Source organism: Amycolatopsis jiangsuensis, from assembly GCF_014204865.1.
GTDB classification, from domain to species: domain Bacteria; phylum Actinomycetota; class Actinomycetes; order Mycobacteriales; family Pseudonocardiaceae; genus Amycolatopsis; species Amycolatopsis jiangsuensis.
In genome coordinates this window covers 4,310,915-4,425,088 of the sequence record NZ_JACHMG010000001.1, presented here as the reverse complement: position 1 = coordinate 4,425,088, position 114,174 = coordinate 4,310,915, and the positions used below count along the sequence as shown (strand labels likewise).

The window sequence follows — 114,174 nt, the reverse complement described above, 5'->3', positions numbered from 1 at the left end:
TTCCTCGACGTCGATCTGAACCTGAAGGACATCATCGACAACCTCGGCCGCAGCAGGCAGAACGGGCTGGACGGCGTCCTGCCGGTGCCCGGGCTGACCGGCGGAGTCGACGGCACACCGTCGAACCAGCCGCCCCCGTTGCCCATCCCCGGTCAGTCCGGGAACGGGCAGCGGCAGCCGGACGCGAGCGGCGGCCAGGGCGGCGGGCAACCCTCGCGCGGCAGCGGGCTGTCCGGCCTGTTCGGCGTGCTCTCCGGAGGTGCGGGCTGATGCTGGTACGCAGGACGAAGATCCAGCTGGTGGTGTTCGCGCTCATCTCGGTCGTGGCCGTCGTCTACGCGCTGATCCGGTTCGCCGGGCTCGGCCAGGTGTTCGGCAGCAGCGGGTACACCGTGAAGCTCGAGCTGAACGAGTCCGGGGGCATCTTCACCAACGCCGAGGTCACCTACCGCGGGTTCAACATCGGTCGGGTGGGGCAGCTGCGGCTGACCCACGACGGGCTCGAAGCGGAGCTGAACATCGATCCGTCCACCCCGCAGGTGCCCGCGGACCTGGACGTACTGGTGGCGAACCGGTCCGCGGTCGGTGAGCAGTACGTGGACCTGCGGCCGAAACAGGACAAGGGGCCCTATCTGACGGGCGGGTCGGTGATCCCGGCCGCCAAGGCGAGCACCCCGGTCTCCACCGACCGCCTGCTGGGTGACCTGGACTCGCTGGCCGCCTCGGTGCCCACCGAATCGCTGCGGAAGGTGGTCGACGAGTCCTACGACGCGTTCCGCGGCACCGGCGGTGACCTGCAGAAGCTGCTCGACACCGCGCGCAGCTTCACCAGCACCGCGCAGCAGTACCTGCCGCAGACCGTGCAGCTGCTCGACGCCGGCGGCCAGGTGCTGGACACGCAGAACGAGGAAGCGTCGAACTTCGCCGACTTCTCCCAGAACCTGAACCAGCTGTCCGGCACGCTGAAGGACTCCGACGCGGACCTGCGCAAGCTGATCGCCGTCACCCCGCGGGTGGCGAACCAGATCACCGAGGTGGTCAACGAAACCGGTCCCGGGCTGGGCGCGCTGGTGGCCAACCTGCTGACCACGTCGAACCTGCTGGTGACCCGGCAGGACGGGCTGGAACAGGCGCTGGTGACCTATCCGGCGCTGGCCGGCGCGGCTCCGTCGGTGGCACCCGGCGACGGCAGCGCACACCTCGGGCTGGTGCTGAACCTGTTCAACCCGCCCGCCTGCACGAAGGGCTATCTGCCCTACAGCCAGTACCGGCCCGGTTCGGACACCTCGCCGCGACCGGCGGACGAGAACGCCTACTGCGCGGAGCCCAAGGGCAGTCCGATCAACGTGCGTGGTTCGCAGAACGCGCCGTACAACGGGGTGCCGGTGCAGCCGTCGGAGCAGGACATCGCGCAGAACGCGAACCGTCCCGAACAGGAGCTGCAGGACGAGCGAGACGCCCAGGTGCCCGGCGTGGTCGGCAGCCCCGGTGTCTCGTTGAACAGCCTGAACTCGCTACTCGGCGTGAGCTGACCGCGATTTCATGACCGTTACCTACTCTGGAGTGTTATGAGTTCCGACCCAGCCGTCGCCGAGGAGGCGGAGGAAGAGGTGCCGTCCGTCCCGCCGTCGACGGCGAAGCGGAAGCTGCCCGGCTCGCCGCGTGCGTGGCTGTTCGGCACCGGAGCGTTCGCCCTCGCCGCGCTCGTGGTGGCGGTCGTCTTCGGCGCGCTGTGGTGGTCGTCGGCGACCGACGACAGCGCCGACCTCGCGCGGTCGAGGGACGCGGTGATGCAGGCAGGCTCCGCCGCGGTGATGGCCTACACCGAGGTCGACTACCAGCACCTCGACGACTACTTCAAGCAGCAGAAGGACGTGTCCACCTCGGACATGGCCCAGCAGATCGACCAGGCCCGGCCGAACTACTCGAAGGCGCTGACCGACCAGAAGGTCAAGGTCACCACCTCCGTGCAGGACATCGCCGTCGAGGAACTCGACGACCACGAGGGCAAGGCCAGCTTCCTGGCCGCGATCACCACGGACACCGACGCCGGCGGGCAACGCGGTACGAAGGCGCTGCGCCTTGAGGTCTCGATGACCCGCGTCGGCAGCGAATGGAAGCTGTCCGGGATCGACAACGTGCCGCTCGTCGCCGCCGGCCAGTAGCTTCACCGCAGATCGGAGTTCCGCAGTGCCCCCCTCCCGCCGTCAGCCGCCTCGCGGCACCACCCCACCGGCCCGCCGGCCGAAGGTCGCCGGGACACGCAAACCCTCGAACTCGGACCCGGCCCCGGCGCCCAAACCCCGGCCGAGGTCGCGGCTCGCCGACGTGGACCCCACCGAGGTGACCCAGGAGATCCGCCTCACCGGCGACCCCCGCGCACGCCGGGCAGAGCCGGTTTCCCCGCCGGTTACCGAGTCTCCGGCGGGTCCGGAGGCCGGGGAAACCGCCGAAGCGACCACGGGCGTCGAGGAAGCCGAGGCCGGCGAGACCGTCGACGCTGCGGAGGCTTCGGAGACTGCCGAGGCTTCCGAGGTCGACGCGCTCACCGGGGAGACGGTCGAGAAGCCGTCTGCCGGGTTCCGGCCCAGCCCGCGGCGCAAGCAGCGGGACACGGGCCGGGCGAAGCCCGCCGACGTCGACGAGGCGGAGACGAGGGCACGGGCCGAGGCCGGCGCCGAGGATGACTCCCCGCGAGAGTCCGCGGCGAGCCGCACCAAGGTGTACGCCTGCGTACTGCTGATCGTCGGGCTGGTGCTCGCCGCGGCGGCGGTGATCTTCAACATCCAGTACCAGAACGTCTCGGCCTCGACCAGCAACACCGCGCTGCTCGACGTGGCCAAGACCGCGCAGGTGAAGGACGCGGTCTCGAAGGCGACCGAATCGCTGTTCTCCTACGACTACAACAACATCAAGAAGACCGAGGACGCGGCCAACACGCTGCTGGCCAACGACGAGGTCAAGAACCGCTACAACGCGCTGATGGGCCAGGTGAAGAAGCTCGCCCCGCAGCAGAAGATGGTGGTGACCTGCAAGGTCAGCCGTGCCGCGGTGATCCGCATCGACGGCGACCTCGCCAGGGTGATGGTGTTCGTCGACCAGACCTCCACGCGCGCGGACACCAAGGACACCGCCGCGGGGACCGCCCAGTTGCACGTCGACGCGCAGCTGCAGGGTGACACGTGGAAGATCACCGATCTCGACACCTACAAGGCAGCGCAGGCCCCGGGCGCCGCGTCCCCGTCGGCCCCGGCCTCGTCCGGCGCCGCTTCGTCCCCGGCCGCACCGCCGTCGAAGTAGCCTCCCGGCACGCCTGAACCAAGTCCGTGAGGGCCACCTTCAGGGAATCTAGTTCCCTGAAGGTGGCCTTCACGACTGTCGGACCACGCGCGAGGGGGTCAGCAGAGGGAGTGCAGGGCGGTACGCAGTGCGTTCCGGTGCAGGGCGTCCAGCCGGTCCAGTACGACCGCGGAGACTGCGGCCTCGGCGGCGGACACGCGGCAGGCGATCGAGGCGTCCCGCGCGGGCTCGGTGGCCACCAGCTGGTCGAGCAGGCGGGTGGTGAGCGCGTCCAGCTCCTCGCGGATCACCGCGAGGTCCGGCCGGGTCGTCGGCGCCTCGCCGGGGTGCGCGGTCCAGCGGGCGAACAGGCCCCGCTGCACGACCTTGCTCGCCTCGATCTGGTCGCGGAAGAACCGCGCGGTGCGCTCCGGGTCGATGCCGAGCGCGCCGGCCCGCTCCCGTACTTCCGCCAGCTCCTGCTCCTCGCGGGCGGGATCGTCGATGGGCTTGCCGGTGCCGAACTTGGCCGCAGCCACCTCGTCGCCCACGAACAGCCGCTCGACCACCAGATCGGTGAGCGGTCCGAGCCGCCCGGCCGCCGCCGCGGCCGGCGCGGGCTGCCGCGGCGCCGCCATGGCCTCTCCGCCGAGACTCAGCGCCGCGAGCACGAGCGCGGTGAGCACGGGGACGCGAAGCTTCATGGGCACTCCTGTCGGTGACCGGTGGCCGGGACCGCTGCGTGCCCGGGCGGAGCCGATGCTACCGGGGAACAAACCGGTCGACGCCGGAACTCCGGGGCCGCGAGGTGTCCGGTTTCCCGCGTGGCGAACAGGTCCACGGGGCACCGGGCACCCGGGACCCGGACACCACTCCCGGTGGGTCGCGGGATTTCGCAGGTAGCCGTCCCCGGCCGGGTTGTCCACCCCTGCCGGTCACCCTCCGCGCTGTCCCTCTCGACGCTGCGCCAACCGGCGGGACCACCGTGTGGCATCTTGACTCTCGCGCGCCGTGGGTTCAGGCTTACTGCCAACGGTTCCGGCCGGGGAGCGCGACCCTTGCGGGAGGGGCGCGAAACCGGGGGAGCCGGAGGCTGGAAGGTACTACCGGAAACGCCGCGTGACAGGCTGGGCCCCCTCGTGTGCGCCCCCTGGACAGACCGCGTCGTTCGGGCTAGACTGCCTCTTTGCGCTGCCCTCTTTCAGGCTGCCCGGAGCCGGTAGTTAGGATAGTGGGCACACGGCACCCCTGACAGTCCGCGACAGCTGTTGCCATCGCGGCTGCTCACCGCTCATTGTCCCCGGAAGGACGCATCTTGGCAGTCTCTCCCGCGAACCAGGCCACTGCTGCGACCACCTCGGCTGAACCCCGCTCGCAGGCCTCGGGCATCCCCGGAGCGCCCCAGCGGGTCTCCTTCGCAAAGATTCGCGAACCCCTCTCCACTCCCAACCTGCTGGACGTGCAGCTCCAGTCGTTCCAGTGGTTCACCGGCGACGAGGCGTGGTTCGAGCGCCGCGTCAACGACGGTGAAGAGAACCCGGTCGGCGGCCTGGAAGAGGTCCTCAACGAGATCTCGCCGATCGAGGACTTCTCCGGCTCGATGTCGCTGTCCTTCTCCGCCCCGCGCTTCGACGAGGTCAAGGCCTCGATCGAGGAGTGCAAGGACAAGGACATGACGTACGCGGCGCCGCTGTTCGTCACCGCCGAGTTCGTCAACAACAACACCGGCGAGATCAAGAGCCAGACGGTCTTCCTCGGTGACTTCCCGGTGATGACCGACAAGGGCACCTTCATCATCAACGGGACCGAGCGGGTCGTCGTGTCCCAGCTGGTGCGTTCCCCGGGCGTGTACTTCGACAGCAGTGTCGACAAGACGACCGACAAGGACGTCTTCAGCGTGCGCGTCATCCCGAGCCGCGGCGCGTGGCTCGAGTTCGACGTCGACAAGCGCGACACCGTCGGCGTGCGCATCGACCGCAAGCGCCGCCAGCCGGTCACCGTGCTGCTGAAGGCGCTGGGCTGGACCACCGAGGCGATCCGCGAGCGCTTCTCCTTCTCCGAGACGCTGCTGGCCACCCTCGAGAAGGACCACACCGCGGGCACCGACGAGGCGCTGCTGGACATCTACCGCAAGCTGCGCCCGGGCGAGCCGCCCACGAAGGAGAGCGCGCAGACGCTGCTGGAGAACCTGTTCTTCAAGCCGAAGCGCTACGACCTTGCCAAGGTCGGCCGCTACAAGACGAACAAGAAGCTCGGCCTCGACGCGCCGTACGACACCGGCACGCTGACCGAGGAGGACATCGTCTCGGCCATCGAGTACCTGGTCCGGCTGCACGCCGGCGAGGACCGGATGACCAGCTCGGCGGGCGTCGAGGTGCCGGTCGAGACCGACGACATCGACCACTTCGGCAACCGTCGCCTGCGCACCGTCGGCGAGCTGATCCAGAACCAGATCCGGGTCGGCCTCTCCCGCACCGAGCGCGTCGTGCGTGAGCGCATGACGACCCAGGACGTCGAGGCGATCACGCCGCAGACCCTGATCAACATCCGCCCGATCGGTGCGGCGATCAAGGAGTTCTTCGGCACCTCGCAGCTGTCGCAGTTCATGGACCAGAACAACCCGCTGTCCGGCCTGACCCACAAGCGCCGCCTCTCCGCGCTGGGCCCCGGCGGTCTGTCCCGTGAGCGGGCCGGCATGGAGGTTCGCGACGTCCACCCGTCGCACTACGGCCGGATGTGCCCGATCGAGACGCCGGAAGGCCCGAACATCGGCCTGATCGGCTCGCTGTGCTCCTACGCGCGGGTCAACCCGTTCGGCTTCATCGAGACGCCGTACCGCAAGGTGGTCGAGGGCCGGGTCACCGACCAGGTCGACTACCTCACCGCGGACGAGGAGGACCGGTACGTCAAGGCGCAGGCCAACGCGCCGCTGACCGACGACGGGCACTTCGAGGAGAACAAGGTCCTCGGCCGGCGCAAGGGCGGCGAGGTCGAGCTGATCGACCCGCTCGAGATCGACTACATGGACGTGTCGCCGCGGCAGATGGTTTCCGTCGCCACCGCGATGATCCCGTTCCTGGAGCACGACGACGCGAACCGCGCGCTGATGGGCGCGAACATGCAGCGGCAGGCGGTGCCGCTGCTGCGCAACCAGTCGCCGTACGTGGGCACCGGCGTGGAGCTGCGTGCCGCGGTCGACGCCGGCGACGTGCTGGTGGCCGAGCAGGCCGGCGTGGTCGAGGAGCTGTCCGCGGACATCATCTCGATCATGCACGACGACGGCACCCGCAAGAGCTACGGACTGTACAAGTTCCGCCGCTCCAACCACGGCACCTGCTTCAACCACCGGCCGGTCGTCAACGAGGGCGACCGGGTCGAGCAGGGTCAGGTCATCGCCGATGGCCCGTCCACCGAGAACGGTGAGATGGCGCTCGGCAAGAACCTGCTCGTGGCGGTCATGCCGTGGGAGGGCCACAACTACGAGGACGCGATCATCCTCTCCGAGCGCCTGGTGCAGGACGACGTGCTCACGTCGATCCACATCGAGGAGCACGAGATCGACGCCCGCGACACCAAGCTGGGCGCCGAGGAGATCACCCGGGACATCCCGAACGTCTCCGAGGAGGTGCTGGCCGACCTCGACGAGCGCGGCATCATCCGGATCGGTGCCGAGGTCCGCGACGGCGACATCCTGGTCGGCAAGGTCACGCCGAAGGGCGAGACCGAGCTGACCCCGGAGGAGCGCCTGCTCCGTGCGATCTTCGGCGAGAAGGCGCGCGAGGTCCGCGACACGTCGCTGAAGGTGCCGCACGGCGAGACCGGCAAGGTCATCGGCATCCGGGTGTTCTCCCGCGAGGACGACGACGAGCTGCCCCCGGGCGTCAACGAGCTGGTCCGCGTCTACGTGGCGCAGAAGCGCAAGATCCAGCCGGGCGACAAGCTCGCCGGCCGGCACGGCAACAAGGGCGTCATCGGCAAGATCCTGCCGGTCGAGGACATGCCGTTCATGGAGGACGGCACCCCGGCCGACATCATCCTGAACACCCACGGTGTGCCGCGCCGGATGAACATCGGCCAGATCCTCGAGCTGCACCTGGGCTGGCTGGCCTCGCAGGGCTGGACGATCGAGGGCAACCCGGACTGGGCGAAGAACCTTTCGCCCGAGCTGCGTGACGTCGCGCCGAACACGAACACCGCGACCCCGGTGTTCGACGGCGCGAAGGAAGAGGAGCTCACCGGGCTGCTGGGTGCGACCAAGCCGAACCGCGACGGCGAGCGCATGGTCAAGGAGAACGGCAAGGCCACGCTGTTCGACGGCCGCTCCGGCGAGCCGTACCCGTACCCGGTGTCGGTCGGCTACATGTACATCCTGAAGCTGCACCACCTGGTCGACGACAAGATCCACGCCCGCTCCACCGGTCCGTACTCGATGATCACCCAGCAGCCGCTGGGTGGTAAGGCGCAGTTCGGTGGCCAGCGCTTCGGTGAGATGGAGTGCTGGGCGATGCAGGCCTACGGCGCGGCCTACACGCTGCAGGAGCTGCTCACGATCAAGTCGGACGACGTGGTCGGCCGCGTCAAGGTGTACGAGGCCATCGTCAAGGGGGAGAACATCCCCGAGCCGGGTATCCCGGAGTCGTTCAAGGTGCTCCTCAAGGAGCTCCAGTCGCTGTGCCTGAACGTCGAGGTGCTCTCCAGCGACGGTGCGGCGATCGAGATGCGCGATTCCGACGACGAGGACCTCGAGCGTGCCGCGGCGAACCTCGGCATCAACCTGTCCCGCAACGAGTCGCCCTCGGTGGACGACGTCGTGCACTAGTCCGGTGTCGAGCGGGGACCTGCCTCCCGTGGGTTCCCGCTCCACCGCCGACCCCCCTCTAGCCGATTCAACCCCAAGGGGATTTCCACGTGCTGGACGTCAACTTCTTCGATGAGCTCCGCATTGGACTGGCCACCGCTGACGACATCCGTCAGTGGTCCTTCGGTGAGGTCAAGAAGCCGGAGACCATCAACTACCGCACGCTCAAGCCCGAGAAGGACGGCCTCTTCTGCGAGAAGATCTTCGGCCCGACCCGGGACTGGGAGTGCTACTGCGGCAAGTACAAGCGTGTCCGGTTCAAGGGCATCATCTGTGAGCGCTGCGGCGTCGAGGTGACCCGTGCCAAGGTGCGCCGTGAGCGGATGGGCCACATCGAGCTGGCCGCCCCGGTCACCCACATCTGGTACTTCAAGGGTGTTCCCTCCCGCCTGGGCTACCTGCTGGACCTGGCGCCGAAGGATCTCGAGAAGATCATCTACTTCGCCGCCTACGTCATCACCGGCGTGAACACCGAGCTGCGGCACAACGACCTGCCGACGCTCGAGAACGAGATCGGTGTCGAGCGCAAGAACCTCGAGACCAAGCGCGACACCGACATCGAGACGCGGGCGCAGAAGCTGGAAGCCGATCTGGCCGAGCTGGAGGCCGAGGGCGCCAAGTCCGACGTGCGCCGGAAGGTCAAGGAGGGCGGCGAGCGCGAGATGCGCCAGCTGCGCGACCGCGCCGGCCGTGAGCTCGACCGTCTCGAGGAGGTCTGGACGACCTTCACGAAGCTCGAGCCGCGCCAGCTGATCGCCGACGAGCTGCTCTACCGCGAGCTGATCGACCGCTACGGCGAGTACTTCACCGGCGGCATGGGCGCGGAGGCCATCCAGAAGCTGGCCACCGAGTTCGACGTCGCCGCGGAGGCCGACAGCCTGCGCGACACCATCCGCAACGGCAAGGGGCAGAAGAAGCTCCGCGCGCTGAAGCGGCTCAAGGTCGTCGCCGCGTTCCAGGCGACCGGCAACGACCCGCGCGGCATGGTGCTGGACGCCGTCCCGGTCATCCCGCCGGACCTGCGCCCGATGGTGCAGCTCGACGGTGGCCGCTTCGCCACCTCGGACCTGAACGACCTGTACCGCCGGGTGATCAACCGGAACAACCGGCTCAAGCGGCTGATCGACCTCGGCGCGCCCGAGATCATCGTGAACAACGAGAAGCGGATGCTGCAGGAGGCCGTCGACGCGCTGTTCGACAACGGCCGCCGCGGGCGTCCGGTCACCGGCCCGGGCAACCGGCCGCTGAAGTCGCTGTCCGACCTGCTCAAGGGCAAGCAGGGCCGGTTCCGCCAGAACCTGCTCGGCAAGCGCGTGGACTACTCGGGCCGTTCGGTCATCATCGTCGGGCCGCAGCTGAAGCTGCACCAGTGCGGTCTGCCGAAGGACATGGCGCTCGAGCTGTTCAAGCCGTTCGTGATGAAGCGGCTGGTCGACCTGAACCACGCGCAGAACATCAAGTCCGCCAAGCGGATGGTGGAGCGTTCGCGCCCGCAGGTGTGGGACGTGCTGGAAGAGGTCATCACCGGCCACCCGGTGATGCTCAACCGCGCGCCGACCCTGCACCGCCTCGGCATCCAGGCCTTCGAGCCACAGCTGGTGGAAGGCAAGGCCATCCAGCTGCACCCGCTGGTCTGCGAGGCCTTCAACGCGGACTTCGACGGTGACCAGATGGCGGTGCACCTGCCGCTGTCGTCCGAGGCGCAGGCCGAGGCCCGGATCCTGATGCTGTCGGCGAACAACATCCTGTCGCCGGCTTCGGGCCGTCCGCTGGCCATGCCGCGGCTGGACATGGTCACCGGTCTGTTCCACCTGACCCGGCTGAACGAGAACGCCGAGGGCGCGGGCAACGCGTACTCCTCGCCGGCCGAGGCGATCATGGCGTTCGACCTCAAGGCGCTGAGTTTGCACGCCCCGATCAAGATCCGCGTCACCGACCGCCAGCCGGCCAAGGCCGACGAGGCGCGGCTGGCCGAGGCGGGCTGGGAACCGGGCAAGACCTGGCTGGCCGAGACCACCCTGGGCCGAGTGCTGTTCAACGACCTGCTGCCGGCGGACTACCCGTTCGTGAACGAGCCGATGCCGAAGAAGCGGCAGGCCGCGATCGTGAACGACCTCGCCGAGCGGTATTCGATGACGCAGGTCGCGCAGACCCTGGACAAGCTGAAGGACGCCGGCTTCTTCTGGGCGACCCGGTCCGGCGTCACCGTGGCGATCTCGGACGTGCTGACCCCGGTCGGCAAGAAGGCCATCCTCGACGAGTACGAGGGCAAGGCCGACCAGGTCGAGAAGCGCTACCAGCGTGGTCAGCTGTCGCACACCGAGCGCAACAACGAGCTCGTCAAGGTGTGGACGCAGGCCACCGAAGAAGTGCACAAGATCATGGAGACCGCACTGCCGGACGACAACCCGATCGCGATGATCGTGAAGTCCGGTGCGGCGGGCAACATGACGCAGGTCCGGTCGCTGGCCGGGATGCGTGGCCTGGTGTCGAACCCGAAGGGTGAGTACATCCCGCGGCCGATCAAGGCGAACTTCCGCGAGGGCCTGTCCGTGGCGGAGTACTTCATCGCCACGCACGGTGCCCGGAAGGGCCTGGCGGACACCGCGCTGCGGACTGCCGACTCGGGTTACCTGACCCGGCGTCTGGTGGACGTGTCGCAGGACGTCATCGTCCGCGAGGTCGACTGCGGCACCACCCGCGGTATCTCGATGCCGGTCGGCGAGGACGTCGGCGACGGCAAGGTGCTGCGTGACCAGCACGTGGAGACCAGCGTGTACGCGCGGTGCCTCGCCACGGACGCGGTGGACGCCAAGGGCAACGTCGTGCTCAACGCGGGTGACGACGTGGGTGACCCGGCCATCGAGAAGCTGCTTTCCAGCGGTATCTCGAAGGTCAAGGTCCGCTCGGTGCTGACCTGCGAGTCGGCGGTCGGCGTGTGCGCGACCTGCTACGGCCGTTCGATGGCGACGGGCCAGCTCGTCGACGTCGGCGAGGCCGTGGGCATCGTCGCCGCCCAGTCGATCGGTGAGCCGGGTACGCAGCTGACGATGCGTACCTTCCACCAGGGTGGTGTGGCCGGTGACGACATCACGACCGGTCTGCCCCGGGTCACCGAGCTCTTCGAGGCTCGCGTGCCGAAGGGCAAGGCGCCGATCGCGGACGTCGACGGCCGGGTGCGGATCGAGGAGAGCGAGCGGTTCTGGAAGATCACCCTGATCCCGGACGACGGGTCGGAGGAGATCGTCTTCGACAAGCTGTCCAAGCGGCAGCGGCTCGCCAACACCCCGAACGGCCCGCTGGGCGACGGTGACCACGTCGCGGTCGGGCAGCAGCTGCTCGAGGGCACGCCGGACCCGCACGAGGTGCTGCGTGTGATGGGCCCGCGGGAGGCGCAGATGCACCTCACCGACGAGGTCCAGAAGGTGTACCGGGCGCAGGGTGTGTCGATCCACGACAAGCACATCGAGGTCATCGTGCGGCAGATGCTGCGCCGCGTGACGATCATCGACTCCGGGGCCACCGACTTCCTGCCGGGCGAGCTGCCCGAGCGGACGAAGTTCGAGGCCACGAACCGTGCCGCGGTCGCCGAGGGTGGTGACCCGGCCTCGGGTCGCCCGGTGCTGATGGGGATCACGAAGGCGTCGCTGACCACGGATTCGTGGCTGTCGGCGGCCTCGTTCCAGGAGACCACGCGAGTGCTGACCGACGCGGCCATCAACGGTCGCAGCGACAAGCTCGTGGGCCTCAAGGAGAACGTGATCATCGGTAAGCTGATCCCGGCCGGTACGGGGATCAACCGCTACCGCAACATCCAGGTGCAGCCGACCGAGGAGGCCCGGGTCGCCGCGTACGCGATCCCGTCCTACGACGACGGTTACTACACGCCGGACGTGTTCGGTTCGGGCACCGGTGCCGCGGTTCCGCTGGACGACTACGACTTCGGTCGCGACTTCCGCTGAACCCGCGATAGCTGAACAGCAGAGCGCCCCTGGCCACCTCGGCCAGGGGCGCTCTGCTGTGTTCCACGGGTTTTACCTGCCGGATGGACTGACCGGCCAGGTCAAGCGAACGCAGGAGGGTCAGGCAGCGACGGTGCTTTCGCGCTGCTTGCGAACCCTCCGTGGCGGGCGTGGCCAGTAGGTCCGCCGGGCCAGGTAGACCCCGGCGAGGGGGAAGAGCAAGGTCACCAGGAAGTCGAGTATCGGGTAGGTCCACGCACCGCTCTGGTAGCCCGGGTTTCCCCAGAATGGCCCCACCGCGATCTCGACCACGTCACCCCGGCTGGGCAGGTCGCCGCTCCAGTCCGCCGAGGTTTCCCGGACCGAGCCGTCCTCCACGTAGGTGCCTTGCACCGATGGCCGGTCGGTGGAGCAGGAGAAACCGCCGGTCGTGCTCACGCAGTGCCGGGCGCTGCCGCCGCTGATGTTCGTGACGGTCAGCTGCGCGTGTGGGGCCAGCCCGGTCAGCACCGCTGCCGAATTGGTCAGCGTGCCGAGGCCAAGGGCCACCATCCCGAGCATGATTAGGGAGCGCAGGGTCAGCGAGATCGAGGTCAGCGGTTGCCGGTCGGCGGCCTCCCGGCGACGGTTCACCGGGGTGCGCACGAAGCCGCCACGCCTGCCGAACCAGCCGTAGTAGCTGGTGTCGGACCGGGCGGCGAGCGCGCCGTACGCACGGTCTCCGCCCCATACCTCCCACACTGGGGCCGGGATCACCGCGGCCAGCATCGCGAGCCTGCGGGCGTTGCCGAACATCCGGTCTTCGGTCAGCCCACCCGTGTCCGTGGTCCACATCGCGTCGCCGAAGATCGCGAACTGGTGCACGCGGAACCACAGGTCGTTCATGATCATCTCGCGGCATTCGCCGGTCAGCACCGCGGCGGCGAACTCCGGATCGGAGGTGTAGACGGAGAACCGGCGGTCGAATTCCGGATCGACCTCGTGACTGTGCAGGGTGGTGTCCGGTCGCAGCCAGCCGAACTGGTTGCGGACGATCCGGGCGTCTTCCAGCGGAGTGAAGAACTCCGGCTCGAACGCCTTGGTGTTCGGGGAGATCGTCAGCGCGGGCAGCTGCGGAATGCGCAGCTCGACGACCGAGTTGATCGAGTCGATTTCTTCGGCCAGCTTGCTGAGGAACGCGAACTTCCCGCCTTCCTGCGGTGGCTCGGTCGAGTACTCCATGCCCAGCAGCCGGTGGCCCCGGTGCTCGAACTCGACCGTCCTGCGCCGGGGCCCGGGGTCGGGATGGTCGAGCGGTACCGCACGGCCGCGGTGCGGCAGGAGCCCGAAGCTCGGTTCGGCGGCCGCGGACAGGCGCTTGATCCAGCGCTGCTGCTGCCAGCCGCGTCCGACGATCAGCGCCACGACAACCAGCACGATCGCCAGGCACAGTGCCGGTGACAGCAAGCTGTCGGCGCCGGCCGCCAGCCAGTACAGAGTGGTTCCGGCGACCGCGATCCCGCAGAGCGCGTAGCAGATCGCTGCGGCGACCGGACCCCGCGCTTCGGATCGCCCGGCGATCCACAACAGGACGAAACTCAGCAGATAGCCGCCGACGACGGCCCAGGGGCCGAGCAGGTCTTCCATGCGGCGACCCTACTGTTCCATGTCGAGGTTCTCGCGAGTCTCCTCCGTCGAGTGGTGCCCGGCCTCGTCGCTCGCCTCGCCCGCCGTGGTCAGGTCCTTGGTGTTGTCATAAGCCTTGCCACCCATGTCGAACGCGGCCTTGCCGGTGGCCTGGAGCCGGGCGCCGAAGCCTTCGGCCGTACCGAGCAGACCGGTGATCACCTTGTCCGCGCCAGGCGTCACCCGGGTGCCGCCCGGGGTGAGCCCGGATCCTCCGTGCCGGCGCGGGAATCGATGCCCTTGATACCTCGCAGAACGCCGTTACGGCTTCGATTGTTCCGCGGGTTCGCCAGTCAGTTGCAGGTTTCGCTGCTTGCGCTGCTTGCGGGCGCGCCGTGACGGGCGCGGCAGGTAGGTACGCCGGGCGAGGTAGAGGCCGAGGAACGGCAGGACCAGGGTGAGCAGGAAATCGGTGACCGCGTAGGTCCGGTCGTCGACTTGGTAGCCCGGGTGCCCCCACAGCGGGCCCACCATGATTTCGACGACGTCGCCCTGGCTCGGCAGATCGCCGAACCAGTCGGCCGAGACCTCCCGCACCGAGCCGTCCTCCTCGTAGGTTCCGCGCAGGGTGGCCCGATCGGTGCTGCAGGAGAGCCCGCTGGTGGTGCTGACGCAATGGCGGTTGCCGCGCGCGCTGGTGTTGGTGACGGTCAGTTGCACGTGCGGGGCCAGCCCGGTGATTGCGGCCGCCGAGTTGACCACCGGGCCGAAGCCCGTGACCACCAGTGCCAGTGCGATCAGTGAACGGACGGTCACCGAGACCGAGGTGAGCGGCTGCTGGTCGGCGGCCTCCCGGCGGTGGTTCACCGGGGTACGCACGAAACCGCCGCGGTTGCCGGACCAGGAGTAGTAATCGGTACCGGCTCGGGTGCTGAGCGTGTGAAACTCCCGGTCTCCGGCCCACCTTTCCCACACCGTGGCGGGTACGGTGGCGGCCAGTATCGCGAGCCGGCGGGAGTTGTCGAACATCCGGTCTTCGGTCAACCCGCCGGTGTCGGTGGTCCACATCGCATCACCGTGGAAGGCGACGTGGTGCACCCGGAACCACAGGTCGGTCATGACCATCTCGCGGACGTCGCCGGCGAGCACCGCGGCGGCGAACTCGGGGTCCGAAGTGGACACCGAAAACCGGCGATCGAACTCCGGATCGACCTTGAACTCCTGCATGGTCGTGTCCGGCTGCAGCCAGCCGAACGCGTTGCGGACGATCCGGGCGTCCTCGAGCGGGGTGAAGTGCTCCGGTTCGAGCGCCTTGGTCAGGGGCGAGATCATCAATGCCGGCACGGACGGGATGCGCAGCTGGACCGCCGAGTTGATCGAGTCGATCTCTTCGGCCACCCGGGAAACCCCGGCGAAGGCTTCTTCCCCGCGCGGTGGCTGGATCGAGTACTCGATGCCCAGCAGCCGGTGGCCCTGGTGGTCGAATTCGACCGTCGCCCGCCGAGGCCAGGGGTCCGGATGGTCGAGTGGCACCGCGAGGCCCATCCGCGGCAGGACGCCGAACGTCGGCTCGGCGACGCCGCCGAGGCGCTTGATCCAGTTCCGTTGGTGCCAGCCACGCCAGGCGATCAGGGCCGTCACGGCGAGTGGGAACACGAACCACAGCAGCTGCGGCACTGCACTGTCGGCACCCACCGAAAACCAGTACAGCGTGGTCTCGGAGAGGACGATCCCGCTGATCGCGTAGCAGACCGCGGACATCGTCCGGCTCTTGCGCTCGGTCCAGCCGGCGATCCAGAGCAGCACGAAGGCGAGCGCGTAGCCGCCGAGGATGGCCCAGGGCCCGAGCACGTCGTCCATCCGGCGACCCTACTGGCCCATGTCCAGGTTCTCGCGGGTCTCCTGTGCGCTGTGATTCCCGGAGTCGTCACTGGCCTCCTCCGAACCGGTGAGGTCCCTGGTGTTGCTGATCATCTTGTCGGCGGCATCGAACCCGGCCCTGCCGGCGTACGCCGAGCCCTTGCCCAGGTCGCTGGGGTTCACGCCGAATGCCTGCTTGAGCGTCTCGCCCGGGGCGTTCTTGAGCGTGTCGAGTGCGGCGTCGCCGAAGGTTTTCGCCTTGGTCTTGGTGGCATTGGCGATCGCACCGGTGAGTGCTCTCTCTTCGCCGGGAGTCACCATCCGGCCGGTGCGGCTGAGCTTGGAACCCTGCTTGATCAGGTCGTCGGTCCACTTCGCCAGGAAGGTCGCGAACTTCTCCAGCAGCTGGCCGAGCTTGCCGAGATGCCTGGTTACCTTGCTCACCACGCCGGCCACCTTCGCGACCGACGCGGTCATCGCGGCGGCGACGGACGTGCCGACGCTGACGACGGAAGCGGCGAGGGCGGGCAGCCAGAGGTAGATCAGCCAGCTGACCAGCTCGGAGATGATGGCTTTGACAACCTCCTCGATGACGGTCATCACCATCGACCACATCTGCAGGGTCTCGGCGACCGCGCCGGCGCTCGAGCCGATGCCCCTGATGCCATCGGCGAACTGGGCCAGCGCCTTCTTGGCAGCTTCGCCACCTTCGCCCTGCCAGTCCTTGAGCGCTTCGTCACCGGTCTTGACGAAGTCGTCGGCCAGCGTGACGAAACCCTTGCCGATCTCGACGAAGTTCCCGGAGGCGGTCTTGAGCGAAGGACCGTCGCCGGTCACGAAGTGCAGCGCGTCCTGGAGCGGCTGGATCAGCTCGATCAGCATGTTCAGACCGCTGCTGACCAGGGAGCCGATCGGGTCGAGCGCGAAACTCGCGACGTCCACGGCTGCGCCGGCGACGAATGCGGCACCTTCCTGCACCAGCTGGCCACTGGCGGCGACAATGTCGCCGGCGTCCTCCGCCGACTCGATATTTTCTTTCGCTCCGGCGATCGTGCTGACGGCCTTGCCTAGGACCGGCGCCTTCTTCGCCGCATCGAGCGCGTTCTGCCCGAGGCTGTCGTCGTAGCTTTTGATGTCGTCCTTGATGCCGTCCGCGACGCTGTCCTGTCCCATTCTGTCCCCTGCTCAGCGTGGTCCGTCGATCTTGGCGTCGAACTTGCCGAGCGTCATGACCGTGTCCTGCTCGTGGCCGTCGTAGATCTCGGCGGCCTGGTTCATCTTGGCGCTGAACGCGTCCACCCCGGACTTCATCGCCTCCAGCAGTTCACGCAGCTCGTCGAGCTTGCTCGTGTAGGTCTGCTTGACGGCGAGCCCGATCAGTCCCCACGACTTGTCGGTCACGTCGGCCTGGTTGACCAGGTTGCCGAACTTGCCTGCCTCGGTCTTGTAGTTCTCGAGGGTGCTGGCGTAAGTGCGCAGGGCGGGGACATCGACGGTGTGACCGCCGTTGGTCGGGCTCATCGCTGGTCACCTCGGTTGAACAGGTCCTGGTTCTGGAAGTAGCCGTCGTCGTCGTCGGTTTCCGGGGCGGGGCGGCGGGGGCGGGGCCGTGCGGACGGGGCCGGTGGGGCGGGCGGGGCCGGTGGCGCCGGCGGGCCAGGCCGTGCGGGTGGCGCCGGCGGGGCGGGCATGGCTGGCGGTGGGGGAGCGTCCCGGCGGAGGACGTCGTCGTGGCTGAATTCCGCGGGTGGCGGGGCCGGTGCGGCCTGGGCGGTCAGCGCCTCGGCTGTGGTGCCCAGTGCTTCGGCCTGCGCTTCCAGGACCTGCGCCGAGACGTCGATGCCGAATGCCTCGCCCACGGCCGCGTCGACGATGCCTGCCTGCTGCCTGGTCGCCTCGGCGACGGCCTGGTGCAGGGTCTTGAGGATGGTCGACGCCAGCTGCTGCGGCGGATGGCGCAGCGCGTCGGCGGTCAACCGGAGGTCCTTGACCGAACCGCTCGGGCCGGCCACCACGGTGACCGACCGGTCCGGGGACTGCGCCTGCGCCTCCAGGTCGGCCAGTTCCTGCTGCATGTCGCCGACCTTGGCGAACTGCGTCTCCGCCTTCTTGATCTTGGCCTGGAACTTGTCGAACTCGGCGACCAGGCGATCCATCTCTGCCGACACGTCGGTCCCCTCACTTGCCGTGCTGCGGGTGCTGATGTGGGGATTATGCCGGTTCGGTCCGATTCCCGCCCCGAATCCCGGCACATTCCGCCCGCGTTCTGTCGGATGCCGCGTACGGTGGGTTCCCGGTTTTCAGTAACGAAACGGTCACGAACATTACGGCGGGCCGGACCGTGGATTCCGACGGTGGTGACTGTCCGTGATGCGTCCGAACGGCCCAGTGCAGGTCAGCGGACGCCGGGCGGGAAAACCTCACGCAACTCCGGTCCAGGGAATGGGACGGTCACCCCTTTGGCCGGTGCCCACCCGTTCTGGACCGGATTGACACTAAGTCCGGTTCGCCCGCAGTATTCCGCGCATGTCCTCTCCGATTCCCCTCGTGTGCCGTCGGCACGTCGATCTGCGGCACCAGGCCAGTGCCTTGTGTAGGGATTCCTGAGGTTTTCGCCTGCCGCGGCTCGGCGGCAGATTCCTGCTGTCCCGCAACGGTTCTGCCCGGAGCGGGTCGATGCTTCCCCGGCTTCGTCGGGGCCTTTCGCGCTGCGCGGCGAAAAACGGGGAAAGAAGTGCCGGGGCGGCGCTTCGGACGAAAAAAGAACAGGGAGACACAATGCGATTCAGCTCCACCTCGGGGGCATTGCCCCGATGGCGGAAAGTGCTGACCGTCGCGGGTGCGCTGGCGCTCGCGATCGGCGCGGTGACCTACACCGGGTCCACCACGAGTGCCTACGCCGACGTGCAGGTGGTCACCGACGCCAAGACCGCGTCCGACGGCAAGCAGTACTGGGTGCAGAACCACTTGGTGTCGAAGGATCTCACCGCGGAGTCACGCGCGGACGGCGGCACACCGAAGAAGTGGCTGCTGGTCTGGGCGGGTGACGAGAACATCGCGGACACCGCGGTCAAGGACGTCAAGAACCTGCCGGGTTCGCTCGGCGGTGGACTGGGCAAGGTGAAGAACGCCTTGCCGGGCCCCGATTTCCTCGCCGTGATCGACGCGACGCAGGGTTCGCCGACCTACGGGAAGGTGGTGAACACCGCGACCGTCGGCCCGCTCGTGGAGAACGAGCCGCACCACATGCAGTACGTGTGGCACAAGGGCGACACGATCTACGCCGGCGCGCTGTTCGCCGCGGCCACCTACGCCTTCGACGTCAGTGCGTTGCCCCAGCTGAAGCTCAAGGGCGTGAGCCTGCCGACGCAGACGCTCGGCGGTTCGGTGCCCGACGCGTACTGGGTGCTCAACGACGGCACGGCGTACGGCACGTACATGGGTGGCCCGGTGGTCCCGGGCCCCTACACCTACCAGGACGGTTCCACGCAGATCGGCAACGGTTTCGCGGGCAGCCCCGGTGAGGTCGTGCACTTCGACCAGAACGGTCAGGTGCTCTCACAGAGCCCGGCGGCGACCCCGCAGGGCGACAACCAGAAGCTGTGCGACAACCTTCCGCAGCTGGGCAAGCCCTCCTGCGCGAATCCGCACGGCATCCAGGCCCGCGAGGATCTGAACACACTGGTCACCAGTGACTACGCGGAACCGCGCAACATCATCCTCGACCCGGTGAAGCAGCCCTCGCCCTATCTTCGCCGGCCGACCGTGCGGACCTGGGACATCTCCGACCGCAACCACCCGAAGCTGAAGTCGGTGTCCTATCTGGCCGACGGTCCGCGCGCCGATCCGGCGGACCCGCTGCACTCGGAAAGCCGTGCGGTCATGGAGACCACCGTGACGCACCTGCCCGGGCACAAGGGCGCGTTCGCCGAGACGATGCAGGGTGGCGCGATCTTCTACACCCCGGACATCACGGCGAAGGAACCGCACTGGATCGAGGTGTTCGACGACGGCACCGCGGGCAAGTCGATCTACTCCGGCAACGATTCCATCGGTTCCAGCTCCAACGGCGGGTGGGTGCAGACGAGCCCGGACGACAGGTTCCTGTACCACGCGGTGCAGGGCAGGCAGAAGGGCACGCTCGGGCCGGACGACCCGGGTACCACCGGCGGGGTCTACGTGCTCGACATCCAGAAGCTGGTCAACGCCGGCGACAAGGTCGAGGACATCCAGGGCCGCGTCGACACCAAGGAGAAGGCGCAGCAGGGCGGCGGCGGCGATCTGCCGACGCTGGTCGGTGCCGCGCCGATCAACCCGGGAGTGGCAGGGGCCGGACCGCACTGGGGCGCGTACGACAACTTCGTACTCGGCCAGGACGGCTTCTACCACGAGACGGACCAGCCGCAGCACATCGCCGCGTCGAACTACTTCGTCGCCCGGTCCGGTTTGGACGGTGACCACAAGGTCAACCTGCTGAACCTCTCGCCGGACGGGAAGATCGCCGTCGACCAGAACTTCCGGGACGAGATCACCGGTCAGGTCGGCATCAACTTCAACCGCAAATCGTGGCCACACGGGGACTTCGGCAACGCCAAGCCGCACTCCGAACTGTTCGTGGTCGCCGACGCGGACGTGAAGTGACCCCCTCGTGAGTGTCGGGGCGGTGCTGACCGGACCCGACACTCACGAGGCTTCTCCCCGGAAGGGTTCTCATGGATCACCACTCCACCCCGGTGAGCACCGGGTCGTCCGGTGTGGACAGTGCGGCGCTGGTGCTGCGGCTGGTGTTGCTGCTCGCGACGGCGTTCCTCGCCGGTACCGGGATCCTGCGTCCGCTGGTCGGCCAGCTGCCGCGGAAACTGTGGTTCACAGTCGGCGCGCTGGGGCTCGTCTCGGCAGTACTGGCCGGGGTCTCGGCGGCGACCGTCGACGTCAACCTCGTCGCGTTGATCATCCACATCGTGCTGGCGCTGGCCGTGCCGGTACTGCTGCGTTGGCCGTCCCTCGGCCGTTGGGCGGCGCTGGCGCTCGTCGTACTCGTGGTGCTGGAGACGTCGATCGACGGATCGGGCATCGACTTCGCCATCGACACCGTGTACGTCGCGGCCGCCGCGCTCTGGTTCGGCATCACGCTGCTGTCTGCATGGGTGCCGGTGGAGCAGTGGCGCTCGACGCCACTGCGCGTCGGCCCGCTGTCGGTGACGCTCGGCGGACTGCTGACGCTGGCCGGCGTGGTGCAGCTCGCGGTGTCCGGCGTCGGTTTCGACCGGCGGCTGTACGAATCGCTGTTCGGCATCGCGGTGCTCGTCGTGGTGCTGCTGCCCGCAGCGGTCTCGGTGCTGTCGCTGGTTCTCCTGTCCCGCAACGCTTCCCTGCGCGCTTATCGCTACGGCGTTGCCGGGGTCGCGGTGGGATTCGTGGCGTGGAGTGCGCTGGCAGCGGTGCCGCAGCCGCCGCCGTTGCCGGTGCCCGGCGTTCCGCTGCTGGCCGATTCGACGGTCGGTGGGGCTTCGGTGCCGGTGCTCGTGAGCCCGCAACGGCCGGGGCGCAACCTCGTGCACTTCCCCGCGAGCTCCGGATCGGACCTGTCGGCCGAAGTCGAGGACGGCACCGTCTCGCCTGCCGTGGCGCGCGCGGGGGCGGAGGGCAGCTGGGCCGAAGTGGACCTGCCGCCTGGCCGCAGCACGCTTGTCGTGCACAAGGGTGACGCCACCACCACGGTCGACGTGGACGCCGGTACCGACCCGGGGCCGGCCATCGCGGACGCCGATGCGCCGGAGTGCGCTGAAGCCGCCCTCGGTGGTCTGGTGGCGCAGAAGCGTGACGTACTGACCAGCTGTCCGTCCGACGCGCTGTCGTCGGAAGACAGTGGCTCGCTCGTGAAGCTGGTCGAGTTCCTCACGACGCGGAAGCCTTCCGCGATCACGCTTGTCGAAGATCGGTCACCGCGTGGCGTACAGGCCGCGAAGCTCGTCCGGGACACCGCTGCGCGCCACGGTCTGCCCGTGCGTTCCGACGCTGCCGCTGACACCGCACTCGTCGTTGTCTCCGGCTGGGCTGACGGCTACCTGGCGATGAGCCGTGCCGCGGAGTCACAGCGACTGAAGCCGACGCACCAGTTCGGCCTGTACGTCGCACCGTGGCTGCTCAACGGGCCCATCGTGAACACAGTGGCCAGCGCGGCGATGCCGTTGCGCTTCGACCCGCGTGAACAGCTGGCCCTCAGCTACGCGGTGACCGTCGGCAGTTCCTTCGGTGGAGAAAGCCCCAGCCTCGGCGGTTTCGAGAGCTGGCTCGGCCCGCAGTGGCCGGAAGTCAACGGTGAGGTGCAGCTCTACGCGGCCGCGCAGGTCAACGCCATGCCGATGTACCCGACCGAACCGCACGCGCCCGGGATGCAGGCCGCCCGCGACTACGCCGGTCAGTGGATCCCGGACGGAACAGTCGTCCCGATCAGCGGCGTCCTGCGCTGATCGGGCAACCCCCGCCCGAGAAAGAGAGGAACCCATGAAACGCATTGCCGCCCGGATCCTGCTGCCGCTGGTGCTCGCCGGCGGGTTCGCCGGGATCGCCGGGGGAGTGGCGGACGCCGCCACCCCCGACTCCGGCACCGCCGCCGCACCACCGGCGATCTGGGTCGTGCCCGGTCTCGACGCGGGCAGCCTGCTCGCGCCGACCGTGCCGGCGCCGACCCAGCTGCTCGCCCCGGTGTTCGGGCTGATCACCGCGATTTCCTGACTTCCGACCGGAAAGGACGAACAACCATGCGCACCACCCTCGCCAGGGCGACCGCCGTCGTGGCCCTCGCCGGAGCCGGCGTGCTCGGCGTCGCCGTGCCCGCGCTCGCCGCCACCCAGGACGACGGCGTCGTCGTGGTCGACGAGCCGGACACCAGCGGGCTGAACAACATCTGGACGTTCGCACCGCTGGGTGTCCCGGTGCTCGGCCTGATCCAGTCGCTCAACGGCGTGCCGGGCAAGATCCTGCCGAGCCCGGCCGGCGGGTACTGAGCTGTTCCGGTGGCTCCCCGCCGGGGAGCCACCGGTCACCGCGTGAGGAGTCGCAGATGGACAGACAGCTCGCCGGACGGCTCGCGATCGCGGGCATCGCGGTGGCGGCCGTGGCCGCCGTCGTGGTGATTCTCGGCACGGGTGACGATCCGGCCCCCACACAAGCGGCCGTGACGGCGCCCACGACCTCCGCGCCGATGCCGCAGCGCGCGCCGGACCGCACGGTGACCCGGACCCTGGCCCCGAGCACCTCGGCCGGTGCCGCTCCGGACGGCTGGCACATCACCTACGACCTGGCCGGCTCCGGCACCGCCACCGTGGTCTACGACGACAACGGGCTCGGCCTCGTGCACCAGGAGCTGTCCGTGGCGCTGCCCTGGCACAAGGAACTGAACTGGCCGAAGAGCGCGGTCGCCCCGACCGTGCAGCTCATGAGCCAGTCGGCCGGCTCGGTCGAATGCCGGGTCTCGGTCAACGGGGTCCTCGTGCGCTCGGAGAAGGCCGCGAACGGCGAAGTGGCCAGCTGCACCGGACGACTCGGCTGATCTCCGCCGGCACGTCCGGTCGGTGGCTCAGCCGAGCCGTTTCGCGAACCAGTGCTCGGCGTAGCGGTCGTCGTTGAACGGCTCGACCTCGGCGTACCCGGTCGCCGCGTAGAGCGCGCGAGCCTCCACCAGATCGTGTCTCGTGTCGAGGCGCATGAGCACCGACCCCAGTCTTGTCGAAGCGACTGCCTCCGCCGCTCCGACCAGACGCCGGCCGCCGCCGTGGCCGCGGTGGGCCGGGCGCACGTAGACCTTGGTGAGCTCCGTGCACCCCGGGCCGACCACTCGCACGCCGGCGCAGCCCACGGTCTCCTCGTCGCACCTGGCCAGCAGGAACGCACCTCGCGGCGGCACCAGGTCCTCCGCCGGCTCCTCGGCGAGCACGGCGTCCACTTCCGCCGGCGTCGCCGGGCGCCGGTAGTACCGGGAGGCCACCTCGTCGAGGTACTCCCTGACCACCGCCACCGCGCTCGGGTTCCCGCTCGGGACCTCGGTGATCGTCCACTCCACTCCCTCATCCTGGGGACCCCGTCCAGCGGTTTCCGCGCCCGGTACCGTGCGATCGGCAGGGGAAGTCGAACCGAGGAGTGCGTCATGGACGGCAGCGAAAACGCCGACCGGCCGGGGGAGAGCAAGAGCAAGGGCAGTCACGCCGCACCGGAGGGTGCCGGGGTGCACCCGCTGATCGATCTGTCGCGGGACCCGAACCCGGGCCACCCGGACCACGCGAAGCCCGACGAGGAATAGCCGGGCGACCGGTCACGTTGTTCTGTCCGGGTTCCCGCGCGGCGCGGGCCACCGGACGCCCGGTCTGGGGTTACGATGGCCGGTCGCCGCCGCTAGCGACCCCCCGCCCGGACCGCGCGTGCGGTGGCCGGGTATCTTTGGAGACCGTGCCCGGCAGGCGTCGGGCCGCTCCGCGTGCCGTCGGGCATGAGCGGGGTGCTCGCGCACCCGGTTCACCGGCCTGGTCCACGTGGGGTTCCGACGGAAAATCCCTCCGGGAAGTTACCGGTCGAGAGACCGTGACGCGGGCCGACACGCCCGACCGCGGGGGCCGGTGAAGACACGAAGAAGCAAGATCACGACAGGAAGCTGGTCCATTGCCCACGATCCAGCAGCTGGTCCGCAAGGGCCGCCAGGACAAGGCTGCCAAGCAGAAGACCGCGGCCCTCAAGGGGAGCCCGCAGCGTCGTGGCGTGTGCACCCGCGTGTACACCACGACCCCGAAGAAGCCGAACTCGGCCCTGCGCAAGGTTGCTCGTGTGAAGCTGACCAGCGGCATCGAGGTCACCGCGTACATCCCGGGTGAAGGCCACAACCTCCAGGAGCACTCCATGGTGCTCGTGCGCGGTGGCCGGGTTAAGGACCTGCCGGGTGTTCGCTACAAGATCATCCGCGGTTCGCTCGACACCCAGGGTGTGAAGAACCGTAAGCAGGCGCGCAGCCGGTACGGCGCGAAGAAGGAGAAGAGCTAATGCCTCGCAAGGGTCCTGCGCCGAAGCGGCCGCTGATCTCCGACCCCGTCTACGCCTCCCCGCTGGTCACCCAGCTGGTGAACAAGGTGCTGAAGGACGGCAAGCGGTCCCTGGCCGAGCGCATCGTCTACGGCGCGCTGGAAGGCGCTCGCGAGAAGACCGGCACCGACCCGGTCGTCACGCTGAAGCGTGCGCTCGACAACGTGAAGCCCACCATCGAGGTGAAGAGCCGCCGCGTCGGTGGCGCCACCTATCAGGTGCCGATCGAGGTCAAGCCCGGCCGCTCCACCACGCTGGCGCTGCGCTGGCTGGTCTCCTTCTCGGCGGCCCGCCGCGAGAAGACGATGATCGAGCGCCTGCAGAACGAGCTGCTCGACGCGAGCAACGGTCTCGGCGCCAGCGTCAAGCGCCGGGAAGACACGCACAAGATGGCCGAGTCCAACAAGGCCTTCGCGCACTACCGCTGGTAATCAGTCCGGTGCCGCCGCCCGGTCCTTCGGGTCGAGCCATGCCGGGCCCCACGCTTGAGACAGGGGAACATTCTCGTGGCACGTGACGTGCTGACCGACCTCAACAAGGTCCGCAACATCGGGATCATGGCGCACATCGACGCCGGGAAGACCACCACCACCGAGCGGATCCTGTTCTACACCGGGATCAACTACAAGCTCGGCGAAGTCCACGACGGCGCCGCCACCATGGACTGGATGGAGGAGGAGCAGAAACGGGGTATCACCATCACCTCGGCTGCCACCACCACCTTCTGGGCCGACCACCAGATCAACCTGATCGACACCCCCGGGCACGTCGACTTCACCGTCGAGGTGGAGCGCAACCTGCGGGTGCTCGACGGCGCGGTCGCGGTCTTCGACGGCAAGGAGGGCGTCGAGCCGCAGTCCGAGCAGGTCTGGCGGCAGGCGGACAAGTATGAGGTCCCGCGCATCTGTTTCGTCAACAAGATGGACAAGCTGGGCGCGGACTTCTACTACACCCTGAAGACGATCGAGGACCGCCTCGGCGTGCGACCGGTGGCGATCCAGCTGCCGATCGGCGCGGAGAACGAGTTCGAGGGCGTCGTCGACCTGGTGCGCATGAAGGCACTGGTCTGGCGCGGCGAGGTCAAGAAGGGCGAGGACTACGCCGTCGAGGACATCCCCGCCGACCTGGCCGACCGTGCGGCCGAGTACCGCGAGAAGCTGATCGAGGCCGTCGCCGAGACCGACGACTCGCTGATGGAGAAGTTCCTCGAGGGCGACGAGCTGACCCAGGACGAGATCAAGGCCGGCATCCGCAAGCTGGTCGTCACCCGCGAGGCGTTCCCGGTGCTGGCCGGCTCCGCGTTCAAGAACAAGGGCGTGCAGCCGATGCTGGACGCGGTCATCGACTACCTGCCGTCGCCGCTGGAGGTGCCGCCGGTCGAGGGCCTGCTGCCCGACGGCGAGACCGTGGTCACCCGCAAGGCGTCCGTGGACGAGCCGTTCGCGGCGCTGGCGTTCAAGATCGCCGCGCACCCGTTCTTCGGGAAGCTGACCTACATCCGGGTCTACTCGGGCAAGGTCGCCTCCGGCGCCCAGCTCGTGAACGCGACGAAGGAGCGCAAGGAGCGCATCGGGAAGATCTTCCAGATGCACTCCAACAAGGAGAACCCGGTCGACGACGCCCAGGCCGGCCACATCTACGCGGTCATCGGGCTGAAGGACACCACGACCGGTGACACCTTGAGCGACCCGCAGAAGCCGATCGTGCTCGAGTCGATGACCTTCCCGGAGCCGGTCATCCGCGTGGCCATCGAGCCCAAGACGAAGGCCGACCAGGAGAAGCTGTCGATCGCGATCCAGCGGCTGGCCGAGGAGGACCCCACCTTCCAGGTCAACCTGGACGAGGAGACCGGGCAGACGATCATCGCCGGCATGGGCGAGCTGCACCTCGAGGTGCTCGTCAACCGGATGAAGTCCGACTACAAGGTCGAGGCGAACATCGGTAAGCCGCAGGTGGCCTACCGCGAGACCATCAAGAAGACGGTGGACAAGCTCGACTTCGTCCACAAGAAGCAGACGGGTGGTTCCGGCCAGTTCGCGAAGGTCATCGTGAAGCTGGAGCCGCTGGAGCGCACCGACGGTGCCCTCTACGAGTTCGACAACAAGGTCACCGGTGGCCGCGTGCCGCGGGAGTACATCCCGTCGGTCGACGCGGGCGCACAGGACGCCATGCAGTACGGCGTGCTGGCCGGCTACCCGCTCGTCGGGTTGAAGTTCACCTTGTTGGATGGCGCGTACCACGAGGTCGACTCTTCGGAGATGGCGTTCAAGATCGCCGGTTCCATGGCGATGAAGGAAGCCGCGAGGAAGGCCGGTCCGGTCATCCTCGAGCCGATGATGGCCGTCGAGGTCACGACTCCCGAGGACTACATGGGTGACGTGATCGGCGACCTCAACTCCCGCCGTGGCCAGATCCAGGCCATGGAGGAGCGCGCCGGTACCCGTGTCGTCAAGGCACTGGTCCCGCTGTCGGAGATGTTCGGTTACGTCGGCGACCTGCGGTCCCGCACCCAGGGTCGTGCGAACTACTCCATGGTGTTCGACTCCTACGCCGAGGTTCCCGCGAACGTCGCGAAGGAAATCATCGCGAAGGCGACGGGGGAGTAATCCCCTTCGCTCGCGGGCTTGAGGGAACACTCCTGAACGTCCGCAGCACTGACGAGAAATATCGTGGGACGGCAGCCACGCCGGGCCCGCGGGCACAAAGCGAAATCCAGTCCAGGAGGACATTCCAGTGGCGAAGGCGAAGTTCGAGCGGAGCAAGCCGCACGTCAACATCGGCACCATCGGTCACGTCGACCACGGCAAGACCACGCTGACCGCGGCGATCACCAAGGTTCTGCACGAGGCGTACCCGGAGCTGAACGAGGCCCGTGCGTTCGACCAGATCGACAACGCGCCGGAAGAGAAGCAGCGCGGTATTACGATCAACATCTCGCACGTCGAGTACCAGACCGAGAAGCGTCACTACGCGCACGTCGACGCTCCCGGTCACGCGGACTACATCAAGAACATGATCACCGGTGCCGCCCAGATGGACGGCGCGATCCTGGTGGTCGCCGCGACCGACGGCCCGATGCCGCAGACCCGCGAGCACGTGCTGCTCGCCCGCCAGGTCGGTGTGCCCTACATCGTCGTGGCGCTGAACAAGTCGGACATGGTCGACGACGAGGAGATCCTCGAGCTCGTCGAGCTGGAGGTCCGTGAACTGCTGTCCTCGCAGGAGTTCCCGGGCGACGACGCGCCGGTCGTGCGCGTTTCCGGCCTCAAGGCCCTCGAGGGCGACGAGAAGTGGTCGGCCGCCGTGCTCGAGCTCATGCACGCCGTCGACGACAACGTGCCGGACCCGGTGCGTGAACTCGACAAGCCGTTCCTGATGCCGATCGAGGACGTCTTCACCATCACCGGCCGCGGCACCGTCGTGACCGGCCGGGTGGAGCGCGGCCAGGTCAACGTGAACGAAGAGGTCGAGATCGTGGGTATCCGCGACAAGTCGACCAAGACCACGGTCACCGGCGTCGAGATGTTCCGCAAGCTGCTCGACTCGGGCCAGGCGGGCGACAACGTCGGCCTCCTGCTGCGCGGTATCAAGCGTGAGGACGTCGAGCGCGGTCAGGTCGTCGTGAAGCCGGGCACCACCACCCCGCACACCGACTTCGAGGGCCGGGTCTACATCCTGGCCAAGGACGAGGGCGGACGGCACACGCCGTTCTTCAACAACTACCGCCCGCAGTTCTACTTCCGCACCACCGACGTGACCGGCGTGGTGACCCTTCCCGAGGGCACCGAGATGGTCATGCCGGGCGACAACACGGACATCTCGGTCCAGCTGATCCAGCCGGTCGCGATGGACGAGGGTCTGCGGTTCGCCATCCGCGAGGGTGGCCGGACCGTCGGCGCGGGCCAGGTCACCAAGATCAACAAGTGATTTCGGCGCCCTCGGCGCGGGGCATACACCCCCGGGTCGAGGGCGTCAAATCACGTGTGCGACACTAATCAGGTTGCTCGTTCCGGGGCGGCCGAACCCTGCGGGGTTCCGGCCGCCCCCGCGCGAGTGGCCACGGTCCGTGGAGCTCTTCCTTCGGGTGAGGCTGGCGGGCACAGGCCGAGAACACGGCACGGTGCTGGTGCACCATCGCCGGCTCGCGGCCTCCTCACGTAGAGGAAGACCAGGCAAGACGACGATCCCGCGGGATCCGTCTGTGCGGTAGGCGCGACACGCCCGACCGCGTGGACCGGGGACAGGGCCGTTGAACTGCTGAAACCCAGGCCTCGGCCTGGGTTGACGAGACAAAGCGGCACGAGACGACAAGGAACGCAGCCACCATGGCGGGACAGAAGATCCGCATTCGGCTCAAGGCCTACGACCACGAGGCGATCGACAGCTCTGCGCGCAAGATCGTGGAGACGGTCACGCGCACCGGCGCCCGGGTTCTCGGGCCGGTGCCGCTGCCCACCGAGAAGAACGTTTACTGCGTCATCCGCTCGCCGCACAAGTACAAGGACTCGCGCGAGCACTTCGAGATGCGCACGCACAAGCGTCTGATCGACATCCTCGACCCGACGCCGAAGACGGTGGACGCGCTCATGCGCATCGACCTCCCGGCGAGCGTCGACGTCAACATCCAGTAAAGCGTTGGGCGAGCGGCGGAGATAAGAGACTCATGTCTGACAGGCAAGTGAAGGGCATCCTGGGCACCAAGCTCGGCATGACCCAGGTCTTCGACGAGCAGAACCGGGTTGTCCCGGTGACCGTCGTCAAGGCCGGTCCGAACGTTGTCACCCAGGTTCGGACTCAGGACAAGGACGGCTACGTGGCCGTGCAGCTGGCGTTCGGCGCGATCGACCCGCGCAAGGTGAACAAGCCGCGCACCGGGCACTACGACAAGGCGGGCGTGACCCCGCGGCGTTACCTCGCCGAGCTGCGTACCAGCGACGCGGAGACCTACGAGGTCGGTCAGGAGATCACCGCCGAGGTGTTCGACGCCGGCGTCTCGGTCGACGTGACCGGTACCAGCAAGGGCAAGGGCTACGCCGGTGTCATGAAGCGCCACGGCTTCAAGGGCCAGGGCGCGAGCCACGGTGCCCAGGCCGTGCACCGCAAGCCGGGCTCGATCGGTGGCTGCGCCACCCCCGGCCGCGTGTTCAAGGGCCTGCGGATGGCGGGCCGGATGGGCAACGACCGGGTCACCACGCAGGGCCTGACCGTGCACGCGGTGCGTGCCGAGGACGGCCTGCTGCTGATCAAGGGCGCCGTGCCCGGTCCCAAGGGCGGCCTGCTGTTCGTGCGCAGCGCCGCGAAGGGTGGTAACTGAGGATGACCAGCGTCGAGCTGAAGACCCCGGCCGGTAAAGCCGACGGCACGCTCGATCTCCCCGCGGAGATCTTCGACGTGCAGGCCAACATCGCGCTGATGCACCAGGTCGTGGTGGCCCAGCAGGCCGCCGCACGCCAGGGCACGCACGACACCAAGACCCGCGGCGAGGTCTCCGGTGGGGGCAAGAAGCCGTACCGCCAGAAGGGCACCGGCCGCGCCCGCCAGGGTTCGACCCGGGCGCCGCAGTTCGCCGGCGGTGGCACCGTGCACGGCCCCACGCCGCGTGACTACACCCAGCGCACCCCGAAGAAGATGAAGGCCGCCGCCCTGCGCGGTGCCCTCTCCGACCGGGCGCGTGCCGGGCAGCTGCACGTGGTCACCGAACTGGTCACCGGCGAGAAGCCCTCGACCAAGACGGCCAAGACCGCCATCGCCGCGGTCACCCAGGCCAAGCGCGTGCTCGTGGTGCTGCACCGGGACGACGAGCTGAGCTGGGTTTCCCTGCGGAACCTGCCGGAGCTCCACCTGATCTGGGCCGACCAGCTCAACACCTACGACGTGCTCGTCAACGACGACGTCGTGTTCACCAAGGCCGCCTACGACGCCTTCGTCGCCGGCCCCGCACGGGGCAAGAGCGGTAAGGCCGTGGCGCGCGAAAGCGAAGTTGCGGAAGGGAGTGACGCGAAGTGAGCTCGATCGCCATCCCTGATCCCCGCGACATCCTGCTCGCGCCGGTCATCTCGGAGAAGTCCTACGGGCTGCTCGAGGACCACAAGTACACGTTCATCGTCCGTCCGGACGCCAACAAGACCCAGATCAAGATCGCGGTCGAGAAGGTGTTCGGCGTCAAGGTGGTCAGCGTCAACACGGCCAACCGTCAGGGCAAGCGGAAGCGGACTCGCGCGGGCTTCGGCAAGCGCAAGGACACCAAGCGCGCCATCGTGACTCTTTCGCCCGAGAGCAAGGCGATCGAGATCTTCGGCGGACCCACCGCGTAAAGGACTGAGCTGACAATGGGCATCCGCAAGTACAAGCCGACGACCCCGGGTCGTCGCGGTTCGAGCGTCTCGGACTTCGCCGAGATCACCCGGTCCACGCCGGAGAAGTCGCTGCTGCGTCCGCTGAGCGGCTCGGGCGGCCGGAACTCCTCGGGCAAGATCACCACCCGGCACAAGGGTGGCGGCCACAAGCGCGCCTACCGCGTGATCGACTTCCGTCGTCACGACAAGGACGGCGTGCCGGCCAAGGTCGCGCACATCGAGTACGACCCCAACCGCACCGCGCGCATCGCGCTGCTGCACTACGCCGACGGCGAGAAGCGCTACATCATCGCCCCGGAGAAGCTGAAGCAGGGCGACAGCATCGAGAACGGTCCGCGCGCGGACATCAAGCCGGGCAACAACCTGCCGCTGCGCAACATCCCGGTCGGCACCGTGATCCACGCGATCGAGCTCCGCCCCGGCGGCGGCGCGAAGATCGCCCGGTCCGCCGGTGCGCGTGTGCAGCTCGTCGCCAAGGACGGTCCGTACGCCCAGCTGCGGATGCCTTCGGGCGAGATCCGCAACGTGGACGTGCGCAACCGCGCCACGGTCGGCGAGGTCGGCAACTCCGAGCACTCGAACATCAACTGGGGCAAGGCAGGCCGCAGCCGCTGGCGCGGCAAGCGCCCCACGGTCCGTGGTGTCGTGATGAACCCGGTCGACCACCCGCACGGTGGTGGTGAAGGGAAGACCTCCGGTGGTCGTCACCCGGTCAACCCGAACGGTAAGCCCGAGGGTCGTACGCGCAAGCGCAAGCAGAGCGACGCCCTCATCGTCCGCCGCCGGCGTACCGGCAAGAAGCGCTGAGCAGGGAGGTAGAACAACATGCCACGTAGCCTCAAGAAGGGCCCGTTCGTGGACGACCACCTGCTCAAGAAGGTGGACGCGCTGAACGAGTCGGGCAAGAAGACCGTGATCAAGACCTGGTCGCGTCGCTCCACGATCATCCCGGACTTCCTGGGTCACACGATCGCGGTGCACGACGGCCGCAAGCACGTCCCGGTGTTCGTCACCGAGTCGATGGTGGGTCACAAGCTGGGCGAGTTCGCCCCGACGCGGACCTTCAAGGGTCACATCAAGGACGACCGCAAGTCGCGCCGCCGCTGAGCGGGCACGATAAGAGACAAGGGAAGTAGCGATGAACGCCCAGAACGACGCGACCGTCGAGGCTGAACTGCCTACGGCGTACGCGCGGGCTCGCTTCGTCCGGGACTCGCCGATGAAGGTGCGCCGGGTGATCGAGCTCATCAAGGGACGTAGCGCCGCCGACGCCTTGGCCGTGCTCCGGTTCGCCCCGCAGGCGGCCAGCGGCCCGGTTGCGAAGGTGCTCGCCAGCGCTGTGGCCAACGCCGAGAACAACCTTCAGCTGGACCCGGAGACGCTCTGGGTCAAGAACGCGTACGCCGACGAGGGCCCGACCCTCAAGCGCATCCGCCCGCGGGCCCAGGGCCGTGCGTACCGGATCCGCAAGCGGACCAGCCACATCACCGTCGAGGTGGAGTCGCGTCCGAAGGCCGACGTGAAGAAGGCGCAGAGCAAGAAGAAGGCAGGTGGCCGGTAGTGGGCCAGAAGATCAACCCGCACGGCTTCCGCCTGGGGATCACCACCGACTGGAAGTCGCGCTGGTACGCCGACAAGCAGTACGCGGAGTACGTGGCCGAGGACGTCAAGATCCGCAAGCTGCTCTCCACGGGCATGGAGCGGGCCGGCATCGCCAAGGTCGAGATCGAGCGCACCCGTGACCGGGTCCGCGTGGACATCCACACCGCCCGGCCGGGCATCGTCATCGGCCGCCGCGGCGCGGAGGCCGACCGGATCCGCGGCGCGCTGGAGAAGCTGACCAAGAAGCAGGTCCAGCTGAACATCCTCGAGGTGAAGAACCCCGAGGCCGACGCGCAGCTGGTCGCACAGGGCGTGGCGGAGCAGCTGAGCAACCGCGTGGCGTTCCGCCGCGCGATGCGCAAGGCGATCCAGAGCTCGATGCGCTCGCCGCAGGTCAAGGGCATTCGCGTGCAGTGCGGCGGTCGTCTCGGCGGTGCCGAGATGTCCCGTTCCGAGCACTACCGCGACGGCCGGGTCCCGCTGCACACGCTGCGTGCCGACATCGACTACGGCTTCTTCGAAGCCAAGACGACGTTCGGCCGGATCGGCGTGAAGGTGTGGATCTACAAGGGTGAGCTGGTCGGTGGCCTGAAGGCCCGCGAGGCGCGGGACGCCGCCGCGGCCGCCGAGCGGGCCCCCCGCCGCGACCGGGGTGACCGGCCGTCCCGTCCGCGCCGTTCCGGTGCGTCGGGCACGACCGCGACCTCGACCGAGGCCGGGCGCGCCGCTGCCGCCGCCAAGAGCGACACCGCGACCGAGGCGGCCCCGGCTGCCGAGACCGCAGAAAAGACGGAGGGCTGAGACGTGCTCATCCCGCGCAAGGTCAAGCACCGGAAGCAGCACTCCCCGAAGCGCCACGGCGCCGCGAAGGGCGGTACGAAGGTCAACTTCGGCGAGTTCGGCATCCAGGCGCTCGAGCACAGCTACGTGACGAACCGGCAGATCGAGTCCGCGCGTATCGCGATGACCCGGCACATCAAGCGTGGCGGCAAGGTGTGGACCACGATCTACCCGGACCGCCCGCTGACCAAGAAGCCGGCCGAAACCCGGATGGGTTCCGGTAAGGGCTCGCCGGAGTGGTGGATCGCCAACGTCAAGCCGGGCCGCGTGATGTTCGAGATCAGCTTCCCGAACGAGGAGACCGCCCGCGAGGCGCTCCGTCGCGCGATCCACAAGCTGCCCATGAAGTGCCGCATCGTGACCCGTGAAGGTGGTGAGTTCTGATGGCGAGCGGAGCCGCTCAGGCATCCGAGCTTCGTGAGCTCACCGCGGAGGAGCTCGTGCTGCGTCTGAAGGAGTACAAGGAGGAGCTGTTCAACCTCCGTTTCCAGATGGCGACCGGGCAGCTGGACAACAACCGTCGGCTGCGCACCGTCCGCACGGACATCGCGCGGATCTACACGGTCATGCGTGAGCGCGAGCTCGGCCTGTCCGTGGCCCCCGACACCGAGAGTGAAGGTGCCGCATGAGCGAGCCCACCACCGAGAAGGTCGTGCGGAACTACCGCAAGGTCCGCGAGGGCTATGTCGTCTCGGACAAGATGGACAAGACGATCGTGGTCGAGCTCGAGGACCGCAAGAAGCACCCGCGTTACGCGAAGGTTCTCCGCAGCACCACCAAGGTGAAGGTGCACGACGAGAACAACGAGGCGGGCGTGGGCGACCGGGTCACCCTGATGGAGACCCGGCCGCTGTCGGCGACGAAGCGCTGGCGTCTGGTGCAGGTCGTGGAGAAGGCCAAGTAAGCAGGGCTCTTTCTGAGTCCTTAGTTCCGCAAGGCTCGTGTCGAGCGAGAACCAGCGCGACATACAGGAGTTGACGTGATCCAGCAGGAGTCGCGGCTTCGGGTTGCCGACAACACGGGTGCGAAGGAAATCCTCTGCATCCGTGTGCTCGGCGGTTCCGGGCGGCGCTACGCCGGTATCGGCGACATCATCGTCGCCACCGTGAAGGACGCCATCCCGGCCGCCGGGGTGAAGAAGGGCGACGTGGTCAAGGCCGTGATCGTCCGCACGGTGAAGGAACGCCGTCGTGCCGACGGGTCCTACATCCGCTTCGACGAGAACGCCGCCGTGCTCATCAAGAACGACAACGAGCCCCGGGGCACCCGCATCTTCGGCCCGGTGGGCCGCGAGCTGCGCGACCGAAAGTTCATGAAGATCATTTCGCTCGCGCCGGAGGTGTTGTGATGAAGGTGAAGAAGGGCGACACGGTCGTCGTCATCGCCGGCAAGGACAAGGGTGCCAAGGGCAAGGTCATCCAGGCCTACCCGGAGCGCGAGCGCGTCCTGGTCGAGGGCGTGAACCGGATCAAGAAGCACACCCGGATCAGCCAGACCCAGCGTGGCGCGCAGTCCGGCGGCATCGTCACCCAGGAAGCGCCCATCCACGTGTCGAACGTGATGGTCGTGGACTCGGACGGCAAGCCGGCCCGGGTGGGCTACCGCATCGGCGAGGACGGCAAGAAGGTCCGGGTCTCGCGCCGGAACGGTAAGGACATCTGACATGACCACCGCAGAGAAGATCGTGCCGCGTCTGAAGACCCGGTACCGCGAAGAGATCAAGGGCGAGCTCCAGAAGGAGTTCTCCATCGCCAACGTGCACCAGATTCCCGGCGTCGTGAAGGTCGTCGTGAACATGGGTGTCGGTGACGCCGCCCGCGACAGCAAGCTGATCGAGGGCGCGGTCCGCGACCTCTCCCTGATCACCGGTCAGAAGCCGGAGGTCCGCCGGGCCCGCAAGTCCATCGCGCAGTTCAAGCTGCGGGAGGGGCAGCCGATCGGCGCGCGCGTGACGCTGCGTGGCGACCGGATGTGGGAGTTCCTGGACCGGCTGCTCACCATCGCGCTGCCCCGGATCCGCGACTTCCGCGGTCTCTCGGCCAAGCAGTTCGACGGCAACGGCAACTACACGTTCGGTCTCAACGAGCAGTCGATGTTCCACGAGATCAACCCCGACGACATCGATCGTCCGCGCGGCATGGACGTCACGGTCGTCACGACCGCCACCACCGACGACGAGGGCCGGGCGCTGCTGCGCAAGCTCGGCTTCCCGTTCAAGGAGAACTGAGCCGATGGCCAAGAAAGCGCTGATCAGCAAGGCTGCCCGGAAGCCGAAGTTCTCGGTGCGCGCCTACACCCGCTGCAACCGGTGCGGCCGGCCGCACTCGGTGTACCGCAAGTTCGGGCTCTGCCGGATCTGCCTCCGGGAGATGGCGCACGCGGGCGAGCTGCCCGGTGTCCACAAGTCCAGCTGGTAAGGCTCGAAACTCTATTTCCCAGTTCGCCACAGGCCCCACCCCGCCTGCCCGGGACACCGGAGACAGGTGCGGGGGTGGGGAACCAGGCGAGAAAGGTTGACAGGTCACCATGACGATGACCGACCCCATCGCAGACTTCTTGACCCGTCTGCGTAACGCGAACTCGGCATACCACGACGAGGTCGTGCTTCCGCACTCGAAGATCAAGGCGAACATCGCCGAGATCCTCAAGCGTGAGGGCTACATCTCGGGCTACCACGATGAGCCGGGCGAGAAGCACAAGAACCTGATCGTCGAGCTGAAGTACGGCCCGAACCGCGAGCGCAGCATCGCCGGTCTCCGGCGGGTGTCCAAGCCCGGTCTGCGGGTGTACGCAAAATCGACCGAACTGCCGTCCGTGCTGGGTGGCCTCGGCGTCGCGATCATCTCGACGTCCGGTGGCCTGCAGACCGACCGGCAGGCCAAGCGCAACAACGTGGGCGGCGAAGTCCTCGCCTACGTCTGGTAAGGGAGGGGGCACAGACATGTCACGCATCGGAAAGCTGCCGGTCGCCGTCCCCTCCGGGGTCGAGGTGACCATCGACGGTCAGCACATTCACGTCAAGGGGCCGAAGGGCACCCTGGAGCACACCGTCGCCGAGCCGATCATCGTCGAGCGCGGCGAGGACGGTGCTCTCCTGGTCAAGCGCCCGGACGACGAGCGCGAGAGCCGGGCTCTGCACGGCCTCACCCGTACGCTGGTGAACAACCTCGTGGTGGGCGTGACCGACGGCTACGAGAAGAAGCTCGAGATCCACGGCGTCGGTTACCGCGTGCAGGCCAAGGGCTCGGACCTCGAGTTCGCCCTCGGCTACAGCCACCCGGTGAAGATCGAGGCCCCCGACGGCATCACCTTCAAGGTGGAGTCGCCCACCCGGTTCTCGGTCTCCGGCATCGACAAGCAGAAGGTCGGCGAGACGGCCGCGGTCATCCGCAAGCTGCGCCGTCCGGACCCGTACAAGGGCAAGGGCCTGCGCTACGAGGGTGAGAAGATCCGCCGCAAGGTCGGAAAGACGGGTAAGTGATCATGAGCGACACGACTACCACGAAGCGCAAGCCGGTCGGCAAGGACATCTCGACCCGCCGCCGCGTCGCGAAGACCCGCCGGCACTTCCGCCTCCGCAAGAAGATCAACGGTACGCCGGTGCGTCCTCGGCTGGTCGTCAAGCGGTCCTCGCGGCACATCGCCGTACAGGTGATCGACGACCTCGCCGGTCACACGCTGGTGTCGGCGTCCACCCTCGAGGCCGACCTGCGGTCGTTCGACGGGGACAAGAAGGCCAAGGCCGCGAAGGTCGGCGAGCTCGTCGCCGAGCGGGCCAAGGCAGCCGGCATCGAGGCCGTGGTGTTCGACCGTGGCGGCAACGCCTACCACGGCCGCATCGCCGCGCTCGCCGACGCCGCCCGCGAGGCGGGGTTGAAGTTCTGATGCACATGCTCGTGAATGGAAGGAAAGCCTGATGCCGGGACGTACACGGCAATTCGGCGGCGGCCAGGGCGGACCGGGTCAGGGCGGCAACGACCGCGGTGACCGTCGGGACCGTCGGGACCGGCGCGACGGCGGCCGTGGCGGGGCGGCCCAGGACAAGTCCCCGCACCTCGAGAAGGTCGTCACGATCAACCGCGTGGCCAAGGTCGTCAAGGGTGGTCGGCGCTTCAGCTTCACCGCCCTGGTGGTCGTGGGCGACGGCGACGGTCAGGTCGGCGTCGGCTACGGCAAGGCCAAGGAAGTTCCCGCGGCCATCGCCAAGGGCGTCGAGGAGGCGAAGAAGAACTTCTTCCGCGTGCCTCGCGTCGCCGGCACCATCCCGCACCCGATCCAGGGTGAGGAGGCCGCCGGGGTGGTCATGCTGCGTCCGGCGTCCGCCGGTACCGGGGTCATCGCCGGTGGCCCGGTCCGCGCGGTGCTGGAGTGCGCGGGGATCCAGGACGTGCTGTCGAAGTCGCTCGGCTCCGACAACGCCATCAACATCGTGCACGCGACCGTGGCGGCCCTGAAGGGTCTGCAGCGTCCGGAGGAGGTGGCCGCTCGCCGCGGTCTGCCGCTCGAGGACGTTGCTCCGGCCCGGATGCTGCGCCAGCGTGCCGGCCAGGGGGTCTGACATGGCTCAGCTCAAGGTCACCCAGGTCAAGAGCAAGATCGGCACGAAGCACGAGCACCGCGAGTCGCTGCGCACCCTCGGGCTGCGCAAGATCCGCCAGAGCGTCGTGCGTGAGGACAGCCCCCAGGTGCGCGGTCTCATCCACACCGTCCGCCACCTGGTGGAGGTCGAGGAGGTCCAGGCATGACCGCCATCAAGATCCACCACCTGCGCCCGGCGCCGGGGTCCAAGCGCGACAAGATCCGCGTGGGCCGTGGTGAGGGTTCGAAGGGCAAGACCGCCGGCCGCGGCACGAAGGGCACCAAGGCCCGCAAGAACGTGCCCGCCGGCTTCGAGGGTGGGCAGATGCCCATCCACATGCGGCTGCCGAAGCTGCGTGGGTTCAAGAACCGGTTCCGCACCGAGTACCAGCCGGTGAACGTGGGCGACATCGCCCGGGTGTTCGCCGACGGTGGCAAGGTGGGCCCGCAGGAGCTGGCCGCGCACGGTCTCGTGCGCAAGGGCAAGCTCGTGAAGGTGCTCGGCAACGGCGACGTCGACGGCGTCAAGCTCGACGTCACCGCCGACGCCTTCTCCGGCTCCGCCAAGGAGAAGCTCGCGGCTGCCGGTGGCTCGGCCACCGTCAACTGAGCGAGACGAGTCCACAGCGGCCCGTCCGGCATCCGCCGGGCGGGCCCGCTGCGTTTTCCGTGCCGGAGAGGGAAAACCCGTCGAACGACGGGGGCCGAACAGGTGATCATCTTTCCCCCGAGTGGCCTCACCTGCGGGCGAGCGGGCAGGGCCGCCGCGGAAAACGCACACGCGCTGCGGGCCGGGCCGACGAAGCTGTTAGAGTCGGCTGCACGCTTCCGGGACCAGTGTGCCCTGAAGCGTTCCTGGCTTGCCTGCCAGTGAAATAGAGTTCCTGCCGGTCCCGTGCCGGCCAAGCCGTTCGCCGGCCGGAACGACCGGCGACGCCGAGGAGGTCCCCCGCGTGCTCAGCGCCTTCCGCTCGGCTCTCGCGACGCCGGATCTACGCAAGAAGATCCTGTTCACGCTAGCCATCGTCGCGGTCTACCGGATCGGTGCCGCCATCCCGGCTCCGGGGATCTCGTTCTCCGCCGTGCAGGCGTGCACGAACCAGGCCGACCAGCAGGGCGTGTACCAGCTGCTCAACCTGTTCAGCGGTGGTGCGTTGCTGCAGCTGTCGCTGTTCGCGACGGGCATCATGCCCTACATCACCGCGAGCATCATCGTGCAGCTGCTCACCGTGGTCATCCCGCGGTTCGAGGAGCTGAAGAAGGAAGGCCAGTCCGGTCAGAACAAGCTGACCCAGTACACCCGGTACCTCACGATCGCGCTGGCGATCCTGCAGGCCACCGGCGTGGTCGCGCTGGCCGACCGCGGCACTCTGTTCCAGGGCTGCTCGCAGCAGATCATCCCGGACAACAGCATCTACTCGCTGGCGCTGATCGTGGTCACCATGACCGCGGGCACCGCGGTGATGATGTGGCTGGGTGAGCTGATCACCGAGCGCGGCGTCGGCAACGGCATGTCGGTGCTGATCTTCCTGAACATCGCCGCCCGTATCCCGACCGAGGGCGCGAACATCCTGAGCAACGGCGGTGGCGTCGCGCTCGTCGTGGTGTGCGCGTTCGGCCTGGTGATCATCGCCAGCGTCATCTTCGTGGAGCAGGGCCAGCGCCGGATCCCGGTGCAGTACGCGAAGCGGATGATCGGCAGGCGGATGTACGGCGGTACGTCGACCTACCTGCCGATCAAGGTCAACCAGGCCGGTGTCATCCCGGTCATCTTCGCCTCGTCGCTGCTGTACCTGCCGCAGCTGATCAGCCAGCTGATCGGCGACCCGAACAGCAACTCGGGGTGGCAGTCGTTCATCCAGAACTACATCGTGAACCAGGGCAGCTGGGTGCACATCCTGCTCTACTTCGCGCTGATCATCTTCTTCACCTACTTCTACATCACCATCACGTTCAACGTGGACGAGCGGGCCGAGGAGATGAAGAAGTTCGGCGGCTTCATCCCGGGCATCCGTCCCGGCAGGCCGACCGCCGAATACCTGAGCTTCGTGCTCGGCCGGATCACCCTGCCGGGCTCGCTCTACCTGGGCATCATCGCGATCCTCCCGAACTTCTTCCTGTCCCTCACCGGTAGCGGGAACAACCAGAACTTCCCGTTCGGTGGCACGGCTGTGCTGATCATGGTCGGTGTCGGTCTCGACACCGTGAAGCAGATCGAAAGCCAGCTGATGCAGCGCAACTACGAAGGGTTCCTGAAGTGACGCGACTGGTTCTCGTCGGACCGCCCGGCGCGGGCAAGGGCACACAGGCGCTGGCCCTGTCCGAGCAGCTGCGGATCCCGCACATCTCGACCGGTGACCTGTTCCGTGCGCACGTCGGCCAGGAGACCCCGCTCGGCCAGGAGGCGAAGCGCTACCTGGACTCGGGCGAGCTGGTCCCGGACTCGGTCACCAACGAGATGGTGCGCGAGCGGCTGGCCGAACCGGACGCCAAGGCCGGCTTCCTGCTCGACGGCTTCCCCCGCAACACCAAGCAGGCCGAGGTGCTCGGCGAGATGCTGACCGAGGCGGACAGCAGGCTCGACGCGGTGATCCAGCTGCAGGTGCCCGAGGACGTGGTGGTCGGCAGGCTGATGTCGCGCGGACGCTCGGACGACACCGAGGACGTCATCCGCCGTCGCCAGCAGGTCTACGTGTCGGAGACGGCGCCGCTGCTGGAGTACTACGCGGACATCCTGGTGACGGTCGACGGCGTGGGCGCGGTGGACGAGATTTCCGGCCGGGTGCTGGAAGCGCTGCGCGACCGCACGTGAATCTCGGAGGACTGCGTGTTCTGCACCTGCTCCGGCGTGGGCGCATGATCGAGGTCAAGACGCCCGGCGAACTGCAGGCGATGCGCGAGGCCGGGCTGGTCGTCGCGCGCACCCTTGCCGCGGTCCGGGAACAGGCCCGGCCCGGCGTGAGCACCGCCGAGCTCGACGAGCTGGCCGAACAGACGATCCGGGACGCCGGCGCCGTGCCCTCGTTCAAGGGCTACCACGGTTTCCCGGCGTCGATCTGCGCCTCGGCGAACGAGCAGATCGTGCACGGCATCCCGGCGAAGCAGCAGGTGTTGGCCGAGGGTGACCTGCTCTCGGTCGACTGCGGTGCGATCCTGGACGGCTGGCACGGCGACTCCGCGGTGACGCTGGCCATCGGCACCGTCAGCGAGCGCGACCGGAAGCTGTCCGAGGCCACCGAACGGGCGATGTGGGCCGGGATCGAGGCGGTGCGGGCCGGTGCCCGGCTGACCGACATCTCGCATTCGGTGCAGACCGCGGCCGAGCACGCCGGCCGGGACCACGGCATCGACTACGGGATGATCCTCGAGTACGGCGGGCACGGGATCGGCCGCCAGATGCACATGGAGCCGTTCCTGCCGAACGTCGGCAAACCGGGCAAGGGGCCCCGGCTCAAGCCCGGGATGGCGCTCGCGGTCGAACCCATGCTGACCGGCGGCGGGGGAGAGACCCTGGAGCTGGAGGACGGCTGGACGGTCGTCACCGCGGACGGCTCGCGGGCCGCGCACTGGGAGCACACCGTCGCGATCACCGAGGACGGCCCGTGGGTGCTCACCGCACCCGGATGACGCTCCTCCGGTGGTGAATCCCCGGTCCGGCTGACGTCGGCTCCCAGCACGCCCACCCCGGTTCGCCGGGCGCGACACGGGTTGCGTACACTGTCAAGTCGGCGCGCTCGTACGCCGGTTCCAACGTGCTCGTGAATCGTCGCGAACAAGGGAGTCGGGGTGGAGTGTGCCGGACGCAGCACTCAGTAAGCAAGGACTCGAGCTCGAGAACGATCGCGCTGTGCGTTCGGGCGTGAATCAGGATTGCGGAGGACATGGCTAAGAAAGACGGGGCCATCGAGGTCGAAGGCCGCGTGGTGGAGCCGCTCCCCAACGCGATGTTCCGTGTCGAACTGGAGAACGGCCACAAGGTTCTCGCGCACATCAGCGGCAAGATGCGGCAGCACTACATCCGCATCCTGCCGGAGGACCGGGTACTCGTGGAGCTGTCGCCCTACGACCTGTCCCGCGGCCGCATCGTCTACCGCTACAAGTGATCGCGCGAGAGCCGAGAAGAGCAGGAAGCAGGAAGACGTGAAGGTCCAGCCGAGCGTCAAGAAGATCTGCGACAAGTGCAAGGTGATCCGCCGTCACGGCCGGATCATGGTGATCTGCGACAACCTGCGCCACAAGCAGCGTCAGGGCTGAACACCGCACTGCAGCAGGCCGCTTGACGGCTACCCACCCTCCCCGTACCTACCGGACCGCCTGAGCGGTCCGGTTCGCCCCCGGACTTCAGGCCGGGGCCGGGACACCCGGAGCGCAAGCACCGGGCACGACAGGCGAGTCGGTTCCGGAACCGGACGGGGAGAAGACCTGGAGACGAAACCGAAGAAGGAGCACCAGTGGCACGACTCGCTGGCGTCGACCTCCCCCGTGAGAAGCGGTTGGAGATCGCGCTGACCTACATCTACGGCATCGGCCGTACGCGCTCGAAGCAGATGATCGTCGCCGCCGAGCTGAACGCGGACACCCGCGTGAAGGACCTCAGCGACGAGGACCTGATCAAGCTGCGCGACTACATCGATGAGAACTTCAAGGTCGAGGGTGACCTTCGCCGTGAGGTGAACGCCGACATCCGGCGCAAGATCGAGATCGGTACCTACCAGGGCCTGCGCTGGCGTCGTGGTCTGCCGGTCCGCGGTCAGCGGACCAAGACCAACGCCCGCACCCGCAAGGGCCCGAAGAAGACGGTCGCCGGCAAGAAGAAGGCTGGCAAGAAGTGAGCGTCCGGGGCAAGAAGGTCGTGCAGATGGGTGGCGGGAATCGCCGCGGCACGGCTTGTGTCTCGCCCAAGGCGCTCTACGCCCGCCCGATGGCGCTGCGCAACCTCTACACCGATGCCGGGTCGATCATCCGGCGCGGGCAGCAGGAAGCCGTGGCCGCTCACCAAGAACACGCGCGTTAACAGGAGAACCCTCAGAATATGCCACCGAAGTCCCGTACTGCGGGGACCAAGAAGGTCCGCCGCAAGGAGAAGAAGAACGTCGCGCACGGTCACGCGCACATCAAGAGCACCTTCAACAACACCATCGTCTCGATCACGGACCCGACCGGCGCCGTGATCGCGTGGGCCTCGAGCGGACACGTGGGCTTCAAGGGCTCGCGCAAGTCCACTCCTTTCGCCGCGCAGATGGCCGCCGAGAACGCCGCCCGCAAGGCGGCCGAGCACGGCATGAAGAAGGTCGACGTGTTCGTGAAGGGCCCGGGCTCGGGCCGCGAGACGGCGATCCGCTCGCTGCAGGCGGCCGGCCTCGAGGTCGGCACCATCCAGGACGTGACCCCGCAGCCTCACAACGGCTGCCGCCCGCCCAAGCGGCGCCGGGTCTGAGGAACGGGGAGGAGTACTAACACATGGCTCGCTACACCGGCCCCGCGACGCGCATCTCGCGTCGCCTCAAGGTCGACCTCATCGGCGGCGACCAGGCTTTCGAGCGTCGCCCGTATCCGCCCGGCCAGCATGGCCGCGGCCGGATCAAGGAGTCCGAGTACCTCCTGCAGTCGCAGGAGAAGCAGAAGGCTCGCTACACCTACGGCGTTCTCGAGCGCCAGTTCGTCCGGTACTACAAGGAAGCCGTGCGGCGTCCCGGCAAGACCGGTGAGGTCCTGCTGCAGATCCTCGAGTCCCGGCTGGACAACGTGATCTACCGGGCCGGCATCGCCCGCACCCGCCGGCAGGCGCGGCAGCTGGTGAGCCACGGGCACTTCCTGGTCAACGGCCAGAAGGTGAACGTGCCCTCGTTCCAGGTGTCCAAGTGGGACATCATCGACGTCCGCCCGAAGTCCATGCCGATGCTGCCGTTCGTGGCCGCCAAGGAGTCCTTCGGCGAGCGTCCGATCCCCGCGTGGCTGCAGGTCGTGCAGTCGAACCTCCGCGTGCTGGTGCACCAGCTCCCGGAGCGTGCGCAGATCGACGTTCCGGTCCAGGAACAGCTGATCGTCGAGCTCTACTCGAAGTAGGTTCTACCGGCGGCGGCGCCCCCAGTGCGCCGCCGCCACGCCATCCCTTCGGCGTCATATGGCGGGCGCCGTCTGGAAAGGAACACAGAAATGCTGATTTCCCAGCGGCCGGCTCTCGGCGAAGAGACGGTCAACGAGACCCGCTCCCGGTTCACCATCGAACCGCTGGAGCCCGGCTTCGGCTACACGCTCGGCAACTCGCTGCGGCGCACACTGCTGTCGTCCATCCCGGGCGCGGCCGTGACGAGCATCCGCATCGACGGCGTGCTGCACGAGTTCACCACCGTTCCCGGGGTGAAGGAAGACGTCACCGACATCATCCTGAACCTGAAGGAACTGGTCGTGTCCTCGGAAGAGGACGAGCCGGTCACCATGTACCTGCGCAAGCAGGGCCCCGGTGAGGTCACGGCTGCCGACATCGTGCCGCCGGCGGGCGTCACCGTGCACAACCCGGATCTGCACATCGCGTCGCTGAACGGCAAGGGCAAGCTCGAGATCGAGCTCGTCGTCGAGCGCGGCCGCGGGTACGTTCCGGCCCTGCAGAACAAGCAGGCGGGCGCGGAGATCGGCCGGATCCCGGTCGACTCGATCTACTCGCCGGTGCTGAAGGTGACCTACAAGGTCGAGGCCACCCGTGTCGAGCAGCGCACCGACTTCGACAAGCTGATCCTGGACGTCGAGACCAAGCCGTCGATCACGCCGCGCGACGCGGTCGCCTCGGCGGGCAAGACGCTGGTGGAGCTGTTCGGTCTCGCCCGCGAGCTGAACGTCGACGCCGAGGGCATCGAGATCGGGCCGTCGCCGCAGGAGGCGGACACCATCGCCGCCTACGCGATGCCGATCGAGGACCTGGACCTCACCGTCCGGTCGTACAACTGCCTCAAGCGCGAGGGCATCCACACGGTGGGCGAGCTCGTCTCGCGCAGCGAGGCGGACCTGCTCGACATCCGCAACTTCGGCGCCAAGTCGATCGACGAGGTCAAGCTGAAGCTGGTCGGGCTCGGCCTGGCGCTCAAGGACAGCCCGCCCGGGTTCGATCCGTCCGCGGCCGCCGCCGGATACGACGGTGAGGGCTGGGCAGCCGACGGGGTCGCCGGGATCGGTGGCGGCATTTCGGACGAGGGCCACGACGATGGCCAGGACTACGCAGAGACCGAGCAGCTCTGAGGCCGCGTGCCCGGACGCTGTGAGCTGAACTAGGAGAACCCATGCCCACCCCTACCAAGGGAGCCCGGCTCGGCGGGTCGTCCGCCCACCAGCGGCTGCTCCTGGCCAACCTGGCCACGCAGCTGTTCGAGCACGGCAAGATCACCACCACCGAGGCCAAGGCCCGCCGGGTCCGCCCGCTGGCCGAGAAGCTGATCACCAAGGCGAAGCGGGGCGACCTGCACAACCGCCGTCTCGTGCAGAAGGTCGTCCGGGACAAGGACGTCGTGCACAAGCTGTTCGCCGAGATCGGGCCGCACTTCGCGGAGCGTGCGGGTGGCTACACCCGGATCACCAAGACGCTGCCGCGCAAGGGTGACAACGCGCCGATGGCGGTCATCGAGCTCGTCGCGGAGAAGACCGTGACGTCCGAGGCCGAGCGGGCGCGTGGCACGAAGTTCGCGAAGGACGCCAAGCCCGCCGAGGCGCCGGTCGCCGCCGAGGAGACCACCTCGGAGGAGACCGCTGCCGAGGCCACTGCTGCGGAGGAGGCTCCGGCCGAGGCCGAGGCCGAGGCCGAGGCCGAGGCCGAGGCCGACGCGGACGCCAAGAAGGACTGAGTCCTGACGGCACTGTCGAACGAGGACGAGCCCGCCACTCCCCCCGGGGAGGGCGGGCTCGTTCGTCTGCGCCTGGACGTGAGCTACGACGGCACGGATTTCTCCGGCTGGGCCCGGCAGCCGGGCAGGCGGACCGTGCAGGCCTGCCTGGAGGAGGCGCTGCAGCGCCAGCCGCCCGGGCTTTCCGTACCGAAGTCGGTGGTCGTGGCCGGGCGTACCGATGCCGGGGTGCACGCGACCGGACAGGTCGTACACGTCGACGTGGTCCCGTTCGCGCCGGCCGCTCCGGGGCGGATCCCGGTGGACGAGCGTGGCGTCCCGGACCTGACCCGGATGCGTGGCCGCTGGAACAAGCTGCTGCCCACTGACGTGCGGGTACTGCGTGCCCGCCCGGCCGCGGCGGGTTTCGACGCCCGCTTCTCCGCCGTCCGGCGGCACTACCGGTACCGCGTCTCGGACGCGCCGTGGGGCGTGGACCCGTTGCGCCGCAACGACACTCTCGCCTGGGGACGTCCGCTGTCGGTGGGGCGGATGAACGAGGCCGCGCATGCACTGCTCGGCCTGCAGGACTTCGCCGCCTACTGCAAGCAGCGCGAGGGCGGCACCACGATCCGCGAGCTGCAGCACCTGGAGTGGACCCGCATCGACGAGCACCTGCTCGAAGTCCGGGTGTCCGCGGACGCGTTCTGCCATTCGATGGTCCGCAGCCTGGTAGGAGTCCTTCTCATGGTCGGCGACGGCCGCCGCGCCGTCGGCTGGCCAGGAGACGTCCTGGAAAGCGGCCGCCGCGACAGCGCCGTCGCCCCCGCCCACGGCCTCACCCTGACCGCGGTGGACTACCCCCCGGACGAAGACCTGGCCGCCCGCGCGGAGCAGACCCGCGCCGTGCGTACCTCGACGGATCGCTGACCGGCCCAGGCGTACTACGAGGTCACAGGCAGGCTGGATGGCGACGTTCGTGTTCTACGGCCTGAACGGTTTCGATCTGGACGCGCCGGAGGACGACGCCTACGACCTGGTGATCGCGGCTGAAACCGGGACGCGCGAGTACCAGCCCGTGGCTGAGCGCCTGGCGGGGTGGGCCCGCGCCGAGGTCGCCCAGCCACGTGAGGTCGAGCGCTAACCGGTCGGCGGGATCGGCAGGCCGGGGCAGGTGCTGTCCGACGTTTTACCGGTGTCGAAGAACTCGACTGCCTTCGACGCGCACGGGAGCAAGGACAGGGAACCGTGGATGTCGTCCTCGACGGTGAGTAGGGAGCCGCCGATGCGTGCGTGCATTTCCTGCGCCCAGGAAAACGGGGTCACCGACTCGTAGGTGTGTCCGACGAGCTGCAGCGGGCTCTTTCCGGGAGTGAAGTGCCACGGGGTGGTGGGTAGTGGCCAGCCGGCGCACTTGCCGTCGTACTGGCCGTGGCTGCCGGCGATCGGGAGTTCGGCGGACAGCGCCAGATGGTTGCGCCAGGCCGTTTCGAAGTCGCGGGTGCCGGTCGCTTCGTTGCACAGCAACGCGTCCTCCTGGTCCGGATTGAACCCCGGGTTCGGGTCGTGCCAGTCGAACCCGGTGCGGTCGGCGGTCGCGGGACCGGGAACCGCACTGGAAACCTTTGCGCCGGAACGGAGTTCGACCAGTTTGCCGGCCGACTCCGGCCAGTCCGGGCGGCGCTGGGTGAGCAGGTTGTCCACCTCTTCCCGGTCGGCCGCGTTCGCACGCAGGTCCAGCAGCGCCTGGGTGGCCGCCTCCTTCGTCGCGCCGAAGTGGTAGACGCGGTCATTGCCGGCCAGCCAGCCGGCGAAGTCGTGGAACGAGTTCTCCAGCGCCGCCATCTGGTCGTGGTCGGTCCGGGTGAGGTCGAAAACGGGGCTCACCACCGAATCGAGCAGCATCGCGTCCACGTGGTCGTCGAACAGCGTGCGGTACTCCGCGCCAAGTGCGGTGCCCCAGGAAATGCCGTAGTAGCCGATCCGGTCTTCGCCGAGTGCCTGCCGGATCCGGTCCATGTCACGGGCGACGTTCGCGGTGGTCAGGTTTGCCATGAACTCCGGGTCCTTCGCCACGCAGTCCTGGTAGTGCTGGGCGTTCTTCTCGGACTCGAAGCGGGCCTTTTCCTTGTCGGAAAGGGAAGGGTCCGGTTCCGCGTCGTCGTGTCGGCAGGACAGCCCGGCGCTGTAGCCGACTCCGCGCGGGGAGAAGCCGATGAGGTCGTGGTGCACGCCGATCCCGGCGGCTTTCGTGTTCAGCAGGGACCGCGGCATGTCCATCCCGGATGCGCCGGGGCCGCCCGGGTTGGTCAGGACGACGCCGTCCCGGCTGCCGGTGGCCTTGATCCGGCTCACCGCCAGGTCGAACGTGCGCCCGTCCGGCTTCGCGTAGTCGACCGGCACCGAGATCGAGGCGCATTCGGTGCGTTGGTCCTCGGCGGGCCAGCCGTCCGCGATGTCCCGGCATGGTGTCCACTGCAGACTGTCCGCCGCGGTGGCGACTCCAGGCGCGAACGGTACGAGCAATAACCCGGCCAGCGCCGGTCCGATCAGGTGCTTGATCCGCATGCGGCTCATCCTGGCCGGGCGGCCACGGCCGGCTGATCGGCCGATCGGCCACCCGGAGGTGCCGATCGGCCGGTAGCGCGGTACTCAGTCGCCCCGGCGGACCGGTCCGAGCAGCTGCTGTTCCTTCTGCGTGGTGACCAGCCGCAGCGGACGCCACAGGTTGCGGCCCAGCGCCACCACCTGGTCGTCCTTGAGCGTGGTCAGCTGCCGCATCATCTGCGGTGGCAGCCGCCAGATCCGGGCGGCCAGCTCGGCCTGTCCGGCGGGCAGCCGCTGCATCAGCACGAGGTCCGCGGCGTTGGCCGTGGCACCCGCCTGCGGGTGCAGGTAGGGCAGCACGTACACCGTCGTCTGCCACGGCGACCGCGGCGGGAACAGGTCCTGCGGGGTCGGCCCGCCGTCGGTCACCACGAGCAGCGGGGCGTCCTCGGACGGGCGTGGCAGCTCGACCGGCGACAGCCTGCGGATCTGCACCAGCGGCGAAGGCCGTCCGTCACGGTTGCCCGCGGCCTGGGAGAGCACCTGCCAGGCCGCCGGACGACCGGTGGCCACCACCACCCAGGCACCGACCGCCATCGCCCGCATCGCCACCTGGCGGGCCAGGTAGAGGCCGCCGACGAGCACGATGCGCGTCGGTGCGGAACGCAGTGCCGACACCGTGAGTGGTTCGCCCTTGAGCCCGGATCCGAGGACGATGCCGCCGCGGTCGCCGGACGGGCTGATCGCGTCGAGCATCGCCGGGTCCACGGAGAACTCCGGCGCCACGCCGGCGTTCTGGCCCGCGTCACGCACACGCGTGGTCATGCCGTACCTCCGATCGGCAGGGTGGCGGCGAAGGCGGAGACCTGCAGGCCCCGCAGCGGGGTCAGGTCGACGCCGAGCCGCTCCGAGATGCTCTGCAGCCGCTGGTCGGCGGCGTCGAGCTCACGCGGGTTGCGGGCACTGAGCCGGACCACGCCGCGCAGGCCGATGCGGCCCTCGTCGACAGACGGCGAAATCGACATGGCGACCGTGGCCGAGAGCGCCCGCACACTGGTGAGGGCGTTGAGGCTGCCGCTGATCTTGCCCTTCGGCCAGTTCGTGATCGCGTAGCTGGAGTGCCCGATCCCGGCCGCGGTGACGCCGGTCCAGTTCTCCTGCAGGCTGACCTGCGTGGCCGAACCGGCCACCGAGGTGAGCTCGGCCGCGGAGATGCTGGCCCGCAGCAGTTCGTCCGGGTCGAGCGGACGAGTGGGCACCCCCTGCGATTCGAGGGCGTTGCGCACCCGGGAGAGGGCGCCGATCAGCGCCCGGTGCGCGCCGACGACGCCGCCGCCGCGTTCCCGGATCGCGTCCGGGCAGCGCCGCGGGTCGAGCCGGACGGCGATCCAGGTGGTGCGCCGGGCCGCCGCGGGCAGCGGGCCGAGCACCTCCAGGTACGAGCTGAGCGCGGGCGAGTCCGACGGCAGCGCCGCCGAACCGGGGTAGCTGTGCCAGATCATCTGGATGGAGTCGAGCACCACGCCGCGGTCCTCGAGACACGGCGCCAGTGCCGACAGCGGCAGACTCGGCGCGCTGGCGGCCTGGCTGATCAACGCCGGCGTCGGCTCCACCAGCAGCACCGCGGTCCAGGTCCCGTCGTTCCAGGCGATCCCGACCTGCTGCCGTTCGTGGTCGACGCCGTGCGCCACCACGAGGTCCGGCACGGCCAGCCGCAGCAGGTTGACGCGCGCGTCCTCCGGCCCGGTGACGGTGCTCTCCTCGGGCAGCTCCTCGAGGTCGGGCGGCGGCGGAGTGGCGACCCGGCCGTGTGAGCGGAAGCGGTAACGCAGGGTGAGGCCGAGCCACTGGGTGAACCAGCGTCCGCCCCAGCGCAGGAAGGCGAGGATCAGCCCGAGGACGGCCACCCCGATGGCGACGTACTTGAGCGACATGTCGATCGCCAGCAGGACGAGCCCGATCGTGACGCCGACCTCGAACAGCACGAGGTTCGCGACCGGCAACGCCCCGAGCGTGATCCCGCCGGAACGCTGCCGCGAGGGCGGCGAGATCCGAGTCGCGGCGGAGCTCGGCGCGGACTCGCCGCCGCCGTCCGGGGAACCACCAGGTCCACCGGAACCGCCCGGACCACCGGGTCCACCGGGACCACCGCCGCCGGGGCCACCGGGTCCACCCGGGCCGCCGGGACCACCGGGTCCGCCGGGACCACCGCCGCCGGGGCCACCGGGTCCACCCGGGCCGCCGGGACCACCAGGTCCGCCGGGACCAGGCCTGCCCGGACCGCCGGGACCACCGGGCCCACCGGGTCGTCCGGTCCGGGGCCCGCCGGGGCCACCCGGACCGTTCGGGCCACCGGGCTTGCCGGGCCCGTTCGGACCGGGCCCGTTCGGGCCGGGACCGCCGGGTCCACCGGGCTTGGGAGGCCCGCCGGGTCCGCCGGGCTTCGGCGGCCCGCCCGGCTTGGGCGGCGCGACCGGCCCGCCGGGACCCGGCCGTCCGGGGCCACCCGGCCCACCCGGACCGGGCCCGGGTCCACCGGGAGTGCGCGGCGGCATGCCCGGCCCGCCCGGCGCCACACCCGGACCACCCGTTCTCCCCGGCCGCTGCGGCGGCCCCGGGGGGCGTCCTCCGGGAGGTGGCGGCGGTCCTTGCGAACCAGGCGGACGTGGAGGCGTGCTGACGGACATCCGCGCGTTCTCTTCCCCTCGTGAGTGCTGCGTACCCGGAAAGCCGGTCCCGGGGTGTCCGACCCTAGCCGGAGTTGGTAGAAACCCCACACCAGACGGTCCCCGTACGGCTATCCTGCGGAACCGTACCGCGACGGGGAGGACTGTAGGCCGACAATGCCATCAACACCCACGACCAAGTCTCAAGTTCAGGCTTACAAGTTCGTGCTGCGTCGGATGCAGTCGGCTCTCGTCCGCCGGGACGCGGTGATGCTGCACGATCCGATGCGCACCCATTCCCGCGCGACCGTCGTCGGGGTCATCCTCGGCGTGCTGGGCGCGGTCGTGTTCGTGCTGTGGGGCCTGCTCAGCCCGGCTCCCTCGGTGCCCTCGTCGGACAACATCGTGATCGGCGAGCAGTCCGGCACGGTGTACGTCGTCACCGGCGACCCGCAGCGGCTGATCCCCACCTTCAACCTCGCGTCCGCGCGGCTGATCCTGATGGCGCAGAAGCAGCAGGCGCAGCAACAGCAGCAGGGCGGCGGCCAGCAGCAGGCGTCCGAGGTGAAGGCCCCGAGTGTCGTGTCGGACGAACAGCTCAAGGACATTCCGCGCGAGAAGCTGACCGGGATCCCGGACGGACCGCAGCTGCTGCCGGACGGCTCGCAGCGGATCACCCCCGATTGGGCGGTCTGCGACGAGGTGAAACTCGACCCGCAGCTGCCGCAGCCGGACAGCATCGACCAGACCGACACCGACGTGCTCGCCGGGATCCAGAATCTGGGCACCGAGCTGAAGGACGACCCGGGACAGGCGCAGGCGCTGCTCGGTGACGCGGGCAACGGCAAGACCTACCTGATCTACCGCCTCGAGCCCACGCAGAGCCGCCCGTACGCGGGCACCGTGCGGGCAGAGGTCCCGACCGGCGTCAACGACCCGGTGCGTTCGGCACTGCACCTGCCGGACAAGGCCCGCAAGATGTCCCAGGCCTTCCTGAACGCGATCCCCGAGGTCACCAAGCTGGCGCCGCCGAACGTGCCGGGCGCGGGACAGCCGCCGGCGCAGAACATCCAGGGCCTGAACATCGGCCAGGTGTTCGCCACCCAGCCCACCGGTCAGTCCCCGCAGTTCTGGCTGATCACCCAGGACGGTGTCCAGGAGGTCTCGCCCGCCGTGGCGGACATCGTGCGTACCGCCACGAGCGGCAGCGGGAGCACCACGCCGACGCTGGAGCTGCCGGTCATCAACGGCGTCAAGCAGCTGCAGCCGAACGACCCCGGCTACATCAACGTGGACGACTTCCCCGCTCAGGTGCCGACCGTGCTGGACGCCGCGCAGAACTCGCCGGTCGCCTGCCTCGGCTGGCACTACGACGCCGCGAGCAACAAGGCGCACACCTCGGTCTACATCAACACCAAGATCCCGGTGGAGCAGAACAAGGACGGCTCGTCGCGGCTGCTCAGCGTCAGCAACCCCGGCCCGAACGGGCTGCCGATCACCGGCTTCTACATGCCCTCGGGCTACGGCGCGGTGGTGCAGTCGGCCACCGAAGCGAGCGCGACCTTCAAGAAGGGCCCCATCCAGCTGATCTCCGACCGGGGGATCCGCTACGGCGTGCCGGACACGGCGACCGCGGACGGCCTCGGCCTGAACGACCGGCTGCCGGCGCCCGAGTCGATCATCGGGCTGCTGCCCACCGGTGCGTCGCTGAACACCCAGAACGTGCTCAAGCAGTACGACTCGGTGCCGATCGACCCGAACGCCGGATCGTTCCCGCAAGCGAACAACCAGCAGGCCGCGGGGAACTGACCGGGATGCTCGTCCGTCCACTCCACACAACCGGGTGAAGCGGAGGGATGCCATGAGCGCGCCGGAGGGCGGGCCGGGATCGGCTGCAGTGCGGATCGACGGCGAGATCGTCGGCGGATACGCGGCGAAGGTCGCGCGGGCCGCCGACGAGCTGGCCGCCGCGGCGGCCGATATCGGCCAGGGTGCGACCGCGCCCGAGGCGTACGGCGGGCTCGGCGCGGAGCTGGGCGTCGGAGAGTCGTACGCGCGGGCGGCCGAGGCGCTGCGTGGACAGCTCGGCGCCGGAGTGGCCGCGCTGCGGTCGGTCACCGAGGCGCTGGAGCAGCTCACCGCGGGCCACGAGCAGCGCGACGCGGACGCGGCCGAGCAGATCGAGCGCGCGGGGAGGACCACGTGAGCGAGCCGTCGCTGGCGTTCGTGTCCGAACTCGCCCGGGACCTCGGGACGGCCGATCCGGTCGAGGCCTACTACCGGCCGTTGACCGGACAGTGGGAGGAGCTGACCGAGGAGGCCGGCCGGTTGCGTGCCGCGGCGGGCACGGCCGCCCGGGTCTCCGCGGACCTCGCGGAGGACCTCGGCAGGCTCGACGCACTGTGGACCGGACCGGACGCGGACGCGTTCGTCGGCTACCTCGGCGAGATCCGGTCGGCGAGCGAAGGCGCCGAGGACGCGCTCGAGGCGCTGGCCGGTGCGCTCGAGGAGCTGGCCGGATCGGTTCGCCGGATCGTGGACGCGACCGAAGAGGTCATCGTGGACGCGGCGGACGTGTTGTCGGAATCGGCGATGCTGCCGGTCGGCGGGGCGAATCGCGCCCGCGCGCAGCTGCGCGAGACCGGGCAGTCGCTGCAGTCCCTGCACTCCAGCGCCCAGGACGTGCTGCAGGAGTTCGGCCGGCTCTGCGACGGCGTCGACGCACCGCCCGGACAGCAGCAGAGCATCGAGCTGCGGCACCACTACCCGGCCGAGCAGTTCCGGCTGCAGGCCACGGGAACCGCCTTCGCCCTGCCCGACGCGAACGCCTCCGCGAGCGCCGACTCGGGCACGCCGTCTTCCGACGACTCCGTCACGCCGTCCGCGGTGGAACAGGGCAAGGAGACCGCCGCTGATCCGCGGGCGGAGCCGGGTCAGGCGGCGGTGCCGCCGGCCGAACCGGTCGCACCGCCGGCGCCCGCGCAGGCGGAGAGCCACGGCAGCGGCATGCCGATGATGCCGATGATGGGTGGTTTCGGCGGCCTCGGTGGCGGGGGTGGGGGCGACCGGCCCCGGAAGGGCCGTGAACGGTTCCCGGCCAAGCCTTCGGAGATCTTCGGTGAGCCGGATCCCGTCACGCCACCGGTGCTGGGGGAGGACCCGGCCCCGGAGAAGGCACGTAAGCGTGGGAAACCCCGCAACTGAATCAGGGGCCACCCGCCGCGGCAGAACGCGGTAGGTGGCCCCTGAGCCGTTGTTCCGGGTGGTTCAGCGCCGCGGTGCGGACGGTGTGGAGGACGAGGGCCGGTTGCGCCGGATCGTGTGCATCACGAACAGGGTGATCACCAGCGCGGCCAGCCCGCCGCCGGTGCCGGCGAGCGCGACGATCATCGGCGTGGAGCTGAGACCGTCGCCCGGCGGCAGGTTCGCCGCCTGCACCATCGGCTTCGGCGGGGCGAGGTTGCCGACGTCGTTCGGCAGGTTCGCGGTGAGCGCGGCCACCGGGTCGATCACGCCGTAGCCCACGTAGTCGTCGTGGCCGCCGGGAGCCGCCGGGTGCTGCGCCGTCGCCTCGATCCGCTTGATGACCTCACGGGCTCCGAGATTCGGGAACATCTGCCGCACGAGGGCGGCGAGCCCGGCCACGTACGGGGCGGCGAAGCTCGTGCCCTGGATCGGGGAGGCCTGGTTGCCGTTGGAGATGACGCGGTTCGCGAGGCCGGTCGAGCCCTCTGCCGGATCCAGCGACACGATCTCCGTACCCGGCGCGGCGACGCCGACCCACGGGCCGTGCACGCTGAAGTTCGCGACGCTGCCGTTCTGGTCGATCGCGCCGACCGAGAGCACGTCATTGGCGAACCACGGCGGAGTGACGATCGACTTCGGCTTGTTCGGGTCCGCCTGGTCGTTCTGCGGGCAGCTGTCGGACACGTTGCCCGCCGCGGCGACGACCACGACGTTCTTGTCCGCCGCGTACTTCACCGCGGCCTGGACCTGGCGTTCGCTGTCCTGGATGTCCGCGGGCGGGGCGGTGCGGCAGTGGTCGAGCGACATGTTGATGACGCCGATACCACCCCGGTCCGCGATCCCGCGGATGATCTGCGCGAGCGAGCCCAGCGTGCCCGCCGTGTCGCCCTTCTCGATCTGCCGGCTGTCGCCCTCGTTGTTGCCCTGCTGCGGTCCGGTGCCGCCGGGTTCACCGCCGCCGTTGGACGGTGGCAGCTCGTTGCCGCCGGTGTCCCCGCCCGGCGGGGAGCCGGTGCCGCCCGCCGGTGGTGCCGAGGACTTCTCGTCCTTGGGTCCGTAGTTCTCGCTCAGCTGCCGGTAGGACACGATGTTCGCGTCCGGGGCCACTCCGATGAAGCCGACCTTGGGGTCCTGTGGGTTACCCGCGATGACGCCCGCGACCTCGGTGCCGTGCCCGTCGCAGTCCTGCAGCCCCGGCGGCTGGCCGTTGGTTGTGGGACCCACGTAGTCGCCGCCGCTTTCCACCCGGTTCTGCAGCCACGGATGCGGTGTCACTCCGGTGTCCACCACGGCGACGCGCTGGCCACCGCCCACGCTGTTCTTCGCCGCGCGGACGATCTCCTGCGCCTTCTCCAGCTGCAGGTAGTCCTGCCCCCACGGGCGGAAGTTGATCTCGATGTTCTCGCCGAGGCTCCGCTCCACACACTTGGTCTTCTGCTCGTACGGCTTGTCCGGCGCGTGGGTGTCGACCGGCAGGCCGTCGTAGCCGTTGATCGGCGGCGGGGTGGCCCAGGAACCCGCCGGGGTGTCGGCGGTCTGCGCGGCCGCGGGCGCGGCCGCGAACGGGGACAGCACCCCGAGCCCGGCCGCGACCACGGCGACCCCGGCCCGGCCGGGAAGACCGAGCCGGCGGGAGAGGAAACGTCGGGCAGCCATGTCGCGGCTCACTTGAGGTTGAGGTGGCGCAGCGTCATGTAGAGGTCCATCACACCGAGTGCCAGCGGCAGCACCACCGCGATACAGATCGCCTCGATGATCTCCACGGTGCGCCGCAACGGGGGCGAGAACCGCTGGTTCGGGAAGATCACGCCGACCACCAGCGCACCCGCGGCCACCAGGACCAGCACGCCGAAGACGTACATCAGCCGGTGCTCGGCCGTGGCCGAGAAGAGCCAGCCCAGCAGGATGCCGGCCGCGGCGATCATGCCGGTGGTGAGCAGCGCGATGGCCTGCGCGCCGTTGGCGTATGCGCGGGCCCGCAGCAGCAGCACCAGGGTGGCGACGATGCCGAGGATGGGGCCGAAGACGTTGGGCGCGGTGGCCGCGATGACCGCGGACAGCGCCGCGGTGGCGCCGCAGCCGATCATCAGGCCGGTCATGTAATCGTGCGCGACCGCGGTGCGCTGCTCGATCGCCTGGTAGTCCGGGAAGCCGGAGTCCTCCTTGAGCTCCTCCGCGGTGCTCGGCACGTGCGGCAGCGGCAGCTTGGCCAGCCAGATCGTGGTGCGCGGAAGCAGCGAGATGCAGGCCAGTGCCACCGCGACCACCCCGGCCGCGACCTCCGGCGCGTCCGCGTTGGTGACCAGCGTGGCCACCAGGAAGGCGACCGCGCCGAACGCACCCGCCGTGGCCGCGGCGATGAAGACCCGGATGCCCGCGCCGACGACCAGAATGCAGACCGCCGCGACGATCAGCACGAGTACCGCGCCGAGCAGCAGGTTCGCCCGCAGGGACAGACCGGGCACGATGTGGAAGCCGCTCACGAAGGCCAGCGGCAGGCCGCCCGCGGCGGCGATCAGCACTCCGGTGGATTCCGCCTGGTACCCCTTGGCCAGCGTGGCGCCCACCGCGACGCAGGCGATCGCGCCGAGGCCGCCGGCGACGGCCGCGCCGATCGCGGACCCGCCGTAGAACGATCCGCTGAAGAAGAGCGCGAGTGCCGCGGCGAACAGGGCCAGCCCGCCGGCCACGTGCCCGAACCGCTGGGCGGTCTCCTTGGTCCACGGCCGGAAGGTGTCCGGATCGGACTCCGCGATCGCGTCCACGACGTCGTCGTAGAGCGGCGGCGGCGGGTTCTCGTTGCGTTTGCGCAGCTGCAGCAGCTCGCCGTCGACGACCCCGAGCGAGGCCAGCGTGCGGCTCGGGTCCAGCGGTGCGTCGCCGAGTTTGGCCAGCGCCCACCCGCCGTGTCGTGCTCCTCCGTCCGGAGTGACCTCCTTGGCCATCTCCAGGAGCATCGGCAGCAGGTCGGCGACCGCGACGTCGGCCGGAAGCGCGACGTCGATGCGTGTCGTCGGCGCCACCACCGTGACCCTGCTGAATACCGTCGTGCCCGTTGCCACTAGTGCCCCCGCTCTGATGAGTCAGCTCCCGGGGGAACTTATACCGAACCTGGTGACGGGTTTCAGCCGCTGCCGGTAAATCGTCGGCGAAAATACCCGTCCAGGCCCTTCGGAGGGGCTGGGGAGCACTTACTGTCGGTGGCGGTCCCTACACTCGGTCCTGCGCGGCGGCGGGTCCGACGGGCCGCGGAGGGGAGCAGACGATGCCGATCCGGGAGTTGTCCGGATTTCCGCGGCGGCGTTCGATAGGTTGTCCCGCGCACCCGGGTGCAGACCGCCGGACGGCAGGCGTCGAGCAGGAATAAGAGGGGTCCTTCGATGAGCACGCTGCAGTTCAAGAAGTCGCCGCGGCTGGCCGCGCCGCGTCCGCCGGGCGGCGAGGTGCACCTCGAGCCGCCGCCCGAGGTCCCCCGCACCATCCCGGGCAACATCGTCGCGAAGGCGATTCCGGGTGTGATGATCTTCGCCTCGCTCGGGATGATGGTCTTCATGTTCACGGCCGGTGGCCGGAACCCGACCACGATCATGATGAGCGGCATGATGCTGATGGGCACCGTCGGCATGCTCGCCGGTGGTGGTGGCAAGGGTGGCGGCGCCAAGAAGGCCGAGATGGACGAGGATCGCAAGGATTATCTGCGGTATCTCGGTCAGATGCGGGACCGTGCCCGGGAGGCGATGGTCGATCAGCGGGCCGCGCTGGAGTGGGTGCATCCGGATCCGCAGTCGTTGTGGTCGCTGGGGGCGAGCCGGCGGATGTGGGAGCGCCGGCAGAACGACCAGGACTTCCTGCACCTGCGCGTCGGCCGTAGTTCACACCGGCTGGCGACCCGGCTGGTGCCGCCGCAGACCGGTCCGGTGGACGAGCTGGAGCCGATCGCCACCCTCGCGCTGCGCCGGTTCGTGCGCGCGCATTCGATCGTGCCGGATCTGCCGACGCAGATCACGCTGCGTGGGTTCGCGGCCGTGAGCATGCAGGGTGAGCGTGCGCGGACCCGCGCGCTGACGCGGGCGATGCTCGCGCAGCTGATCACTTTCCACAGCCCGGATGACGTGATGATCGCGGTGGCGACGAGTGGTCGGGCGAAGCAGGAGTGGGAGTGGGCGAAGTGGCTTCCGCATGTGCAGCATCCGTCGTTGTCGGATGGTATCGGCCAGTTGCGGATGATGGCGGGGTCGTTGGCGCAGCTGGAGGCGTGGCTGGATGAGGAGCTGGGGGAGCGGCAGCGGTTTTCGCGGAATGCGACGCCGGCGCCGGACCAGCCGCATGTGGTGATCATCATCGATGATGGTGAGGTCACGCGTGAGGAGCAGATCATCCTGGAGGAGGGTCTGGTCGGGGTCACGTTGATCGATTTGTCGGATTCGCTGGGGAATCTGGCGGCGCGGCGCGGGTTGCGGCTGGTGGTGGAGGAAGACCGCCTGGGTGCCCGGAGTGCCGGTGGGGTGGAGTGGTTCGGCCGGCCGGACTGGTTGAGTGTGGTGGAGGCGCAGGCGCTGGCCCGGTTGATCGCGCCGTATCGGGTCGGCACCGGTGGTGGTGAGGTCAGTGACGACGAGCCGTTGCTGTCGAATCCGACGTTGCTGGAGTTGCTGGGGATTCCCGGGGACCCGATGACGTTCGATGTGCAGGGGGCGTGGCGGCCGCGGCCGGTGCGGGATCGGTACCGGGTGCCGTTCGGGGTCGGGGAGTACGGGCAGGCCGTCGAGCTGGACATCAAGGAAGCCGCGATGGAGGGCATGGGCCCGCACGGGTTGTGCATCGGGGCGACCGGGTCGGGTAAGTCGGAGTTCTTGCGCACCTTGGTGCTGGGACTGCTGGCCACGCACTCGTCGACGAATCTGAACATGATTCTGGTGGACTTCAAGGGTGGCGCGACGTTTTTGGGGTTGGACAAGGCCCCGCACGTGGCGGCCACGATCACGAACCTGGCCGGGGACCTGACGCTGGTGGACCGGATGAAGGACGCGATCGCCGGTGAGGTCAACCGCCGCCAGGAAGCGCTGGCCAAGGGCAACTACAAGAACGTGTGGGATTACGAGAAGGCCCGGGAGAACGGGGCGGATCTGGATCCGTTGCCGGCGTTGTTCATCTGTATCGACGAGTTTTCCGAGATGTTGACCGCGAAGCCGGACTTCATCGACATCTTCCTGCAGATCGGGCGGGTGGGCCGGTCGCTGCAGATGCACATGCTGCTTGCCTCGCAGCGGCTGGAGGAAGGCAAGCTGCGTGGCCTGGACACGTATCTGTCGTATCGGATCGGGTTGAAAACGTTCTCCGCGGCCGAGTCACGGGCGGCGATCGGGGTGCCGGACGCGTTCGAGCTGCCCTCGATCCCCGGCTCGGGGTATCTGAAGTTCGACACCTCGACCATGGTCCGGTTCAAAGCCTCCTACGTCTCCGGCCCCTACCGCCCGGCCGGGATCAAAGCGGCCGGGCCGGCGGCGACGGTGGTGCGGGCGGACAAGCGCCCGCAGCTGTTCGTGCCGGACTTCGTCGAGCTGCCCCCCGAGCCGGAACCCGAACCGGAACCGATCGCCGAGGAAGAACCGCAGCGCAAAGAGTCGGACGAGGCGAGCGAGCCCAGCGAGCTGGAGGTGATGGTCGATCGGTTCATCGGGCAGGGCCCGCCCGCGCACGAGGTGTGGCTGCCGCCGCTGGACGAACCCAACTCGCTGGACACCATGCTGCCCAACCTCAACCCCACCGAGGACCGCGGTCTCTCGCCGGTCGGGTTTTTCGGCAACGGCCGGTTGCAGGTGCCGCTGGGGATCGTGGACCGGCCCTTCGAGCAACGCCGCGACATGCTCTGGGGCGACTTCTCCGGCGCGGCCGGGCACGGCATCGTCGCCGGCGGCCCCCAGTCGGGCAAATCGACCATGCTGCGGACGCTGATCATGTCGATGGCCCTGACCCACACCCCGGAGGAAACCCAGTTCTACTGCCTCGACCTCGGTGGCGGCACCCTGGCCGGGCTCGCGGACCTTCCGCACGTCGGCGGGGTCGCGGTCGCCCGCCGCGAACCCGACAAAGCCCGCCGGATCGTGGCCGAGCTGACCACCCTGATGACCGAACGCGAAGGCCGCTTCGGCACCCTGGGCATCGACTCGATGACCGAGTTCCGCAACCGCAAACGCCGCGGCGAGATCACCGCCGAGCAGGACCCCTTCGGCGACGCGTTCCTGATCGTGGACAACTGGCGCGCCCTGCGCGACGACTTCGACGAACTCGAACAGTCCATCACCCGCCTGGCCACCCAGGGCCTCGCCTACGGCGTGCACGTGATCATCTCCGCGAACCGGTGGGCCGACCTGCGCCCGGCGATCAAAGACATGATCGGCACCCGCTTCGAACTACGCCTCGGTGACCCCACCGAATCCGAAATGGACCGCCGCACCGCCGGCAACGTCCCCACCGGACGCCCCGGCCGCGGCCTGACCCGCGACAAACTCCACCTGCTCACCGGGCTGCCCCGCATCGACGGCTCCAGCGACCCCGACACCATCGCCGCCGGCGTCGCCGACGCCGTCGCGAAAATCCGCGGCGCCTGGCGCGGCCGCACCGCACCCCAGGTCCGGCTGCTGCCCGACCTGATCACCTACGACGAGGTCCTCGCCCAGGACCACCGCCGCGACACCCAGCTCGTGCCGTTCGGGGTCAACGAGGAAAACCTCGCGCCGGTCTACCTCGACTTCGACGCCGAACCCCACTTCTTCGCCTTCGCCGACGGCGAATCCGGCAAAACCAACCTGCTACGCCAAATCGCCCGCGGTATCTCCGAGCGCTACACCCCCCAACAAGGCGTCATCCTGCTCGTGGACTACCGCCGCACCATGCTCGGCTTCCTCTCCGGCGACTCCCTGCTCGGCTACGCCGTGTCCTCCGCACAGCTGGACACCATGATCAAAGACGTGCACGGCTCCATGACCCGGCGCCTGCCCGGACCCGACGTCACCCAGGACCAACTCAAAAACCGCTCCTGGTGGACCGGACCCGAACTGTTCATCCTCGTCGACGACTACGACCTCGTCGCCACCCAAACCAACAACCCGCTCAAACCGCTGTCCGAATTCCTCGCCCAAGCCAAAGACGTCGGCCTGCACCTGATCGTCGTCCGCCGCACCGGCGGCGCCTCCCGCGCCTCCTACGACCCCGTCATCGGCAAACTCAAAGAACTCGCCGCACCCGGCATGGTCATGAACGGCTCCAAAGACGAAGGCGCCCTCATCGGCAACATCAAAGCCGGCCCCATGCCCCCCGGCCGCGGCATCATGCTCAGCCGCAAAGGCGGCCGCCAACTCATCCAAGCCTCATGGATCCAGCCCGACTGACCGCTGCCGGCGACGGCAGCGGTGCGGGGGAAGGCGCGTCGGCGGGCAGCGGTAGGAGCATCGGGTGACGGTGCGGGTCGCGGTGGACTTCGGGACATCGAGTACCTGCGTCGTCGTCTCGATCAACGGCCGCGACCCCCAGGTCGTGGTGATCGACGGGCAGCCGCTCATGTCGTCCGCGGTGTACGTGGCGGCAGACGGCACGCTGTTCGTCGGGCAGGAGGCCGAGCGGCAGGCCGCCGTCGATCCGTCGCGCTACGAGCCGAATCCGAAGCGGCGGATCGACGAGGGCGAACTGCTGCTCGGCGATGCGGTGCTGCGGGTGACCGACGTCGTGCACGCCGTGCTGGCCCGTGCGGTCACCGAGGCCCGGCGCATCGCGGGGCAGGCGGAGGTCGACCTCCTCGTGCTCACGCATCCGGCCGACTGGGGAGCCATCCGCACCCGGCTGCTGCGCCAAGCCGCGGGCCGGCTGGCCAGGGAGGTCGCCCTCGTCCCGGAGCCGGTGGCCGCGGCCGTGTACCACGCGGCCACGTTCGCGCCGAGTGCAGCGCCGGACGGGCGCACGGTCGAGTACTCCGGCAGCCCGGGTGACGTGCTGGCGGTGCTCGACCTCGGTGGCGGGACGGTCGACGTCAGCGTGGTCCGCCGTTCCCCGGAAGCCGCGCGGGCAGTGGGCGGCCCTCCCCGGCGCGGCGGGTTTCAGGTGCTCGCCACCCGGGGCGATCCGTCGTTCGGTGGGGCCGACATCGACCAGGCGCTGCTCGAGCACGTCGGCTCGCTGGTGTCGGACACGGATCCGCAGGCGTGGCGGCAGCTGGTCGAGGGCCGGGAACTGGCCGAACGGCGCCGGCGCCGGGTGGTGCGCCAGGACGTGCGCGGGGCGAAGGAGACGTTGTCCCGGCACGCCTACACCGACGTGCCGCTGCCGCCGCCGTTCGCGGACGCGCACGTGACCCGGGAGGACCTGGAGCGGCTGATCGCCGCCCCGCTCGGCCGGGTGATCGAGCTGACCAGCGCGGCCATCGCCGACGCCGGCCTGCGCCCGAAACAGCTCACGGCGATCTTCCTGGTCGGCGGTTCGAGCCGGATCCCGATGATCTCGCGGCTGGCGCACGAGCGCACCGGGGTGGTGCCGACGAGCCTGGATCAGCCCGAGACGGTCGTCGCCCGCGGAGCGCTTCGCGCGGTGCAGCTGGACCCGGACCGCACCGGCGCCCTGCCGGGTACGCCCATCGCCGGCCGGCGACCGGAGCACCGCACCGAGGTGGTGCTCCCGTCCGACCAGCCGGACCCCGACCACCGACCCCGCCGCGGCGCGCCTTCCCCCGGCCGGGGATTCCCCGCGGACCCTTTCGCGGCTCCCGGCTCCTTCCCGGCTCAGCCCCTTCCCCGGAACAGCCAGGGAAGCCCGTTCGGCACTGGTTCGCCGGCGGGTGCGGGCGGCCAGTCCGGCCCCGGCAACCCGTTCGGCGCAGGTTCGCATGCGGGTGCGGGCGCGCCGGATGCCTTCGGCGTGGCCCCGCCCGGCGGCGCTCCCGGTGCCGGTTCGCCCTCGGGGCCGGGTGGTGCTCGCGGTGGCGGGCCCTCAGGGTCCGGTGGTGCTCGCGGTGGCGGGCTCTCGGGTTCCGGTGGCGGTCGTGGCGTGGGGCCATCTCCGAGGCCGGGCGCACCGGGAAGCCTTCATGGCGCCGTTCCCGCGTCGGGGCCGGGCGCGCTGGGTGGCGCTTCTGGCGCCGGACCGTCCTCGGGTCCGGGTGCGCCAGGTGCTTTCGGCGCGAGTCCCTCGTACCGTGCCGGTGGTTCCGGGACGGCGCACGGTGACGGCGGTGGGTCCGACGGTTCGTCCGGAAAGGACGCCTCCGCGCCGGGGAAGTGGCGCCGGAAGCCGTTGGTGGCCATCGCCGTCGTGGCGGTCGCCGCGGTCGCCGCGGCGGGAGTCGTGTTCTTGGTCACCCGGCCGGACGATCAGGCTTCGTCCGGCAAGACGTTCCAGCAGTACGACTTCAGCCTCGAGGCGCCGCAGGATTGGCTGCAGACCGGCGATACGGTCGCCGAACGGCAGGTGGTCCTGCACCCACAGGAGGCACCCGAGGGCGGGGATCTCGTGGCCGCCGAGGAGGTCGTGATGAACTACGACGCGACCGCCGACCCGCGGCGGCTGCAGGACGATCTGCAGACGATGGCGGGACAGAGTGCGAGTTATTCGGCGTTCCAGCCGAAGTTGGCCTACGGTGGCCGGACCGTGATCAGTTACCGCCAGACCAAGGACGACGGGCTCCAAGTCGATTGGTTCGTCGTGGCGAAGGGCCGGATCCGGGTGCACGTCGGCTGTCAGTACGACCGGCCGGCGCTGCGGCAACGCGTCGGTGTGGCCTGTGAGCAGATCGTGCGGACGCTGAAGATCACCAGCTGAAGGAGGCGCCCGTGCCGTCCGAACCGGAGTCCGCCGCGGCGGCGTTCACCCGAGCGGGCCAGGACGCGGTCACGTTCTCCCGCCGCGTCGCCGGCACCGCGCTCGCCCGCACGGAGCGGCACCGGAACGAGAACCGGGAACTGCTCAAGGAATTCGGCCGGCAGCGGATCGCCGGTGGTGCGGCCGCGACGCCGTCCGCGTTGCGCGGAGCCGCACAACGGTTCCGCCGGGCCCGCGGGCTGCCCCTGCCGGTCGCGCCGGCCGAGGCCGTCACCGACCGGGGAACGCCCCCGGTTCCCGCGGATCCGCCACGGACGAGTGAAGAGGACGAGGACTTTTCGCAGTTGCGAATCATGCGTCAGGCCTGAGCGGAACCGCTTCCCTGCCGCTGTGCGTGTGCTAACCACCCTGGTGGGCACCGTTCTTTCTTCCCGTCCGGTGTCGGCCGGGCCACCGGAGCGGCCGATCGGTTCCCCGGATCGGCGTTCACGCAAGCAACTACTTCCCAGGAAATCGCGACAAGGGCGAACCGAACTGGCACTGTCTTCGTCGTAGGTGCGTACCGGGAACACAGAAGCGGTACACACAACCACTGACGAAGGGGGCAACTCCCATGGCTGGCGGCTTTACCGGGACACCGCAACAGTTCACCGAGGCGGAAGGTCGCGTCGTCGACGTTCGCGCCCAGATGGACCAGCAGCTCTCCAAGCTCGAGGGCGAGATCGAAGCCACCCGCGCGGGTTGGCAGGGCCAGGCGCAGACCGCGTTCGACAACGTGATGCGCCGCTTCAACGACGCGGGCAAGGGCCTGAACGACGCCCTGCAGCGCATCGGTGAGCTGCTCAAGGAAGCGGGCTCGACCTACCAGCGCAGTGAGGAACAGCAGCACGAAATCGTCGAGTCGCTCAACAAGGGCTTCGGCGTCCTCGGCTGATCTGTTTCGTTTCCTTTCTTTTCACCTTCTTTTCATTCTTTGATGGGAGTTAGCCATGCCTGACGGCCGCATTGTCGTTGATCCGTCGACCATCCACCGCGCGGCGGAGGACTGCACCGCCACCGGTACCCAGCTGGGCAACCTGTTCGATCACCTGAAGCAGGACCTGAACCCGCTGACCCAGGACTGGACCGGTGAAGCGAAGGACCAGTACATCCAGGCGCAGAACGAGTGGGACCAGAAGTTCGAGGAGCTCAAGCAGCTGCTCGCCCAGGTCGCCGCCGTGCTGCCGCAGATCGCCGACGGTTACCAGTCCACGGACCGGAACGTGCAGAACCTGTTCTGATCCCGGTTTCCGAAACCACGGCGGGCCTGGCACCTTCGGGTGCGGGCCCGCCGTTTTCGTGTACGGAGCCGGAACGGGTGGGGCTGGCAAGCCGATTCGCTGTCCCGCTGGGAGCTGCGGGGGATGGTGAGCTGATTCCTTGTCCCGCTGGGAACTGGTGCGGTCGGTGTGGCGGTTCCGGCCTCGCCCGGAACTGGGGGCTGGTGAGTCGGTTCCCAGCGCTGCCGGGAACTTCTGCGATTCGTGAGCCGGCTGCACGACCCATCGAGTTGCGTGTCCGGGTGTGGGCGCTGGATTCGTTGCGGCGTAAGGTTTTCGCCGCAGCGGCGCGGTCAGTGTGGCGCGCCGACCGAGTACTCCGGCTTGTCGTTGAGGACTCGCACCGTCACCTTCTTCGGCTGCCCGCCCACGTCGACAGTGCAGTCGAAAGTGGTCCCGTTCTGGGCTGCCCGTCCGGACGGGCATTCGACGTTCTTCACGTCCGGCTCGCCGTAACTGTCACCGAGAACGCGAGAAACGCCGTCCTGCAACGCCTTCTGCTCCAAGGTGTCCCCGTCGAACGCGCCGGCCGCCCACGCCACCGCAACCACCGCGGCGACCACCACGACCCCGATTCCGCCCAGCACCGCGGGCTTCCGATGCCACGGCTTCTTCTCCGCCGCCGTCGAGAACGCACCGAGCCCGCCGTACCGGGACGGCTGGAACCCGCCACCTCGCCGAGTCACCGCACCATCCACACCGGACACTCGAGCCCCCGGCCCGTTCGGCGGTGCCCACTGGCCGTGGTTGGCTGCCGGTGCCGGGCCGTTCCAGCTGCGAGGGTCGGGCGCCGGTGGCGGGCCGTTCCAGCCGCCCGGACGCGGTGCCGCCACGGACTCGTTCCACTCGCCGGGACGCGGTGCCGCCGCGGGTCCGTTCCATGCGCCGGGTGCCCATCCGGCTTGTCCGGGTGCCTGCTGCCCGGGTGCCTGGTGCCCTTCGGCCGGAGGCCACTGCCCGCCCGAGCCGTAAGGCGCGGCCGTGCCTTCCGGACCCGGCCGCGCACCAGGCCACGGTCCGGCCTGCGCGGCAGATCCCGGCTGCGGTTGGCTGCCAGGCGCGCCGGGTTGCGTCCCCGACTGGGCCCGCGGCGTCCCCGGCTGGGGATCGGGTTGGCGACCCGGGGCCGTCCCCGGCTGTGGCTGCCACCACTGCGGCTGCTGGTCGGAAGGCCGGTTCATCGGTGCTCACCCCGGATGCACATCAGTTGCCCTGCAGTTCGCCGAGACGGCGGTAGAAGTCCTGCTCCGCTGCCTTGTCCGGCAGGGCCGTGACCTGGGCCGCGTCCGGGACCTTCGGCAGGTCGTGGGTGGTGGCCGTGCCGGTGAAGCGGAAGTCGTGGCGCAGTTCGATCCGGTGGCCGTCGCCCTGGAGTTTCGCGGCCATCACGAATTCGGACAGTGACCCGTCCGGCTTCAGCTTGATCGTGGTGGGCACCACGGACTTCTTCAGCTCCGGGCCGACCTTCGCGAGCAGCTTGTCCGGCAGGACCTCCACGCGGTTCTCGAGGAACTGCGAGAACGGCACGTTCACGGTCAGCTCCACGGACCCGTCCGCCGAGCTCTTCGCGCCCCGTACGGACTTCTTGTCCTTCTCGTACGCGCCGTCCACGGCCTGCGCCATCTTGCACGCCGTCTGCACCCCGCCCCACGCGCACTGCTGCACCAGACCGGCTTCCGGCTTCGGCATCGACACCCACGGCGTCGGCGCGAGCGATTTGTACGCAGCGCCGAGGAAGACGTACTCGACCGTGCCGGCCGCGGGAGTGAAAGTGTCGATGACCTCGTCCGGGTTCTTCTGCGACCGGTTGTGCACCACCCGGCTTTCCGGGTTGCCGGTGCGGGCCGAGGTGATCAGCTGGTGCACCCACTGGTCGTCGAACCGGAAGTAGGCGTCGACCGAGTTGGTGACGTCACGGGCCGCGAGGACCGAATCCCCGAGGTCGGACATGGCGTTCTCGAACTTGGCCCCCACGTACGCCGCGGCCTCGTCGCCGTCCGCGAGCGCGGTGCCCGCGCGGGACTGCCCGCACCCCGCGGCGAGCGCCAGCACCGCGCCCACGGCGCAGATCGTCCGGGTACTCCTCGCTCGTCCACTCACCGCATGTCCCCAGGTCCTCGGCTTTCCCGCGCCGGCCGCGCGTCCGGATGGTCTCATTCTGGCGTGTCGCGGGCGGCGACGCGGTCGTTTCGGCCACCCGGAACGGCTAGACTCGCTCAAGCCGGGTGGCCGACGGGCTTGCCGACCCCCGCTGCACACCTCGTCCCACCCCCGGGTATCGTCATACGTCGTTGTGCGTTGCGGCGCGTCAGCGCTCGGCCCGCACAGAACCCACACGCAATGTTGACGACGAGGTAGACCCTTGCCCACGTACAGCCCCAAGCCCGGCGACGTCACTCGTGCCTGGCACGTGATCGACGCCGAGGATGTCGTGCTCGGACGGCTCGCGACCGAGGTCGCCACGCTGCTGCGCGGCAAGCACAAGCCGACCTACGCCCCGCACGTGGACACCGGCGACTTCGTCGTCATCGTCAACGCCGAGAAGGTCGCGCTCACCGGACACAAGCGCGAGCAGAAGTTCGCCTACCGGCACAGCGGTTACCCCGGCGGTCTGCGCAAGCAGTCCTTCGGCGAGCTGCTCGACACCCGGCCCGAGCGGCTGGTCGAGAAGGTCGTCAAGGGCATGCTGCCGAAGAACAAGCTCGGCCGCGCCATGGGCAAGAAGCTGAAGGTGTACGCCGGCCCGCAGCACCCGCACGCCGCGCAGCAGCCGCAGGCACGCGAGATCAGCAAGATCGCGCAGGTCGCGAAGTGAGTGAGGAACAGTCTGTGACCAGCACCGAGACCGAGGTCGTCGCCTCCACGGAGACCCCCGCGGGCGAGGCCGTGGCGACCAGCGAGACCCCCGCCGCCCCGCGTCCGTCGCGGGCCGCCGGCGGCAACGCCCAGACCGTCGGCCGCCGCAAGGAGGCCGTGGTGCGCGTGCGCGTCGTGCCCGGTAGCGGTGAGTTCAAGCTCAACGGCCGCAGCCTCGAGGAGTACTTCCCGAACAAGGTGCACCAGCAGCTCATCCGCGAGCCGCTGGTCACGGTCGAGAAGCCGGACTCGTTCGACATCTTCGCCAACCTGCACGGCGGCGGCATCTCCGGCCAGGCCGGTGCGCTGCGCCTGGCGATCGCCCGTGCGCTGATCGAGGTCGACGCCGACGACCGCCCGGCGCTGAAGAAGGCCGGCTTCCTGACCCGCGACGCGCGGGCCACCGAGCGCAAGAAGTACGGCCTCAAGAAGGCCCGCAAGGCTCCGCAGTACAGCAAGCGGTAACGGTGCGCTGAGTTTCGCTCGTGGCGCAACCCCGGAAGCGTCCATCCGTCTACACGGATGGACGCTTCCGTCGTTTTCGCGATTGTTGACGCGTTCCACCGCCCGTACGCGACTGTTCCGGTGGGGGTTCCGGGGTCGCGCGGTCAATCGGGCCGCTAGGTTGTCCGTTACGCCACGGGGCACTGTTCGACGGCGTTTGACGAGGAGGTCGAGATGGCTCGATTGTTCGGCACCGACGGGGTACGCGGCCTGGCCAACGCCGAGCTGACCCCGGAGCTGGCGTTGGCGGTCGCCGCGAGCGCCGCCCGGGTGCTCGCCGCGCACGACCGTTCGCACCGTCCCGTCGCGGTCGTCGGCCGTGACCCGCGGGCGAGCGGCGAGATGCTGGAGGCCGCCGTGGTGGCCGGCCTCGCCTCGGCAGGCGCCGACGTGCTGCGGCTCGGCGTGCTGCCGACGCCCGCCGTCGCGCACCTCGTGGGCGCGCTGGAGGCGGACCTCGGCGTGATGATCTCCGCCTCGCACAATCCCATGCCGGACAACGGCATCAAGCTCTTCGCCGCGGGTGGGCACAAGCTGCCGGACAGCATCGAGGACGAGATCGTGGCGGGCCTCGACGCGGCCGGCGTCACGCGCCCCACCGGCGCCGGGATCGGCCGGGTCACCGAGATCACCGACGCGGTCGACCAGTACGTCGCCCACCTGGTCACGGCGACCCCGCATCCGTTGGCCGGGCTCAAGGTCGTGGTGGACTGCGCGAACGGCGCGTCCGCGGTGGCCGCTCCGGAGGCGTATCGCCGGGCCGGTGCCGAGGTCGTCTCGCTGCACGCGGAACCGGACGGCGTCAACATCAACGACCACTGCGGCTCCAACCATCCCGACTCGCTGCGGGCCGCCGTCGTCGAACACGGCGCCGACCTGGGCATCGCGCACGACGGTGACGCCGACCGCTGCGTGGCGGTCGACGCGGCCGGGGAACTGGTGGACGGCGACCAGATCCTGGCCGTGCTCGCACTCGCGCTCGCCGAGGAAGGCGAACTCGCGAAGGACACCCTGGTCGCCACCGTGATGAGCAACCTGGGCCTGCACCTGGCGATGAAGGCACACGGCATCACCGTGGTGACCACCGCGGTCGGCGACCGCTACGTGCTGGAGGAGCTGCGCGCATCCGGCTTCGCCCTCGGCGGAGAGCAGTCCGGCCACGTGGTCCTGCCGGCCCACGCCACCACCGGCGACGGCCTGCTGACCGCGCTGCGCCTGATGGCCCGCATGGCCGCCACCGGCAAGCCGCTGGCCGAGCTGGCCGCGGTGATGCACCGGCTGCCGCAGGTCCTGGTCAACGTCCCGGTCGCGGACAAGGCCGTGGTGGCCGAGTCCGCCGAGGTCCGCACCGCCGTCGACGAGGTCGAGGCCGAACTCGGCGAGGAAGGCCGGGTCCTGCTCCGTCCCTCCGGCACCGAACAACTCGTCCGGGTGATGGTGGAAGCCCCGGCGCACGCCACCGCCCAGGCCGCGGCCGACCGGCTCGCCGGAGTGGTGTCCGCGGTTTCCTGACCCGTCCGGGTTGTTCGAGTCTCTGCGCTCGCCGGTCCGGGGCCGGTACATTTCCTGGTGCGAGTGTTACGGCACCGGTGGCGCCTGGCCTGCGTCACAGGTGCGGTACGCAGGTGCGCTCAGGGAGGGGCTTCGATGGCGGGCGGGCACAGGGTCGATACCGAGGCGTTGACGAAGGCGGCGAAGGCGCTGGGGGAGCTCCCGCGCAGCACGGTGCAGCAGCCTCTGTCGGCGGTCAAGGACGTGCAGATCGCGAAGGGTGACTTCGGCGAGGCGCACTCCGGCAACTTCGACCCCTACCACAGCGGTGTACTGCGCCTGGCCGGAATGGTCGACGGCTACCTCCGGGCGTCCGACGCGTTCGCTCAGCGGCTCAACTCGGCGGGTGGCCAGTATCGCGCAGGGGAAGAGGCGAACACCGAGGCCGTGGAGAGGAACGGCCAGTGAGCGCGACCGCCGACGACAACGTCCCGAGCAAGCAGGAAGTCCAGCAGATCATCTTCGATCCCCGCCTGGTGGGCAACGACACCGGGCGGGATCTGGCGCTGCGCTACCTCGACTACGTCGAGGACGAGGACCCGGCCGAATACGGGTTCACCGACCGCGAGGACTTCAATCACTGGCGCGACATGCTGAAGGACAAGTTCCACATCAGCGAGGGCGACGTCAACAGTGCCGATGGCTACGAGTCCGACGTCGAGAACGCCTACAACAACGCGAAGGCCGTCTACGACAAGGGCCAGGAAGACGATCGGAAGGCCGACAAGAAAGCGGCCGACGACGCGAAGTCGAAGCTCGACGTACAGGCCGGCAGAGCCTCGAAAACCGACGCCGGAGCGGGTACCTCCGACGAGATCCTCGACCTCGGCAAGGCGGGGATGCGGACGTTCGACGTGTTCGTGCCGCTGTTCAACCGGGCGGTCGCGGTGGTCGGTACCTACCAGGCCGCGAACAAGGACGACCTCTACCGGCTCTACGACGAGCAGCGCAAGATCCCGTTCACCAAGTTCAGCGCGGGTGCCGACGAGTTCACCGCGCTCGCCGGCGCGGTGACCACGTCCTCCACCAACGTCACCGGGGAGCTGTCGAGCACCCTCGTCGACTGGCAGGGCAGCGCCGCCGACCAGGCCAGGAGCTACCAGAAGAACTACACCGCGGACGCGAAGACGGTCTCCGACGCCGCGACCCACGCCGCCGAGGCGGTGAAGAGCGCCTGCGGGTCGATCGGCAAGGCGTGCCGGGACAAGGCGGGCTGGGTGATCAAGTACCGGGTGGACTCGCTTGGCCCGGTCACCGCGCAGGACCTGGACCGGATCATCCGCATCGCCGAACTGCGCGGCAACGCCAGTCAGGACGACTTCAAGCACTGCGCGAAGTTCCTGGATCAGGAGTCCCAGGACCTGATGGACGACGATGTCTGCGATCTGAACGACGAAACGGTCACCCACATCGCCGATCAGTGCACGCAGTACTGCCGGGACAACTTCGGCAAGTTCTTCGACGGCTACATCCGCGACTTCAAGACCATGTGCACCAATACGCACACCGCTGTGGACGGCGCATGGAAAGCCCTCACGGATTTCCTCGCGCAGCTGCCGGAAGACCCGTTCGCAAACGTCGACTCACCGGCGGCGGACAGCGGGACGCAGTCGTCGAGCAGCGGCGGCAACGACAGCGGAAGCCGGTCGAGCGGACCCGGTACGAGCGCGGGTGGCAGCAGCACCCCGCCACCGGCCGCGGCCGCTCCGCAGCAGGCCGCGGCCCCGGCCGCCGAAGCCCCGACGCCGGCCGCCGCGACGGATCCGAATGTCAACCCGGTCACCCATCAGCCGCTCGAGACGGACCCGGCCACCGGGCAGCCTTACCCGATCGATCCGCGGACCGGGGAGGCGATCACGCCGGACGCCGGGCAGCCCGAGACCATGACTGTCCAGCAGGGTGACCACAAACTCTCCCTGACCGAGCCCGGCGCGGACGGCCGGATGGACATCACCGTCGACGATGGCAGTGGGAACCCGAAGGACTACCAGCTCGACTTCGGCGACCAGCAGGACACCGCACCGGACCAGCAGGGCGCTGCGGCCGATCAGCCGACGGGACAACCGGCACACGCCGGTCAGCCGGGGCCGGACGGCAAGATCCACATCGAGGACGGTGGCCTCAAGATCACCGCGGAACGGCCGCAGGGCGCGGATGGACCCACCGTCGTCACCGTCGATGACGGCACTGGTGAACCCGTCAAGTACACCCTCGGCGACGACGGCAGCGGAGCGGATGCGTCCCAGGGCAGCACCGACGCGTCGAATCTCGCACAGGGGAGTACGTCGCACGCGGTCCCGGACGGCGAGCATCGACCGGTCGAAACCTCCGGTGGCGCAGAAAACCCTGGCGTATCAGGAAGTTCCGGGGCGACGTCCGGCGCCGCGCAGCCGGCTCCGGACACCCCGCAGCACGAGATGCCCGACGTGCCGGCCGCCCGGTCCGAACCGTCCACAGTGGATGACTCTGGGCTGGACGCTTCTGGTCCGGACGACTCCACGAGTGCCCAGTCCGTGCTCAACCCGCTCTCCGACGAGGACGGGATGGGCCGGCCCGCGAGCAATCCGCTCGGCACCGCCCCTTCCGCCGGGGACGACGCGGGCGGCGGCGCGGGGCACACCTCGATCGCCGGGCTGGGCACCGCGCCCTCGGGAGCCGATCACGAGCAGCAGCAGTCCCCGTCGGCGATGGGGATGATGGGCGGCGGACTGGGTTCCGCGCCGGGCGGGGGAGACCAGGAGCGTGCGTCGAACCCGTACCGGGCGCCGGGCGGGCTGTTCGGCTCGGGCTCGTCCGGCAAGCGGATCAGCGGTTCCCTCGACGACGACACCGGCGGCACCCCGTAGCCGGCGGAAGGAAGCGGGCAGATGAGTACTGACGACGCGCTCGGCGCCATGCGGGCCAAGCTGGCCTCGCTGGAGGCGGAGAACGCCGCCCGGTCCGGTCTGCTCGACCGCAGCCGGGCCGAGGCGGTGGCGGAGAGCAAGGAAAAGCTGGACAAGCAGGCTCGGGTGCAGGGCGAGGTGTTCGTCCGCCTGCAGGAGCGCAACCGCCGGGCCAAGGCCGCGGGCGGCTGGGCGACCGAGTCGACGGTCGGCGACCGGGACCACGGGGAAATGGAGTTCGGCTTCGACGACGAGAGCGCCGGTGACCCCGAGGCCGACCGGACCGCGAACCGTCCGGCTCCTCCGGCCGCCGGACGGCCGCGCCGCCGTGCGGAACACGACGACGAGAGTTTCGCGGACACGGACTGGCTCGCGACCTGATCCGTCAGATCAATCCCGCCAGAACAATCCCGTCAGAACAAATCCCGGTCAGGCGGCCGGCTCCTCCTCGGTCAGCTCGATCGCCGCTCGTTTCACGTCCGCGTCCAGCAGCGGCAGGTACTCGTCCGTGCCGGTCAGGTGGGTCAGGAAGAACGCGGTGAACAGCGCGCGGGTCAGCTGCTGGGTGCCGCGCTGAGGTTTGCCCTGCAGCAGCAGCTGGCTCCAGTGCCTGCCCTCGGTCACCGCCAGGTGGGAGGACTTGCCGAGGGTGCGCAGCTGGACCGGGCCCGCCCAGTTGCGGGCGATCGCGTCGACGTGGCCGACCGGGGGCGCCACCAGATCGTCCTCGACCGCCAGGTGCAGGCCGGGCGCGGTGATCACCTTCGCCGACTCGGTTGCCGGTGGGAACGTCTGCGCGGCGGCCACCGTCGCGACGGCGCGGACCCGCGGCTTTCCTTCGTCGCCCGTGCTCGCCGACTGGGCGGCCGCCAGCACCGCCGAACCTCCGCCGGTGGAGTGCCCGGCCAGGCCGAGTTTGCGCGGGTCGACGCTGATGCCATCCGGGCCGAGCCGGACGGTGGTGATCATGTCGAGGGTGGTCAGCAGGTCGCCGGCCAGCAGCCGGTGCGAGGGCAGTGGCCCGGTCTGCGTCGCGGGGGCCGCGGCGACCACGCCCCAGCTCGCGAGGTGGTGCAGCAGCTGGCGGTACCGCGTGGCCGGCTGCAGCCAGCCGTGCCCGAACGCGACCGCGGGCAGGCTCAGCCCTTGGCGCGGGGTGAACACGACGCCGGGCAACCCGACCAGGGCGAGGTTGCCGCGCAGGACCTCGTGGGGTCCCGGGTGCGACAGCTCCGTGAGCAGCTGTTTGGGCTTGCTGGCCATGCGCGTGACCTTACTGCCCGCGCCCGCCCGCGGCCCGTCCGCCGCTCCGCCGCGCCACCCCGGTTCTCGCCATGCCGGTTCAGTGGGCCGCCGCGACCGCGGTCACACCGTCTCGTCCAGGTCGGTTACCGCAGGTCAGGCTGTGGGCAAGGGACCGGAGTAGGGGACTGGACTTGCCTGGTTACGCTTGTTCGCGTGTGCGGAATCGTGGGATACGTCGGACATCGGCCGGCGCTGGACGTCGTCCTCGGTGGGCTGCGGCGGATGGAGTACCGGGGTTACGACTCGGCCGGCGTGGCGGTGCTGGAGGGCGCCGGCGCGCTGAACGTCGAGCGCAAGGCCGGCCGGCTCGCGAACCTGGAGGCCCGGCTCGACGAGGTGGGCCGCGGTTCGTTCGCCGGCACCGCGGGCATGGGCCACACGCGGTGGGCCACGCACGGGGCGCCGATCGACCGCAACTCCCACCCGCACCGGGACGCGAGCAACCGCGTCGCCGTGGTGCACAACGGCATCATCGAGAACTTCGCCTCGCTGCGTTCCGAGCTGGAGGCGGCCGGGGTCGAGATGGCCAGCGACACCGACAGCGAAACCGCCGCTCACCTGGTTGCCCGGGCCTACACCGAGGGCGGGACCAAGGGTGACCTGGCGGCCAGCGTCGCGGCTGTCTGCCGCCGGCTGGAGGGTGCCTTCACGCTGGTCGTCACGCACGCCGACGAGCCGGACACGATCGTCGCGGCACGCCGGTCGTCGCCGCTGGTGGTGGGTGTCGGCGAGGGTGAGCACTTCGTCGCCTCCGATGTCGCGGCCTTCATCGAGCACACCCGGGAGGCCGTCGAGCTCGGTCAGGACCAGCTCGTGGTGATCACCCGCGACGGATACCAGGTCACCGACTTCCACGGCGACGCCGCACAGGCCAAGCCGTTCACCGTGGACTGGGACCTCTCGGCCGCCGAGAAGGGCGGCCACGAGTACTTCATGCTCAAGGAGATCGACGAGCAGCCGGAGGCGCTGGCCAACACGCTGCGCGGGCACTTCGAGGCCGGCCGGGTCATCCTCGACGAGCAGCGCATCTCCGACCAGGACCTGCGGGACGTCGACAAGGTCTTCGTGGTCGCCTGCGGTTCGGCGTACCACTCCGGCCTGGTCGCCAAGTACGCCATCGAGCACTGGTGCCGGCTGCCGGTCGAGGTCGAGCTGGCCTCGGAGTTCCGCTACCGCGATCCGGTGCTCGACCGGGACACGCTCGTGGTCGCGGTGTCCCAGTCCGGCGAGACCGCGGACACGCTGGAAGCGGTCCGGCACGCGCGCGAGCAGAAGGCGCGGGTGCTCGCTGTCTGCAACACCAACGGCGCGCAGATCCCGCGGGAGTCCGACGCGGTGCTCTACACGCACGCCGGTCCGGAGATCGGGGTCGCGTCCACGAAGGCGTTCCTGGCGCAGATCGCGGCCAACTACCTCGTCGGCCTCGCGCTGGCGCAGGCTCGCGGCACGAAGTACCCGGACGAGGTCGCCCGCGAGTTCGCCGAGCTGGAGGCCATGCCGGCCGCCGTGCAGAAGGTGCTGTCCACGGTGGAGCAGACGCGGGAGCTGGCGCGGCGGATCGCGGATTCGCGGGCCGTGCTGTTCCTCGGCCGGCACGTCGGGTTCCCGGTGGCGCTGGAAGGCGCGCTGAAGCTCAAGGAACTCGCCTACATGCACGCCGAGGGCTTCGCCGCGGGCGAGCTGAAGCACGGTCCGATCGCGCTGATCGAAGAGGGCCTGCCGGTGGTCGTGGTGATGCCGTCGCCGAAGGGCCGCGCGGTGCTGCACTCGAAGCTGGTGTCGAACATCAGCGAGATCCAGGCCAGGGGTGCGCGCACGATCGTGATCGCCGAGGAGGGTGACGAGACCGTGCGCCCGTTCGCGGACGAGCTGATCGAGGTGCCCGCGGTGTCCACGCTGCTGCAGCCGCTGGTCTCCACGGTTCCGCTGCAGGTGCTGGCCGCCGAGATCGCCCGTTCCCGCGGGTACGACGTCGACAAGCCGCGTAACCTGGCGAAGTCCGTCACCGTGGAGTGACACCGAGTAAGCGGGAGGTCGCCGCCGTGCAAGGAATCTGGACCACGGAACGGATTCGCGCGGCGGAGGAGCGGCTGCTGGCGGTGACGCCGGACGGCGAGCTGATGCGCCGCGCCGCGTTCGGGCTGGCCACGCAGGTGGCCGCGCTGTTGGCCGAGGAGACCGGTGGCGTCTCCGGACGGCGGGTGGTGCTGCTCGTCGGCTCCGGCAACAACGGTGGCGATGCGTTGTGGGCCGGGGCTTTCCTGCGCCGGCGCGGAGTGTCGGTCACCGCAGTGCTGCTCAACCCGGAGAAGGCGCATCCGGCCGGATTGGCCGCGCTACGGCGTTCCGGCGGTCGCGCAGTGTCCACAGCGGACGGTCCACGGCGGATTTCCAAGGCTGATGTGGTGGTCGACGGGATCGTCGGCATCTCCGCGCGCGGGCCGTTGCGTCCGGACGCCGCACAGCTGGTCGAGCTGGTCGAAGCGCCGGTGGTGGCGGTGGATCTGCCCAGCGGCGTCGACCCGGACACCGGCGCGGTCGACGGTCCGCACGTCACGGCCGCGCGCACGGTGACGTTCGGTGCGGTGAAACCCGTGCACGTGCTGGCTCCGCAGGAATGCGGAGAGGTCGTGCTGGTGGACATCGGCCTGCGGCCGTCGCTCGGCGAGCCGGACCTGCACCGCTTGGAGCCGGCGGACATCGCCGCCGCCTGGCCGGTGCCCGGCCCGGAGGACGACAAGTACAGCCAGGGCGTCACCGGGATCGCGGCCGGTTCCGCGACCTACCCGGGCGCGGCGGTGCTCGCCTCCGGCTCGGCAGTGCGGGCGACGGCGGGCATGGTGCGCTACGCCGGGCACGCCGCGGATGTGGTGCGGGCGCGCTGGCCGGAGATCGTCGCGACCGGTTCGGTCACCGACGCGGGCCGGGTCCAGGCGTGGGTGGTCGGGCCCGGAATCGGCACCGGCGCGGAAGGCCGTGACGTGCTGCGGCACATCCTCGGCCAGGGCGTGCCGGTCTGCGCGGACGCGGACGCGACCACGATCATCGCGCACACGCCCGAGGTCCTCGACGCCCGAGATCCGGACACGCCGCTGGTGCTGACGCCGCACGCCGGTGAGTACGAGCGGTTGATGGGCCACCGTCCCGGCGCGGACCGGGTGTCCGCCGCTCGTGAGGCCGCCGCGAAGTACGACGCGGTGGTGCTGCTCAAGGGCTACTGCACGGTGGTGGCCGCACCGGACGGCCGCGTCGCGGTGAATACCCCGCGGGGTTCGTGGCTGGCGACTGCCGGTTCCGGCGACGTCCTGACCGGCCTGGTCGGCTCGGTGCTGGCCGCCGGCGTCGATCCGTGGCTCGCCACGTCCGCCGCCGCCCAGGTCCACTCGCTGGCCGGTGCGCTCGCCGCCGCCGACGTGCCCACCTCCGCGTCCTCGCTGGTGGACGCCATTCCCGCGGCGCTACGGCTGATCCGTGCGACCTCCCACTGAGTAGTCGGGAAGTTATCGAGTCATGTGTTAACTATCTCAGGTAAATCTGGTAAGAACAGGGCGTGAGCGGGAAGGTCAGGCCTTCGGATGCCGCCGTCGAGCAGCGGCGGCGGGAAATCCTCGACCACGTCATCGAGCGTGGCGAGGTCCGCATCGACGACCTCACGGCGCGGTTCCGCGTGAGCCTGATGACCATGCACCGCGACCTCGACGAGCTCGCCGAACGGCGGTTGCTGCGGAAGCTGCGCGGAAAGGTCGAGGCCTACTCCGCGATCACGATGGAGACCGCGAGCCGGTTCAGCCTGCACCCGGCCGAGCGGGAAGCCCTCGCCGACGTCGCGATCGGGCAGGTCGAGCCCGGCCAGACCGTGTTCGTGGACGATTCCACCACGCTGTTCCCGCTGGTCGAGCGGCTCGCCGGGGTCGAAGGCCTGACGGTGATCACCAACTCGCTGCAAGCCGCCCGGCTGCTGGGCCGTGGTGTCGAGGTCGTGGTCGCCGGGGGCCGCTACCACCCCGAATACGACTCGTGTTCCGGTCCCGACGTCCTCGCGTTGCTCGAGCGCACGCGTGCCGACGTCGCGTTCGTCTCGGTGAGCGCGGTCGCGGTCGGCCGGCTCTTCCACCCCGTACGCGACTACGCCGAGCTGAAGAAGGCCGTGCTGCGCGCCGCGAACCGCAACGTGCTGGTGCTCGACCACGCGAAGTTCGGCCGCACCGCCACGTACGCGCACGGCACCGTCGCCGACTACGACCTGCTGATCACCAGTGAAGCCACGCCGACCGAGGAGATCGAGGCCGCGCTCAACGCGGGCACGGCCGTCGAGACGGTGGAACACGTCGAGGAAGGGCAGCCCTATGACAGCTGAGCTGGTGGCCGGTGTCGATTCGTCGACCCAGTCGACGAAGGTGGTGGTCTGCGACGCGCGCACCGGCGAAGTCGTGCGCACCGGTCGCGCGCCGCACCCCGAGGGCACCGAGGTGGACCCGGCCGCCTGGTGGCAGGCGTTCGGCGAGGCCACCGGCGACGTGCTGGAGGGCGTCTCGGCCATCGGCATCGGTGGTCAGCAGCACGGCATGGTCACCGTCGACGGAGCGGGCGAGGTGGTGCGTCCCGCGCTGCTGTGGAACGACACCCGTTCCGCGCAGGCGGCGAAGGACCTCACCGACGAGCTGGGCGGCCCCGCCGTGTGGGCGAAGTCGGTCGGTTCGGTCCCGGTCGCCAGCTTCACCGTCACGAAGCTGCGCTGGCTCGCCGAGCACGAGCCGGAGAACGCCGACCGCGTGGCCCGCGTCCTGCTGCCGCACGACTGGCTCACCTGGCGGCTGCTCGGCCGTCCCGAGACCGCGGTGACCGATCGCGGAGACGCGTCCGGCACCGGGTACTTCTCGGCCGCCGAGAACGCTTACCGGCCCGACGTACTGGCGCACGCGTTCGGCGGACGGACGCCGGAGCTGCCCACGGTGCTTGGCCCTTCGGACAGTGCCGGTCACACGGCCGACGGCATGCTCGTCTCGGCGGGTACCGGCGACAACATGGCCGCCGCGCTCGCGCTGGAGCTGGCGCCGGGTGACGCGGTGATCTCGATCGGCACCAGCGGCACCGTTTTCGGCGTCACGGAGCACGCTTCGGCCGACGCGAGCGGCCTGGTCGCCGGATTCGCCGACGCCACCGGCAGGTTCCTTCCGCTGACCGCGGCGCTCAACGCCGCCAGGGTGCTCACCGCGGGCGCCGCGATGCTCGGCGTCGACCTGCCGGAGTTCGACCGGCTCGCGCTGGCCGCCGAACCAGGCGCCGGCGGGCTCACGCTGCTTCCGTATCTCGACGGCGAGCGCACCCCGAACCTGCCCGGCGCGACCGGCTCGCTGCACGGTCTGAACCGGGTGAACATGACGCCGGAGAACGTGGCGCGCGCGGCCGTGGAGGGAATGCTCTGCGGGCTCGCCGCCGGGTTGGACGCGGTGCGTGCGCAAGGCATGGACGTACGGCGGGTGCAGCTCATCGGTGGCGGCGCGCAGTCGGCAGCGGTGCGCGCGGTGGCGCCGATCGTGCTCGGGGTGCCGGTGGCCATCCCCGAAGCAGGCGAGTACGTCGCGCTCGGTGCCGCGCGCCAGGCCGCCTGGGCTCTGGCCGGCACCGCCGAACCGCCCGCATGGCTGGGCGAAGGACCTGGAAACCGGCTCGTGCTGGACGAGCCGGCCGAGGCGCAGCGCGTCTCGGGCAAGGAAATCCAGCGTCGCCACCTCGAGGCGCGTGAGGCCGCGCACGGGGTCCCCGCGAAATTCGGAGAGGACTGACCGATGGCCACGATCACCTACGACAAGGCGACCCGGCGTTACGCCGGCACCGAGCATCCCGCTGTCGACGCGCTGGAGCTGGAGATCGCCGACGGCGAGTTCCTGGTGCTCGTCGGCCCGTCCGGTTCCGGCAAGTCCACCGCGCTGCGCATGCTGGCCGGTCTCGAGGACATCGACGAGGGCGCGGTGTGGATCGGGGACCGCGACGTCACGCAGTTGCCACCGCGGTCGCGTGACATCGCCATGGTTTTCCAGAACTACGCGCTCTACCCGCACATGACGGTGGGGCAGAACATGGGCTTCGCGCTCAAGATCGCCGGCCGTCCGGCGTCGGAGATCAAGCAGAAGGTGCTCGACGCGGCGAAGCTGCTCGACATCGAGCAGTACCTCGACCGCAAGCCGAAGGCGCTTTCGGGTGGTCAGCGTCAGCGGGTCGCGATGGGCCGCGCGATCGTGCGTGAGCCGCAGGTATTCCTCATGGACGAACCGCTGTCGAACCTCGACGCGAAGCTGCGTGTCTCCACGCGTACGCAGATCGCCGCGCTGCAGCGCCGGCTCGGCGTCACCACCGTGTATGTGACGCACGACCAGGTGGAAGCCATGACGATGGGCGACCGCGTGGCGGTGCTTTCCGACGGCTTGCTCCAGCAGTGCGACACCCCGCGTGCGCTCTACGAGAAGCCGCAGAACGTCTTCGTCGCGGGCTTCATCGGCTCGCCGGCGATGAACCTCGTCACCGCGAAACTCACCGCCGACGGCGCCGAGGTCGGCGGTGCGAGCGTCCCGCTCACCCCGGAGACCCGCTCCGCGGCCGACGGCGACGTGGTCACGCTCGGTTTCCGCCCGGAGTCGCTGGAAGTCACCACCGACGCCGAGGGCACCCTGCCGATCCAGGTCGAGCTGGTCGAGGAGCTGGGCTCCGACGCCTACGTCTACGGCAAGCTCGACGCCGGCGGCGAGGCCACCGCGGAGGGCTCGTCACGCAACGTCGTGGCCCGTGTGGACCCGCGCACCCCGCCGTCGATGGGCGACACCCTGCACCTGCGGATCCGGCCGGAAGAACTGCACGTCTTCTCCGGCACCTCCGGCAACCGCCTGCCCTGACCGTCGTCCGTCGTGGGCGGCAGTGCTAACCGGCGTCGGCACTGACGAGCGTGAGGGGCGTGGGAAACTGGCGGTCGTGATGACTGCCAGTTCCCCGCGCGCCGAGGTCGTGATCGACCTCGAAGCCGTGCGCCACAACGTCTCGCTGCTGACGGCGCGTGCCTCCGGTGCGGCGGTGATGGCCGTGGTCAAGGGCGACGCGTATGGGCACGGCGCGGTGCCGGTCGCCCGCGCCGCGGTCGAGGCCGGCGCCACCTGGCTCGGCACGTGTTCCCTGGCCGAAGCGCTCGATCTGCGTGCCGCCGGGATCACCACGCCGCTGTTCAGCTGGCTGGACGTGCCCGAGGTCGACTTCGCCCCCGGGATCGAGGCGGACGTCGACCTCGGCGCCAGCTCCGTCGATGAGCTGACGCGGATCGCCGAGGCAGCCGAACGCGTCGGCAAAACCGCGCGGGTGCATCTGAAGATCGACACCGGGCTGTCCCGCAACGGCTGTCCGCCCGCCGAGTGGCCCGCACTGGTCGAAGCGGCAGCCGCGGCGCCGTCGGTCGAGGTCGTGGCGGTCTGGTCGCATCTGGCGTGCGCGGACGAGCCCGGCCACGCCTCGGTCGACCTGCAGGCGAAGCGGTTCACCGAGGCCTACGACCTCGCGCGGGCCGCCGGGCTGAACCCCATCCGGCACCTGGCGAACTCCGCTGCCCTGCTCACCCGGCCCGACCTGCACTTCGAGCTGGTCCGCCCGGGTATCGCCGTGTACGGGCTCAACCCGGTGGACACCGGCGACGACCTGCGCCCGGCGATGACCTTCCGCTCCACCGTCGTGCTCGCGAAGAGGCTGCCCGCCGGGGAATCCGTGTCCTACGGCCACACCTGGACCGCACCGCGGGACACGACCCTGGCGCTCGTGCCCACCGGGTACGCCGACGGCGTGCCGCGGTCGCTGTCCGGGCGGATGGACGTGTGGCTGGGCGGTCGACGCCGTCCGGTCGCCGGGCGGGTGTGCATGGACCAGCTGGTGGTCGACTGCGGCGACGACGCCCCTTCGGCCGGGGACGAGGTCGTGTTGTTCGGTGCGGGCGGCGCGGGCGAGCCGACGGCGCGGGAATGGGCCGACAAGCTCGGCACCATCGACTACGAGATCGTCACGTCGATGTACCGGCCGCGCGTGCGCAGGCGCTACCTGGGGGATCGCTCGTGAAGCCCTCGGCGCGGCTGTGGGCAGTCGCCGGCGGAGTCGGCGCAGTGGTCACCGGCGCGACAGCTGCAATCGTCGCCGCGCAACAGCGCAAGCCGACGGAGGACCCGTTCGCCGAAGAGCCGTTCGGGGAGCTGAAGCCGGACCGGACGTCCACAGTCGCGGCCGAAGACGGTACGCCGCTTTCAGCGGAGGAAATCGACCCTTCGGACGGTGAACCGGCTGAGCTGACTCTCGTCGGCGTGCACGGCTTCGCGCTGTCTCGGCGTTCGTGGCACTTTCAGCGCCGCGACGTCGCTTCGCTGCGGCTGCCGCGCGTACGGCAGGTCTACTACGACCATCGCAGCCACGGCCAGTCCGGAGAAGCTTCCACCGAGACGTCGACCATCGAGCAGCTCGCGCGCGACCTCGACGGCGTACTGCGGGCATTGGTGCCCGAAGGGCCGATTGTCCTCATGGGGCATTCCATGGGCGGCATGGTGATCATGGAGCTGGCCGCGCAGCGCCCGGAGCTCTTCGAGGAGCGCGTGTGCGGCGTCGCGTTCATCGCCACCGCGGCCGGCGAAGTCGGCGCACGCGGGTTGCCGCGGCCGTTGCTGTCGAAGTACAACCCGCTGACCCGCGGTGTCGGCGAGCTGGCCGGCTGGCAGCCAGGGCTCGTGGAGTTCGTGCGTGCCGCGGGCGGGCAGCTCACCCGGCAGGCGACGCGGCGGCTCGCGTTCGGCAGCCGGGACGTTTCACCGCGGCTGGTGGACTTCATGCTGGAAATGCTGGCCGTGACGCCGGTACGCGGGCTGGTGAACTTCGTCGACACGCTCGGCAACCACAACCGCTACGCCGCGCTGGCCGGTCTGAAGCACGCCCAGATCCTCGTGATCGGTGGCGATTCCGACCGCTTCACGCCCTTCGCGCACGCCGAGCGGATCGCGGCCGAACTACCGGACGCCGAGCTGGTGCGCGTGCGCGGGGCGGGCCACATGGTGCAGCTCGAACAACCCGAGCTGGTGAACAGTCATCTCATCGACCTGCTGCAACGCTGCGGAGGCAGCGCGGCCCCGAACCGGCGAAACTGGTGGTGGACAAGGTGATCCTGGAGACCCCCGACGACACGATGGCGTTCGGCCGCGCGCTGGGCGCGGTACTGCGCCCAGGCGATCTCGTGCTGCTGGCCGGCCCCCTCGGCGCCGGAAAGACCACGCTGACCCGCGGCATCGCCGACGGCATGGGCGTGGGCGGCCGGGTCAGCTCACCGACGTTCGTGCTGGCGCGCGTCCATGAAGCCGGGCAGACCGGCGTCCCGCTGATCCACGTGGATGCCTACCGCCTCGGTGGCGACTTGTCCCAGCTGGACGACCTCGACCTGGACACCGACCTGGAAAGCTCCGCAGTGGTCGTCGAATGGGGCGAAGGCAGCGCCGAACGCCTCAACGAGGACCACCTGGTGATCCGCCTGTCCCGCGAGGACGACGACACCCGCACCGCGACCCTCGAGCCGCACGGCGAGTGGGCCGACCGCACGGACTCGCTCACCGCGCTGATCCGCTGAGCCCGACGCCCTTGACGCCACGCGTCCCGGCCCTGCGTTTCTCGCGCCCCCGTTCCGCCACCCCGAACGCGGTGAAGGCCTCCTCCCGGGAATCCAGTTCCTGGGAGGAGGCCTTCACGGCTTGCTTCTGCTTCGGGAGACTCAGTGGCCGGCGGCCAGCTCCCGGGCTTCCGCCTCGCTGGCTGCCGAAGGCAGCGAACCGGGCAGCGGCTTGCCGGCGGTCTCCTTGAGCTTCAGGAGCGTGATCACGCCGATCGCGCCGGCTGCCATCAGGTAATACGCCGGCCAGTTCAGGTCCCCGGTCGCCAGGACCAGCGCGCTCATCACCAGCGACACCGTGCCGGCGAACGCGGAGACGAAGATGTTGAACGAGATCGACAGGCTGCCGTAGCGGACCTCGGTGGGGAACAGCGCGGGCAGTGTCGACGGGCAGGTCGCGGAGAAGCAGATCAGCAGCAGGCCCATCAGGATCAGGCCGATCAGCACCGCGAACACCGAACCGCTCTTGAGCAGCAGCACCATCGGGATGCCCAGCACGACCAGGCCGATCGCGCCGGCCCACAGGATCGGCTTGCGTCCGATCTTGTCGCTCAGCTTGCCCAGCAGCGGGATGACCAGCACGGCCGCCCACAGCACCGCGATCTGCGTCCACTCCGACGCGGTGGACGAGATGGCGTGCCCGCCGTTCGCGTCCATCGTGTCGGAGTCCTTGAGGTAGGTCGGCATGTAGGCGGTGAGCATGTAGTTGGTGACGTTCCAGGTGACGACCAGCCCGCCGGCCAGCAGCATGGCCGGCCAGTACTTCGCGAAGATGTCGCGCATGACGTGCTTCGCCGCGGCGCCCTCGCGCTCGCCGGACTCGTCGAGCAGCTGCTGGAACGCGGGCGTCTCCTCGAGCTTCGTCCGCAGGTAGACACCGGTGATGCCGAGCGGCAGCGCGAGCATGAACGGGATCCGCCAGCCCCACGAGTCCATGAAGGCCGGGCTGGACACCAGCGGAAGGATCGAGGAGACCGTGGCACCCAGCGCGTAGCCGACGAAGGTGCCGAACTCCAGGAAGCTGCCGAAGTAGCCGCGCTTGCGGTCCGGGCTGTACTCGGCGATGAACGTCATCGCCCCGGCGTACTCGCCGCCGGTGGAGAAGCCCTGCAGCACCCGCGCGCACACGAGCAGGATCGGGGCCGCGATGCCGATCTGGGAGTACGACGGGATCAACCCGATCAGGAACGTCCCGGTGGCCATCAGGATGACCGTCACGGCCAGCACCTTGGTCCGGCCGATCCGGTCGCCGAGCGGGCCGAAGAACAGGCCGCCGAGCGGGCGCACCAGGAACGCGACCGCGAACGTCGCGAACGTCGCCAGCTGGGCCAGCGCGTGGTTGTCCGGCGGGAAGAACTGGGCCTCGATCGTGGTGGCGAGGTAGCCGTAGACCCCGAAGTCGAACCATTCGGTGATGTTCCCAACGGCGGCCGCTCCCACAGCCCGGCGCATCGTCGCGGTGTCGGTCACCGTGACCCCGCCCGGTGAACCGCTCGCCGTCCCCCCAGTCTCCGCTGCCTCTGCCACTGTGCTCCCTTCTGACCGGGCTTTTTCCCGGCTCCGGGGCTCCCCTTCCAGCCGGTCGGTCCGGCGGAGCCCCATGGTCGTTACCCAGTCATGGCAAACGCCGAGCATAACGTGATACGTCTCACTCGATCGTGGTGGGTGGCGGCGGTAACACAATCCCCGCTTCATGCGCTGTACCAGGTAGAACACAAGACAGCACTACCAACCGGCAAGCGTCGGGCACCCACCGTGCGGATCACCCGGATCCGATCACGATTCTCGGCGCAAGCACCCCAGTGAGGAGGAGCCGCAATGACGGCAATTTTCGTGGCCATCGTCAGCAGTGCAACCGCGGGAGTCGCTGTGGCTTCAAGCCTCGTCGCGTACGCCCAGCGCAACTGGAAGGTCCGCGCCGAGGCCTGAGGCCCCGCGCTGCACCACAAACCGGCCCTGTCTCAGGGCCGCACGATCCCTCGGGCGAGCCCCAGGCCAACCAGGTCCTGGGGCCGTACCCGTAGCCCCTCCGCAATCTCCGGCACGTCCCGCAGTGGGCGTTTCAGGATCGCGGCGGCCGCTTCGGGGGACGTCACCGAGAAGTAGGCGTCCGGGGTCATCCACGTCGCTTCCGGGGCGGCGAACGCCAACGCCCCGCCGGAGCCGCCCTCTCCGATCACCAACGACGTGATCGGCACGGTGGCGGCGGCCATCGCTTCGAACAGTTCCGCGATCGCCGGGCCCACACCGGCCTGCTCGGCTTCCGCGTCGTTCGCCGCTCCGGGAGTGTCCACCAACGTCAGCACCGGTATGCCGAGCCGGGAGGCGGTCCGCACGAGACGCGCCGCGGTCCGGAAACCGGCCGGGCGCGTCGCAGTGCCGCACTGTGCGGCGTAGGCGAGCGCGCGTCCGTCACGCCAGCCGAAGCCGCACAGCACGCCTGCGTCGACGCCGCCTGCGCGGTCACCTTGCACGCCTTCTCGCCAGTCGAAGTACGCGTCCAGGTACTCCGCGGCGCGCGGTCGCGTCGAGGCGCGCGCGGCCTGTACGGCGTCCCAGCCCGTCTCGGGCAGCGAAGCCGCGCGAAGGGCGTTCGGCGGCGGCGCGGGCTCCGTTGACCGCGAGGTGAGTAGCTGCAGCCACCGTGTCACCACCTCGTTGAGCTCGTCCGGCTCCACCAGGCTGTCGAGCTGTCCCCATTCGAGTTTCGCTTCGGCGGTATAGGCGGCTGAAGGCGACGTCGCCGGCCGTACGCGGGAGCCGGCGAAGCCGACCTGGGCCAGCGGCATCCCGAGCGTCACGTCGGAACCGGCGCCGAGCGTCGCCCAGCCACCGCCGGTCGTCGGATTACGCAGCACGGAAAGCTGGGCGACGCCGTCCGCCCGCGCGGCCGCGGACGCCCGCGCGATCCGCTGCAGCTGCGAAAGCGCCCGCATGCCGTGTTGCATCCGGCTGCCGCCGGTCGCGAGCAGCGACACCACCGGAAGGTTTCGATCCCTGGCACGGGTGAACGCGGCTTCGATCCGGTCACCGGTCTGCTGTCCGACGGAACCGCCGAGGAAGCCGAACTCCCACGCGATCAGCACGGCCGGCACGTCGCCGACCCGAGCCTCGCCGACCACCACCGATTCGGTCTCCCCGGTGCGCTCGGCCGCGGCTGCGCGGGCCGCAGGATAACCCGGCCAGCCGATCGGGTCGTCCGGCTCGCCGCCGGCCACGGGCAGTTCGGTGAACGTGCCGGCCAGCCCGGCGATCAGCTCGCGTGCCGTGGTCATCCGAGCGCCCGCTTCATGACCTTGCCCATGTCGTTGCGGGGCAAGGCTTCCAGATAGCGCACGACGCGCGGCCGCTTGTGCGGGGCGAGCAGCTTCGCCACGTGCTCGGCCAGCTCCTCGGCGCTCGGCCGGGCGCCGCCGGGCACCACCCAGGCCACGATCCGTTCACCCAGGTCGTCGTCCGGTTCCCCGGTGACCGCGACCTCGGCGACGCCGGGGTGTTCCAGCAACGCGTTCTCGATCTCGCCGGCGCCGATCTTGTAACCACCGCTCTTGATCAGGTCGGTGGCCTTGCGGCCGACGATCCGGACGTACCCGTCCGCGTCGCGGGTGGCCACGTCGCCGGTGCGGAACCAGCCGCCGTCCAGCGCGGCCGCCGTCGCGTCCGGCCGGTTCAGGTATTCGGTGAACAGGTTCGGCCCGCGGACCTGGATCTCGCCGACCGCGTCCGGTTCGCCGAGCTCGGCGCCGGACTCGTCCACGAGCCGCAGGCCCACCCCGGCCAGCGGCACGCCGACCGCGCCGGGCTTGCGTTCCCCGTCGGCCCGCACGCTGGTGTTCATCAGCGTTTCGGTCATCCCGTACCGCTCGACCACCCGTTGCCCGGTCGCGGCGGCGATCCGCTCGTGGTCGTGCACGGGCAGGGCGGCCGAGCCGGACACCAGCAGCCGCGCGCTGCGCAACGCCGCCGTCAGCTCGTGGTCGGTGGCGACGGCTTCGGCGATCCGGTGGTACATCGTCGGGACGCCGAACATCATCGTGGCGCCGGAGGTGAGCTCCCGCGTAATGCCCTCGGTGGAGAACCGGCCGAGGTGCCGTACCGAGCCGCCCCGGCGAAGCGGGCCGAGGATGCCGAGGATCAGGCCGTGTACGTGGAACAGGGGAAGTCCGTGCACCAGCACGTCTTCGCCGGTCCACTGCCAGGCGTCCTCCAGCGCGTCGAGGGTGGCCGCGATCGCGCGGCGGGGGAGTACGACGCCCTTGGGCGGGCCGGTGGTGCCGGAGGTGTAGACGATGAGCGCCGGCGTCTCGGCGTCGGGTTCGGTGTCCGGGACGGGACCGGCGCCGGTGAGGGGGATGTCGCGGCGTGGCACGCCGGCCAGCCTGTCCGGCAGGTCGGCACCCGGCTCGGCGAGGACCAGCGCGGGCGTGCTGTCGCCGAGGATGTGCGTCAGCTCGCGTTCGCCGATCTTCGGGTTGAGCGGCACCGCGGGGACTCCGGCGAGCAGCGCGGCGACCACGGCCACGCTGGTGTGCAGTGTGGGTGTCGCCCACACCGCGACCCGGCCGGCGGGCAGTTCGGCGGCCAGCGCACCGGCGACCGCACCCAGTTCGGCGTAGGTCAGCGACCGGTCCCCGAACCGGAGTGCTTCCGCATCCGAGCCTGCGGTGATCGCGGGGAACAGCGAGTCGGGCACTTCGGGGACCTCCTGCGTCGGCGGCACCTGGCATCGCACCGTACCGCGCAGGGGCCCGAGCCACCTGCGACGCGATTCACAGGTGTGGTTCAGCGAAGGCTGTCCAGCAGCGCCCGCAGCTGCGTGAGCATCGTTTCCGGGCGGGCAGGGGCGACGTTCACGTAGCGGTCGTAGCCGGGTTCCTCGCTGAACGAGAAGAGATAACGGCCGTGCTGGGTGTCGTAGTAGGTGCAGACGTTGCCGCCGGCGTCGCGCCGGCCGCCCAGTCCGTCGCGAGTGGCCGCGCTGATCTGGCCGGCCCCGGTGCGCGGGAGCAGGGCCACGTCCATGACCCGCCGCACGTCGCGTCGCGCCGGTCCGCCGTCGACGGCCAGCTTCAGGTCGGATTCCGGCACCGACATGCCCGGCCCGGTCGCCGGCGGCACGCTGGGCAGCTCACCGATCAGCTCCTCGGCGAGCGCGTCCGGACGCGCCGGGCGCACCAGCACCCGGCCCGAGGCGGGCACGTGGCAGGCGAGTACCGCGTCCGTTCCGGCGGCGGCCACCACCAGCCGGTAGCGCCGGGCGGGGCGGGCCTCGACGGTCGCGGAGAGTTCGCTGGTGCCGCGGCACAGCACCGTCATGGTCCGGACGAAGTCCTCGCGCGGACCGCCGCGGGCCCAGACGCCCTGATCGGCCATGGCCTGCACCGCGGCGTCGCGGTAGCCGCGCGCCTCCTCCGGGGCCCGCCACACCGGGTCGGGGGACAGCGCCGCCGGAAGCGATACGCCGGCCAGCTCCGCCGCGAGCGGCAGGCAGTCGGCCGGCAGCAGCAGCTCGCGTTCGAGCACGAGCATCGTCAGAGCCCGATCACCGGCGGGGCGGCCTTGGGCAGCTTGCCGATGAGCGCGTCGTCGGGATCGGCCTCGAGCAGGTAGTCGGGAGTCTTGTGTTCCTTGTCCTCTTCGCCCTTGCCGCCGCGGCCCATCCCGCCGGCCCCCATCCCGGGCGCACCCGCACGGCCACCGGCGCCGGCCGAGCCGCCCGCGCCCGCGCGGCCGGCGGACTCGGCGTTGCCGAACGCGCCGCTTCCGGTGCCCGCGCCTCGGCCGAGGCTGTTGCCGGCGTTGCTTCCGGCGCTGTTGCCGGCGTTGCTTCCGCCGCTGCCGAAGCCGCCACGCCCGCCGGTGACGGAACCACCACGCCCGCTGGTACCGGAGCCGCTGCCGCTGCCGCCGGAGCCACCCGGACCGTAGCCACCGGCGCCGCCTGGGCCGCCGCCGAACCCGCCCGGCCCGAAGCCGCCGGGGCCGGAGCTGTTGCCGCCGCCGGTGGGGTGCCAGGTGTTGTGCGTGGTGGTCGTGTCGGGCGGAACGTAACCGGACGTCGTTGTCGTGTCAGGCATCCGGCCGGGTTGTGGGGCGCCTCCGGGCTCACTCCAGCCCTGCTGCTGGCCGCTGTGCCCGTTCGAGGAAGCGCCGTGCGTGCCGCCGGAACCAGGTGTGCCGCCGGAACCGGTGGTGCCGCCGGAACCGGTGGTGCCGCCGGAACCGGTGGTGTCGCCGGTTCCGCCGCTGTAGCCGACCGCGTGGCCGCCGCCGGTGTCCGCGGTACCGCCGGACCCGCCCGGGGTGTAGGCGGAGGGCAGGTGCGCGGTCCCGCCGCCACCTGGCTGGGTGACGGAGAAGTCGCCTCCCGCCGAGGGCAGCGCCAGCTGACCGTACTGGGAGGGATCACTCCACCGGCCGGAGTTGTCGGTGGACTGACCGTGGTAGAGCTCGTAACTGTCGGTGACTTCCTGGGCTTTCTGATTCCACGCGTCGATCTCGTCGGACCGGTTGGACAGGAACGAGAAGGGGGTGCCACTGACCCAGTCGTCGGCCGGCTTGTCGCCGAGGTCGCCGACGGACTGGATCTTGGCGTGCAGGTCGTTGAAGGAACTGCCTTGGCCGGTGTAGAGGTTCTGTGCCTGCTGCAGATGCTGCCCGCTGGTCTGGGAGGCCTGAACGAGCGGCCCGGCCCCGGCGTAGGCCTGGCCGGCCGAGTCGCCTTCCCAGTACTGCCCCATCTTGCCCTGCAACTGCACCATCCGGTCGGCGATGTCACTGTGCCGCTGGGACAGGCCGGTCGCGACGGTGGCGCCCTGGTACATGCCGTCGGATCCCTTGCCGCCGTTGACCAGCTTGACGATCTCTTGGGGAGAAAGCCCCATCACGCACCTGCCTTGATCGTAGCCACCGCGGCTTCCGCGACTTTCGTTACCAATGAACACGGATCACTGTAAGAGGATGAACTCGGTCGGAGAAGCGACGACACTGAGAAAGCTTCATCGCTGGTGACGCCGACGAAAATCTGACATGCGCCGTTCTTTCGGTCATCCGAAACGTCAGAAAAAGCGGCAGGATAACCGAAGACGTCAGGCGCTGCTTCAAAGTAGCCTGCGCTGGATCCGCTACTGTTTCCGTAGACGGTCGTCAATCCTCCCTGGCCAGGAAGAAACCCGAGACTGACGCCATTGTTGTCGCTGTCGAACCAGTCGCATGCGGGTGCGACGTTACTGTCGTTCTTCCTGCTTCGCGCCGCGTTGAATACCTGAGTGGCTTGTGTTTGGGTGAGCGCGGAACACGGGTCTTGCTCGTACTTGGTGACGTCGAGCGGAGTGGTCACCTGCGGCACCTTGGGTCCTGTGCTGGACGGCGACGTGGGTGCGTTGCTCGAGGTCGCCGGATTCGATGTGCCGGACTCGGACGAGCAGGCCGTTGCGCTGAGCAACAGGATGCCGGCGGTCAAGGTGCGGGCGATCGTTTTCGTCACCGGGTCATCCTTGCTTGTCGAGGCCGTGAGTGTTCGCCTGGTCTTGCTGCTCGTACTTGGCGATGGCTTGCTTCAGCTGATCCGCGTAGCCCTGGGCGTACGCGTGCTGTTGCATGAGGCTCTCGACATATGCATCGGCATGACTGTCGGCGGCTTGCTTTTGCATGGTGCTGGCTGGGTCTTCGGCAGGCTTCGAGATGCCCTTCATCTGCCGCCCATCGCGGACCATACTGAAAAGTTCGTCCGCGATGTCCTGCCAGTCCGGGAGCAGGGACTTCATCGCGCCGATGTCCATCTTGAAGCCGCCGCCGGCGGCAGCGGCGTTGACCTTGGCGTCTTCGGCGGCGCGCCGCTGGTAGATGTGCGTGCCGGCGGTGTTCATCGCCTCGTTGTACTGCTTGTCCTGCCGGTCGCGCAGGGCTTGCTCCTCCGGGCTGAGATACCCGGCGCGCCCATCCGGCGGCTGCTCGTCACCCGACGACTGGTCCGTACCCGACGACTGGTCGTTGCCCACGACGGCGCTCCCCCTTGCCCCACTTCCGGCTGCACTGCTCGCGGCCGCCGGCACTCTGACCGAGCATAATCGGTTGCGGTTCCCGATGCGGGCAAAATCCCCCGGTCAGGCAAACCGTGACCTTCTCCTCGGGCCTCGGTGTGGAAGCCCTGCTCAGCGTGGGTGTGTCCGGGGTGGTCGGAACAGTTGTGGATACCGACCTTCCGGCGGCTGCCGACGGCCGCAGGACTACCCTGGGAAATCGTGCTGGTACTGGCGATCGACACGGCGACCCCGGCGGTGACCGCGGGGATCGTCGCGGTCGATGACACCGAACTCGTCACCCGGGCCGACCGGGTCACGGTGGATCCGCGGGCGCACGGTGAGCTGATCGCCCCGCATGCGCTCGCTGCCGCCGAGGCCGCCGGGATCACGCTGCGCGACCTCGAGGCAATCGTTTGCGGCGTGGGTCCCGGGCCGTTCACGGGTCTGCGGGCGGGCATGGCGACTGCGGCCGCGTACGCGCATGCGCTCGGCATCCCGGCGTACCCCGTGTGCAGCCTCGACGCCATCGCGGCCGACGTGGTGCGTACGGACCGGCCGTTCCTGGTCTTCACCGACGCGCGGCGACGCGAGGTGTACTGGGCGGCGTACGACGCATCAGGCGTGCGCGTGGACGGCCCGCACGTACAGCGTCCTGCGGAGGTGAGCGCGGAGGCCCGCGTGGCGGCAGGAGACGGCGCGCTGCAGTACGCGGACGCTGCCGGTGTCGTGCCGATCGAGCCGCGCTTCCCGTCGCCGACAGGCCTGGTGCGAGCCGCCCGCGAACAACTGCTCGCGCGTACGGAGCCAGAGCCGCTGACGCCGCTGTACCTGCGCCGTCCGGACGCTGTGGAACCCACTGCGCGCAAGCGGGTGACCGCGCCGTGAAGCTGGATCAACTGCGCCCCGCCGACGTCGCGAAGTGCGCGGAGATCGAGAAGGTCCTCTTCCCCGGCGATGACCCGTGGAGCAGCCGCGCGTTCCAGTCCGAACTCGATCAGGGCTACTACTACGTGGCCGCGCGTTCGGACGACGGCGCGGAGCTGCTGGGCTACGCCGGGCTGGCCGTAGTCGGCCGCCGCGGCGACTACGAGGCGGAGGTGCACACCATCGGCGTGGTTCCGCACGCGCAGGGGCAGGGCATCGGCAAGGCGCTGCTGCGTGCGTTGTTGACGCAGGCCGACGAGGTGAGCGCGCAGGTGTTCCTCGAGGTGCGCACCGACAACGACCCCGCTGTGCGCCTGTACGAGGCGCACGGCTTCCAGAAGCTCGGCATCCGGAAGCGGTACTACCAGCCTTCCGGGGCCGACGCGTTCACCATGGCCCGCCCCGCGCAGGCCCCGGCACGAGACGAGGTGGCCCGCTGATGTCCCGCGTCATCATGGGCATCGAAAGTTCCTGTGACGAGACCGGTGTCGGCCTCGTCCGGCTGCACGACGACGGTGCGGTGGAGCTGCTCGCGGACGAGGTCGCGTCGAGCGTCGACCAGCACGCGCGCTTCGGCGGCGTGGTGCCGGAGGTGGCCAGCCGGGCGCATCTGGAGGCCATGGTGCCCACCGCGGAGCGGGCGTTCGGCACTGCCGGGCTGAAGCTGTCCGATGTGGACGCCATCGCGGTCACCGCGGGTCCCGGTCTTGCCGGAGCGTTGCTGGTGGGTGTTTCGGCGGCGAAGGCGTACGCCTCGGCCCTGGGCGTGCCGCTGTACGGCGTGAACCACCTCGCCGGGCACATCGCGGTGGACACCCTGCAACACGGGCCGCTGCCCTCGCCGGTGCTCGCGCTGCTGGTGTCCGGCGGGCACACGCAACTGCTGCGGGTCGACGACATCGCGTCCCGGATCACCGAACTCGGCTCCACTGTGGACGATGCGGCGGGCGAGGCGTACGACAAGGTGGCCCGCGTGCTGGACCTGCCTTATCCCGGCGGTCCACCGATCGACAAGGCGGCCAAACAGGGCAACTCCTCGGCGATCGCGTTCCCGCGCGGGATGACCGGCCCACGGGACGCGAAGTTCGACTTCTCCTTCTCCGGCTTGAAAACGGCGGTCGCGCGCTGGGTGGAGAACGCCGAGCGCACGGGCGCCGACGTCCCGGTGAACGACGTGGCCGCGTCCTTCCAGGAGGCGGTCGCGGACGTGCTCACCGCCAAGGCGATCCGCGCCGCCCGTGAACAGGGCATCGGCACCCTGGTGATCTCCGGCGGCGTGGCCGCGAACTCCCGGCTGTCCGAACTGGCCGCGGAACGCTGTGCCGAGGCGGGTATCGAACTGCGGGTGCCGCGCCCGCGCCTGTGCACGGACAACGGCGCGATGATCGCGGCGCTGGGTGCGCACGTGGTGGCAGCGGACCGCGCGACGACGCCGATGGACTTCTCCGCCAATCCGGCGTTGCCGGTGCAGACAGTGTCCCTCTGAAGGCGGTCCCTCTGACCACGTCGGCGAGCGGCGAAGCTCAGCCGGCCGTGGCCCGCAGATTCGCGGTGGCAGCCGGGTCCGCGAGACCCAGCAGCGCCTCGATCGCCGCCGCCGACCGGATGGCCGCGGAGCCGTCGCCGTAAGGGTTCGCGGAGGTCGCCGCGTGGAGTTCCCCGGACAGCACTCGTCCGGCGGTGCTGGTGATCAGGTCCGCGTCCGTGCCCACCAGCCAGGCACAGCCCGCCGCCACCGCCTCCGGGCGTTCCGTCGTGTCGCGCAGGATGAGGACCGGGGTGCCGAACGTCGGCGCCTCCTCCTGGACACCGCCGGAGTCGGTGAGCACGAGTGTCGCGAGGCGCAGCGCGCGGACCAGGTCCGGGTACTCCAGCGGCTCGGTGACGGTGACCCGGGGAACCTCGCGCAGCGCCGTTTCCACCTGTGCGCGCACCGCCGGGTTCGGGTGCGCAGGGAAGAGCACCTGGACCCGCGGGTGCGCGTCGACGATCCGGCGCACCGCGGCCAGCGTGTGGGACAGCGGCTCGCCCCAGGACTCGCGGCGATGCGAGGTGACCAGCATCAGCTGCTCGCCAGCCTCGGCGATCCCCATCTCCAGCAACGCCAGCGCCGGATCGCGGGCGGGCAGGTCGCGGGCGGCGATGGCGAGCACCGCGTCGACCACGGTGTTGCCGCTGACCACGATTCGCTCGGCCGGGATGCCCTCGGCACGCAGCTTCGCGGCCGCGGCCGGTCCCGGGGTCAGGTGCAGCGCGGCGATCCGGGAGATCATCTGCCGCGTGCCCTCCTCCGGGAACGGGGAGGTCAGATCGTGCGTGCGAAGCCCGGCCTCCAGGTGCACCACGGGAATGCCGAGCCAGAACGCAGTGAGCGCGCCGGCCAGCGCGGTGGCTGTGTCACCCTGCACGACGACGGCGCCAGGTGCGTACCGCCGCAACGCTTCATCGAGTGCGGGCAGCATCCCGGACATCAGCTCCGCCTGCGTGCCGGACACCCGCGGCGGTATTTCCAGCCAGCCGTCCACGGCGCGCTCGAACGGCGCCAGCGCCTGCTCGACCATGTCCGGGTGCTGCCCGCTGTGCACGAACAGCGGCCGCAACCCGGGGCGCGCGTCCAGCGCCTTGGCCAGCGGCGCCAGCTTGACCGCCTCCGGCCGGGTCCCGGCCAGCAACATCACGTCCACCACTTTCACCCTTTCGAGTGTCCCGGACGACCGGGCTGCCGGCTGGGTGGTGCCGGTCAGGTCTGCGCGGGTGAGCCGCGATCACCGAGCGGCACCGTGATCCACAGCCGAGGTCGACGCGGGGATACCCACGTCACGGCCGCCGACACCGACCGCACGGACGCGAGCGGCGTCGGCGGGGCGGTGTCAGAGCGCCGGGCGCAACTGCACGTCGTCCAGGTTGACGTACTCGACCCGGTGGCCGAACTGGATCTCCACGTACTTCGTCGTGCCGCGCACCACGACATGGTCCGCGGGGTCGAAGGTGGTGGCGGAGAAGTACTCCGAGCCGACCACTCCGCCCACCGCGTACTTCTGGCCGGCCGCCAGCGTGTACGGCATCGGCTCGAGGTCCTGCGCCGGCACGTTCGACGGGTAGGCCGACGCCTCCGGGTACGCGCGGCCGTAGACCGGCACGCTCGCCCGGCCAGGCTTCGGCGTGGCCACCATGCCGCCGGCGGGCAACGCGGTGGGTGCGGTGCGCGGGTTGTGGAACCAGCCCTTCTGGCCGAGGTACCAGACCGCGGTCCAGTCACCCTGGGTGCCGGCGACCGCGTACTTCTGGCCGGTCGCCATCCGGCTGCCCACATCGGACACATCCATTGTGGACGGATCGGTGCCGTGCAGTCCGGCGTCGTTCAGCAGCGGCGCGGTGTCGCTCGGCGCGGTGTGCAGGACGACGGCCTCGGAACTCGTGGCAGCACAAGGGTTTCCGGAGCCGATCTCGTCGCAGCCGGTGAAGGTGAGCTGGTTGCGCTCGAACGAGGGCGCGATGGTGACCAGCCCCGAGCCCGGACGCCCGGTCGGCCGCAGCGGGGCGCCGAGCAGGTCGAAGTAGTGCGCCCAGTCCCAGTAGGGGCCCGGGTCCCAGTGCATGCCCGCGATGGTCGACGGGGTCGTGCCGGGCACGTTGTCGTGGCCGATGATGTGCGCGCGGTCGAGCGGGATCCCGTAACGCCGGGCGAGGTAGCCGACGAGCTTGGCCGACGACCGGTACATCGCCTCGGTGTACCAGGTCCCCTTCGCGCCGAAGCCCTCGTGCTCGACGCCGATCGACTTCGAGTTCACGTACCAGTTTCCCGCGTGCCAGCCGACGTCCTTCGTCGGCACGTGCTGGGCGATCCGGCCGTCGGACGAACGCACGGTGTAGTGCCAGGCGAGGTAGGTGGGGTCCTGCGCCAGCTTCAGCGCCGCGTCCCAGCTGGTTTCGGTGTCGTGGATGACGATGTAGTCGATCTTCTGGCTCCGCGGGCGGTCCGCGAGGTCGTGGTTGCCATAGCTGCCGTCGGGGTTTTCCTGGTACGGCGCGGGCACGGATTCGCACGCCACCGACTTCGGGCATTCCGCGCCGGCCGGTGCGTCGGCGCGCAACCCCAGCCGTGCGACCTGCGACCGGTCAGGCGTGCCGGCCGACGCGGCCGTCAGCGTGACGGTCTGGCCGTCGTCCGTGATGCGGGACATGCCTTTGCTGATCATGTCGAAGACCTCGTCGGCGAACGTACGGGCAGCCGTCGCGTCCTCAGATCCGCTGTACCGCGCGACGGCTCCGTACCAGTCCTTCGCGTCGGCACTGTGCACGCCGAGCTGCTGCTGATAGCGCGCGAGCAGCGCCGCGCCACCGCGGATGTTCTCTGCGGCGTCCGTACGCAGCTTCGCCGCGTCGGTGTGCAACAGCGCGGCAGCCTCGTCGACGGTCTGCAGACCCGGCGGGGGAGCGGTGGGCTTGGCGGCCACCGGGTGCAGCGCGGGACGGGCGTCGTCACCGCGCGGATCTTCGCCGCTGTCGAACTCGCTGCCGAGCCCGCCGGCCGCGCGCAGGTCGGTGAGGTGCATCGGGCCATACCCGGCGGACGTGCTCGGCGTACCCGCGTGGGAGTCCCAGCGGGACTCCAGGTAGGACACGCCGAGCAGCACGTTCAGCGGTACGCCGAACTCCGCGGCCGCGGAGCCGAACTCCTGCTGCCGCGAGGACGGGCCCGCGTGCGCGGGAGCGGCCAGGCTTCCCGCGAGCACCACTGAAGCCCCGGCGGCGGCCAACCACCGGGGAAGCTGCGAAACCGGACGCGACATGGCGGGAACCCCCAGGATCGGATGCCGTTCGGTAGGAATCTAACCGCAACCGCCCCGGTGGGTAAGCCCCGGCCGGCGCGATGAGCCCGAGCGGCCCCGCCGCCGGTCAGGCGCTTACCGGTAAGGTTTCACCCCGTCGAACGGACCCTCCTTGCGAAGCTGGCACTCCCGTGGCTAGAGTGCTAATTGCACGGCCCGGACACGCCCCGGCACCCGCGACGGCGGGGGTGGTATGAGCCGTAAGTCATCATGCCGACGCTTTCGACGACCGTGGAGGTCAACCCGGTGAGCGTGAACATCAAGCCGCTCGAGGACAAGATCGTTGTCCAGACGAGCGAGGCCGAGGAGACGACCGCTTCCGGCCTCGTCATCCCCGACACCGCCAAGGAGAAGCCCCAGGAGGGCAAGGTTCTGGCCGTGGGCCCGGGCCGGATCGACGACAAGGGCAACCGCGTGCCGCTCGACGTGGCCGTGGGCGACGTCGTCATCTACTCCAAGTACGGCGGTACCGAGGTCAAGTACAACGGTGAGGACTACCTGATCCTCTCCGCCCGCGACGTGCTGGCCGTCATCAACTGACGTTCGCTCGCAGCGCAATGACGCCCCGGGCCCCGCTCAAGCCGGGGGACGGGGCGTTCTTGCGTTCGAAAGACTCCGAAAGGTAAGCGGTAAACGCTATGCCCAAGCAGATCAGTTTCGACGAGGACGCTCGTCGCGCGCTCGAGCGCGGGGTGAACAAGCTCGCCGACGCGGTGAAGGTCACCCTCGGCCCGCGCGGCCGGCACGTCGTCCTCGACAAGAAGTTCGGCGGCCCGACGATCACCCTCGACGGCGTCACCGTCGCCCGCGAGGTCGAGCTCGACGACCCGTTCGAGAACCTCGGCGCGCAGCTGGCCAAGAACGTCGCCACCAAGACCAACGACGTCGCCGGGGACGGCACCACCACCGCCACGGTGCTGGCGCAGTCGCTGGTGAAGCACGGTCTCCGCAACGTCGCCGCCGGCGCCAACCCGACCGCGGTCGGGCTGGGCATCGAGGCGGCTGCGGAGAAGGTCGTCGAGGTGCTCAAGGCCAAGGCCACCCCGGTCAAGGGCCGTGACAACATCGCCCAGGTCGGCACCGTGACCTCGCGCGACGCCACGATCGGCCAGCTGCTCGGCGAGGCCGTCGAGCGGGTGGGCGAGGACGGCGTGATCACCATCGAGGAGTCGTCCACGCTGGCGACCGACCTGGTGATCACCGAGGGCGTGCAGTTCGACAAGGGTTTCCTGTCGGCGCACTTCGCCACCAACCCCGAAGAGCAGCGCTCGACCCTCGAGGACGCCTACGTCCTGCTGTACCGCGAGAAGATCTCGGCGCTGGCCGACCTGCTCCCGCTGCTGGAGAAGGTCGTCGAGGCCAAGAAGCCGTTGCTGATCATCGCGGAGGACGTGGACGGCGAGGCGCTGTCCACCCTCGTGGTGAACTCGCTGCGCAAGACGATCACCGCGGTCGCGGTCAAGGCGCCGTTCTTCGGCGACCGCCGCAAGGCGTTCCTGGACGACCTCGCCGTGGTCACCGGTGGTGAGGTCATCTCCGCCGAGATCGGCCGCAAGCTGTCCGAGGTCGACCTCGGCTCGCTCGGCCGGGCCCGCCGCATCGTGGTCACGAAGGACGACACCACGATCGTCGACGGCGCGGGCACCAAGGACGCCATCGCCGGCCGGACCGCGCAGATCCGCAAGGAGATCGAGACCACCGACTCCGACTGGGACCGCGAGAAGCTGCAGGAGCGGCTCGCGAAGCTCGGCGGCGGCGTGGCCGTGATCAAGGTCGGCGCGGCCACCGAGACCGAGCTGAACGAGCGCAAGCACCGCATCGAGGACGCCGTGGCCTCCACCAAGGCGGCCGTCGAGGAGGGCATCCTGCCCGGCGGTGGTTCGGCGCTGGTGCACGCGGTCAAGGAACTCGAAGGCGGCCTCGGCCGCACCGGCGACGAGGCCACCGGCGTGGCCATCGTCCGCGACGCGCTCACCGCCCCGCTGTTCTGGATCGCGAGCAACGCGGGCCACGAGGGCGCGGTCGTGGTGAACAAGGTCCAGGAGCAGAGCTGGGGGCACGGCTTCAACGCCGCCACCGGCGAGCTCACCGACCTGATCGCGGCCGGCATCGTCGACCCGGTCAAGGTGACCCGCTCGGCCGTCGCCAACGCGGCCTCCATCGCCCGGCTCGTGCTCACCACGGAGAGCTCCGTGGTCGAGACGCCTGCCGAGGAGGAGCCCGAAGCCGGTCACGGGCACGCGCACTGACGGTTTCGCACCAGCCGGGGCGGCACTCCCTTCGCGGGGTGCCGCCCCGGCTGTTTTTCGCGGTGGCGTCCACGATCCCCGCCCAGAAGCGACGCTTCCGTCGCGGTGTGGCCCGGAGACGGCGAAGGGCGGCGTCCGATGTGGACACCGCCCCTTCCGCGCCGGGCCGAGGAATCAGCTGTGCGCCATGGTCAGCGCGCGTTTGTCCTGCCGGATGAGGTTCTCCCGCTCCGATTCGGAGAGGCCGCCCCAGATGCCGTAGGGCTCGTGTACGGCGAGGGCGTGGTTGCGGCACAGGTCCAGCACCGGGCAGGACAGGCAGATCGCCTTCGCCCTCGCCTCACGCCGTGCCCTCGCCGGCCCGCGCTCTCCGTCGGGGTGGAAGAAGGACGCGCTGTCCATCCCCCGGCACGACCCCTCCAGCTGCCAGTCCCACATGTCCGCATTGGGGCCGGGGAGCCTGCGCGTGTCTGCCATCCTGACCGCCTCCGTCATCCGGTCGATGCCATTAGCTGCTCTGCTGTGGTGCCGATACTCCATTCGGTGCAACGGCGGTAACGTTAGAAGCGCGCCAATAGTTGTTCAATAGATCGGCGGCGATTCAGCCGTTAGGCATCCCCCGGATGTGTGAGCTGGGCTTTTGGCTCGGGTTGCCGCGACCGCGGGTGGCCTGGATATTGGCCGGGTGGGATCCGGATCGAGCGAAGGAGAACCCACCCTGCCGGTGGCCTCGGTCGCCCGCCGGCTCGGGGTTGCCCCGTCCACTCTGCGAACCTGGGACCGCCGCTACGGTCTCGGCCCCAGCCTGCACACCGACGGCCGGCATCGTCGCTACGGCAGCTCCGACGTCGGCCGTCTCGAACTGATGCAGCGCGCCTTGCTTCGTGGCGCGTCCACTGCCGAAGCGGCGCGGTACGCGTTGGAGCAGATGCCGCGGGTCGAAGCCGCGCCTGTGGTGCCGGAACCGGCCGCAGTCGCGCGGCCGGCCCCACCGTCGGACGACGGTGAAGTCCCGTCACGGCTCGCGCGCCGGCTGAGTACAGCAGCGTTGGCGATGGACGTCGGCGCGGTGCAGCGGATGCTCGCCGACGCCGTCCACGAACTCGGCGTGCTGGCGGCGTGGTCCGGGGTGATCGACCCGGTGCTCAGCGCGCTCGGCGCGCGGTGGCGTGGGGTGCACGCGGGCGCCGAAGTGGAGTACCTGCTGGCGGAGTGCGTGTACGCAGCCTTAGTGCGCGCGACACCGGTCCTCAACGAGCCGCGTAACCAGCGTCCGGTGTTGCTCGCGTGCGTACCCGAAGAGCGCGACACGATGCCGATGTACGCACTGTCGGCCGCATTGGCGGGGCGAAGGGTCGGTACGCATCTGTTCGGCGTACCGCTACCCGCGGAGGTGCTCGCGGTGACTGTACGCAGGAGCGCGCCGGCTGCCGTCGTGCTGTGGGCTCGTCGCCGTGCCGTCGCCGACCCACGCCTGTTTGCACGAGTGTCCCGCGGCCGCCAACGCAGCCGCCTGTTCGCCTGCGGCCCCGGCTGGGACGCGGCCGCGTTGCCGGTGAAGGTCGAACTGCTGCCCGACCTGCCTGCCGCCACCGACCGCGTCGAACACGTTCTTGTCGGTGGTCCGCGCTAGAAAGGTCGGGTGGACGAAGCGACCCTGACCACCCTCGCCTTCGGCGACCCGCCTGCTGCCGACGACCTTCGGCGGCCATTCGGCGTCCGTCCGGAGAGCACACCGAGGCACCGCCTGCTGGCCGCGATCGTCCTGGGCGCGCACGGTCACTACGCGGCCGCGACCACCGTCCTCGACCGTCTGCGACGTGAGCGTGATCCGGTGGTGGCCTCCCTGGCCGCGAGCACCCTCGCCTCGCACCGCCGGCAACTCGGCGGCCACACAGCGGCCCGGAAACTGGACGGAGCGGCACTGCTGACCGCGGGATTCGCGGAGGGTTCGGGCGGCTCCGGCGGTTTCGGCGGTTCTGAGCCGGGCATTGCCGGGTCGGATGCCGCCGACGCCGACGGGCTCGATCTCGTCGGTGCGCGGGCCGATGCGTTGCTCGGGCTGGCGGCCGACAATCTGGCGCTCGGGCGGATCGATGCGGCTCGGCGGCTGGCCGTCCGGGCCGCCCGGGTGGATCGGCGGTGGCGGGCCGCGGTGCGGTGCGGGTGGGTCGCCGCCGAGATCGAGCTCGCCGACGGGCAGGCGGCGGCCGCCGTCGCGCCGGCTCGGCGGGCGCTCGAAATCGCGCGCGCCCGCGGTGCGCGCCGGCATGCGGTGAAATCCGCGATCGTGCTCGGGGTGGCGTTGTCCGCCGCGGGTGAACCCGGCGCGCTCGATCTCGTCGTCACGGCCGTCGAGGAGACCGAAAAATACGAACTTCATTCACTTTCTTGGGTGGCCACGAGGGTGGCCGCGGATCTGGATGCCGGACACGCCGAGGAGTATCGATTCAGGAGCCAGCAAGTGTTGCACCCAGTGTTACAGCAAGCTGATCCTTGCGTGATGCAGATCGCACGGGCCTCCCCGTGGGTCCCGGCGGAAGCCGGGTGAGCCCGTCCGAAAGGGGGTTCCGGCATCCGGGCTAAGAAACTTCAAAAAAAGCCACCGGATCGTGTCAAGGTTCGAGCTAAAGCGTCCGATAGGGGAAGTGGAATGTCACCCGGCTGCAGGAAGGAAACCCCGTGACGACGGTCTTGATCTGCGACGACCGACGCAGTGTCCGCGAAGGGCTCACCCGTGTGATGTCCGCGGTCCCAGGGGTCAGTCGCATCGACTGCGTAGCGCACGGTGACGAGCTGCTGGCCCGGTACACCCGTCAGCCGGTCGACGTCGTGCTGGTCGGTACCCAGCGCGCGGTCCCGACAGGCGTCGAAGCCACCCGTCGGCTCGTCTCTGCCAACCCCCAGGCGAACGTCATCGTCTTCGGTGCCCCGGACGACGCGGGCAGCATCGCCGCCGCGATCGCCGGCGGTGCCCGCGGCTACCTGCGCTGGGACGCGTCGCGTCCGGAGCTGGTCGCCGCACTGGCGCACACGCTCGCGAGCACCTCGGTGCCCGCGCCGCGGCAGCCGTCCGACCCTGGCGTCCAGCTCACCGAGCGCGAGCTGCAGGTGCTGCGCGGCATGAGCCAGGGCAAGAGCAACGGCCAGATCGGCCGCGAGCTGTACCTGTCCGAGGACACCGTCAAGACGCACGCGCGCAGGCTGTTCCGCAAGCTCGGCGTACGCGACCGTGCCCAGGCCGTGGCCCACGGCTTCCGCCGCGGTCTGGTCTCCTGACGCCGCAGCCGGCCGACCAGGACGGGGTTGCCGAACCGAAACCGCGGTGACGACGGGCCAGGGTGAAAGCCCTGGCCCGTACCTGTGTCTCCGCCCGCCGTCCGGTACCGCTGCGACTTCGCCCCTCGCCCGCCCGCTCGGGACGGCGCAGGCTACGGCCATCCGGACCGAATCGTGCGAACCCGACCGCGGCGTGCCAGCGGCGGCCCGCTGGGTGGGGCGCTGTGGCCTCGCCGGGCTGGGCAACGCCGTGACCCCGGTTCGGGACGCGGTGGCCAGTCAGGTGGGGGCGTTGTGGGCAGTGCGGTGACGCTGTGGCCAAGCTGCGTGGGACTGCTGTGGCCCGTGCCGGGCGGCGCTACGCCGTGACCCCGGGTGGGGACGCGGTGGTAAGTCAGATGGAGGCGTCTGTGGCCTGCGCCAGGCGGGGCAACGCTGTGCCTCCGGATCGTGACGCTGTGGTCAGCCGGGCGATGGCGCGGTGGTCAGGCGAGGGCGCCGCGCCGGGCTGGCACGGCCACGACTGGCACGGCCACGACTGGCACGGCCACGACTGGCACGGCCACGACTGGCACGGCCACGACTGGCACGGCCACGACTGGCACGGCCACGACTGGCACGGCCACGACTGGCACGGCCACGACTGGCACGGCCACGACTGGCACGGCCACGACTGGCACGGCCACGACCGGCACGGCCACGACCGGCACGGCCACGACCGGCACGGCCACGACCGGCACGGCCACGACCGGCACGGCCACGACCGGTCGCGACGCCGCCCGACACCACCGATGGCACCAACGGCCCGACACCGGCCGAAACACACCGTCGGCACGGTTTGGTTGCCTGGGTGGACCGTGGTTCTTCCCACTTCACCTGGTGAACCGTCGGTAGACTGGTCGTGCCGGGCCTCGACCTGCGAGGATGGGGCGTCCGGGGCAGGTCCGGACAGAATGCGGCTCGCCGGTCGCCACCTCTGGCGGTTGTCCGGGGCGGCTCCGACGGTACGGTGACTGTGGCCGGCGAATGGCTGGAAGACCACGCGCCGGATTCTTTGCACGCCTACACGTAACACTGGGACTGTTGTCTGCGATGGCCACTGTGGGGGATGGACTGGAAGAGCCGGTCGCCGCTGCTGTCGAGGGAGACCCTCAAGCAGTCGAGCGGCTGCTCGCGGCCATCCGTCCGCTCGTAGTGCGGTACTGCCGCGCTCGGGTTGGCAGGCAGGAGCGGTCATTCGCTTCGGCAGACGACGTTGCGCAGGAGGTGTGTCTCGCGGTGCTCACGGCGTTGCCAGCGTATCGCGACCAGGGCCGCCCCTTCCTGGCGTTCGTCTACGGTATCGCGCAGCACAAGGTCGCGGACGCGCATCGCGCGGCGGGTCGCAACCGGGCGGATCCGGTCGCCGAGATCCCGGACGAGGTCGAGACCGGCGTCGGCCCGGAACAACGTGCGTTGCAGGGCGAGCTGAACGAGCGGATGGCGCAGTTGCTGCAGGTGCTGCCGGAGAAGCAGCGGGAGATCGTCGTGCTGCGGGTCGTGGTGGGGTTGTCGGCGGAGGAGACCGCGGAAGCCGTCGGGTCCACTCCCGGGGCCGTCCGCGTCGCCCAGCACCGCGCGCTGGCCCGGCTGCGCAAGGTGCTCTCCGCCGAGGAGGTGATCTGAGTGGCCGATTCCGACGACCGCGACCTGACGCCTTCCGCGCAGACCGGCGGGACGACCGGCTACGACGCCGAGGCCGACGGTGACCTCACGGCGATCCAGGCCGACGACGCGTTGCTCGACGCACTCGGCGGAACCGACCCCGCGATCGCCGACGGCCTCGGTGACCAGGAGCTCAACGCGTTGCTGCTGTCCTGGCGCCGGGACATCGACAGCGAACCGCTGGCCGAGCTGGTCGACATCGACACCGCGGTCACCACCGTCAAACAGGCCACGCTGGTGCGCCGGCACGCCGGCCGCAGCCGAAGACGACGCATCCTCATCCCGGTGGCCGCCGCGTGCGCCGCCGCCGCGATCGCGTTCACCGGCACCGGCCTGGCCGCCCGTGACGCCCAGCCCGGCGACACGCTGTGGGGCCTTACGAAAGTCCTCTACGGCGACCACGCCCGCTCGGTCGAGGCCGCCGCGGCGGCGAAGCTCGACCTGGAGAAGGCCAATCTCGCGCTGGCGGACAACCGCCTCGCCGACGCCCGGCGCGCTCTCGACGACGCGCAGGCCGCGCTGAACCAGGTCACCGACGCGGAAAACCGCGATCAGCTCATGGAGCAGCACCGCCAGCTGGCCGCACAGCTCGGCACGCCGAGTTCGCCGCCCGGCGGACAGCTGCCCACCTCGCAGGCGAGCGCACCGCCGCCGAAGGACTCGTCGACGAGCCAGCAGCAACAGCCCAGTGGCCAGCCGACGTCGCTGCCCGGCTCCGGCACCACCAGCCTGCCGACCACCACGACGTCACCGCCGCCCGACGAGTCGAGCACCAGCGAGCCGCCGCCCAGCACGAGCGTCACCGGCAACGATCCCGGCTCCGGCTCAGGCAGCAACGGCAGCCCACGCAACGAGTCCTCGCAGAACGGCGGCGAAGCACCGAACGGCGACCCAGCCGGTTCGTGACCCACGCCCGGCGAGCACGGCAGCGCCCGGCCAGGGCAGGGCGCGGCAGAGGCACGGCAGTGCCCGGCCAGGGTTCGACGCGGCACCGGCCCATCGTCCGGAACCGACATATGCCCGGGACCACGGGTTCACGGCGCGGAACCAGCCCCATTCCGACTGGCCGTGCAGGGCCACGGCTGCCCCCCATTCCGACTGGCCGTGCAGGGCCACGGCTGGCCCGCGTCCCGGCTGGGCCGTGCGCGGTTACGGCTGGCCCCGCGTCCGGACAGGGCCGTGCGCGATTGCGGTCAACGCCTCGTCGCCCGGCGTGGCGTGTGCCCGCGGACTGCACCCCGGCCGACGTGACCCGAACGGGTTGTCCACACCGGCCATCCCCTGTGGACATCCCTGTGGACAACTTCACGGGCACGTCAAAAAGCCCTGGTGAGTGACCTCACCAGGGCTGTGCGCCGAACGTCAGTAAGCGCTCTCGTTCGCCGTGACTCCGTCGGCGAAGCCGCGGCAGTAGTCCCAGCTCACGTAGTCGCCCGGGTTCGGGTCGAAGGCCGGTTCGTGCGGCCGCATCCGGCCGTCCGAGAGGAGCTGTTCCAGGCTGGCGCGCAGCAGGTGCCAGTCGTGGTAGTGGGGTTCGTCGCATTCACCGCAGTCGACCACGATGCCGCGGACCCCGCGCGGCTCGAGAAGAGCCTGGTACACGGCGAGATCGGACAGGTCGGCCAGCAGTTCGGTGCGTTCGTCCGGGCTGATCGGCTCGTCCGGGTGGTCGTCGGAATCGAGGATGGACCGGGCCGGGTCTTCCGGATCGTCCTCGAACGGGTCGGGAGGCAACACGTCGTGCGGCACGGCCCGCAGGTTACCCGCAGTGTGGCGCCCGTCCCCACCCGCCCGGGCCGGGGTCGCGGCCCGGATATCATGAGGAGAAGGTCCGAGCCAGTCCACCGCCGCTCCGCTCACTCCCGTCAGGAAGGCCCTTCGCCCGCATGACCAGCGAAAGCATCACCCCCGCCGTGCCCAGCAAGTTCGCGATGCTCGGCCTCACCTTCGACGACGTGCTGCTGCTGCCTGCCGAATCCGACGTGGTGCCCAGCGCGGTGGACACGAGCACCCGGCTCAGCCGCAACATCACGCTGGGCGTACCGCTCGTGTCGGCCGCGATGGACACCGTCACCGAGGGCCGGATGGCGATCGCGATGGCCCGCCAGGGCGGGATGGGCGTGCTGCAGCGCAACCTGCCGATCGAGGAGCAGGCCGCGGCGGTCGAGGTCGTGAAGCGGTCGGAGGCCGGGATGGTCACCGACCCGGTCACCTGTTCGCCGGACGCCACGCTCGCCGAGGTCGACGCGCTGTGCGCCCGGTTCCGGATCTCCGGCGTGCCGGTCACCGACGCCTCCGGTGCGCTCGTGGGGATCATCACCAACCGCGACATGCGGTTCGAGGTCGACTACACGCGCCTGGTCAGCGAGGTCATGACGAAGGCGCCGCTGGTCACCGCGCAGGTCGGCGTCACCGCGGAGGCCGCGCTCGGCCTGCTGCGCCGGCACAAGATCGAGAAGCTGCCGATCGTCGACGGCGCGGGCAAGCTGCGTGGCCTGATCACGGTCAAGGACTTCGTGAAGACCGAGCAGTACCCCAACGCCAGCAAGGACCCGGACGGCCGGCTCATCGTCGGCGCCGCGGTGGGCGTGGGCGCGGACGGGCACAAGCGCGCCATGGCGCTCGCCGAGGCGGGTGTGGACGTGCTGATGGTCGACACCGCGCACGGTCACTCCCGCGCCGTGGTCGACACCGTGCGGCTGCTGAAGAAGGAACTCGGCGACACCGTCGACGTCGTCGGCGGCAACGTCGCGACCCGCGCGGGCGCGCAGGCGCTGGTGGACGCCGGGGTGGACGGGGTGAAGGTCGGCGTCGGCCCGGGCTCGATCTGCACCACGCGCATCGTCGCCGGCGTCGGCGTGCCGCAGATTTCCGCGATCTACGAGGCCGACCAGGCCGCGCGCCCGGCCGGGGTGCCGGTGATCGGCGACGGCGGCATCCAGTACTCCGGCGACATCGCGAAGGCACTCGCGGCCGGCGCGTCCACCGTGATGCTGGGCAGCCTGCTCGCCGGTACCGCGGAGTCGCCCGGTGACCTGATCCTGGTCAACGGCAAGCAGTTCAAGGTCTACCGCGGGATGGGTTCGCTGGGCGCCATGCAGTCGCGCGGCGAGGCGAAGTCCTACTCCAAGGACCGCTACGCCCAGGACGACGTGCTCAACGAGGACAAGCTGGTGCCCGAAGGCATCGAAGGCCGCATCCCGTTCCGTGGCCCGCTCGCGAACGTGGTGCACCAGCTCGTCGGCGGCCTCCGGGCGGGCATGGGCTACGCGGGCGCCACGACGATCCCGCAGCTGCAGGAAGCGCAGCTGGTGCGGATCACCGCGGCCGGCCTGAAGGAAAGCCACCCGCACGACATCACGATGACCGTCGAGGCGCCCAACTACACCACCCGCTGACCCGGCGCCGCCGTCCGGCCAGACTGGGTCCTTCGCGGAGACGGACGTTTCCGGAAAGGGCGGGCGGACATGCGGATTTCACGACGGTTCGCGGTGACGGTGGCCACCGCGGCGTTACTCGGCGCGGGCGGCGCAGTGGCGGCGACGGCGGCCGCGGACCCCGCTCCGCCGCCGGCGAGCACAGCGGACGGGGCACCCGGTGAGGTCTGGAAACGCACCGAGCTGTACTTCGGCACCGGCAGGCCGGACGGCGGGGTGGTCACCGAGCGGGAGTTCGCGGACTTCACCGCCACCGAGGTCACGCCACGCTTCCCGGACGGGTTCACCCAGCTCGAGGGCACTGGGCAGTGGCGTTCCGGAGCGGGAGCGATCACCAGGGAACGCTCCGTCGTGCTCGTGCTGCTGTACCCGTTCACCGACCGCGACGCGAACGCCGACCTGGAGCGGATCCGTTCCGACTACCGGAAGCTGTTCGACCAGGAGTCGGTGTTGCGGACTGATTCGGTGGCCCGCGTCTCGTTCTGAAACCGCCCCCCGTGCGCAGGTCACCGACGCGGACTGGCGACAATGGACCCCGTTGTCGTCGGCGCGAGAAGGGACATCACGTGCGGGATCTGGTCGAGATCGGCATGGGCCGCACCGCGCGGCGGGCGTACGGCCTTGACGAGGTGGAGATCGTGCCGTCACGGCGGACACGGTCCTCGTCGGTGGTCTCCACCGCGTGGCAGATCGACGCGTACCGGTTCGACCTGCCGCTGGTCACCCACCCCACGGACGCGATCGTCTCGCCCGGCACCGCGGTCGCGATCGGCGAGCTGGGCGGACTGGGCGTGCTCAACGCCGAGGGCCTGTGGGCGCGCCACGCGAACGTCGAGGAAGCGATCTTCCGGCTCGTGCGTGCCGCCGAGGACAGTGAGGACCCGACCGCGGTCGTGCGCGAGCTGCAGGAGCTGCACTCCGCGCCGATCCGGCTGGACCTGCTGACCGAGGCGATCAAGACGATGCGCGAGTCCGGGGTCACGGTCGCCGCGCGGGTGAGCCCGCAGCACGCCGCCGAGCTGACCCCGGACCTGCTGGCCGCGGGCGTGGAAATCCTCGTCGTGCAGGGCACGATCATTTCCGCCGAACACGTGCAGCGCGACGCGGAACCGCTCAACCTCAAGGAGTTCATCGGCCGGCTCGACGTGCCGGTGATCGCGGGCGGGGTCAGCGACTACCGCACCGCGATGCACCTGATGCGCACCGGCGCGGCCGGCGTCATCGTCGGCCACGGCTATTCCGAGGGCGTCACCAGCACCGACCGCGTGCTGGGCATCGGGGTGCCGATGGCCACCGCGATCGTGGACGCCGCCGCGGCCCGTCGCGACTACCTCGACGAGACCGGCGGCCGTTACGTGCACGTGCTCGCCGACGGCGGCATCACCACTTCCGGCGACATCGCGAAGGCCATCGCCTGCGGTGCGGACGCCGTGATGCTCGGCGCGCCGCTGTCGGCCGCTTCGGACGCACCGGGTCAGGGCCTGTACTGGACGGCCGCGGCCGCGCACCCGTCGCTGCCGCGTTCCCGCGTGGTCGCCGGCCCGGACTCGGACTACGCGGTGGACCTGAAAACGCTGCTCTTCGGCCCTTCCTCGGACGCGGAGGGCGTGGTGAACCTCTTCGGCGCGCTGCGTCGCGCGATGGCCAAGACCGGCTACTCGGACCTGAAGGAGTTCCAACGCGTCGGCCTGACCGTGCGCGGCTGAGCGGCCGACGTGACCTAACTGGCCGGTAACTTACCTCTGGTCAGGAGGATCCGGCGGGGTTACGCTCCAAGGTGTGACTGCCAGTAACACCACCACAGGGCGGAACGAGCCGGACTACGACGTCGTCGTGGTGGGCTCCGGGTTCGGCGGCAGTGTCGCGGCGCTGCGGCTGACCGAGAAGGGCTACCGGGTCGCGGTCGTCGAGGCCGGGCGGCGCTTCGCCGACGACGAGTTCGCGAAGACGTCGTGGGATCTCAAGCGCTACCTCTGGGCCCCGCAGCTCGGTTGCTACGGCATCCAGCGCATCCACCTGCTCAACGATGTGATGGTGCTGGCGGGCGCGGGCGTCGGCGGAGGTTCGCTGGTGTACGCGAACACGTTGTACCGCCCGCTCGAGCCGTTCTACGCCGACCGGCAGTGGGCGCACATCACCGACTGGGAGTTGGAGCTGGCGCCGCACTACGACCAGGCCAGCCGGATGCTCGGGGTGGTCACGAATCCCACGATCACGCCGTCGGACGTGGTGATGCGCCAGGTCGCGCGCGACATGGAGGTGGCCGGATCGTTCCACCCGACCCCGGTCGGCGTGCACTTCGGCAGGCCGGGGGAGTCGGTACCGGACCCGTACTTCGGCGGTGCCGGACCGGACCGCGTCGGCTGCACGGAATGTGGCTCGTGCATGACCGGCTGCCGGGTCGGGGCGAAGAACACGCTGGTGAAGAACTACCTGTACCTCGCGGAGAAGGACGGCGCGCAGGTCATTCCGCTCACCACGGTCACGTCCGTGCGCCCTGGCGGCGCGGGTTACGAGATCAGGCTGCAGAAGACCGGTACCCGCTCGAAACGGTTCCGCACCACCGTCACCGCCTCACAGGTGGTGTTCGCCGCCGGTACCTGGGGCACGCAGAACCTGCTGCACCGCATGAAGGACACCGGTGCGCTGCCGAAGCTCTCCGGCAGGCTCGGGGAGCTCACGCGCACGAACTCCGAGGCCATCATCGGCGCCGGACGCACCACTGTGGACGAGAACCGCGACTTCAGCCGGGGCGTCGCGATCACCTCGTCGATTCACCCTGACGAGAACACCCACATCGAGCCGGTGCGCTACGGCAAGGGCAGCAACGCGATGAGCCTGCTGCAGACGATCGCCACCGACGGGTCCTCCCCGGTGCCGCGCTGGCGGCAGGCGGTCACGTTCCTGGTCAAGCATCCGGTGCAGGCCGCGAAGCTGCTCAACGCGCACCGGTGGAGCGAGCGCACAGTGATCCTGCTGGTGATGCAAAGCCTCGACAACTCCATCACCACCTACACCCGGCGCGGCCTGTTCGGGCGTCGCAAGTACACCTCCCGGCAGGGGCACGGCGAGCCGAACCCCAGCTTCATTCCGGCCGGGCACGAGGCGAACCAACGAGCCGCCGAGCACATCGGCGGCATCGCCGGCGGCACCTGGGGCGAGATCTTCGACATCCCGCTCACCGCGCACTTCATCGGCGGGGTACCGATCGGCGACAGCGCGGACGCCGGTGTGATCGACCCGTACCACCGGGTCTTCGGCTATCCCGGGCTGTCCGTTGTGGACGGTTCGGCGATCACTGCGAACCTCGGCGTGAACCCGTCGCTCACCATCACGGCGCAGGCCGAGCGGGCGTTCTCGTTCTGGCCCAACAAGGGTGAGCCGGACCGCCGGCCGGACCAGCGCGAGGGCTACCGGCGGTTGGACCCGGTGGCCCCGAAGAACCCGGCGGTTCCGGCGGACGCACCTGCCGCGCTGCGTCGCTGAGCCCTACTATCGCCTGGTGAACGCAACTGCGGTCGACCGCATCCGGGAGCTGCACGAGGAGTGGGAACGGGTTGCCCGCGACCTGCCCGCGGAGGCGTTCGGCGCGCCGAGCGCCCTGCCCGGCTGGACACGTGCGCACCTGCTCACCCACCTCGCCCGCAACGCCGACGGCCTCGGCAACCTGCTGACCTGGGCCGAAACCGGCGTCGAGCACCCGATGTACGGTCCCGGCACCGCGCGGGACGACGACATCGAGGCTGGTGCCCGCCGCGGTGGCGAAGAGATCGTTGCCGACGTCGTGACGTCCGGGCGGGCCCTGCTTGACCAGGCCGTGCGGCTGCCGGCCCAGGCGTGGTCCGCGCCGGTGCGTGCCCGCCTCGGGCAGCCGATCACCGGTGCCGACGTGCTCACCATGCGGCTGGCCGAGACCACCATCCACCTGGCCGACCTGGCCGCCGGGCACGATCTCGCCGCCGCCGTCGCCTTGCTCGGCGACCACCTCGACGACGTGGTCGCGAACCTGATCCGGATGTGCCCGCGCCCGCTGCCGTCGTTCCGGCTCGGCGACGGCGTCCGGACCTGGACGGTGGGGGAGGGCGGTGACCTCGTGACCGGCACGCCCGCGACCGTGCTGGCCTGGCTCACCGGTCGTGGCGACGGTGCCGAGCTGAGCGGGCCGGTGCCGGAACTGGCTTCGCTGATCTGAAGCCCGCCGCCGAGTCCGAAAAGGACTCCGCCGCGGCCGTCCGGGTGGCGCAACCGACCGGCCGCCCGTAGCGTCCCACGGGTATGACAGTCGGGAGAAGGACGTTTCTGCGGGCAGCCGGGCTCGGCGCGGTCGGTGCGGCGGCCGCGGCGTGCGGGGCCACGCCGCCGCCCGCGCGGCAGCCGAGCACGTCGGCCACCTCCCTGCCACCTTCGACGAGCGCGAAGCCGTCCGGGCCACCGGACTGGGAGGCCTTGCGTGGCAAGCTGAGTGGCGAGCTGGTGCTGTCCGACGACGGCGGGTTCGCCACCGCGAAACGTGCGTTCAACCCGTTGTTCGACGGCAACAAGCCGGTCGCGGTCGCCAAGTGCACCAAGCCGGAGGACGTGCAGGCCTGTGTGGAAGCGGCGGGTCGCCGGGTGCCGATCGCCGCCCGCAGCGGTGGGCACAGCTACGCCGGATACTCCGCGCCGGACAAGGGTTTGGTCGTCGACGTCGGCGGAATGTCCCAGGTGGACGTCCACGGTGACCAGGTGGTGATCGGCGCCGGTGCCCAGCTCGGTGACGTGTATTCCGCGCTGGCCACGGCCGGGCGCTGTCTGCCCGCGGGCTCGTGCCCGACGGTCGGCATCGCCGGGCTCACCCTCGGCGGCGGCATCGGCGTGCTGACCCGCAAATACGGCCTGACCTGCGATCGGCTCACCTCGGCGCAGCTCGTGACCCCGGACGGACAGCTGCGCACGGCGAGCGCGGACAGCGAGAGCGACCTGTTCTGGGCGCTGCGCGGCGGTGGCGGCGGGAACTTCGGCGTGGTCACGTCCTTCACCTTCGAGACCGTCGAAGCACCGACCGTCACGGTGTTCTCCCTGCACTTCCCGGCCGGTTCGGCCGGCGACGTGCTCGACGCGTGGCAGCGCTGGCTGCCCGGTACGCCGCCGGAGCTGTGGTCGAACATCGTGCTCTCCGGCGGTTCCAGCGTGTCCTGCCGGGTCGGCGGTGCGTTCGTGGGCAGCTCCGCGCAGCTGACGCCGTTGCTGGCCGAGCTGGAAGCCACGCCGTCCAGCCGCACGAGGAAAACGCTGAGCTACGGCGCGGCGATGGACTACTTCTCCGGCAGCTCACAACGGCAGACGTTCGTGGGATCGTCACGGATCATCACCGATCCGGTCGACGGCGGAAAGGTCAGCGACCTCGCCGCCGGACACCAGGGCATGGACCTGCTGATCGACGGCCTCGGCGGCGCGGTCGGCGACGTCGCGCCCACCGACACCGCCTTCTGGCACCGGAAAGCGTTGGCCAGCATCCAGGTCTACGCGCCGGCCACGAGCGCGAACCAGCCGAGCGCGCGCAAGTC

Annotated in this window: 115 protein-coding genes (2 of these 115 only partly in view); 88 read left to right on the top strand and 27 right to left on the bottom strand. The window is 69.8% G+C overall.

Going from position 1 to position 114,174, the window contains the following annotated elements; all coding sequences use genetic code 11:
* The 4 genes from BJY18_RS19615 to BJY18_RS19600 all read left to right on the top strand — a co-directional run.
* A protein-coding gene (locus BJY18_RS19615; protein WP_376774695.1) for an MCE family protein crosses the window boundary here: on the top strand, window positions 1-270 show its end. Its footprint begins 960 nt before the window's first position; 270 of the gene's 1,230 nt are visible here — the last part of the coding sequence; the start codon falls outside the window, past its left edge; its stop codon occupies window positions 268-270.
* Window positions 270-1,532 (top strand): MCE family protein, encoded by a 1,263-nt coding sequence (locus BJY18_RS19610; protein ID WP_184781349.1) that lies wholly within the window; start codon window positions 270-272, stop codon window positions 1,530-1,532. The genes BJY18_RS19615 and BJY18_RS19610 overlap by 1 nt, the downstream gene beginning before the upstream one ends.
* A gap of 36 nt (window positions 1,533-1,568) precedes the next feature.
* Complete coding sequence (locus BJY18_RS19605) at window positions 1,569-2,165, top strand: Rv1363c family protein (protein ID WP_184781348.1); 597 nt, start codon at window positions 1,569-1,571, stop codon at window positions 2,163-2,165.
* Between the two features lie 163 nt (window positions 2,166-2,328).
* Window positions 2,329-3,300 (top strand): hypothetical protein, encoded by a 972-nt coding sequence (locus BJY18_RS19600; RefSeq protein WP_221457834.1) that lies wholly within the window; start codon window positions 2,329-2,331, stop codon window positions 3,298-3,300.
* Between the two features lie 98 nt (window positions 3,301-3,398).
* Here BJY18_RS19600 and BJY18_RS19595 read toward each other — a convergent pair whose 3' ends face one another.
* Window positions 3,399-3,983, bottom strand: coding sequence for a chorismate mutase (locus BJY18_RS19595; RefSeq protein ID WP_184781346.1), 585 nt, complete (start codon window positions 3,981-3,983; stop codon window positions 3,399-3,401).
* Window positions 3,984-4,594: 611 nt separating this feature from the next.
* On the opposite strand from BJY18_RS19595, the gene rpoB reads away from it, so the two are divergent.
* Window positions 4,595-8,098 carry a DNA-directed RNA polymerase subunit beta gene (gene rpoB, locus BJY18_RS19590; protein WP_184781345.1) on the top strand — a complete coding sequence of 1,168 codons (3,504 nt, stop codon included), beginning with the start codon at window positions 4,595-4,597 and terminating at the stop codon, window positions 8,096-8,098.
* 89 nt (window positions 8,099-8,187) lie between these two features.
* Window positions 8,188-12,099 (top strand): DNA-directed RNA polymerase subunit beta', encoded by a 3,912-nt coding sequence (locus BJY18_RS19585; RefSeq protein ID WP_184781344.1) that lies wholly within the window; start codon window positions 8,188-8,190, stop codon window positions 12,097-12,099.
* Window positions 12,100-12,219: 120 nt separating this feature from the next.
* Here BJY18_RS19585 and BJY18_RS19580 read toward each other — a convergent pair whose 3' ends face one another.
* The 6 genes from BJY18_RS19580 to BJY18_RS19555 form a co-directional block, all read right to left on the bottom strand.
* Complete coding sequence (locus BJY18_RS19580) at window positions 12,220-13,725, bottom strand: hypothetical protein (RefSeq protein WP_184781343.1); 1,506 nt, start codon at window positions 13,723-13,725, stop codon at window positions 12,220-12,222.
* A gap of 9 nt (window positions 13,726-13,734) precedes the next feature.
* Window positions 13,735-13,947 carry a hypothetical protein gene (locus BJY18_RS19575; RefSeq protein ID WP_184781342.1) on the bottom strand — a complete coding sequence of 71 codons (213 nt, stop codon included), beginning with the start codon at window positions 13,945-13,947 and terminating at the stop codon, window positions 13,735-13,737.
* Window positions 13,948-14,025: 78 nt separating this feature from the next.
* The gene (locus BJY18_RS19570; RefSeq protein WP_184781341.1) at window positions 14,026-15,564 is read right to left on the bottom strand and encodes a hypothetical protein; all 1,539 of its coding nucleotides are present in this window, start codon (window positions 15,562-15,564) and stop codon (window positions 14,026-14,028) included.
* 9 nt (window positions 15,565-15,573) lie between these two features.
* On the bottom strand, window positions 15,574-16,737 hold the full coding sequence (locus tag BJY18_RS19565) for a hypothetical protein (protein WP_184781340.1): 1,164 nt from the start codon (window positions 16,735-16,737) through the stop codon (window positions 15,574-15,576).
* A gap of 12 nt (window positions 16,738-16,749) precedes the next feature.
* The gene (locus BJY18_RS19560; protein ID WP_184781339.1) at window positions 16,750-17,085 is read right to left on the bottom strand and encodes a type VII secretion target; all 336 of its coding nucleotides are present in this window, start codon (window positions 17,083-17,085) and stop codon (window positions 16,750-16,752) included.
* A complete protein-coding gene (locus BJY18_RS19555) occupies window positions 17,082-17,732 on the bottom strand; it encodes a YbaB/EbfC family nucleoid-associated protein (RefSeq protein WP_184781338.1) in 651 nt (216 codons plus the stop codon). The genes BJY18_RS19560 and BJY18_RS19555 overlap by 4 nt, the downstream gene beginning before the upstream one ends.
* A gap of 610 nt (window positions 17,733-18,342) precedes the next feature.
* On the opposite strand from BJY18_RS19555, the gene BJY18_RS19550 reads away from it, so the two are divergent.
* The 5 genes from BJY18_RS19550 to BJY18_RS19530 all read left to right on the top strand — a co-directional run bounded on the left by BJY18_RS19550 (window position 18,343) and on the right by BJY18_RS19530 (window position 23,119).
* Window positions 18,343-20,205, top strand: a complete 1,863-nt coding sequence (locus tag BJY18_RS19550; RefSeq protein WP_246458926.1) for a selenium-binding family protein — start codon at window positions 18,343-18,345, stop codon at window positions 20,203-20,205.
* A gap of 71 nt (window positions 20,206-20,276) precedes the next feature.
* The gene (locus BJY18_RS19545; RefSeq protein ID WP_184781337.1) at window positions 20,277-22,037 is read left to right on the top strand and encodes a hypothetical protein; all 1,761 of its coding nucleotides are present in this window, start codon (window positions 20,277-20,279) and stop codon (window positions 22,035-22,037) included.
* A 34-nt stretch (window positions 22,038-22,071) separates the two neighbouring features.
* Window positions 22,072-22,302, top strand: a complete 231-nt coding sequence (locus tag BJY18_RS19540) for a hypothetical protein (RefSeq protein WP_184781336.1) — start codon at window positions 22,072-22,074, stop codon at window positions 22,300-22,302.
* Window positions 22,303-22,328: 26 nt separating this feature from the next.
* The gene (locus BJY18_RS19535) at window positions 22,329-22,574 is read left to right on the top strand and encodes a hypothetical protein (RefSeq protein ID WP_184781335.1); all 246 of its coding nucleotides are present in this window, start codon (window positions 22,329-22,331) and stop codon (window positions 22,572-22,574) included.
* Window positions 22,575-22,630: 56 nt separating this feature from the next.
* Window positions 22,631-23,119, top strand: coding sequence for an MmpS family transport accessory protein (locus BJY18_RS19530; protein ID WP_184781334.1), 489 nt, complete (start codon window positions 22,631-22,633; stop codon window positions 23,117-23,119).
* A gap of 27 nt (window positions 23,120-23,146) precedes the next feature.
* On the opposite strand, the gene BJY18_RS19525 is transcribed toward BJY18_RS19530, so the two are convergent.
* Complete coding sequence (locus BJY18_RS19525; protein WP_184781333.1) at window positions 23,147-23,629, bottom strand: GNAT family N-acetyltransferase; 483 nt, start codon at window positions 23,627-23,629, stop codon at window positions 23,147-23,149.
* An 84-nt stretch (window positions 23,630-23,713) separates the two neighbouring features.
* Between BJY18_RS19525 and BJY18_RS19520 the strand changes: the two genes are divergently transcribed.
* The 39 genes from BJY18_RS19520 to BJY18_RS19330 all read left to right on the top strand — a co-directional run bounded on the left by BJY18_RS19520 (window position 23,714) and on the right by BJY18_RS19330 (window position 46,967).
* A complete protein-coding gene (locus tag BJY18_RS19520) occupies window positions 23,714-23,866 on the top strand; it encodes a hypothetical protein (protein ID WP_184785072.1) in 153 nt (50 codons plus the stop codon).
* A gap of 356 nt (window positions 23,867-24,222) precedes the next feature.
* Window positions 24,223-24,597 carry a 30S ribosomal protein S12 gene (gene rpsL, locus BJY18_RS19515; RefSeq protein WP_003102113.1) on the top strand — a complete coding sequence of 125 codons (375 nt, stop codon included), beginning with the start codon at window positions 24,223-24,225 and terminating at the stop codon, window positions 24,595-24,597.
* Entirely contained in the window at window positions 24,597-25,067 is a 471-nt protein-coding gene (rpsG, locus tag BJY18_RS19510; protein WP_005166770.1) for a 30S ribosomal protein S7, read from the top strand. The genes rpsL and rpsG overlap by 1 nt, the downstream gene beginning before the upstream one ends.
* A 75-nt stretch (window positions 25,068-25,142) precedes the next feature.
* Window positions 25,143-27,242, top strand: a complete 2,100-nt coding sequence (gene fusA / locus BJY18_RS19505; protein WP_184781332.1) for an elongation factor G — start codon at window positions 25,143-25,145, stop codon at window positions 27,240-27,242.
* Between the two features lie 127 nt (window positions 27,243-27,369).
* A complete protein-coding gene (gene tuf, locus BJY18_RS19500) occupies window positions 27,370-28,563 on the top strand; it encodes an elongation factor Tu (RefSeq protein ID WP_184781331.1) in 1,194 nt (397 codons plus the stop codon).
* Between the two features lie 398 nt (window positions 28,564-28,961).
* Window positions 28,962-29,267, top strand: a complete 306-nt coding sequence (gene rpsJ / locus BJY18_RS19495) for a 30S ribosomal protein S10 (protein ID WP_098511615.1) — start codon at window positions 28,962-28,964, stop codon at window positions 29,265-29,267.
* 32 nt (window positions 29,268-29,299) lie between these two features.
* Complete coding sequence (gene rplC / locus BJY18_RS19490) at window positions 29,300-29,950, top strand: 50S ribosomal protein L3 (RefSeq protein WP_184781330.1); 651 nt, start codon at window positions 29,300-29,302, stop codon at window positions 29,948-29,950.
* Between the two features lie 2 nt (window positions 29,951-29,952).
* Entirely contained in the window at window positions 29,953-30,642 is a 690-nt protein-coding gene (rplD, locus tag BJY18_RS19485; protein ID WP_184781329.1) for a 50S ribosomal protein L4, read from the top strand.
* On the top strand, window positions 30,639-30,950 hold the full coding sequence (gene rplW, locus BJY18_RS19480) for a 50S ribosomal protein L23 (protein ID WP_098511610.1): 312 nt from the start codon (window positions 30,639-30,641) through the stop codon (window positions 30,948-30,950). Before rplD ends, rplW begins: the two co-directional genes overlap by 4 nt.
* Window positions 30,951-30,965: 15 nt before the next feature.
* The gene (rplB, locus tag BJY18_RS19475) at window positions 30,966-31,799 is read left to right on the top strand and encodes a 50S ribosomal protein L2 (protein ID WP_184781328.1); all 834 of its coding nucleotides are present in this window, start codon (window positions 30,966-30,968) and stop codon (window positions 31,797-31,799) included.
* Between the two features lie 18 nt (window positions 31,800-31,817).
* A complete protein-coding gene (rpsS, locus tag BJY18_RS19470; RefSeq protein ID WP_184781327.1) occupies window positions 31,818-32,099 on the top strand; it encodes a 30S ribosomal protein S19 in 282 nt (93 codons plus the stop codon).
* A gap of 31 nt (window positions 32,100-32,130) precedes the next feature.
* Window positions 32,131-32,553, top strand: a complete 423-nt coding sequence (gene rplV / locus BJY18_RS19465; RefSeq protein WP_184781326.1) for a 50S ribosomal protein L22 — start codon at window positions 32,131-32,133, stop codon at window positions 32,551-32,553.
* A complete protein-coding gene (gene rpsC / locus BJY18_RS19460; RefSeq protein ID WP_184781325.1) occupies window positions 32,553-33,395 on the top strand; it encodes a 30S ribosomal protein S3 in 843 nt (280 codons plus the stop codon). The genes rplV and rpsC overlap by 1 nt, the downstream gene beginning before the upstream one ends.
* A 3-nt stretch (window positions 33,396-33,398) precedes the next feature.
* Window positions 33,399-33,818: a 50S ribosomal protein L16 gene (gene rplP / locus BJY18_RS19455; RefSeq protein WP_184781324.1), complete on the top strand. Its 420-nt coding sequence runs from the start codon at window positions 33,399-33,401 to the stop codon at window positions 33,816-33,818.
* Window positions 33,818-34,063, top strand: a complete 246-nt coding sequence (gene rpmC / locus BJY18_RS19450) for a 50S ribosomal protein L29 (RefSeq protein ID WP_184781323.1) — start codon at window positions 33,818-33,820, stop codon at window positions 34,061-34,063. Before rplP ends, rpmC begins: the two co-directional genes overlap by 1 nt.
* Window positions 34,060-34,338 carry a 30S ribosomal protein S17 gene (gene rpsQ / locus BJY18_RS19445; RefSeq protein WP_184781322.1) on the top strand — a complete coding sequence of 93 codons (279 nt, stop codon included), beginning with the start codon at window positions 34,060-34,062 and terminating at the stop codon, window positions 34,336-34,338. The genes rpmC and rpsQ overlap by 4 nt, the downstream gene beginning before the upstream one ends.
* Window positions 34,339-34,413: 75 nt before the next feature.
* Window positions 34,414-34,782 (top strand): 50S ribosomal protein L14, encoded by a 369-nt coding sequence (rplN, locus tag BJY18_RS19440; protein WP_098511599.1) that lies wholly within the window; start codon window positions 34,414-34,416, stop codon window positions 34,780-34,782.
* Window positions 34,782-35,096 (top strand): 50S ribosomal protein L24, encoded by a 315-nt coding sequence (rplX, locus tag BJY18_RS19435; protein ID WP_184781321.1) that lies wholly within the window; start codon window positions 34,782-34,784, stop codon window positions 35,094-35,096. Before rplN ends, rplX begins: the two co-directional genes overlap by 1 nt.
* A 1-nt stretch (window position 35,097) precedes the next feature.
* Complete coding sequence (gene rplE / locus BJY18_RS19430) at window positions 35,098-35,661, top strand: 50S ribosomal protein L5 (RefSeq protein WP_184781320.1); 564 nt, start codon at window positions 35,098-35,100, stop codon at window positions 35,659-35,661.
* 4 nt (window positions 35,662-35,665) lie between these two features.
* Complete coding sequence (locus tag BJY18_RS19425; protein ID WP_184781319.1) at window positions 35,666-35,851, top strand: type Z 30S ribosomal protein S14; 186 nt, start codon at window positions 35,666-35,668, stop codon at window positions 35,849-35,851.
* A gap of 109 nt (window positions 35,852-35,960) precedes the next feature.
* A complete protein-coding gene (rpsH, locus tag BJY18_RS19420) occupies window positions 35,961-36,359 on the top strand; it encodes a 30S ribosomal protein S8 (protein WP_184781318.1) in 399 nt (132 codons plus the stop codon).
* Between the two features lie 16 nt (window positions 36,360-36,375).
* The gene (gene rplF, locus BJY18_RS19415) at window positions 36,376-36,915 is read left to right on the top strand and encodes a 50S ribosomal protein L6 (RefSeq protein ID WP_184781317.1); all 540 of its coding nucleotides are present in this window, start codon (window positions 36,376-36,378) and stop codon (window positions 36,913-36,915) included.
* Window positions 36,916-36,917: 2 nt separating this feature from the next.
* Window positions 36,918-37,319, top strand: coding sequence for a 50S ribosomal protein L18 (gene rplR, locus BJY18_RS19410; RefSeq protein WP_221457832.1), 402 nt, complete (start codon window positions 36,918-36,920; stop codon window positions 37,317-37,319).
* 31 nt (window positions 37,320-37,350) lie between these two features.
* On the top strand, window positions 37,351-37,992 hold the full coding sequence (rpsE, locus tag BJY18_RS19405; protein WP_184781316.1) for a 30S ribosomal protein S5: 642 nt from the start codon (window positions 37,351-37,353) through the stop codon (window positions 37,990-37,992).
* A 1-nt stretch (window position 37,993) separates the two neighbouring features.
* Window positions 37,994-38,179: a 50S ribosomal protein L30 gene (rpmD, locus tag BJY18_RS19400; RefSeq protein WP_184781315.1), complete on the top strand. Its 186-nt coding sequence runs from the start codon at window positions 37,994-37,996 to the stop codon at window positions 38,177-38,179.
* Entirely contained in the window at window positions 38,176-38,622 is a 447-nt protein-coding gene (gene rplO, locus BJY18_RS19395) for a 50S ribosomal protein L15 (RefSeq protein WP_184781314.1), read from the top strand. Before rpmD ends, rplO begins: the two co-directional genes overlap by 4 nt.
* Window positions 38,623-38,965: 343 nt before the next feature.
* Window positions 38,966-40,273 carry a preprotein translocase subunit SecY gene (gene secY / locus BJY18_RS19390; RefSeq protein WP_184781313.1) on the top strand — a complete coding sequence of 436 codons (1,308 nt, stop codon included), beginning with the start codon at window positions 38,966-38,968 and terminating at the stop codon, window positions 40,271-40,273.
* Entirely contained in the window at window positions 40,270-40,824 is a 555-nt protein-coding gene (locus tag BJY18_RS19385; protein WP_184781312.1) for an adenylate kinase, read from the top strand. Before secY ends, BJY18_RS19385 begins: the two co-directional genes overlap by 4 nt.
* Before the next feature lie 44 nt (window positions 40,825-40,868).
* Entirely contained in the window at window positions 40,869-41,639 is a 771-nt protein-coding gene (gene map, locus BJY18_RS19380) for a type I methionyl aminopeptidase (protein ID WP_184781311.1), read from the top strand.
* A 254-nt stretch (window positions 41,640-41,893) separates the two neighbouring features.
* On the top strand, window positions 41,894-42,115 hold the full coding sequence (gene infA / locus BJY18_RS19375; protein ID WP_098511584.1) for a translation initiation factor IF-1: 222 nt from the start codon (window positions 41,894-41,896) through the stop codon (window positions 42,113-42,115).
* Window positions 42,116-42,152: 37 nt separating this feature from the next.
* A complete protein-coding gene (gene rpmJ / locus BJY18_RS19370) occupies window positions 42,153-42,266 on the top strand; it encodes a 50S ribosomal protein L36 (protein WP_153393239.1) in 114 nt (37 codons plus the stop codon).
* A 197-nt stretch (window positions 42,267-42,463) separates the two neighbouring features.
* Window positions 42,464-42,844: a 30S ribosomal protein S13 gene (gene rpsM, locus BJY18_RS19365; RefSeq protein WP_184781310.1), complete on the top strand. Its 381-nt coding sequence runs from the start codon at window positions 42,464-42,466 to the stop codon at window positions 42,842-42,844.
* Window positions 42,841-43,026, top strand: a complete 186-nt coding sequence (locus tag BJY18_RS19360) for a hypothetical protein (RefSeq protein WP_184781309.1) — start codon at window positions 42,841-42,843, stop codon at window positions 43,024-43,026. The genes rpsM and BJY18_RS19360 overlap by 4 nt, the downstream gene beginning before the upstream one ends.
* Window positions 43,027-43,044: 18 nt before the next feature.
* Entirely contained in the window at window positions 43,045-43,449 is a 405-nt protein-coding gene (gene rpsK / locus BJY18_RS19355; RefSeq protein WP_098511580.1) for a 30S ribosomal protein S11, read from the top strand.
* 23 nt (window positions 43,450-43,472) lie between these two features.
* Window positions 43,473-44,078: a 30S ribosomal protein S4 gene (gene rpsD, locus BJY18_RS19350; protein ID WP_184781308.1), complete on the top strand. Its 606-nt coding sequence runs from the start codon at window positions 43,473-43,475 to the stop codon at window positions 44,076-44,078.
* A gap of 90 nt (window positions 44,079-44,168) precedes the next feature.
* Entirely contained in the window at window positions 44,169-45,245 is a 1,077-nt protein-coding gene (locus tag BJY18_RS19345; RefSeq protein WP_184781307.1) for a DNA-directed RNA polymerase subunit alpha, read from the top strand.
* Between the two features lie 41 nt (window positions 45,246-45,286).
* Window positions 45,287-45,844, top strand: coding sequence for a 50S ribosomal protein L17 (rplQ, locus tag BJY18_RS19340; protein WP_184781306.1), 558 nt, complete (start codon window positions 45,287-45,289; stop codon window positions 45,842-45,844).
* A 72-nt stretch (window positions 45,845-45,916) separates the two neighbouring features.
* Window positions 45,917-46,753: a tRNA pseudouridine(38-40) synthase TruA gene (truA, locus tag BJY18_RS19335; RefSeq protein WP_246460138.1), complete on the top strand. Its 837-nt coding sequence runs from the start codon at window positions 45,917-45,919 to the stop codon at window positions 46,751-46,753.
* Window positions 46,754-46,790: 37 nt separating this feature from the next.
* Window positions 46,791-46,967 carry a hypothetical protein gene (locus BJY18_RS19330; protein ID WP_376774694.1) on the top strand — a complete coding sequence of 59 codons (177 nt, stop codon included), beginning with the start codon at window positions 46,791-46,793 and terminating at the stop codon, window positions 46,965-46,967.
* Here the strand turns inward: BJY18_RS19330 and BJY18_RS19325 are convergent.
* The 3 genes from BJY18_RS19325 to eccE form a co-directional block, all read right to left on the bottom strand.
* On the bottom strand, window positions 46,964-48,391 hold the full coding sequence (locus BJY18_RS19325) for an alpha/beta fold hydrolase (protein WP_246458925.1): 1,428 nt from the start codon (window positions 48,389-48,391) through the stop codon (window positions 46,964-46,966). The genes BJY18_RS19330 and BJY18_RS19325 overlap by 4 nt on opposite strands.
* A gap of 84 nt (window positions 48,392-48,475) precedes the next feature.
* Window positions 48,476-49,195 (bottom strand): hypothetical protein, encoded by a 720-nt coding sequence (locus tag BJY18_RS19320; RefSeq protein ID WP_184781304.1) that lies wholly within the window; start codon window positions 49,193-49,195, stop codon window positions 48,476-48,478.
* Window positions 49,192-50,421 carry a type VII secretion protein EccE gene (gene eccE, locus BJY18_RS19315; RefSeq protein WP_184784717.1) on the bottom strand — a complete coding sequence of 410 codons (1,230 nt, stop codon included), beginning with the start codon at window positions 50,419-50,421 and terminating at the stop codon, window positions 49,192-49,194. The genes BJY18_RS19320 and eccE overlap by 4 nt, the downstream gene beginning before the upstream one ends.
* Window positions 50,422-51,213: 792 nt before the next feature.
* Here eccE and eccB point away from each other — a divergent pair.
* Genes eccB through BJY18_RS19300 form a run of 3 tightly spaced genes read left to right on the top strand, consistent with a single transcriptional unit; the run spans window position 51,214 to window position 54,240 of the window.
* Window positions 51,214-52,845 carry a type VII secretion protein EccB gene (eccB, locus tag BJY18_RS19310; protein ID WP_184781303.1) on the top strand — a complete coding sequence of 544 codons (1,632 nt, stop codon included), beginning with the start codon at window positions 51,214-51,216 and terminating at the stop codon, window positions 52,843-52,845.
* A 52-nt stretch (window positions 52,846-52,897) separates the two neighbouring features.
* Window positions 52,898-53,242, top strand: coding sequence for a hypothetical protein (locus tag BJY18_RS19305; protein WP_184781302.1), 345 nt, complete (start codon window positions 52,898-52,900; stop codon window positions 53,240-53,242).
* Window positions 53,239-54,240, top strand: a complete 1,002-nt coding sequence (locus tag BJY18_RS19300) for a WXG100 family type VII secretion target (RefSeq protein WP_184781301.1) — start codon at window positions 53,239-53,241, stop codon at window positions 54,238-54,240. Before BJY18_RS19305 ends, BJY18_RS19300 begins: the two co-directional genes overlap by 4 nt.
* 63 nt (window positions 54,241-54,303) lie before the next feature.
* On the opposite strand, the gene BJY18_RS19295 is transcribed toward BJY18_RS19300, so the two are convergent.
* Together BJY18_RS19295 and eccD are read right to left on the bottom strand one after the other, a co-directional pair.
* Window positions 54,304-55,938 (bottom strand): S8 family serine peptidase, encoded by a 1,635-nt coding sequence (locus BJY18_RS19295; protein ID WP_184781300.1) that lies wholly within the window; start codon window positions 55,936-55,938, stop codon window positions 54,304-54,306.
* Window positions 55,939-55,946: 8 nt separating this feature from the next.
* Window positions 55,947-57,344: a type VII secretion integral membrane protein EccD gene (gene eccD, locus BJY18_RS19290; protein ID WP_184781299.1), complete on the bottom strand. Its 1,398-nt coding sequence runs from the start codon at window positions 57,342-57,344 to the stop codon at window positions 55,947-55,949.
* A gap of 318 nt (window positions 57,345-57,662) precedes the next feature.
* Between eccD and eccCa the strand changes: the two genes are divergently transcribed.
* From eccCa to BJY18_RS19265, 5 genes are all read left to right on the top strand, one after another.
* A complete protein-coding gene (gene eccCa / locus BJY18_RS19285; protein WP_184781298.1) occupies window positions 57,663-61,673 on the top strand; it encodes a type VII secretion protein EccCa in 4,011 nt (1,336 codons plus the stop codon).
* 64 nt (window positions 61,674-61,737) lie between these two features.
* Window positions 61,738-64,089 (top strand): type VII secretion-associated protein, encoded by a 2,352-nt coding sequence (locus tag BJY18_RS19280; RefSeq protein WP_184781297.1) that lies wholly within the window; start codon window positions 61,738-61,740, stop codon window positions 64,087-64,089.
* An 11-nt stretch (window positions 64,090-64,100) separates the two neighbouring features.
* Window positions 64,101-64,457 (top strand): hypothetical protein, encoded by a 357-nt coding sequence (locus BJY18_RS19275; RefSeq protein ID WP_184781296.1) that lies wholly within the window; start codon window positions 64,101-64,103, stop codon window positions 64,455-64,457.
* A 245-nt stretch (window positions 64,458-64,702) separates the two neighbouring features.
* Entirely contained in the window at window positions 64,703-65,023 is a 321-nt protein-coding gene (locus BJY18_RS19270; protein WP_184781295.1) for a WXG100 family type VII secretion target, read from the top strand.
* A 55-nt stretch (window positions 65,024-65,078) separates the two neighbouring features.
* Window positions 65,079-65,369, top strand: coding sequence for a WXG100 family type VII secretion target (locus tag BJY18_RS19265; protein WP_184781294.1), 291 nt, complete (start codon window positions 65,079-65,081; stop codon window positions 65,367-65,369).
* A 332-nt stretch (window positions 65,370-65,701) separates the two neighbouring features.
* Here the strand turns inward: BJY18_RS19265 and BJY18_RS37785 are convergent, their stop codons facing one another.
* Window positions 65,702-66,094 carry a DUF4333 domain-containing protein gene (locus tag BJY18_RS37785; RefSeq protein ID WP_312873896.1) on the bottom strand — a complete coding sequence of 131 codons (393 nt, stop codon included), beginning with the start codon at window positions 66,092-66,094 and terminating at the stop codon, window positions 65,702-65,704.
* 517 nt (window positions 66,095-66,611) lie between these two features.
* Complete coding sequence (locus tag BJY18_RS19255; protein WP_312873895.1) at window positions 66,612-67,469, bottom strand: hypothetical protein; 858 nt, start codon at window positions 67,467-67,469, stop codon at window positions 66,612-66,614.
* 301 nt (window positions 67,470-67,770) lie between these two features.
* Between BJY18_RS19255 and rplM the strand changes: the two genes are divergently transcribed.
* From rplM to BJY18_RS19225, 6 genes are all read left to right on the top strand, one after another.
* Window positions 67,771-68,223, top strand: a complete 453-nt coding sequence (gene rplM / locus BJY18_RS19250) for a 50S ribosomal protein L13 (RefSeq protein ID WP_184781292.1) — start codon at window positions 67,771-67,773, stop codon at window positions 68,221-68,223.
* A gap of 14 nt (window positions 68,224-68,237) precedes the next feature.
* Window positions 68,238-68,729, top strand: a complete 492-nt coding sequence (rpsI, locus tag BJY18_RS19245) for a 30S ribosomal protein S9 (protein WP_184781291.1) — start codon at window positions 68,238-68,240, stop codon at window positions 68,727-68,729.
* A 213-nt stretch (window positions 68,730-68,942) separates the two neighbouring features.
* Entirely contained in the window at window positions 68,943-70,280 is a 1,338-nt protein-coding gene (gene glmM / locus BJY18_RS19240; RefSeq protein WP_184781290.1) for a phosphoglucosamine mutase, read from the top strand.
* A 135-nt stretch (window positions 70,281-70,415) separates the two neighbouring features.
* Window positions 70,416-70,727, top strand: a complete 312-nt coding sequence (locus BJY18_RS19235; RefSeq protein WP_184781289.1) for a hypothetical protein — start codon at window positions 70,416-70,418, stop codon at window positions 70,725-70,727.
* Complete coding sequence (locus tag BJY18_RS19230) at window positions 70,724-73,165, top strand: WXG100 family type VII secretion target (RefSeq protein ID WP_184781288.1); 2,442 nt, start codon at window positions 70,724-70,726, stop codon at window positions 73,163-73,165. Before BJY18_RS19235 ends, BJY18_RS19230 begins: the two co-directional genes overlap by 4 nt.
* Window positions 73,166-73,186: 21 nt before the next feature.
* Complete coding sequence (locus tag BJY18_RS19225; protein ID WP_184781287.1) at window positions 73,187-73,585, top strand: hypothetical protein; 399 nt, start codon at window positions 73,187-73,189, stop codon at window positions 73,583-73,585.
* Between the two features lie 48 nt (window positions 73,586-73,633).
* Here the strand turns inward: BJY18_RS19225 and BJY18_RS19220 are convergent, their stop codons facing one another.
* A complete protein-coding gene (locus BJY18_RS19220) occupies window positions 73,634-74,467 on the bottom strand; it encodes a dienelactone hydrolase family protein (RefSeq protein WP_184781286.1) in 834 nt (277 codons plus the stop codon).
* 195 nt (window positions 74,468-74,662) lie between these two features.
* Between BJY18_RS19220 and glmS the strand changes: the two genes are divergently transcribed.
* From glmS to tsaE, 8 genes are all read left to right on the top strand, one after another.
* Complete coding sequence (glmS, locus tag BJY18_RS19215) at window positions 74,663-76,525, top strand: glutamine--fructose-6-phosphate transaminase (isomerizing) (RefSeq protein WP_184781285.1); 1,863 nt, start codon at window positions 74,663-74,665, stop codon at window positions 76,523-76,525.
* 26 nt (window positions 76,526-76,551) lie between these two features.
* Window positions 76,552-77,997, top strand: a complete 1,446-nt coding sequence (locus tag BJY18_RS19210) for an NAD(P)H-hydrate dehydratase (RefSeq protein WP_184781284.1) — start codon at window positions 76,552-76,554, stop codon at window positions 77,995-77,997.
* 62 nt (window positions 77,998-78,059) lie between these two features.
* Entirely contained in the window at window positions 78,060-78,866 is an 807-nt protein-coding gene (locus BJY18_RS19205) for a DeoR/GlpR family DNA-binding transcription regulator (RefSeq protein ID WP_184781283.1), read from the top strand.
* Entirely contained in the window at window positions 78,856-80,295 is a 1,440-nt protein-coding gene (gene xylB, locus BJY18_RS19200) for a xylulokinase (RefSeq protein ID WP_184781282.1), read from the top strand. Before BJY18_RS19205 ends, xylB begins: the two co-directional genes overlap by 11 nt.
* Before the next feature lie 3 nt (window positions 80,296-80,298).
* Complete coding sequence (locus BJY18_RS19195; protein WP_184781281.1) at window positions 80,299-81,399, top strand: ABC transporter ATP-binding protein; 1,101 nt, start codon at window positions 80,299-80,301, stop codon at window positions 81,397-81,399.
* A 79-nt stretch (window positions 81,400-81,478) separates the two neighbouring features.
* Window positions 81,479-82,597, top strand: coding sequence for an alanine racemase (gene alr / locus BJY18_RS19190; RefSeq protein ID WP_184781280.1), 1,119 nt, complete (start codon window positions 81,479-81,481; stop codon window positions 82,595-82,597).
* The gene (locus BJY18_RS19185; RefSeq protein WP_184781279.1) at window positions 82,594-83,682 is read left to right on the top strand and encodes an alpha/beta fold hydrolase; all 1,089 of its coding nucleotides are present in this window, start codon (window positions 82,594-82,596) and stop codon (window positions 83,680-83,682) included. Before alr ends, BJY18_RS19185 begins: the two co-directional genes overlap by 4 nt.
* On the top strand, window positions 83,670-84,140 hold the full coding sequence (tsaE, locus tag BJY18_RS19180; protein ID WP_446680347.1) for a tRNA (adenosine(37)-N6)-threonylcarbamoyltransferase complex ATPase subunit type 1 TsaE: 471 nt from the start codon (window positions 83,670-83,672) through the stop codon (window positions 84,138-84,140). Before BJY18_RS19185 ends, tsaE begins: the two co-directional genes overlap by 13 nt.
* A gap of 141 nt (window positions 84,141-84,281) precedes the next feature.
* On the opposite strand, the gene BJY18_RS19175 is transcribed toward tsaE, so the two are convergent.
* The 7 genes from BJY18_RS19175 to BJY18_RS19145 form a co-directional block, all read right to left on the bottom strand.
* Window positions 84,282-85,649: an MFS transporter gene (locus BJY18_RS19175; protein ID WP_376774693.1), complete on the bottom strand. Its 1,368-nt coding sequence runs from the start codon at window positions 85,647-85,649 to the stop codon at window positions 84,282-84,284.
* A gap of 491 nt (window positions 85,650-86,140) precedes the next feature.
* Window positions 86,141-87,454, bottom strand: a complete 1,314-nt coding sequence (locus BJY18_RS19170) for a carboxyl transferase domain-containing protein (protein WP_184781277.1) — start codon at window positions 87,452-87,454, stop codon at window positions 86,141-86,143.
* Window positions 87,451-88,872 carry an acyl-CoA synthetase gene (locus tag BJY18_RS19165; RefSeq protein WP_184784714.1) on the bottom strand — a complete coding sequence of 474 codons (1,422 nt, stop codon included), beginning with the start codon at window positions 88,870-88,872 and terminating at the stop codon, window positions 87,451-87,453. Before BJY18_RS19165 ends, BJY18_RS19170 begins: the two co-directional genes overlap by 4 nt.
* A gap of 89 nt (window positions 88,873-88,961) precedes the next feature.
* Entirely contained in the window at window positions 88,962-89,708 is a 747-nt protein-coding gene (locus BJY18_RS19160) for an ESX secretion-associated protein EspG (RefSeq protein WP_184781276.1), read from the bottom strand.
* A gap of 2 nt (window positions 89,709-89,710) precedes the next feature.
* Window positions 89,711-91,063 (bottom strand): hypothetical protein, encoded by a 1,353-nt coding sequence (locus BJY18_RS19155; RefSeq protein WP_221457828.1) that lies wholly within the window; start codon window positions 91,061-91,063, stop codon window positions 89,711-89,713.
* Window positions 91,063-91,665: a DUF3558 domain-containing protein gene (locus tag BJY18_RS19150; RefSeq protein WP_184781274.1), complete on the bottom strand. Its 603-nt coding sequence runs from the start codon at window positions 91,663-91,665 to the stop codon at window positions 91,063-91,065. Before BJY18_RS19150 ends, BJY18_RS19155 begins: the two co-directional genes overlap by 1 nt.
* Before the next feature lie 4 nt (window positions 91,666-91,669).
* Complete coding sequence (locus tag BJY18_RS19145) at window positions 91,670-92,179, bottom strand: hypothetical protein (protein ID WP_184781273.1); 510 nt, start codon at window positions 92,177-92,179, stop codon at window positions 91,670-91,672.
* A gap of 243 nt (window positions 92,180-92,422) precedes the next feature.
* Here BJY18_RS19145 and tsaB point away from each other — a divergent pair, with 243 nt between their 5' ends.
* The 3 genes from tsaB to tsaD are packed head-to-tail and all read left to right on the top strand — an operon-like array spanning window position 92,423 to window position 94,613.
* Complete coding sequence (gene tsaB / locus BJY18_RS19140) at window positions 92,423-93,088, top strand: tRNA (adenosine(37)-N6)-threonylcarbamoyltransferase complex dimerization subunit type 1 TsaB (protein WP_184781272.1); 666 nt, start codon at window positions 92,423-92,425, stop codon at window positions 93,086-93,088.
* The gene (rimI, locus tag BJY18_RS19135; RefSeq protein WP_184781271.1) at window positions 93,085-93,567 is read left to right on the top strand and encodes a ribosomal protein S18-alanine N-acetyltransferase; all 483 of its coding nucleotides are present in this window, start codon (window positions 93,085-93,087) and stop codon (window positions 93,565-93,567) included. The genes tsaB and rimI overlap by 4 nt, the downstream gene beginning before the upstream one ends.
* A complete protein-coding gene (tsaD, locus tag BJY18_RS19130; protein ID WP_184781270.1) occupies window positions 93,567-94,613 on the top strand; it encodes a tRNA (adenosine(37)-N6)-threonylcarbamoyltransferase complex transferase subunit TsaD in 1,047 nt (348 codons plus the stop codon). Before rimI ends, tsaD begins: the two co-directional genes overlap by 1 nt.
* Window positions 94,614-94,650: 37 nt before the next feature.
* Here tsaD and wecB read toward each other — a convergent pair whose 3' ends face one another.
* A complete protein-coding gene (gene wecB, locus BJY18_RS19125) occupies window positions 94,651-95,811 on the bottom strand; it encodes a non-hydrolyzing UDP-N-acetylglucosamine 2-epimerase (protein ID WP_184784713.1) in 1,161 nt (386 codons plus the stop codon).
* A 186-nt stretch (window positions 95,812-95,997) separates the two neighbouring features.
* Window positions 95,998-97,920 (bottom strand): N-acetylmuramoyl-L-alanine amidase, encoded by a 1,923-nt coding sequence (locus BJY18_RS19120; protein WP_184781269.1) that lies wholly within the window; start codon window positions 97,918-97,920, stop codon window positions 95,998-96,000.
* Window positions 97,921-98,205: 285 nt separating this feature from the next.
* Here BJY18_RS19120 and groES point away from each other — a divergent pair, with 285 nt between their 5' ends.
* Both groES and groL read left to right on the top strand, forming a co-directional pair.
* Window positions 98,206-98,499, top strand: a complete 294-nt coding sequence (gene groES, locus BJY18_RS19115; protein ID WP_009072407.1) for a co-chaperone GroES — start codon at window positions 98,206-98,208, stop codon at window positions 98,497-98,499.
* Between the two features lie 98 nt (window positions 98,500-98,597).
* Window positions 98,598-100,208: a chaperonin GroEL gene (gene groL, locus BJY18_RS19110; protein WP_184781268.1), complete on the top strand. Its 1,611-nt coding sequence runs from the start codon at window positions 98,598-98,600 to the stop codon at window positions 100,206-100,208.
* Between the two features lie 174 nt (window positions 100,209-100,382).
* On the opposite strand, the gene BJY18_RS19105 is transcribed toward groL, so the two are convergent.
* Entirely contained in the window at window positions 100,383-100,685 is a 303-nt protein-coding gene (locus BJY18_RS19105; RefSeq protein ID WP_184781267.1) for a WhiB family transcriptional regulator, read from the bottom strand.
* A gap of 208 nt (window positions 100,686-100,893) precedes the next feature.
* Between BJY18_RS19105 and BJY18_RS19100 the strand changes: the two genes are divergently transcribed.
* From BJY18_RS19100 to BJY18_RS19080, 5 genes are all read left to right on the top strand, one after another.
* Window positions 100,894-101,841 (top strand): MerR family transcriptional regulator, encoded by a 948-nt coding sequence (locus tag BJY18_RS19100; protein WP_312873894.1) that lies wholly within the window; start codon window positions 100,894-100,896, stop codon window positions 101,839-101,841.
* A 9-nt stretch (window positions 101,842-101,850) separates the two neighbouring features.
* Window positions 101,851-102,759: a hypothetical protein gene (locus BJY18_RS19095; protein WP_184781266.1), complete on the top strand. Its 909-nt coding sequence runs from the start codon at window positions 101,851-101,853 to the stop codon at window positions 102,757-102,759.
* Between the two features lie 131 nt (window positions 102,760-102,890).
* Window positions 102,891-103,487: a response regulator transcription factor gene (locus BJY18_RS19090; protein ID WP_020662719.1), complete on the top strand. Its 597-nt coding sequence runs from the start codon at window positions 102,891-102,893 to the stop codon at window positions 103,485-103,487.
* A gap of 1,092 nt (window positions 103,488-104,579) precedes the next feature.
* Window positions 104,580-105,152 carry a sigma-70 family RNA polymerase sigma factor gene (locus BJY18_RS19085; protein ID WP_184781265.1) on the top strand — a complete coding sequence of 191 codons (573 nt, stop codon included), beginning with the start codon at window positions 104,580-104,582 and terminating at the stop codon, window positions 105,150-105,152.
* Complete coding sequence (locus BJY18_RS19080) at window positions 105,153-106,097, top strand: anti-sigma-D factor RsdA (protein ID WP_184781264.1); 945 nt, start codon at window positions 105,153-105,155, stop codon at window positions 106,095-106,097.
* A 456-nt stretch (window positions 106,098-106,553) separates the two neighbouring features.
* Here the strand turns inward: BJY18_RS19080 and BJY18_RS19075 are convergent, their stop codons facing one another.
* Window positions 106,554-106,949, bottom strand: a complete 396-nt coding sequence (locus tag BJY18_RS19075) for a DUF5319 domain-containing protein (RefSeq protein WP_184784711.1) — start codon at window positions 106,947-106,949, stop codon at window positions 106,554-106,556.
* 128 nt (window positions 106,950-107,077) lie between these two features.
* Here BJY18_RS19075 and guaB point away from each other — a divergent pair, with 128 nt between their 5' ends.
* The 6 genes from guaB to BJY18_RS19045 form a co-directional block, all read left to right on the top strand.
* Window positions 107,078-108,589, top strand: coding sequence for an IMP dehydrogenase (gene guaB / locus BJY18_RS19070; protein WP_184781263.1), 1,512 nt, complete (start codon window positions 107,078-107,080; stop codon window positions 108,587-108,589).
* A 69-nt stretch (window positions 108,590-108,658) separates the two neighbouring features.
* On the top strand, window positions 108,659-109,114 hold the full coding sequence (locus BJY18_RS19065) for a DUF3574 domain-containing protein (RefSeq protein WP_184781262.1): 456 nt from the start codon (window positions 108,659-108,661) through the stop codon (window positions 109,112-109,114).
* Between the two features lie 80 nt (window positions 109,115-109,194).
* Window positions 109,195-110,334: a GuaB3 family IMP dehydrogenase-related protein gene (locus BJY18_RS19060; RefSeq protein WP_184781261.1), complete on the top strand. Its 1,140-nt coding sequence runs from the start codon at window positions 109,195-109,197 to the stop codon at window positions 110,332-110,334.
* Between the two features lie 73 nt (window positions 110,335-110,407).
* Window positions 110,408-112,114 (top strand): GMC family oxidoreductase, encoded by a 1,707-nt coding sequence (locus BJY18_RS19055; protein ID WP_184781260.1) that lies wholly within the window; start codon window positions 110,408-110,410, stop codon window positions 112,112-112,114.
* Window positions 112,115-112,130: 16 nt separating this feature from the next.
* The gene (locus BJY18_RS19050) at window positions 112,131-112,820 is read left to right on the top strand and encodes a maleylpyruvate isomerase N-terminal domain-containing protein (RefSeq protein WP_184781259.1); all 690 of its coding nucleotides are present in this window, start codon (window positions 112,131-112,133) and stop codon (window positions 112,818-112,820) included.
* 83 nt (window positions 112,821-112,903) lie between these two features.
* Window positions 112,904-114,174: the 5' portion of an FAD-binding oxidoreductase gene (locus BJY18_RS19045; protein ID WP_184781258.1), read on the top strand. It continues 181 nt past the right edge of the window; the window shows 1,271 of its 1,452 coding nt (coding positions 1-1,271); the start codon lies at window positions 112,904-112,906; the stop codon falls past the right edge of the window.

What these genes read in the sequence shown, in the direction of transcription:
- BJY18_RS19610 (WP_184781349.1), top strand. Translation starts at nt 270, where the DNA reads ATGCTGGTACGCAGGACGAAGATCCAGCTGGTGGTGTTCGCGCTCATC.
- BJY18_RS19605 (WP_184781348.1), top strand. Translation starts at nt 1,569, where the DNA reads ATGAGTTCCGACCCAGCCGTCGCCGAGGAGGCGGAGGAAGAGGTGCCG.
- BJY18_RS19595 (WP_184781346.1), bottom strand. Translation starts at nt 3,983, where the DNA reads ATGAAGCTTCGCGTCCCCGTGCTCACCGCGCTCGTGCTCGCGGCGCTG.
- BJY18_RS19580 (WP_184781343.1), bottom strand. Translation starts at nt 13,725, where the DNA reads ATGGAAGACCTGCTCGGCCCCTGGGCCGTCGTCGGCGGCTATCTGCTG.
- BJY18_RS19570 (WP_184781341.1), bottom strand. Translation starts at nt 15,564, where the DNA reads ATGGACGACGTGCTCGGGCCCTGGGCCATCCTCGGCGGCTACGCGCTC.
- BJY18_RS19565 (WP_184781340.1), bottom strand. Translation starts at nt 16,737, where the DNA reads ATGGGACAGGACAGCGTCGCGGACGGCATCAAGGACGACATCAAAAGC.
- BJY18_RS19560 (WP_184781339.1), bottom strand. Translation starts at nt 17,085, where the DNA reads ATGAGCCCGACCAACGGCGGTCACACCGTCGATGTCCCCGCCCTGCGC.
- BJY18_RS19550 (WP_246458926.1), top strand. Translation starts at nt 18,343, where the DNA reads ATGCGATTCAGCTCCACCTCGGGGGCATTGCCCCGATGGCGGAAAGTG.
- BJY18_RS19545 (WP_184781337.1), top strand. Translation starts at nt 20,277, where the DNA reads ATGGATCACCACTCCACCCCGGTGAGCACCGGGTCGTCCGGTGTGGAC.
- BJY18_RS19540 (WP_184781336.1), top strand. Translation starts at nt 22,072, where the DNA reads ATGAAACGCATTGCCGCCCGGATCCTGCTGCCGCTGGTGCTCGCCGGC.
- BJY18_RS19535 (WP_184781335.1), top strand. Translation starts at nt 22,329, where the DNA reads ATGCGCACCACCCTCGCCAGGGCGACCGCCGTCGTGGCCCTCGCCGGA.
- BJY18_RS19530 (WP_184781334.1), top strand. Translation starts at nt 22,631, where the DNA reads ATGGACAGACAGCTCGCCGGACGGCTCGCGATCGCGGGCATCGCGGTG.
- BJY18_RS19520 (WP_184785072.1), top strand. Translation starts at nt 23,714, where the DNA reads ATGGACGGCAGCGAAAACGCCGACCGGCCGGGGGAGAGCAAGAGCAAG.
- rpsG (WP_005166770.1), top strand. Translation starts at nt 24,597, where the DNA reads ATGCCTCGCAAGGGTCCTGCGCCGAAGCGGCCGCTGATCTCCGACCCC.
- rpsJ (WP_098511615.1), top strand. Translation starts at nt 28,962, where the DNA reads ATGGCGGGACAGAAGATCCGCATTCGGCTCAAGGCCTACGACCACGAG.
- rplC (WP_184781330.1), top strand. Translation starts at nt 29,300, where the DNA reads ATGTCTGACAGGCAAGTGAAGGGCATCCTGGGCACCAAGCTCGGCATG.
- rplD (WP_184781329.1), top strand. Translation starts at nt 29,953, where the DNA reads ATGACCAGCGTCGAGCTGAAGACCCCGGCCGGTAAAGCCGACGGCACG.
- rplB (WP_184781328.1), top strand. Translation starts at nt 30,966, where the DNA reads ATGGGCATCCGCAAGTACAAGCCGACGACCCCGGGTCGTCGCGGTTCG.
- rpsS (WP_184781327.1), top strand. Translation starts at nt 31,818, where the DNA reads ATGCCACGTAGCCTCAAGAAGGGCCCGTTCGTGGACGACCACCTGCTC.
- rplV (WP_184781326.1), top strand. Translation starts at nt 32,131, where the DNA reads ATGAACGCCCAGAACGACGCGACCGTCGAGGCTGAACTGCCTACGGCG.
- rpmC (WP_184781323.1), top strand. Translation starts at nt 33,818, where the DNA reads ATGGCGAGCGGAGCCGCTCAGGCATCCGAGCTTCGTGAGCTCACCGCG.
- rpsQ (WP_184781322.1), top strand. Translation starts at nt 34,060, where the DNA reads ATGAGCGAGCCCACCACCGAGAAGGTCGTGCGGAACTACCGCAAGGTC.
- rplX (WP_184781321.1), top strand. Translation starts at nt 34,782, where the DNA reads ATGAAGGTGAAGAAGGGCGACACGGTCGTCGTCATCGCCGGCAAGGAC.
- rplE (WP_184781320.1), top strand. Translation starts at nt 35,098, where the DNA reads ATGACCACCGCAGAGAAGATCGTGCCGCGTCTGAAGACCCGGTACCGC.
- BJY18_RS19425 (WP_184781319.1), top strand. Translation starts at nt 35,666, where the DNA reads ATGGCCAAGAAAGCGCTGATCAGCAAGGCTGCCCGGAAGCCGAAGTTC.
- rpsH (WP_184781318.1), top strand. Translation starts at nt 35,961, where the DNA reads ATGACGATGACCGACCCCATCGCAGACTTCTTGACCCGTCTGCGTAAC.
- rplF (WP_184781317.1), top strand. Translation starts at nt 36,376, where the DNA reads ATGTCACGCATCGGAAAGCTGCCGGTCGCCGTCCCCTCCGGGGTCGAG.
- rplR (WP_221457832.1), top strand. Translation starts at nt 36,918, where the DNA reads ATGAGCGACACGACTACCACGAAGCGCAAGCCGGTCGGCAAGGACATC.
- rpsE (WP_184781316.1), top strand. Translation starts at nt 37,351, where the DNA reads ATGCCGGGACGTACACGGCAATTCGGCGGCGGCCAGGGCGGACCGGGT.
- rpmD (WP_184781315.1), top strand. Translation starts at nt 37,994, where the DNA reads ATGGCTCAGCTCAAGGTCACCCAGGTCAAGAGCAAGATCGGCACGAAG.
- rplO (WP_184781314.1), top strand. Translation starts at nt 38,176, where the DNA reads ATGACCGCCATCAAGATCCACCACCTGCGCCCGGCGCCGGGGTCCAAG.
- map (WP_184781311.1), top strand. Translation starts at nt 40,869, where the DNA reads ATGATCGAGGTCAAGACGCCCGGCGAACTGCAGGCGATGCGCGAGGCC.
- infA (WP_098511584.1), top strand. Translation starts at nt 41,894, where the DNA reads ATGGCTAAGAAAGACGGGGCCATCGAGGTCGAAGGCCGCGTGGTGGAG.
- rpsK (WP_098511580.1), top strand. Translation starts at nt 43,045, where the DNA reads ATGCCACCGAAGTCCCGTACTGCGGGGACCAAGAAGGTCCGCCGCAAG.
- rpsD (WP_184781308.1), top strand. Translation starts at nt 43,473, where the DNA reads ATGGCTCGCTACACCGGCCCCGCGACGCGCATCTCGCGTCGCCTCAAG.
- BJY18_RS19345 (WP_184781307.1), top strand. Translation starts at nt 44,169, where the DNA reads ATGCTGATTTCCCAGCGGCCGGCTCTCGGCGAAGAGACGGTCAACGAG.
- rplQ (WP_184781306.1), top strand. Translation starts at nt 45,287, where the DNA reads ATGCCCACCCCTACCAAGGGAGCCCGGCTCGGCGGGTCGTCCGCCCAC.
- BJY18_RS19330 (WP_376774694.1), top strand. Translation starts at nt 46,791, where the DNA reads ATGGCGACGTTCGTGTTCTACGGCCTGAACGGTTTCGATCTGGACGCG.
- BJY18_RS19325 (WP_246458925.1), bottom strand. Translation starts at nt 48,391, where the DNA reads ATGCGGATCAAGCACCTGATCGGACCGGCGCTGGCCGGGTTATTGCTC.
- BJY18_RS19320 (WP_184781304.1), bottom strand. Translation starts at nt 49,195, where the DNA reads ATGACCACGCGTGTGCGTGACGCGGGCCAGAACGCCGGCGTGGCGCCG.
- eccB (WP_184781303.1), top strand. Translation starts at nt 51,214, where the DNA reads ATGCCATCAACACCCACGACCAAGTCTCAAGTTCAGGCTTACAAGTTC.
- BJY18_RS19305 (WP_184781302.1), top strand. Translation starts at nt 52,898, where the DNA reads ATGAGCGCGCCGGAGGGCGGGCCGGGATCGGCTGCAGTGCGGATCGAC.
- BJY18_RS19295 (WP_184781300.1), bottom strand. Translation starts at nt 55,938, where the DNA reads ATGGCTGCCCGACGTTTCCTCTCCCGCCGGCTCGGTCTTCCCGGCCGG.
- eccCa (WP_184781298.1), top strand. Translation starts at nt 57,663, where the DNA reads ATGAGCACGCTGCAGTTCAAGAAGTCGCCGCGGCTGGCCGCGCCGCGT.
- BJY18_RS19270 (WP_184781295.1), top strand. Translation starts at nt 64,703, where the DNA reads ATGGCTGGCGGCTTTACCGGGACACCGCAACAGTTCACCGAGGCGGAA.
- BJY18_RS19265 (WP_184781294.1), top strand. Translation starts at nt 65,079, where the DNA reads ATGCCTGACGGCCGCATTGTCGTTGATCCGTCGACCATCCACCGCGCG.
- glmM (WP_184781290.1), top strand. Translation starts at nt 68,943, where the DNA reads ATGGCTCGATTGTTCGGCACCGACGGGGTACGCGGCCTGGCCAACGCC.
- BJY18_RS19235 (WP_184781289.1), top strand. Translation starts at nt 70,416, where the DNA reads ATGGCGGGCGGGCACAGGGTCGATACCGAGGCGTTGACGAAGGCGGCG.
- BJY18_RS19225 (WP_184781287.1), top strand. Translation starts at nt 73,187, where the DNA reads ATGAGTACTGACGACGCGCTCGGCGCCATGCGGGCCAAGCTGGCCTCG.
- BJY18_RS19220 (WP_184781286.1), bottom strand. Translation starts at nt 74,467, where the DNA reads ATGGCCAGCAAGCCCAAACAGCTGCTCACGGAGCTGTCGCACCCGGGA.
- xylB (WP_184781282.1), top strand. Translation starts at nt 78,856, where the DNA reads ATGACAGCTGAGCTGGTGGCCGGTGTCGATTCGTCGACCCAGTCGACG.
- BJY18_RS19195 (WP_184781281.1), top strand. Translation starts at nt 80,299, where the DNA reads ATGGCCACGATCACCTACGACAAGGCGACCCGGCGTTACGCCGGCACC.
- alr (WP_184781280.1), top strand. Translation starts at nt 81,479, where the DNA reads ATGACTGCCAGTTCCCCGCGCGCCGAGGTCGTGATCGACCTCGAAGCC.
- BJY18_RS19170 (WP_184781277.1), bottom strand. Translation starts at nt 87,454, where the DNA reads ATGACCACGGCACGCGAGCTGATCGCCGGGCTGGCCGGCACGTTCACC.
- BJY18_RS19160 (WP_184781276.1), bottom strand. Translation starts at nt 89,708, where the DNA reads ATGCTCGTGCTCGAACGCGAGCTGCTGCTGCCGGCCGACTGCCTGCCG.
- BJY18_RS19155 (WP_221457828.1), bottom strand. Translation starts at nt 91,063, where the DNA reads ATGGGGCTTTCTCCCCAAGAGATCGTCAAGCTGGTCAACGGCGGCAAG.
- tsaD (WP_184781270.1), top strand. Translation starts at nt 93,567, where the DNA reads ATGTCCCGCGTCATCATGGGCATCGAAAGTTCCTGTGACGAGACCGGT.
- BJY18_RS19120 (WP_184781269.1), bottom strand. Translation starts at nt 97,920, where the DNA reads ATGTCGCGTCCGGTTTCGCAGCTTCCCCGGTGGTTGGCCGCCGCCGGG.
- groL (WP_184781268.1), top strand. Translation starts at nt 98,598, where the DNA reads ATGCCCAAGCAGATCAGTTTCGACGAGGACGCTCGTCGCGCGCTCGAG.
- BJY18_RS19105 (WP_184781267.1), bottom strand. Translation starts at nt 100,685, where the DNA reads ATGGCAGACACGCGCAGGCTCCCCGGCCCCAATGCGGACATGTGGGAC.
- BJY18_RS19085 (WP_184781265.1), top strand. Translation starts at nt 104,580, where the DNA reads ATGGCCACTGTGGGGGATGGACTGGAAGAGCCGGTCGCCGCTGCTGTC.
- guaB (WP_184781263.1), top strand. Translation starts at nt 107,078, where the DNA reads ATGACCAGCGAAAGCATCACCCCCGCCGTGCCCAGCAAGTTCGCGATG.
- BJY18_RS19065 (WP_184781262.1), top strand. Translation starts at nt 108,659, where the DNA reads ATGCGGATTTCACGACGGTTCGCGGTGACGGTGGCCACCGCGGCGTTA.